Origin of the sequence: Bradyrhizobium sp. C-145, from assembly GCF_023375135.1 — a bacterium.
GTDB classification, from domain to species: Bacteria; Pseudomonadota; Alphaproteobacteria; order Rhizobiales; family Xanthobacteraceae; genus Bradyrhizobium; species Bradyrhizobium zhanjiangense.
In genome coordinates this window covers 6,896,449-7,011,791 of the sequence record NZ_CP088150.1, presented here as the reverse complement: position 1 = coordinate 7,011,791, position 115,343 = coordinate 6,896,449, and the positions used below count along the sequence as shown (strand labels likewise).

Genomic DNA, 115,343 nt, shown 5'->3' with positions numbered 1-115,343 from the left:
TAAAGTGGTCGAGTAGCTCATCAAGCAAGTCTGGCGAGCGCATTGCGGTGGATTAATCCTCACGCAGAGGCCGCCCGTGGGCAGGCTGCGTCTCTCCTCGAGCGAAGTCTCCGTGAGCCATACGTCCCTGCCGACGGCCAGCCGTTCAACCGTACGCCGCCCAGGAAATGTGCCCTCGGTATCCACAGCGGTTTGTGCTCGCCCCCGGGACGCTACGCGATGACACGACGTCTCACTTTCCAGCTCGCGCTATCTATAGCCATAAATCAAATTCCGTTGACTGGCGGACAAATAAGCGGAGCTATTCGATTTAGGTGACGAGGTGATCGCGCGCTTGGTTTGCCGGTGCCAGCACTTGGATGACCTCGAGGCCTTGCGTGGGACTGCTGCTGCGAGCTTCGATAACTCGTTGTAATGTTGAGGCGCCGCCGCGTTCCTGTTGCGGCGATCACCGGCTTGAATACCATCGGTCCGGCGGTGGTTACGGTAGGAAGCCTTTCGTCCGTACAAGCTGCCCCGCCGGGGTGGCCAACACGCTCTCGATGGGTTGGTGGTGACGGCTCAAGCGCTGGGAAATCGGACAATTACGCTAATCCCAAGCCTTAACGAGCCTGTGGGCGCGTTGATTGCGGGTGCAATTCAGGCGATGGCAGGTCCACCACAAGAGTAGGTAGGTGCCAAAGTGGACGCGCGGTCCTAGCGTCCTCCTCTGCCGATCATCGAGCCAGAAGCGAACACCGAGAAGATCATACGGACAAAAACCGTACGACGTGCGGAATCAGGGTGGTTGCACTTGCACACCACGATGACGAGCTCTGGCGTTCCGATTTGGGGCCGAAGAAGGCGACGAATGGTGGGGCGCGTGCCTACGGAAAATCAATCAGGCAAGAAGCAGTCTATGGAACGTCAAACGGTCGACGCAATCACGGCGATCGATCGGCTTGCAGGTTCGGATCCGGAGAGAGTCGCGCTGAGGCACGGCGCAGACGAACTCACATATGAGGCGCTACGATCCAGATCGGATGCCCTTGCGAGGACCTTAAGAGAGCAGGGTGCTCGCGGCAGGGTTGTCGGCTATTGGGGGGAACGGGACCTCGACTGGGCGACGGCGGTCATCGCAATTTTGAAAGCTGGATCAACGTACCTACCGCTCGATCCATTGCTGCCGGCTTCCCGTGCATCATTCATGATCGAGCAGAGCCGCTGCGCTCTGCTGATGGGCCGAGACCAGCCGGGGCCGCTCAGCCTGTTCCAGGACAGCAGCAAAGGCACCCCACAATTCCTGGCTATCGAGGCGGCACTGCGCTGGGTCCAGACTTCGTCTTTGGTGCCACCGCCCGGCAAGGATGGGCTTGCCTATATTCTGTTTACGTCTGGTTCGACGGGGCAGCCTAAGGGCGCAATGATCGAGCGCGCTGGCCTAAACAATCATTTGGCGGCAAAGATCGATGCTCTAAGTCTCACTCGGACGGATTGCGTCGCGCAAACCGCATCGCACTGCTTTGACATCTCGCTGTGGCAGCTTCTGGCTGGGCTTTGCGTCGGAGCCCCTACAGCAATTATCGATGATGCGACACTGAGGTCGCCGTCAGCCCTCCTTCAAGCAATTCAACGGTGCGGCGCCACGGTTGTGCAATTCGTTCCGTCCATGCTGGCAGTGTTTGTTGAATACCTGCAGTCGCTTGCTGCGGCCGAGCGAGCCATGGACGGTTTGCGGATTATTTCTACGGTCGGAGAACCTCTAACACCCGGATTGGCGCGCGCGTGGCTTGCCTTGTATCCCCGCGTTTCCATTCTCAACCACTACGGGCCGACCGAGTGCGCCGACGGCGTGACGCATCATCTGGTTTCCGTGCCGCCTGCGCTGGCTGAGCCTTATGTACCGATTGGTAGGCCAATTAAAAACGTTCAGGTTTATATCGCGGACGGATCACGGCTCTGCAACGTAGGAGAGGTCGGCGAAATCTGTGTGAGCGGCGTTGGCGTCGCTGCCGGTTACGTCAATGACCATGTCCGGACTACGGACGCCTTTGGGCCCAACCCGTTCTCAAACGACCTGTCCTTCCGGCGCCTATATCGGACAGGTGATCTTGGCCGCCTTCGCTCCGACGGCCTTTTGGAATGTCTCGGTCGACGGGATCGTCAGGTCAAGATTCGCGGGCATAGAATCGAGCTGGGGGAAATCGAAGCTCGTTTGTCCGCTCATCCCTTGGTGCATGGTGCCGTCGCAGTCGCCTCTGTCTGCGCAGGCGTAAAGCTTACCGCGCGAGATATAGGTGGGGCCGAGGCGCAAGCTGGATCGCGGCGACTAATTGCGTATGTGTCGGCTCTAGCTGAACTGACAGAAAGCGATCTCCAGAAATTTCTCACCGAAGCACTCCCCAGCTACATGCTTCCGGAAAGAATCATCCATGTCAGCAGTATTCCACTGACCAGAAACGGAAAGGTCGATTTTGCAGCGTTGCCTGACCCGGCCACTGTTCGCCCTCCATTGTCAACGCCATTCGAGGAGCCACAAACGGACCTCGAAGTCCGGCTGCGTCAAATCTGGTCCGGTATTTTGCGGATCGACAAGATAGGTGTGAATGACCGCTTCATAAGCCTCGGTGGAGATTCGCTCCGTGCAATGCTCATATTGGGACAGTTGCAGACCTTGCTCGGAGTGAGAGCTGATTTCAGGCTGGTCCTGAACGGGACGATTCGATCTCTTGCCGCTTCGATCGCTCCCAGCGCCGAGTCCAATTCGCGCGCAGCTTTTACATACCGAAAGCTCAACCGATCGTCTCTGACACGGCTCCAGGAACACCTATGGTTCCTCTCGCAGCTCGATCCGTCTGCCAGGAACTACATCATTCAAGGCGGCCTGCGAATTAGGGGAAACGTCGATTTAGCTCGCTTCACTCGCGCCTGGGCCGAGGTCATTCATTCTCACCAGGCACTTTCGGCGCGCTTCATCGACGAAGACGGTCCGGTTCAATGCTTCGATGCTCCGCCATGTACTAGCCTTGGATTGACCGATGTATCTCATCTCACCTCGTCGGAAGCTGAGGAGCTCATCGCGCAGTTTCGACGAACAGAGGTGGAAGACGGTTTTGACCTCCGACAAGGCCGCTTGTTTCGCGCGCGTATGATCCGGTCTGGGCCCGACAACCATCTCATATTGATCACCGCTCATGAAATCATCCTCGATGCCTGGTCGATTTCTGTTCTCCTCAGAGATCTTCAGCGAAGATATTTAGATGCTGCGGCGCCCTGGCCAGAAAACCGTGCATCACTCTCGGGCTACGCGGCGTGGGAAACACAACATGCTTCTCCAGAAGCGCTGGAGAGCCAACGTCACTATTGGCGTCGTCAGATTGGTGATGATCCGCCGGTGCTTTCGTTTGGAATGGGACGAGCGCGCCCGCAGACAAATTCATACCGCGGCGCCTCGCATCCAGTGCTGCTTGGCAGCGATCTCTCCAGTCGCGTAAGAGAATTTGCGCGCCAAAACAGCTGCACCACGTCGACAACACTGCTCGCGTGCTTCAAGCTGCTGCTACGAATGTATAGCGGTCAGAACGATATTGTCGTCGGCATACCACACGCTGTACGGGATCAACCCGGCAGCGCCGACATCGTCGGCTTTTTCCTGAATATGCTGCCAATCCGTGCCACCTTCGATGGCGGTGAATGCTTTGCTGCTCATGCCACGCGCATCCAGGGCCTGGTCAGCGATGCCATCGCAAATTCGGCCTATCCATTCGGATGGATGGTCAGGGATAGTAGGTTATGTCGCGAACCGGGGCGATCACCGATCTTCCAGGTCATGTTCAACATGTACTCCGAAGCCGTCGAGCCACTTGGTCAAGACGAGTTGGCTCTGACATTCCGCGAGTACGACACAGGCTATGTCAAATTCGACCTAACACTGTACGCGCAAGATCTGGGCGATGAAATTGCACTCCAGCTCGCATATGCGGAAGACATAATCTCGAGTGATCTGGCTATTCGCATGGCCGACAATCTGCGCTGTCTGATTGCCGCCTGCGTTGATAAGCCGCTTGTGCCCATTGAGGAACTAAGCTGCCTCAGCGGCTCAGACCGCACTATACTGGATTCGCTGGTTGGGTCGACCCAGCGATATGAATCTGAATGTCCGCTTGTTGAAGCCTTCGAGCAGATCAGCCTCTCCAATCAGACCAATTTAGCATATTTTGGCGAGTTCGGGGACGTCACGTTCGGCCAGCTGCGTGAGCGCGTAGCCGCTATCCGCTCGTCACTGCGGAATATGGAGGTGGGAGCCGGCGATCTGGTCGCCATGCTTGTTGACCGGTCGCCGGACGTTGCCGCTATCATGCTTGCGGCGCGAAGCTTGGGGGCTGTCCTTGTGCCGATAGCGCCGGATTATCCGCGTGATCGGGTGCAACAAATCCTGCGAGATAGTCAGGCAAAGCTCTTGGTTCACGCGAATATCACGGAGCCTGGCTTTGAGATACCTTCGATTTGTCTGTTGGCCCTAGAAACGTGGAGTGTGTCGAGGGATGATTTCGCGCCCAGCAACACACCGTCAGATCACCCAATTGCGAACCTCATACACACGTCCTCCTCAACAGGCCGGGCGAAGGGGGTTCTTATACCGGAATCGGCCATTCTTAATCGATTGAACTGGATGTGGCGACGCTTTCCCTTTGACAGCACCGACGTCATGGTTGTCCAGAAGTCCGCCTGCCTTGTTGCGTCCGCTTGGGAGTATTTTGGTGGGCTTCTGAGAGGTGTTCCCACGCTGATCCTCACCCAAGAGCAGGTGCTAGCTCCGGATCTGTTGTTGTGCAGTTTGGCAAAACATCGCGTGACACGCTTTTTTGCCTCTCCACCACTCCTGTCCGGTCTCATCGGGTCTCAGGAACGGCAACCGCAAAGGACCGCCTTGAGATTGGTCACAAGCAGCGCTGAACCGATGCCTTCCTCGCTACCCGCCCGCTGGCGTGGGTCTTTTCCGGGCGTGCCGTTGTGGAACTTCTATGGTGCGACGGAATGTGCGTCCAATGCAGCCGTGCACGAAACATCGGATGCGGATGACAACTCGGCACTTGTCCCAGTGGGGCGGCCAATCGACAACGTCAAACTCTACGTGCTCGATGCACGAATGAAGAGAGTGCCTGTTGGAGCCCCCGGCGAACTGTGCATCGCGGGCCGCTGTCTGAGCGCTGGGTACTGGCAGGATCAAGATCGGACTGACCGCTGTTTCGTGCCGAATCCGTATGATGGCGGACAATACAACGTGCTTTATCGAAGTGGGGACATCGCACGCATCTCAACGAGCGGCCTTCTCGAGATTTGCGGTCGATCGGACAACCAGATCAAGGTGAGGGGTTTTCGCATCGAGCCGGAGGAGGTCGAAGTTGCCGTTGAGTCTCATCCGGCAATCGCAAAGGCCGCGGTCTTCGCAGAAGGCACCGATGACGATCGCCGCTTGACGGCGAGTGTGGTGCCCGCTCGGGAGCATCTAAGCTCCGGAGAGATTCTCGCCCACCTGCGCAAAAAATTGCCATCTTACATGATTCCCGCAGCGTTCCGGTTGGTCGACAGTATTCCCCTGACGACGACCGGAAAGATAGAGCGAGGTCGCCTATCCTCCGTTCCTTACCGCGAAATCGAGACCAATCCATCTGCTGAGCCCCGCACCAGGAACGAGCAAGTTCTTGCTCGGATCTGGGAGGATCTATTAGGCGCCAAGGGGGTGGGAATCGACAGCAGTTTTTTTGATATCGGAGGCGATTCTCTTCTGAGCGTACGTTGCGTCACGCTGGCGCGCAAAGCCGGGCTGAATCTCACCGTCAACCAACTTTATCGAACACCGACCATCAGGGATTTGGCGGCCGGGGAAGCGCAGACGGCACCCCACAACGTCGCTTCCGCGGACCGCTTACTGCCTGTGCCTCCCGTAATATCGTATTGGAATTCTCTTGTCGGCTTTGACGAGCATTTTAACATCGGGGATCTGTTCTTCTTGCCCGGTGGCATCCTGAACATCAAGATCCTGGACCGCGCTCTCGCCCATATCATCAAGCGGCACGAAGGCCTCAGGCTGCGCGTTGCCCGAACCCAAGATGGACTCCGGCTGGGAATTGGGCCTTGTCCGCCCGAGGGCATCGTGGAGGAGATCGATCTCGTCCGAATGACCGGCCCAGACCAGCGCAGGACAATCGAGAGTGTCTCGTCAAGACGTCAACACATGTTTCGGTTTGACGGCCACACGCCTCTTGTTCACGTTACGGCCTTCCGTACTTCGGAAAGCGGCGATTACTATCTGCTGGTGCTGATGCATCATTTCGTACTGGATGGAATAGGCTATCGGCTATTCCTCGAAGCATGGGAGGACGCATACAACGCTCTTGCTGCAGGCCATGATGTGAATGGTCCTGAGACCGTACAAAGGCTCTCTCCCTGGTTGAAGCGCCTCGAGCGCTACGCGAACAGCGAAGCACTACACGAACTCAAGCACTGGGAGGGCATTGACTACGATCAGTTCAACTTGCGTGTCAGCGACGCGTCATGGCGCGGCACGAGTGTCGCCGAAGAAAGCGCGAGAGAACTTTACGATCCAAGTCTCGGAGGTCGGCGGGAGGATTCGAACGGCAGTTCGCTTCGGGTAGATCAGGCCAAGTACCATCTTGAGATCGATGGGGAGGCGACAGCGGGTCTCCTCAGTATTGGAGCCAGATCAGCGCATTGTCAGGACTTTGATGTGTTTCTTGCTGCCATGTCCGGTGCGTTTGGAGCCCTGTTCGGCAACTATTCGCTCTGGATTGATAGCCTGACCTCGACACGAGGTCGGCTCTTTGACGATTTCGATTCATCTCAGATCATTGGCCTTATCAGCGAGCTTGTTCCGCTTTCATTGAATGTCACAGGAAGGGAGTCGCGTTCCGACCGTGCTCGTTCAATATACCGGCAGCGCAATGCGCTGCCGCGTGGGGGAATAGGCTTTCGGGCCCTGAAATTCCTAAACCGAGATCCAGCCGTGCGGTGCCGGCTCGATCGCCTGCCACTGCCCAGAATCGGGGTGAATTATCGCGCCGGACTGCAACGCCATTTCGCACGCCGTTTTCTAGACACAGACCCTTATCCACTGTGGATCGGCGAACACATGAATCAACCGGCCCCGATCCACCTCTTCTGGTTCGATGTCGGATATCAATCGCGCCGTCTACAGATCGAAATGAGGTATGATCCGAGCCAGGTCGGTTATGAGGTGACCCGCCATCTTTGCACGATCTTGCAACAGGAGCTGTTGCAGACGGTCAATGAATTCGCAGCGCTGAGGGCGGTGTGAATCATGGATGAGCGCAACGCGGAGCTCGTCGTCAAAAGCGATCGCGATGCGATGCCTAAGAAAAGCCGGCATATCGATCTATCGGACCAAAACCTCCCGAGCCTTCTCCTGCGTCTCGCCATTCCATCTGTTATCGCCTTGTCGATCAACGCGTTACAGCAGCTCCTCAACGCGATCTTTGTTGGCTCACTTGGTGCGCAGGCGATTGCAGCTGTCAGCATGACGATGCCGCTCATTTTGGTGCTCGCTGCGGTGGGAGAGGGGATCGGGGTGGGTACTGCCTCCTTCATATCTCGTCATCTCGGTGCTGGTAATGAGTTGGAGGCGGGCCGCGGTGCGAGTACGGCGCTCGCGTTGGCCGCTCCGATCGCGGTGATCATGACCGTCGCCCTGCTTCTGAGCCTACGAACCATCTTCGTCGCACTCGGGGCAAGTCCAACCATCCTGCCCATCGCGCTCGACTACGCCACGATCCTCTTGCCGGGGTCTACTTTGATGCTCCTGAACATCGTCAGCGGCTTCATCGCAAGAGCTGAAGGCAACACACGATTCAGCATGTGGACCATGCTGAGCGCTTTCATATTGAACGCTTTGCTTGATTCCCTTTTTATATTCTTACTAGACTTGGGCGTGCGAGGCGCAGCGCTAGCGACGTTGCTATCTCAGATCGCCGCTATAAGCCTCTACATCACGTTTTTTACCAAGCGCCTCGGCACTGTGCTCGTCAGGATATCTCAGGTCTCGTTGCGCGTAGATCGCATCAGAGAGCTCGCGTTCATTGGGGCGCCGGCGACGATGACGAGTATCTTATCGGCTCTTGCCGGTATGTTCTTGTACGGGGCCGCTTCCCGGTTCGGTGACGAGTTCGTTGCGGCCGTGGGAATAGCTGTAAGAATTTTGACAATCGGAACGCTGCCTATCGCCGGCTTCTGTATCGGCTCTCAAGCTGTCCTGGGGTTCGGTTGGGGCGCCCGCGACTTTGCCCGTGTACTGAAGGTTGCGAAGTTCATGCTCTCTATCACGGTTGCGCTTTCCTTTGCGTATTCCGCAGCCGTCATGCTTTTTGTCCGGCCTTTGGTCAGGTTGTTCAGCGATAGCGATGAGGTCACCGAAATTGCCGTCTCGAGCTGCATCATCTTTCATTTGTTTTTTGGGCTTTACGGTGTTCAGAGTTTCGTGACGACAATGCTTCAGTCGCTTGGCAGAGCACGCCTCAGCGCGGTCGTGTCTTTCGCAAGGCAGGGATATCTCTTCATACCGGCGGTACTTCTATTTCCTGTCATATCGGGCTTCAGTGGATTGTTAGCCAGTCAAGCCATCGCTGAGCTGGGCGCTGGAATGATCGCGCTATTCGTCATGTTGCGCCAGTTTGCTGAGCTCAGGCGCGGAGGACCAGCACATTGAGCCAGGAATTGAGAGTGCTCCTTGACTTTGATTAGGCGTCATCCTGACAATTGATACATTCCTCGCGGGCGAAACAGCCAGCCGTCGTTCGTTCCGGGCTGGTTGCGAAAGTCGTTACAAACGCGACAAGCTCGAGACGTCAAAGCGGGGAAGATGCTGTCGAGCGGATGGGGGGAATGCAACCGAAAGGCTACTAGATGCCGGCTAGTTGACAACCGTTCGGGTCGCGCCGGAACGGCCGTGAACGCCCGCTGCGCCCGGATCACGTCCGGGCGGCCTTGCCCAGATTAAACCACCGCTGCAGGTGCGGATGCACGCTCCAGCGATCCGTAGTTGATCGACCGGGGCCCGCGGTAGCCCCGCGGGATTCGTAACAGTTATTTGGTCATCGGATTTCAGCGTCCGGAACGGGCGTCGACGGCGTTCGTCGGCGTCGCGCGTACCTCGTCGACGATCCCAAGCGCGGCGCGTTCACGCCGAGTATTGCTGCACGATCGCTTTGCCGCGCGCCGAGATTCCGTCCAGCATGGTGTCAAGCACCGGTTCTTTCAGGCCCTCGACCCTCGCCTGCTTCACGACGTCGCTCAGCGCGTCGGGAATCTTCTCGCCGAGCGTCACCAATCGCGCGATCATCGCGTCGGGGTCCATTTTCATCAGTTCCGCCTGGCGTCGCCAATGCCGCGGCAGGACTTCTGAGAACTTGTAGTAGCCGCCGATCTTCATCGCCATGCGCAGCCGCCGCCGCTCATGTTCGTCGTCGTCGTAAGGCACGAAGCTCAGGACGTCGTAGAGTGGCGCAAGAAACATCCGCCGGCCCGGGAGGTGGATGACTGAGAAGTTCTTCGCGTGCGTGTCGGTACCGAGCACCAGGAAGCTGAAGGCGATCATGTCAGCGAACGCCGCCTTGTCCGCCTCCGGATCGGTAGCGTAGCGCAGCACGTCGTTGGATATCTGCTCGATCGAGGGCCCGCCCTCACTCTGGTACTTGACGGCGGGATGCGCGCCGAGCGCCTGGCACATGTCTTCCTGGTGGAATCGTCTGACGACGCCGTCCTTGTCGATCTCGCGGTCGTACCGGGTGACGACGATCGCGACCTCTTCGCCAAACTTTCCGACCTTAACTTCGGCCGCCGTGATCCCGAGGTGGTTCGCGAGACGCAGGCACGCGTACTCGTTCTCGGTCGTGCCTCGCAGGTGAGGCATCGGCGGCTTGAGGATGTGCGTGGTCGCCCGGCGGCCGCTCGGTACGCCCCACCGCTTGCCGTCGAACAGTAAGGCCATCTTCGGCTGCGCGCCGGCGAGACTGAAATGCCCCCGGTCGCCTTCGCGACGACCCGTCCAGGTCCGCTCTTCGCGCAGGCGCTTGAGGCGGTTCGCGACCTCCGCCTCGTCGATCCACTGAACCTCCCCGGGCGAATCCGCATTGGCGGCCATCCAATCGTCGGTGACGATCTGGATCGCGCCGGCGCAATCCTCTCCGACCTTCGACAGCAGAGCGAACGCGCTGTTCGGCGACACGCCGTAGATCTGTCCCCATTTCTGGAGGGTCTGGTCGCTGTCCGGAAGCAGATTCCAGAGATAGTTGGCCACCTTCGCGCCGGAGTGCTTCTTGGCGGCGAGAGGCAGGGACATCGAAAGCGGAATTTGAACCCTGTCGGCCGCGAGCCAACGATCAGCGTACTCGATGGCGAGGACGCCGGTATCCATCTGCTCGAGACGGCCGATCTGGACGCCGCCCATCAGGACGTTCATGAATTTGCTCATCGCCGCCGTCCCTTGAGGAAGCTCGGCTCGTCGAGTGCCAGATCACCGGTATCCAAGTCGTTGTTCTGTAGAGATCCAGGCACACTGTCGATGTTCAGGTCTATCCCCAGCGTGGCGAAGGCCTTTAGCACCGTTCCGAGGCTCGGATTCTCCAGGCGGCCAGTCTCGAACTGCGAGATCCACTCCTGGGTGGTCCCCAGCGTCTGGGCGAGTTGCTTCTGGGTCAGCTTCCGCCGACGGCGGGCTTCCCGGACGGCCAGTCCTAAGTCGCTGATTGTCTTCAAAATCATGCCGGTCATCCATGAGATTTAAGACATATAGGCGGATATGATTTTTATGCAATAACATGCTGGTATTAGTTTTACCTAATACTTCGGGGGTATGATTTAAAGCTCATGCCCTTGCGATCGGCGCTCGTCTCGGCCGCGCCGCGGTGCTCGGCCTGAAGTAGTAATCTTCTGAACGACTTCGCCCCCTGGCCGCCGGTCTCGCCGCACGAGGACCGTGCCGCGGCCGGAGGAGTAACCTTGGGAGACGTTTCTATGCCCGCGCGGAAAGCGGGTAACCGCCGCTGCGTGCACTCCATATTTCGGTCTCTTCGACAGCGCGGTGGAACTGCAGGGGCCATCAGGCTCCGTTCGCCTGAAAACCTGACAATGAAATGCTTCGGGCGGACGTTGTGCCGGTTCAATACACGCCAGCTCGCGACGCCAAATTGCGTTTCTTCGTCAAGCCATGGCATAGAAATGGAATTCCTATCAGCTCGATTTAGCCGAGCCCAGCCGCCCTTCGCCTCGGGTAGGAACCTTCCCTTCGCGCTCGGATACGAACGATTGAACGACCTGATCGGCCGGGGCAAGCGCCCCATCATATGTTCGAACAGGATCCGATCGCCTCAATCTACGTCGCCGTCGTGCGACCCCAGTTCATCAGCTATCTCGTCAGCGGCATCTTCGGCTGCGCCAACTGCTTGAGTGGATAACGGCGGCCACGACTTGGCTCGTCATCAAATTCCTCGCGTCCTGTCGAGCATCTTGATGGCCCAGGCCATCGGCGCGCTCTACGCCGCGCCACTCTTGCAGCCTGCGGATCTCGATCTGCATAGCCGCTCCGTCGGTCAAGGCAACCGCAAACTATCTTGGCTCGGCGAGGGCCAGGCTCTGCGAAGATGTCATCGACGACCTAGCCGGCGCCGCACCCTTCCCGAAGAAATGATCTTGTCCGTGCCTGGACAGGCACTTGCATCCGCCACAGCGAATACGCCAGGCTTTCCATTGCACCTCGCGTCCGTTGGCCTGTTCCTAGCAAGAACGACGGCGTTCCCACCAGCCGCGCGGGAACGTTCTGCCCGGTCGCGCTGTCCAGTGCTTTGAGGGTCTTCGACGATGATACCGGCGTTGATCGTAGGTGTGCCGCCGTTGGCACCGAGCTGAGCGGTGACGCCGGCGATCACGAAGCTGATGCCGTATTTGTCCGTCGACCTGTTCGGTTGATAGGTGGCGCTTACAATCATTGGGAAGAGGCCACCGATGAGGCCGAAAAGTTCGTCGGAGGGAGAGTTTATGGTTTGAGGTGCCAGAAGGGGGTCGCGGATGACGATCGTGGCGATGCCATAAGGATTGTTGTGAAAGTACAAAGTCAGGCCGACGCTCTTGCTCAGGGCTTCTCTTAGGTCCGAGCTCGTATTGAGCACGCGGGCATGCGTCGCGCTCGCTCTGCCTACGATGTAGCGTCCTTGTTGAATAGAATATCGCCAGGATTGGACGTGTCGGTGACGAGATATTCCGGAAATGCGAGATCGCCCGAGATCGGCCAGATCTTCTGCTTATCCGCGGGCTTCGTTTCCGGCACCCACTTCGATCCGTCCCATTTGGCGAAGGATAGTTGAACGGAGAGATTCGAGCCCGATGGAACGTTCGGCAAATTGCGACGTACTGCTTCGCAGCATGATAGAATAAGGAAGCCTCACCGGTACTGGTAATGCGATCTGGAAGAAGTTGTCCACGTTGAGCGCGCACAACAGGATGGTGAAGAAGTCATTCTTCGGAGGACCGACGAGCGGCAGGTCTCCGGACAAGCATCCGGCGTCGACGATGACCGTGTGATTGATGCATTGCGCTGCGCGCACTTCAGCGAACACAGATAACGCGACCGTCGTCTGTACGGTCCCCGTCAGCAAATGTAGTGTGACTTTCGATGGTCGCCAAACTGAGACAGCGCTCCCGTAACCTTAGGCGTCGAGCAGATGGTGCCGTTGTTGGGCTAGTACCCATCGTATCCGGTGCCGCTCAAGTTGTCGATGAAGTCGAATAGGCCGCCACCCATAGCCACGACGATGTCGTCGCGCGGAATACTTGTACGCGGTCTGGGCTACCGCTGCGAACTGACACGAACAGAGCATCAGCGCGAGCGCGCAGGCGCGCATGCCCCAGAGCAATCTCATGAGAACTCCAATACGATCCGACGAAACGAATTGCGCCGAAGGTCACTCGGATGCCGAAAAATTTTTATCTACGTAAGCGTGCGATGCTCTTTCAGCGCTCGGATTTTGTCAATAGAGTGTGCAAGGATGCGGACGATGATTTTTAACAGACGAAAGTTTCACGAGAACAATTTGGACGAAGCAAATGGCCAATCCAACAGATTATCAAACGTATGCGGGTGTAGCTGATAGCCTGGAAGAAGCCGTGAAGGCCGCCCACGCAAAAATTCCGATCCGTGAAGGGCGAGATTTCGTGATCTGCAGGGTTCTCGAATGGGGCTACCAGCGCGGCGGCTTTGTTGATGCCAAGCAGTTTTTTGCCGTGGTCATCGAGGACGACCTTTCCGAGCTGCATCGATAGGCGAAGCTCCAAATACGGCGGTCTAAACGAGATCTCTCGATTAACGATCTCGACAGCCGCTGCGGACCTCGATTGGGAGACGGGCCGTTTCACGTGAGGGAGTGGATGGCTGGTCGATGGCCGCAGCCCTGCACTGTTCTCCATTGGCGCATATCGTCGACCGACGCAGCCAGGCGCGAAAGACCCTACCCGGATGTTACAAGCAAAAGGAGCGTAACGAGAAAATTCACTTATAGGTTTACTAGCCGAGGTTGATGGTTTAGCCTGCTCTAGTATTGGCATCGATAGGAGTTCGGTCGTGGTGATCTCCAGGCGAAACATTATGCTGCAGGGCGGCGTGATCGGCGCGGGTGTGATCGCCAGCGGCATACCCGGAATGAAGGCGCTCGCCGCAGGTCAGCCGCCGGAGCGCCGGACGCTCGAGGGGTTAGCGTGGAACGATCCGATCGTCGCGACCTATCGCGACGCGGTCGGCTTGTTGAAGCAGAAATCCGCGACCGACAAGACCGGATGGGCGGGTCTCGCCGCCATCCATGGCCTGAACCCGAACGCGTACAAGTTCTGCCCACATGGGAATTGGTACTTTCTCCCTTGGCATCGAGCCTACATCCTGACCTACGAACGCATCATCCGGCAGCTGACGCACAACGACGACTTCGCTCTGCCGTACTGGGACTGGACGAGCAATCCGACGATGCCGGAGGTCTTTCTCGATCCGAAGACCAAGGACGGCAAGCCGAACTGGCTGTACGTCGACGACAACGATTTCCAGCAGAACTGGAAGCGGACATGGCCGGCGACCGATCCGATGCCGTCGCGCTTCGTCGGTCCGGCGGTGCTGCAGGACATCCTCCATGCTCCGGACTACGAGTCGTTCGGAACGAGCCGGCCGCGCGGGCAGGACAGCCTCGACGCTTCATGGGTGCTGAAGCGGACGGGACTTCAAGGCACGCTCGAGCGTCTGCCGCACAACATGGTGCACAATAGCATCGGCGGCTGGATGCCGTCGGCGATGTCGCCGCGCGATCCGATCTTCTTCATGCACCACTGTAACCTGGACAGGCTCTGGGCCGTGTGGAATTCGCTCGGCAATTCGAATTCCGACGATCATTTCTGGAAGGACATGACGTTCACGGACAACTTTATGAACGCCGACGGTTCGTCGTATTCGCCCAAGGTCTCGGAGCTCGCGATCCCCGAGACGCTTGGCTACACGTATGGCCTGCCGTCCACCTCGATCGTCGCGACGTCGTTCCCGAATCTGGTTGCCTTGCAGGGCAAGCTCGTGACCTTGCACGCCACCGGGGTGCCGAAGTCTCCTGACGTCAAGACGTTTACTGCCTCCCCGAGCGGTCAGGACTTCGGGACGATCTCGAAGCCGCTCAGTGTGCCGGTCAGCGTCGATGCCGGACTGATCGCAGCGGTCTCCAGACGTCGTCCGGTTTCTTCAGGAACCGAATTCCTGAACTTCGCCGCGGCGCGCGAACAGAGAGCGACGGGCGCGCGCGTATTCGCTTTTGTCCGCGACGTCGCGACCACGCAGCCGCAGAACACGGAATTTCGCGTATTCCTGGACCGTCCCGGCCTGAACGCGCAGACGCCCGTGAGCGATCCCGGTTACGTGGGCAGCTTCGGAATCTTCGTGCATGGCGAACATGGCGGTCACGGCGGTGGAGACGCCAACCCTTCGTTCGCGCTCGATCTGACCGGCGCCATGCAACGCGTCTATGCAGGTGGGCAGCCTCCATCCGGCAAGATCGATCTGCAGTTTATTCCGGTCCCCATCGCGCCCAACGATCCCGTCGGCACTTTACGTCCGGGTGCCGTCGAGATTGCATTCGTCAACGCGTGATCCCATGTCAGTGGTGTACATGACTGCGGGGAGAACGTCATGGCGAACACTCGCATGCGTCGGATCGCCTCAGTCTGTACGCTCGTTCTTTCGTTCTGGTGTTCGACAAGCCACGCCCAGGAGAACGAGCCGCTGTTCGCCACCGTCGACAAGCCGGCTGTCATCACGGCGACGCGGCGCGCCTCCGCCGCCCCCATCGGCCGGCCGGAGGTCATCGTCGGAATCAGCCGCTACCATCCATCTGCCGACGGTTCGCCGGTTGAGGTCGTCGTCGACGGTCGCGTCGAAGGAGGCTCGGACCGGGAAATCGGGCGCTTCGGCGTCACGCCCGACCGGGAGTTCGTGGCCGACGATCCATCCGACGCCCAGCGCTTCCGTTTCGCTCTTCCGCCCGATTTCGCGGCCCACATGGGTGCGGGCAAGGCCGTCACGTTCACCGTGCGCCTCGTTGCCGTGCGCGGGAGCGGCAAGGGCGCCTCTCTCCGGGTCGCAGACGTGGAATTGCCTTGAGAGCCGGATCGACGTGCCAATTCCGTGAACGGGAGAATACGATGGACCGACGTAGGCTGTTGTTGGGGGCTGCGGGTCTTCTCGTCGGCGTGCGTGCATCGGCCCAATCCGCCGCCGACGCTCCGGAACTCGCCGGCAAATGGACGTACCGGAGTTTCCACAATCGTCCGGCGCTCGTGGACGGAGATCCTCAAAAGGCGCTGCGCCTGATCTTCGCCGAGGCCGTGTTCACTCTCCAGACCGAAGGTAACTCGTTGAAGGGCGGGATCGACTGGGAGGGCGGTGGCCTCGACCTGGCGGGAACGATTCAGCCGGCGACCGCAACGGCGCCGCTCTCGGCGGCCATCGTGGGCTCGGGTAGGCCGAAAACGGATACGGACGGTTGGGAATACGACTACCGGGCCGCGCTCGCGTATCGCTGGCCCAATGGCGTCGATCAGGTGCCCGCACTGGTCGGATCGGTCATCCGGGCGAAGCCGCACAACGGAGCGGCTGCGGGGTACGTCGCGTCCTTCATCGCGGTGCGACAAAGCTAATTCATCATCGGGCATTTCGACGGGAAAGCGCACATGCTCCGCAGACGATCTTTTCGATTTGCTTGTGTTGCCGAAAGACGCATGGTCATCGGGCTGTCGATGCTCGCGGGCACGACATCGATGCTGTCGTGCATGGATAGGGCTACAGCCCAGCAGGATCAGCAGATCAAGCGGATTGTGACGCCGCCGCCTGCCGCGCAAGTGCTCCGTGCCAGGTCCAGCGGTAGTCTGCTTGCGCTCGATGCGATCATCACCGGTCCTCCCCTGGTTTCCGGAGAGGCGGTCATCGAGTTGAACATCGATTACACGGATTCCAAGATCTACAATCCGGCGACCGGCGACTACGACGCTGTGCGGCTCCGCTCGTACAAGGATGCCAAGCAGACCGCGCCGGCAAAGGTGCCGTTCGTCGCGCCAACCATAGACATCTCGCCGGGCGAGACCGTGCGGCTCACGCTGCGCAATCTGCTGAAGCCGGAAAACGAGAACTGTCCCTCGCGGGACGGCAAGATCAACACGCCGCATTGCTTCAACCGGACCAACCTGCATTCGCACGGACTTTGGATCAGCCCGGCCGGCAACAGCGACAACGTGCTGATCAGCATCAACCCGGGCGTGGACTTCCAGTACGAGTACAACGTTCCCCCCGATCATCCGGCCGGAACATTCTGGTACCATCCGCATCTGCACGGTTCGACCGCGCTCCAGGTGTCCAGCGGCATGGCGGGACTGCTCATCGTCCGCGGAAACCGTCCGCCGACGTCTCAGAGCCCTGGCGACATCGACACGCTGCTCAAGGAAAGCACCGGAGCCCCGTACCCCGAACGGCCGGTGCTGCTGCAGCAGGTGCAGTATGCCTGTCGCGACGCGAGCGGCAAGATCGAGGTCGACGCCAACGGCGCCTACGCATGCAAGCCCGGCGAGGTGGGCGGTATCGAGAGCTACGATCAGTTCGGTCCAGGCTCCTGGCCGGAATCCGGCCGATACACGAGCGTGAACGGCGAGGTTCTGCCGCTTTTCCCCGGCGCCCAGGCCGGACGCATCGAACGTTGGCGCATCGCTCATGCGGGCGTCCGCGACAGCGTCAAGCTTCAGTTCAAGAAGATGCGTCCGGGCGTTGTCTACGGGCAGCTCGCCGATGCCAAGGCGCAGCAGGATTGGGTCGCCGCCAATTGTCTGGGCGATCCACTGCCGCAGTTCGCGATCGCGAGCGACGGTCTTACGCGCCGTAAGATCGCGCAACGTCAGACGACGGTGCTGCAACCGGGCTATCGCGAGGACCTGCTGATGGTCTTCCCCGAAGCCGGAGACTATTGCGTGATCGACGATCAGGCGCCGGCGAACGCGAACATCAACGCAGACGTCAAGAGCCGCAAGCTGCTCGGAAGCGTCAACGTCGGCGTCGGGAATCCACCTGGTAGCGATCTCCGGGCCTTCGTGACGGCTCAGTTGCTGGCCGCCGCGGACCGCAACGTACCCGTAGCTTCGCGTCAGAAGGTCCGCGACGATTTGTCGAACGATCTGCGCCTGACGTCCTTCGCCCCGCATCTAGACATGTCGGACACCGAGGTCAAGGGACATCGTCAGGCGGCGGATCTGAGGATCGGCGGCACCGGATTCGGAGTGAACGGCGTGCCATATGATCCTACCGGTGCGCCCCGCGTGCTCATTCTCGGATCCGCGGACGAATGGACCTTGACGGCTGGCGTGCCGGGACATCCGTTCCATATCCACGTGAACCCGTTTCAGATCATGGAGATCCGCAACCCCTCGCACGTCGATGTCAGCGTAGATGGCGAAGCGGACGATCCTCAGTACGCCAATCTTAAGGGCGAGTGGCGCGACACGCTGTTCGTCAAAGCCGGCTACACCATCGTCGCGCGATCGAGGTACCGTCGATACGTGGGCGACTTCGTGCTTCACTGCCACATCCTGGACCACGAGGACCAGGGAATGATGCAGAACGTCCGCGTGGCGATTCCGGATGGAGCGGGTGGAGTGGCGATGAATCACCATTGAGTCCGCCGGACGATCCCGATGGTGTGGTTGCGGTGGCCTGGTTAGAGGCGGAGCGGTCGCATCAAGCGCTTCGGTCAGCGCCGCGACGGCGTCGGCATACTCGACCTGCTTTACCACGGGGGCGCGCGGCAGACCGTCGATCAAAGGACTATGCCAAGCTCTCCGAACGCATGCGGAACCGTTTCGGCATCTTCGGCACGCTGTCGGACGTCACCGAGGACGGCTGGATCGAGGCCGAGGAGGAACCCGAGGCTCGCCTGCGCTTCCTCTCAGGAGCCGACTGTCGTTGGACCGCGATCGACGGCTCCGCCGCCTTTTATTGCCGCCGCAATGGTCGGACTTTCCGTATCGTGCAGGGCAAGGATAGGCGCTGGTCGCTTTTTCTCGTCGAGATAATCGAGGACGAAGTGAATTGCTCGGCCTCTACCAGGGGCGAGGCGACCGAACAAGGCACTACAAACGATTGGTTACGCAAATGAGCGGCGATGATGCCATGCCGCCGGCCCCGCCGACGCGGACGCGTGCCGTCGTGTGCAGCGTCTGCGGTCATCCATACATCCAGCCCTGCACCGCGCAGACGGAGGCCGCTTGCCGAAACGTGATCTGGCTGTGCGGCGAGGCCCAGCAGTCCACCCGACACCACTATGTTCCGCAGTTCTATTGGAGGCGCTGGGCTGGAGACGACGCCAAAGTCCGCGAGTTCAGCCGCCCCTACAAAAATAAGATCTACCGCCAGCGCGTCTATCCGATCCAGGCCGGCTTCAAGGACTGGCTCTACGAAAAACCGGGCGTACTCAAATCGATCGCGCAGGGGGGCGATGACAAGTTCATGAGCCCGGCAGACGACTTCCTGGCGAAAGCTTTGGACATTATCGAGGCCGACGTTGAGAAGATCCGCAACGACGCTGAGCGGCGGTCGATCTGGTCGCTCTTCGCGATGTCGCTGATGCGGATGCCCGAGGACGTGGCCGCTCGTCCGTCGTGGTCACGCCGGACGATGCACCACCGTTGCTCACGTCCGACAGGCCACTCTCCATGTCCAAGACGTTCAGCGAACCCGAATGCTACCTGACCTCCCTATAGGGCCCCACCGCTTATTCGTCGCGACCAACACCGGAGAAATCGAGCGCAAGTTCAAAGACCGGCCGCCCAAGGAATTGGCTCATGAGGTCAACTCTCGGGTCGTCAAACAGGCTGTGAAGTACGTCTACGGGCTCGACCGGAGTTGGGATTCGTCGACAAGCTGATATCGACCGACCGTCCGCAGAGGCTCATGGAGATCTTGCGCGACCGGCGAGGCGGAAAAGGGCGGCCGGCCTGAGAACGCCCTCGACCGGCTGATGCGTCTGCCAAATTCCACCCTGACCATTTTCTGACCAGATTTCTGACCACACCACCTGCGTGAAGCCCTCTCTTTCAGCCGAAATCGTCGTCGTGTTCCGAAGACCTGTCCCAACCCGCAAAACTAGCAGTGCGTAAGTCGAACCACGAACTTGAGGAGTTCCGCTCTCCCCACCAAAGTTGGTTCCGACTCAGACAGGAGGCGGGGGTCGTGGTGGATATTATGGAATCGCTCGGCAAGCTCGTGCCGAAGGAGACCATTGGAAAGCTGTACGACGACGCAATAAGCGGTTCGGCTAAGGAGGTTGGCAAGATCGGCACGGACGTCGTGAAGACCGCGCGTCTGCTCCTTGCGCCTCTACAATATGCCGCTGCCTATCAGGACCGCTTGGAGCGGGCATGTGAGCGCATCAGCAAGCGTGTGCCGGAGAAGAGGCGTGCGGAGGCTCCGTTGGAGATTGTCGGGCCGGTCCTGGAGCGGTTGCAATATGTCCACGAAGGATCTGAGTTGTGGGACCTCTATGAGGAGGTTCTCACCAAGTCCGTGGATGCTGAAGCTCAGAAGACTTTGCATCCGTCATTCGCTCAAATCATCTCGCTGCTGAGTCGGGATGAGGCGTGGATACTGTACCGCCTGCGCGACAAGAGCTTTGGTGTGACGGATCATCTCGATTTGGACACGGCGCAGAACAGGTTCGTGAATCGAGTGGTGCAGAGTAGTGAGTTGGCGAAGCACGAACTCTTTCTCCCCGACCTCATGGAGCTATCCTACTCTCACCTCGAATCGTTGAATCTCGCGTCCTGGCCCATCGAGAAGCAGACTCCGACTTTCACTGTTGCCGGTGGACCGCAAACGGGCATCCAGCGCCACAGCAAGATGATGCTTACTGAGTTCGGCAAGCTGTTCGTCACTGCGTGCATCCCTACCTCGGGCTTCGAGAAGCACGCTAAGAAATGGGGGTGATGCTGCCTTGGTGCTGCTGCGGGGATGATCCTCTGCGCTTGTCCTCGGCGCGAAGATCAGAACGCAGTTGGGTGATGGTGAGGCACGAGCCTGCATCTAACCCGCCAATGGAAAACGAGCGGTTTGTCGATGCGTTGTTTGCCGCGCTACTCCTCATGTGCCTTGCCGGTGGGCGCGTGAACGTGGAGCCCGTCGGAGTTGACTCCCCATCCAAGGTGCGCTCGGGAGTCCCAAAAATGTTTTCGAGCCGAGTCTATTTCTTCGAAATCTTTGGGCCGATGTAAGGAACCCTCATCCCTCCCCGAGGCGAGCTAACAGGCCAATCAAAATGGACGCGAAATTTGGGCGTGTTTATCTTCCCATGCCAGAAGCATGTGAGGCGCTTCTCCGCATCGCACGGATCGACGAAAGTCATCTCTTCCTTGAATTGTGCCTTGTTGGTATCGGACTCATCAGAGAACAGCGCCCGATCGCCAACGAAGTACGTCTGCCGAAGTTCTTCTCCTTTCCTCGAAAGCGCGCCGTTCTCATCCATTTCCTGCATAATAGCTTGGAGAATTCCGAGCAGAGCAACTATTCGTCGCGCCAAAGCCGGGCTGAACGGTGTTCCTTGAAGGGTAGCTAGACAGTGGTCCCCTAGTATCAGTCTATCGAATTGATCGCGGGATCGAGTGAGGACTTCTCGCCAAGATTCTGGATCAGGAACTGCAGTTTCTGAAAGCTTCAGTAAGTCCTCTAGGGTCCAACAGTTCGGAACATCGAGAGACCCATACGGTTCTTCCAGTAACCCGTGGATCACTGGCAGTGGCGTTCGTCTGAAGTCGCGCGTGGACCCGTTTGCAAAGCTGTAGACAGCCGACTGGCTTCTGTGCGTAAGACGCCGTGCAGCCTCGCCTAGTCCGAGATCGGTAACGTCCTCAGTTTCGAAGAAGAAAAGATCGTTTTCTACATCCTGTCGGTCCTGCTCTAGGAATGGCCCCCGCTGACTCAACCACGCCAGAACTTGAGTCTTTTCATCCCTGCTAAAGCTCGCAATGGTCTGTTGCAGAGTCTCTGGAGGCCAGCCCCTTCGATTTGGAAGAGCGAACGAGCAGTACAGCGTTTTCGCCAGGTGTCGGCAGCGAGATCGCGCTGCAACCAGTTCCATCAAAGCGACTCTTACCGATCCTCGATCAGGGAATCCCCCATCCATCGAAAGTTCGTTCAAAAAAATTCGCATCTAAAAATCAATTCCAGCCAGTGAGTCTCGCTAAGTCGAGCTCCGCTTGATCGAAGAAACCCTCCGGCCACGCATCAATAGAGCCATTTTGGTCCAGACTCGGAGTGACAATACTCACCGCGTCCTGCTCGCCGCTGCGTCCCTGGAAGAAATGCAGAGCGACTTTGTTGGGCGGTAGGACTTTGTCTTTGACACTAATCCGCACTCCGGACAAAATGTGGTCGCTGTGAGATTCGACGATTATTTGGACACCAGAAGCTGCGAACCGGGAAAGAATCGTCCCCATTATGGATTGGGCTTTCGGATGAAGGTGACCTTCTGGAGCATCAATTATGATCGCCTGATTGGCCTTCATGGTTGTAAGTGCCACAAGGAGGGGGAATACGTACCCCAAGCCGTAGCCAGTATTCGAAGGTCTGTGCCAATCTCCACTTCGTCCCATGCGGAATTCAAGGCGCGTTAGTGAAGTCTTTGCTATTGAGTCGGCATTTACCGAGGCTCCGGGAAAAAGATCATTCAGCCAAGCATCGATCTGTCCTCTTACTGTCAAACGCTCTTCAGTTGGATGACGCCGCCGTTCGTCGACCTCATCGTCTGCAGTTCGAGTATACCACCAAGGCGCGAATTCACCTCTCGGTCCGACGTCAGCATACGGACTTGAAGTTTCTGATGGGGATGGGAACGCTTCGTTCGAAGTGTCTCGCGAACTACCCACGTAAAGAAGGCGACGTAGCGCTTCTAAGAGGCCTGACTTCTTCAGAGGATCGGGCCAAAATTCCTCCGTCGACTCGTATGTGGCTCCGTCTTCATCCCGAACCGTTGCCCTTTCGAGCTTCATGAATTGGCTGTCCAGTTCTCGGGATGGCGCTAATTCCCATCTTCCAAAGCCTTCGGAAGCTTCCACGCCAAGGGACATCATTCCATCTGAGTTTCGTGCAACCACATCGCCAACCGATCCGAGCCGCGTAAGCGGACCGTTAAGCGCTACCACAGCGCTTCCGGGCGAGAACCTTGACGCCTGCGCCAGAAGAAGGAGGGCCTGCATGGAAGTTGACTTCCCGGCTGCATTAAAGCCGGTAAGCACCGTCAGGGGAGCCAGCGGCAAGTGCAGCTCAGGAAAACACTTAAATTTCTGAATTTTGAGGCTTTCTATCATTTCAAGAACTTTCCGAGCGCTTCGTTCATCTTTCGAAAACGGCCATGAACTTGATAGGTGGCGTTAGTGGAGTACGTAATGTAATGATTAAATTCCGAATCTCGCATGAGATTGATAATTGCATTTTTGATCGGAAGTGAATCGCGAGTGAAGATGTTGTTGTCAATTTTGGCAAAAGCAACTGAGAGGACGTCGAACAGTGCAATATTGATCACGCTTCGTCCCACATCGCTCGCTCCGTAGATTAGCGATTTGCGAAAGGCGTGTCGGCCAAACAAAGTGGAATTGCGATTTAGAGATAGCAGCAGATGTTTTTCAAGCTGCTGAAAATCAAAGCTCCTTCGGTTCATGAGCTTGAGAGCGCCCGCTAGATACTCATCCATGTCGCCCGCAGTGTATGTTGTCCAGTCGAGCAGATAGAACGCACAAAAGCGATTGATTGCTTCGCGATCACGCATCGTTTTTGGTTGAAGGGAGTCGCCAGTTGCATTGCGAAACACCTCCTTCTCTGAAAAGTCTGCAAGCCATCTTGTCGCTGGACCACTGTAAAGCGCGTTGCGCATTTGCTGGCGAGTGAGCGGAATTCCGCTGTTGACCCGCTCAAAAATATCTAGACGGGCGGCATCAGGAGCATTTTTGTCCAGGATGTACATTGTAAGCTGCGTATCTTCGATCCGCTCTCGCAAATTGATCGGAAGCGCCTTGAACGATTTTCCCTCCAATGGATGTTTTTTGCCCAAGCCTTGCAGTCGAAGCTCGCCATTGAGAAACGAACGAAATGTACTCAGTCTCTGAAGTCCATCCACCACGGTGACGCGTCCGTCTGCACCTTCCGCGACGTAAAAGACCGGAAGAGGAATTCTCATGACGCAGCTCTCGATAAGCTTGGACTGCTTATCCTTTGGCCAGACGAAGTCTCTCTGGAAGTCGGGGTTCATCGCGTATCGACCTTGATCGATCCGCTTCACTACCTCGCCGACGGTACGAGTTTCATTTCGCACCATCACATCGTCCAACGGGTAGTGTGAGCCTTGTTCGGGTCTCGACGTCAGATCGAGTCCTTCAATCGGCTCCTGATCTTCATCGGCATTCATTTCGGTCTTTTCTCTCGTTGTCGGCGGGGGAGGCAAGAATATCGTTAACGCCTCTTCCCAAACTCGGTTCAGACGAATACCACACGCCGCCAGGAGTGCGAGGTCTCAAGCGGTGGCCTCCTCGGGTTAGCTCCTCCAGCGGAGAAATGTTCGCTCCGTACTTGGAAGTCAGAGGCGCTCTGGTCGGAGCGGGGCGCTTCTAGGCCCTCACAAGCGAATCGCTGCCATTCCAAAAGGTACAGTTGAAAAAGCTGACGACTGACTGTATCTAAATCTAATGGAATTGAATACGATGGGCGGAGCTAAGCGATGTCTGGGCAAGCGAAAATGATGAAGGCATTCGCCTATCTCCGGACCTCATCAGCCGCGAATATCGGTGAAGATAAAGACAGTGGGCAGCGCCAGCTCCAAGCTATCGAGGTCTATGCCAAGCGGGCAGGCATCGTACTGGCGGGCACGTATTACGATGAGGCAGTGAAGGGCTCCGACCCCATTGATACCCGTCCGGGCTTCGCTGCGATGATGGAGGCGCTAGAGGCTAACGGGACCAAGACTATCATCGTCGAGACGGCCAACCGTTTTGCGCGTGACCTCATGGTGCAGGAGGTTGGCTTCGCCATGCTGAAGTCACGCGGCATTGACCTCATTGCGGCCGACAGCCCCACCTCCTTCCTGGATGATACGCCGACAGCTCGCCTTATCCGTCAGGTTCTCGGTGCCGTCTCTGAGTTTGAGAAGGCGATGTTGGTGGCGAAGCTCAGGGGTGCTCGGGACCGTAAGCGCCGCACGGGTGTGAAGGTTGAGGGCCGGAAATCCATCGCAGAGCAGACGTTGGACCGGGACGGCAGAGATGGGCGGGCCACTGTCAGGCTTGCGCGTTCATTGGCGCGGGCGCGGCCGAAGGGAGGGAAGCGATCACTACGTGAGATATCCATGGAGTTGGCGGCTGCGGGATACACCACTAAGTCGGGCAAACCCTATGCAGCGACGGCCGTGAAGCTCATGCTGGAGAGAGATTGAGCCAGACATCATCTCGTGATTGGTCCATCGCCCCTCCTAGTTGGCATGCGCGGGTCGCGTGCCACCACCCTCCGGCCTGGCCTCGTGGGGGTGCATACGGGGAAGTCGCTGCGCAGCTCCCACGGCATGCCCTTTGCGTCTGTGACGCGGGAACATGTTGGTGTCCATTCGACACCTCCTCCTCCTCATTCAATTCGCAGTTGTAAAATACCCCGCGCGAATCGGTCAGATGGCTTGCGGGTTGGACAACGGGTCCGGAGGAGAGTGGTTCGTTAGACGCAGACGAGCAACTTAAGCCAATACCGTCACAACCATTTCGCCGCCGCTCAGAAAGATTGGTTTTACCCGAGCAGCGCGTTTCGACAGATCATTGGAGGAAGCTCGGAGACGGCTACCTGCTGATGCCTGAGCCGCGCCTTATCCACATGGGCGGCGAAATATTGATTGGCTACAAGGGACGTGGTTCGCGTTGACGCGGCAACCTGACTGCCTCAACACATTTTCTCATCTGGACCATGGACGGGCCCTCCGAATATCTCCCTAGCGTCTCACCAGGGCGCTTGTGTCCCGTCACGTAGTCAATGATCCACGGGGGCTGTCCTGCTTGCTCGGCCTTCGTCGTGAACCACCGGCGGAACGAATGGAAATCATACTCCGACTGCTCTCCCTTCCCAGCACCAACACAACCTTGCGCCTGTACCGAGTGAAGGCTTGAGACGCCACCGCTGAGCGGGGCCTCGTGGCTGTCGCATCGGGCAGCTCCTGGAACAGATACTCACCAGCAGCCTTGTGACCGCGAGCTCGCCTGACGCTTGCTGACGGCGCGTTAGCGGAGCGCTCTACTAGCGGCTGGGAAATCAGGCTGCTGATTTAGAGGCGGTCTTCACGACTCTGGGCGCGTGCCTACGCAGCAGGTTTATGCTGGCCTGTCGGTTCCGCTCTCCGCCAAGGCCAGCACCCATTGTTGCGATCGTCGCCTTTTCCAGTTGGACCCAGCTCTGCTCCCTAAGCTGGTCCGTCGATCGGGGTCGTTCGACGACTCCCGCAACTCTTATACGAAAGTGGGGAGAAATGACAGCGATGGGATGCCTTGGCGCTTACTGGGGAGTTTTCGAGATCGGCGAAGAATCGTTCGCGGCGGCGAGCAGCACGCGATCTTGATAGAGTTGTCCGATCATTGCTTCAGCGAAGACGCGAGCGAGGGCGACACACGACCCATATTTGCCCCTTCGTCGAGGGACGATGGCCGTTTTTGTTTGAAACGGCATCAGGCATCATTGAATATCTGGGCACATATCGAACATGCCCTGCGCGGTTCGGGCTGGGGCGAAAGCGATCGTTGTCTCGTCGTCAAGTTGATGGCGGGCGCAGACCAGGATCCGTTACACTACGTCATTCCGTTTACGCTCGAACGCTGGAAAGGAGACAAGCGCGCGAGCTTGAAGATGCGAGTGAGGAGCGCCTTCATGCGCGACTCAAACAGGCGTGTCGCAACGTTCGGCCAGGTCAAATTCGCCAGCTTGGTCGATATGACGTTGAAAGGGCGGTCGCCGCGCCGCAACTACGATAGGAATCGAAAGAAACCGTGGTGACAAAAGGAAACAGGCCCTTTCGGGCCTGTGCGACCTCATGAGATGTCTCGGGCGAACCTCTTGGTCCCTCTTGTACGGTCGCGGCGTTTGCCGGTAATCTCCTTCAGGATGCCGAGCTTGCGGAGTTGCTCGACCCCGGAGTTAGCGTGTTGGCGCGCTACGGTAATCAGCGGAGATCTCGTGGCTACGCTAACGGCATCTCGACCACGAATTCGGACGGCGTCGCAGCCAGCAGGCACTGAACCGACGCCGCCGCAGCACCGAGTTTGCGCTCGGCATCGAACAGGTCGACCGCCACCTGCAAGTTCATCCAGAACCGGGCGGAAGTGCCAAGTGCCTTACCTAACAAAACCGCCGTTTCGGATGTGAGGGCGCGGCGGCCATTGATAATCTCGTTCACGCGAAAGCGCGACACGCCCATGGCCTTGGCAAGCTCATCTTGGGTGATGTTGTGCGGGGTGAGAAACTCCTCGCGGAGAATCTCACCCGGAGTGCTTGGTCGTCGATCGATCATGTTAGCCGGTATCTTCAAGCTTGATGTTGACAGCTCGGTCAAATTGCCACTGGAAGGTCACCCACCACTGACCATCTGTGTAACAGCAAAATGTGGGAGGATCGGTATTCGGGCGCTTGGCGATACGGCCGCGACCAGCAATTCGACAATCCTCGAGCTTGGTTGCTGCGAGCAGGATGTCGAATTGTCGTGCGGCGCGCTTCGCGACGTTTTCGGGGACGTCCTTCCTGTGGCGACCTGCGAAAACGTCCGCGGACCGTTCGTCTGCGAACGGGGACATGGCTTTCTCCTGATGAAATGGATCCGTTCAGTTGGTCGAACCGAGCCATTTCGGGCGGAGAGATGCCCGTTTTGATGCGATAGGAGTGGATGCTTATGCGCTCCGCATCCTGGAGAGCGAGAGACTTGCGATCACGCTTGAATGTGAACCTGCGGCTGTACCGAACGCGACGTTCGACAGCCTCATGAAGGGCGGCTTCGAGGCTCTCCACTTGCTCCTGGAACAGTTGGGCGGTGTCGAACGTCAGTTCTTCGGGCGCGAGCCCGAAGACGATATCGACATCCAACTCATCAACGAGGCCCGAGAGCTCCTCAGAAATCGCGCCAATCTGCTTTTTGGAAATGAAGACATCATCGCGATAGATGGTGACATCGAGATTGGAGCGACTCAGAATGGAAGCACGTCGTGGACGTGTATTGCGGTAGAGCTTCCAGAACCGTTTCCTGTCTCGGCCAATCTGAAGAGTGAAGGCAATCTTCAGCAGGAGGAGAAAGTTACTCCCATCATCCGCCTTCATCTTGAAGGCGACCGGACCCGATCGGTCGAGTGCGGAAACGCCCCGCAGGAGCATGTTCCGGCGATCGTCTGGCTCGTTGAGCGGCAAATGGGTAGACCACAAAATCATGGTTCCACCATGTCACACATGATGTGACATAGCAAGTCACCGACGCATGCAGGAGGTGTCGCAACCTTCACCAGGTAAATTCGCCAGCGTGGTCAATCTGAGGCTGAAGGACGGTGGCCCGGCCGCAACTATGATCGGAACCGAAAGAAACCGTTGTGACAAAAGGAAACAGGCCCTTTCGGGCCTGTGCGACATCGTGAGATGTCTCGGGGCGAACCTCTTGACCCTCTCGGGGCTGTCCATCTCATACGATGGCCCTGATGTTTCCATCAGGAGGGGCTGGTTGTGCGCACGCCCTATGTCCAGCGATCTGACCCGAAATGTAATACATCCGGGGTCCCCGTTCGACGATCTTTTGGGGGCGCGGTTCCGTACAATCCGGATGTGTGGGCACCCGACTCGGAACCGGCGTAAGTCGCTGAAGATACGTCGTTTTGACGTTCTCTGAAGGTTCACCAAGCTGCTGGAGAACCGAGGGATCGATCTGTTGCTTTCCTGCCTCGCTCGGTCCGAAGGCTAGGTTCGCAGCGCCAGCGGTCAGGTTCCATCGTCCCAGATGGCCCCCGTCTTCTTCCCTGAATTGGATATCGCATGCCTGGTCATGACGCAGATAGCTGCCGCTGAATGGCGATCTTGGCGATATCCGGCCTGTGAGCTGCCGGAGCGTTGCGGGCGGAACGGCGTCATTGAATTGGACCGAGCTGGAAGCTGGCGTGCGCGGATTCACAAACCCGGGACGTTATCCTCTCAGTCTCCTAGGGGTCCCCAGCAGACTACTTCGGCGAAAATAGCGATGTTAGCCTCACTATCATTGCCTGTTTGCTGACTTGGTAGCGTTCGGCCAAAGCGTCGATGCGCGCCTCATTCTCGAGATCGAGAGTGTAGCCCGCAAGGTCAAGCCTAATCCATTGCGGTGGGATCAACAGATTGGCTGCGAAGGCGTTGGCTTCGATCTCCTCGACGTCTTCAGCGGTCGCCGAACGCGCGTCTCTCAAGTTAATTCTGAAGACCTGATCGACATGAACCTCTGCTCCCTTATGGAGAGCGAGATGGCCTAGTTCATGGGCAATTGTGAAGCGCTTACGCAGAGGGTGATGCGACCTGTTGACCGCGATTACCTTGCGGCCGTTCCCCCGAAATAGAATTCCCGACGCATCGTCATCGAGCTCTACTTCCCGGATCTCTGCACCCAGCAAGTCCGCTACGAGATCGAGCGAAACCGGTGGAGAATTCTGGCCCTCAAGAAGCTCTGCAGCCTTGCGGCGTACGCGTGCGTAGCCGATGCGAGGCTTCATTTATCCGACCTTGATTTCTCGCTCTTCAGCATCTCCACGACGCGCGCTACGTCCCGTCGCATGGTGGGATCCGATTGCGACTGCGGTGAAGGCATGAGTTCGGAAGGCTTCGCGTCCAGGGCATCCGCGATCTCAATCAGCTGATGCAGCAGCACCCGCTGGCGTCCCTTCTCGATATTCGTAATCGACGCGCGTGAGAGCTGGACCCGGCGCGCAAGCTCTTCCTGGGTCACGCTGCGGGTCTCTCGGAGCTCCCGGACTCGGTCTCCGAACAGACGATAAAGATTTGAATCCATGCCTTATTCTACACCGTCAAAAGCAAATTTCAAGAAATGTTTATATTACCAACGATTTATGATGAAAGCAAATTCATAACGTTTGTAATATTGCCATTTCAGGAATGCAAGTGTAAAAGGTGCCCGTTCTTCATCGCGGAGCACGGAAATGGACAACCAAGTTGCACGAACTGGTTCTGGCCGTCGAGGGGGAGCGCGGACCCCGTCAGATCCAGGTGTCACGCAGCGCGACCGCCAAGGAGGTCATCGAAGCGGTCGTGCTTGAAACCAAGCGGACCGAGCTCACCGAGATCTTCCTAGAGGATGAGGAAGAGTGTGTCGTCGAGGAGAAGCGGGTTGTTGAACTCGTGATCGAGGAATTCCGGCTCATTCACGTCGCCTCCAAAGGCAAGATTACCGTTACGGTGGTCTACAACTCTCGCCAGGTTCACCGAGATTTCGCTCCAAGCGTTACGATCGAAACGATCATTGCATGGGCGATCTCGCCTTCGGCACTCAACCTCGAAGGCGTGTCGGCAGAGTACCAGCTGAAGCTCGGCTCAGAAGTCCTGACGCCGGACCTGCACCTTGGCCAAGTCGCTAAAGGCGAGAAGAAGATCGCCTTTTCGCTCGTGTTCCGCATCAAGCCGCAAGGTGCCAAATGACGCCGGATCATGCGGCTCTCCGCGCGGACATCGACAGCCTCACGTTCAAACTTGGTTCGAAGCGAGGGAAGTGGGGACTAGAAGCTCTCGAGTTTCCTATTGCCTACTTCACCATTGCGGCGCCGAAGCGCGAGCAAGGACCGAAGCGCTTTCTGCTTCGGGTCGACTGCCGAAGTTATCCGGCCCTCGCACCCACCTCCCAATTGTGGGACGGCCGGACCGATACGGCATTAAGCGTTGATCAGCGGCCCATGGGGAGGACGGGTGTGCTGGTGGCCTTCACGCCATGGAACGCATGCCTCTACCATCCGATCGATCGCATCGCTCGGGACCACTGGCCGAACCAGTTCGAAGAACTCACCTGGAAGCCCGGCTCAACCGTCCTGACACTTTTGGAAATCGTCCATGGTCTTATCAATAATCCGGACTATTTGGTCTCGACTGCGCCCGACGCCGCGGCTGCGCTGCGACGAACGCTTGTGGCGTGAGATTCTTAGAGAACTGCGTGTCCGCGGGCAAGGGCGTCGCGAGAGCGGAGGTTTCCTCTTAGGCAGAGTGGAAGGTGAGACCAAAATCATCACCTCCTTTCTGCCATACGACGCGGTTGATCCGAATTGTCTCCAAGAGATCATCATTTTCGATGGATCGCGCATGGACGACGTGTGGCGGATCTGCGAGCAGCAAGGGTGTAGCGTAGTCGCTGACGTTCATACTCATCCAGGCGCGTCATATCGCCAAAGCGATGTCGATCAGAGCCATCCGATGATACCCGAGCGCGGTCATCTCGCACTAATCGTGCCAAATTATGCCAATCGGGACTACATGCCAGGCGAATTTGGCATCCATGAATACAGAGGCCGTCGCGATGGATGGTCGGACCTAAGCTCACTCGGGCGAAAGCTCTTCCGGGTTAGGAGGTTTGCATGACGTCAAATATCGAAGCAGACCGCGGATCCCAACTGCTCCTGGCGGTCCTTCCAGATCTGGATCTCCAGGGCGCCAGAATGGCCCTCGATCGCGCCTCGCTCGAAATGATCATCGACGACGATGTCGAGCAGTCGGCATGGGCTCAGGCCTGCGCGATCGCGATCGTGGCGTGCGGTAGCAAGATGTTTCGAAGGGGTGTCTTTCTTTCACGCCAGCCTGAATGTGAGACGGTTGTCGGGAACGGGCTGCCGAGATTGTTCAAGCGCGCACTCCTTGAAGCTGGTTGTCGGAAGGAGCCGGCTCCCGCCCATGCCTTTCGCATTTGCATAGGCACGAAGGGGGCGGGCCACATCTATGTGTCCGCCACCGGTTGGAAAGCGATCGTCGGCCCGAAGCCCGTCGCCACGACCTCGCCGGGAAACGAGCTCAGCGGCATTTTCGCCCGTGCGGCATCGACAGCCATTGCGTTTCGAGCATTCGTCCTGTCCGATCCGATTGCAGCCCGAAGAATGCTCGAATATGATCTATGGCAGCCGCAGGGACAGTCGTCGCCTGCATCGGCAGAACTGCGCAACCTCCCGGCTGATTTATGGTTGCTTGGAATGGGAAACCTGGGGCAAGCGACGCTCTTTACGCTGGGCTTGCTGCCCTATCGGGACACGTCGCAAGTCCGCTTGTTACTCAACGACCCGGATATCTGTGGCTGGGAGAACTTGGGTGTCCAGCTTCTTACGCAGCCGAACTGGATTGGTAGAACGAAGGTCAGGTGTGCTGCAGATTGGGCTGAACGCGTTGGTTTTCGTACGATTCTGAACGAACGCAAATTTCTGGCGACCTCCAGACCTGATCAGGACGAGCCGCGAGTCGCGCTTGTTGGCGTCGACAATTTGAATGCACGGCGCTTCGCTGCCTCCGCAGAGTTTGATCTGCTCCTTGATGCCGGACTTGGCTCGACCGCGAACGAGGCCTTCGACGTGCGATTGCATGCCTTTCCTGGCTCGAGAATGCCAGTCGACGCTTGGCCGGAAGCGGAACCTTCCGAGCGGGTCGGCGAGGGGAATGTAGTCAAGCGCGGAAATATTCAGTCTCTCGTTCAAGCTGGGGTTTTGGACGAGTGCGGCGCTATCACAATAGAAAATCAGCCGGTCGGCGTGCCGTGCACGGCTCTTGCAGCGGCAGCAATGCAGGTAGCTCAATTATGCCGCGCGATAGAGACCGGCTCCTGCTGTGAAATGGTCGACTTTGATCTCGTCAACTCAAACAGAGCAGTCAGTCAGGTCATGGGCCGGCCCGTCTCACCGATCGTCGCCTGCCCGGCACGTTAGCGGTTGCTAGGCAACGGTCCTGGTTCGGCCGAGATACTCGTTGTTCGTATCGAAGCTGACCATACTTTCGGCGGGGACGTCTAGGACATCTCCGTTGTCCGCGATAGGATTGACGTCGCGGTGCACGATGAAGTGCGGAAATTGGGCGATCAAGAGATCGTTGTTGTAGTCTGTGCTGCTCGTTGCATTGAGGACGAAATGTCCGACTACAGGCCTAGCGCCGGTGCGCCGCTCCTGCTTGGACGACCTGTCGATCAGCTCTGTGACCCAAATGAAGTGTGGAAGCGCGCGAGAAACGATCTCGCTTTTCATCGGTTCGTTCATCCCGCTTGCGCTGATGTGGCGTCGGTAGCGAGCGGCCGTAGTCAAGTACGTGCGCTGTATCCAGCGCCCTGCGGCAAATCCGTCGAAGAACGCTCGGATGTTGGCCGCAGCTGTGGAGTTGCCATTGCCTACGGCGTTCACGATCTGGTCAGAAACGTAGCTCGTCGTCTTGATAAAGTCTCTCACGACAATGTCAGCGTTCTCGGCCCGTAGGAAAACGCGTGACGGCAACGGTACAAACATGTGAGAGACGTTTTCCTCCACCGTGAGGATTTTTTGCTGCCACTTCATGAGGCGCGCTGAAGGCAGATGTTCGATATCGTCTACGCTGAGAGGCAGTACTCGATAGGGCCCCCTCTGATCGTCGTGTACGATCAATCCGCGAGCGAAAACGACGTGTGTGCCTCCGTCGCGGGCGGCTTTGCCAGGTACTTCGACGTAGCCCACGGCGCAGATCGCATGACCCATGTCCGCCATGGCGATTACAACCGGCACCCCCGAATCAAGGTAGCGGTGAATGACTTCCGGGCCATTGATGGTCGGAGCAACCTGTTGGCCGCTGTCGAGCTCCTTGAAGAGCATATGGAGTGGCTGGTGCCCCATGCCACGCAACGCGCGGATCATGTGCATGGGATTCAGCCCCTCGGATCCGGCAGGAAGCGATCTGCTAAGTTCTGAGTCCGTCGGGTTGATCGCTAGGTTGGTGATTTCCGCAATTGTGTACGAGCTCGTTCGTCGGTGCCGAGTCTCGACTGCTCGTCCTGCCATCCAGATTGCGGCCTGCGCGCAAGCACCGAGCCGCATGTCCTGTTGATGAAGGGTGCGCCGGTTACCTTCACCCGAACCCCAAGAACGTGAGATTCGAAATCTGCACGCGCCGCCGGCCTGACGGTAAGCTTTCCGATCGACGGAAAGCGCAAAACGGTTCTGCCAATCGGGCCTTGCGCGATAGGCCTGATCACCGCGAACCCGCAATAGTTCTTGTCCTTGGCCGCGAGGCGTTCAAGCTCGACGACCTGCTTGGAAAGAGGAAGCTCGAACAGTTTGCTGATATCTGTCCGGAAAAAATGGATGCGCTTGATGCCTCTCGCATGGGCTTTGAAGGCACCGGCGTAGAAGCTCAGATAGTCGGATGTATAGTCGCGGTCGGTGTACGGGGATTCTACAATCGCGTATTTTGCCCCGAGCTCGATGACGTGGTCGAGCAGAGCATCCACGCTGGCGTTAGACCTATCGCCTGCAATCTGTTGGCGCAGCGACTGTGCGCCTTGCGGCGTAAGCACTACGCCCTTTAGAATCACGCGCATTCCACACTTATACCGTGCGGAACAAAAAAGGGGTTAACGGATCCTAAAATCTACCGGAAAGCGAAGCGGGTCGCGGTCGTCACAACGCGCTGCGCGCGCGCGTCCGTCTGCTCGATCTGCTCGAGAGCGGTCTCGGACACCGATCCTTTAAACCCGAGCTGTCGCATGTCCACGCGCCGGCCGTTCTCCGATTCCGGGTTGAGCACTTTCACGATCGAGGTCTCGGCGCTGGCCTTTTTGGGATCCGAAGCTGGCGGGGTCATCGGCTACCTTCCGCGAGTGGCTGTCGCGAATTCCGTAAACTAAGTGCATACTGCCGCGCATTCTGCAACCCTGGCGTAAAGCAAAGGTTGAATCCAACTGGCCCCCCCTTGCCGATGTTCCAAAAAATAGGCTGCGGGGGCTTGGAAATTGCGAGCAACTTGCCTAGAATGTTTATATGGCAAACAAAACTCCTTCCAGCATGCCGCTTTTCGGTAACGCCACGCCGCAAGAGGTGAAGGCGATCCGAACGGAGATTGAGGCATTCACGGACCGGGCCGCCCGAAATCGGGACGAGGCGCAGAAGATGCTTGAGCGCCTGGGCATCGCGCGGGCCGAAGAGCGCCCCAAACCGAAGGGCTGACGTGCGGCGCACGGTTACCGGCTTTGTCCTTGGCTATCACGGCTGTGACAGGTCCATCGCAGAAAAGCTCCTCGCGGGTTCTCCCTTTGAAGCCAGCACGAATAACTACGATTGGTTGGGCGCAGGCGCATACTTCTGGGAGAACGACCCGCTTCGAGCGATGCGATGGGCTGAGAAGCTTAGAGACCGTCCCGGAAAGAACGGGAAAATAAAAGACCCCGCTATAGTGGGGGCGGTCATCGATCTGGGCCTCTGCCTCGACCTGACCACGCAGTCCTCTTTGGACGTCATCCGAACGGCCTATGACGGACTTGTGAAAGTGTCCGAGGTAGCAAAGCAGGCGCTGCCCAAAAATATCGATGAACTTCGTCGGCCGCTCGATTGCGCTGTCATCAACTATCTATACGAGTCCTTACCGAAGCCGAAGTTTCAGACCGTGAGGGGTATGTTTATCGAGGGTGGCCCGCTCTACCCTGGCGCCTTCATTCAGCGCGAAACGCATGTGCAGATAGCGGTGCGCGACCTGTCGTGCATCCAAGGCGTTTTTCGTCCGTCAGCCTAGGTGCATCGCATTTGTCCGGTGCCGTGCGACGATCCCACGGCAAAGCCGAGTGGCTCAAGCTGCCGGAAGCCGTCGTTTTGGCGCGCGCACTCGCACGCCCTCAGGCGCAACTCTCCGCGAGGTCATCCGGCGTCTTCATCACCTGCCCCCGTGGATCAACCCCACGACGCGCCTTCCGTGATTCGTTCGTCTTTCATTCGCTCTCTCCTCGGCTATCCAAGGAGGGCGCAATTCCTGGAGGGGGCAGTTTTCCATGGCGCGCGACATATTTGCGGCTCGCTCAGCCCCGTTCCAATACGTTAGCTACGGACTGCGCGTACCAGCTGCCACCTCGGGCCGTCGGGACACCGCGCGCATTCAGCGCCTCAGCAATCTGCCGCAGCGTGCTCGCACCTGCCTTCTGGGCCTCACGGATGATCGGCAGCACATTTGCAGCGTGGCGGTCAGCTTCGGCCTTCACGGCCTCCACGGCGCTCTTGCGAGCTACAGAGAGCTTGGGGTTGCCTAACGCGACCCCACGGGCCTTGGCGGCCGACAGAGCTTGCCGTGTCCGCGTTGAGATCAGCGCGCGCTCCTTCTCAGCCAATGCGGCGAACAGGTCGAGCACGAACGGGTGAACATCGGGCCCAAGTTCAGCGACCACAAAGGGCACCTTGTGGGCCATGACGCCGGAAATGAAGTGAACGTCCCTGCTGAGCCGGTCCAGCTTAGCTACAGCTACGTGGCATCTGAGCTTCTTTGCGGCAGCGAGAGCGGCTTTGAGTTGCGGCCTGCGGTTGAGCGCATCAGCACCCTTGCCGGTCTCCACCTCTACGAACTCGCAGGCAACGGTGAACCCCTCAACCTGAGCGAATTCAGCGAGCGTCTGCCGCTGCGCTTCTATGCCCAATCCTGAGCGCCCCTGTTGAGTAGTCGAGACACGGATGTAGGTGATGAGGGTGCGTTCGGTCGCCACGGTGGCCTCTGACGGTCAGCTGTAAAGAGTCTTATCACCCGTTTATCTTTTATACAAGAGGTTTCTTGCTTCTCCTCGAGCCGGCTATCTGCGATGTAGGGAGTGCAACTGATTTGCCGGGGCGGCGGAATGTCGAACGAAGAACTCAATCAAAGAAACTATCTCGCGACGGGTAAACTCAAGGGGACGAAGTTCGGCGATTTTGAAGAGCTGAATATTGGTGCGACCAGCGTCCGGGAATTAAAGGCGGCCGGTGTCGAGGTCATTGTTCCTTCCTCAATCAAATTCGCATTTGCCGCGTACAAGCCGCTAAAAACACCGGGGGCTGCCAAGCCGGATCGCGTGTTCCTTCGGCGCCATGATGGGAAGCCTCATGCCGTCGCGACGGCGGAGCATAAAGCTCCCACGAAGCTCCGTTCCGAAAAGGAACTACTGAAGGCGGCCGAACAGGGGCTGTTCGCCGCGGCCTCTCTAGGTGCTGCTGTCGCAGTCACGTCGAATGGCCAGCGCTGGTGTTATGTCGACGTAAAAAAGTCCCTCGATAAGGGCGAGATTGTCTGGCTCACCGACAAGCGCGACTTTGGCCCTGGCGTACTCGCAAACCTTTTAGCCGGCGATGCTGGGGTGTTGAAGGACCCCGCGCCGCTCGCCGAGACCGTCTGGCAAACCATATGGCACGCCACTAAGGAGGAGCCGAAGCAATGTCTTCTCACCTTCGTCGAGATTTTCGTGCTGAAGTTTCTGTCGGACAATCTTCCGCTCAAGACTCTGCCGGAAGCGTACCGTTTCTATCCACTGTTGGAAGAACCCAAGAAATTCCAGGAGCGGCACGGGACTACGGCAATCGAATACTACGTCACGAAAATTAGGCCGTTCATCAAGAGCATCTTCCCGGACAATTCAGTCGCGGTTGACGAGAAGGTAGCTGGGACGTTCGGCCTAAGCACGGTCGTCTCGAAAACATCAATCATCAATGGCTTCGCCTTTCTGCGCTCCTCCACGGTTACGCTATCAGGGTTCAATCGAACGTTCCTAGATATTCTTGATGAGTTCCAGAAATTCGGCCCGCTGACCACTATCGATCCAGAGTTCAAGCTGCGCCTTTACGAAACGTTTCTGCGCCGTAGCGCTCGGCAGCAAAAGCTCGGTCAATTCTTCACGCCGCGAAACGTTGTTCGTCAGATGATCCGAATGGCGAGGCTTGATCAACTTCCTGATGGCGCGGTGGTCCTCGATCCTGCGGCTGGCGTGGGTGGATTTGTTCTTGAGCCTCCGCTTATCGTTCCGGCGCTTGCTGGTAACGTGACCTTTGCAAAGGGCAAACCCAAGCGCCGCATACGTTTCGTTGGGGTCGATGTCGACGCCAGTACACACATCCTCGCCAAAGCGAACACGTTGATCCATTTCGCCGAAGCCGTACGTGACCCGACCACTACTGTTGCTGCTCTGAACCAGCTCATGGCAGAGACATTCGTACTGATGAATACGAACGAGACGCTTGGCGCATTGGAGAACCCGCCCGAAGCGAAGGTCGATGTGATCCTCACAAACCCGCCCTACGTCACCAAAGGCAGCGGAGTCTATAAGGAAGAGGTTCGAGAGGCAGGCACGGGCGAGAACAACGTCGACCTAAGAGACTACTACGACCGCTCAGGCCTAGGTGTTGAAGCTCTGTTTCTCCGCTACATTTCAGGCGCATTGAAGCCGGGCGGCCGTGCGTTTGTCATTGTGCCCTTGGGGCTGCTCAACCGCACTGATCCAGGACCCAAAAAGCGCATCTTGGATGAATGTAATCTGATTGCTTCGATTGCTTTGCCTAGAAACACATTCTTCAACACAGCGCAGCTCACGTACATCCTCGCCCTGGAGAAGCGCCATACTGCCGCCGATGAGCGCCCAGATGTGTTCTGCGGCATCGCTCGAACGATTGGCGAAACGTTGAGCTGGGAGCGGGTTCCGACCCCAAACGAAAACGATCTGGCTGATATCGCCGGAATGTTCGTCGCACACGCGGAGGGAAAACCCGGTGCGGTCCAAGGTTCGCAGGTCGCCAAGGTTGTCCCTGCCGCTGAGTTTACGGAAAATGATCGTTGGGACGTCGGGCGGTTCTGGACCGAGGAAGAGCTTGTCGCGCTTGGTCACAAGGAGAGCGCCGTAACGCGGGTCGATTTCATTGACGAGACGCGGTCGGAAATCGAGGAGATTAGCACGGAGCTTGCTGCCGCGAAGAAAGAGCTCGAAGCCCTAACGTCCGGCGACATGCGCACGATCAGCATGAATGACACGGCGTATTTCGCAGTCCGCTCCGGGACGCGGGTGACGGGAAAGGAAATCCGCGAGCATCCTGGCAAGCTGCCCATCTATAGCTGCTTCAAGACTGAGCGTGAGGTTAAGGGCTTGGTCGATGAGAAGTTCTTCGGGCAGGTAAAGAAAGGCGACGTTGAAAAGAAGCCGATTGTCACAGTGAATGCTAACGGCGCGAGCGTTGGCAAAGTGTTTGTTCGCCGCGACCGGTGCGGGATCACCGATGATGTCATCATCGTCGATGTGAAAGACCCCGGCATTGATCTCGATTACTTGGCCGTTGCGCTGCGCGCCGCTGTCTATAAGGGAGGCTTTTTGTACGAAGCAAAGCTGTTCACGACTCGGGTCAGGGAACTTGAGGTCGAAGTGCCTGTCGATGGAAACGATGAACTCGATGTGGCGCAACAACAGGCCATTGCCAGCGCCGTGCGGAGGTTCGATGCGTTGCGAACGCGATTGCAAGACCTTGGGCAGCGAAGCGCCGACGTTCGCGCAGTTTGAGCGCGGAAGGTGTTACCGACGTTGAAACAAATCGAATTGATGCAGTAAAGCCAGTAAGTTAGCCCCGAGCGTTGGTTCCCGGCAGACTGTTGGTGTTCAGGTCGATTCCGAGCGTGGCGAGCCTTTAGCACCGTGTTTCGAGGCTGAGAATTCTCCAGGCGGCCCGTCTCGAACTGCGAGATCCACTCCTGGGTGGTCCCAGCGTCTGGACGAGTTGCTTCGGATGCTGTCACCGCTCACCACGCCCTTTGCGGCGGACACGCTCCGCGAGCGCCTGAAGACGCTGCTGCCCGCGGAGCCGGCCTTGAGTCCGGCGGTGCATGTCGGCGAGGCGCTGCATGGGGGCTGGCTCGAGCTCTGGTATCAGTCGAAGATCGACGCGCGCTCGCTGGTTCGCCGTGGTGCCGAGGCGAAGGTGCGTGTGCGACACCCGACGTGAGGCGTGGTACAGCCAGCCTTTTTTATTCCGGAGGAGCGCGATCCATATTTCTGTGACTTGTCCGAGTTTGTGGTCGAGCGCGCCCTGCAGGACTGGCATTATCTCTTGGAACGGCAGAGCGCGGTCGATCTATCGATCAACCTGCCGGCGCCATATTTGAGAAAGCCGCAGGCCGTCCGCGACCTCTGCCGCCGGATACCGATGCATCCAGCCTTTGGCGCGCTGACGATTGAGATCGCCAGCGATGAGGCGATCCAGGCCCTCGATTTTTTGGCCGAGATGGCTCGCGAGATGAGCTTCCACAATATCGGCCTATCGATCGACAATCTCGGCGCCAACTGGCCGGAACTGATGGGACTGGACAGGATTCCCTTCATCAAGCTTAAAGCCGACCGGCAATTCGTCGCTGGCTGCGGCAATGACCGGCTGAAACGAACGGTGTGCCGTCACATCGTCGAGCTCGCTCAGAGCTACGGCGCGCGCGCCGTCGCGGAAGGCAGCGAGAGCGGGGCTGATCTGGCTACCGTCAACGAGCTCGGTTTGACCTCGTCCAGGGTCATCTGTTCGGCAAGCCGATGCCGCTGAAGAAGTTTGCCAGAAGCGCTTTGACACCGACCGTGATGGAGCTGGAGTGAGGCACAAAGGCTCACACATAGCGCCGCGCGAAGAACACGCAAGCGGCCAACAGCGTTGCCGCGGCGACTATGCCCCAACCAACTGGTCCGCGCCGTCCGCTGTGTGAAGACACGCGATTGTCTGATGCTCGCACGCATTTGCGACAAAGGTATGTAAACCTCAGTTGGGCCGATTGCCGACAATTGAACGCGTATCCCGTATCTTTATCTACGTATTGAGGATACGTCATGTTATCTAGTCATCCGGAACGCAAGTTCGTCACATTAGTTGATAGCTCGAATCTCGAGAGAGGAGAGCGCTTGTGGCGAATGCAGGTGGGAAAGGCCGGCCGATCGCGCCGTTGATGCTGAGTCCGCAGGAGCAGGCGTACTTGGAGAGGCAAGTTCGTCGTCATCGTGCTGCGCGGTCGCTATCTGAGCGATGCCGCGCGATCCTGCGGTGTGCGGATGGCTTGCCAAGCAAGTCTGTGGCTGCCGAACTCGGCCTCCACGAACACACCGTTGGCAAGTGGCGCCGCCGATTTTTGAAGGATCGCTGTGATGGCCTGCTTGACGAGGCACGCCCTGGCCGCCCTCGCACCATCAACGACGATCAGGTTGCCGCCGTGATCGAGCGCACGCTGCGTACGACGCCGGCCGACGCGACGCACTGGTCGATCCGCTCGATGGCTGCGGAAACTGGCTTTTCCTACACCACGATCCGCAGAATGTGGGCGGCGTTCGGCTTGCAGCCGCACCGCAGCCAGACATTCAAGCTGTCGAGCGATCCGCTGTTCGTCGACAAGGTCCGCGATATTGTCGGCCTTTATCTGTCCCCACCGAACCGAGCCCTTGTCCTCAGCATCGATGAGAAAAGCCAGATTCAGGCCCTCGATCGCGAGCAACCGGTCTTGCCGATGATGCCTGGCGTGCCGGAACGTCGCACGCACAGCTATGTGCGGCATGGTACGACCTCGCTGTTTGCCGCGCTCGATGTCGCCTCGGGGTTCGTCATCGGCAAATGCTACAAGCGCCACCGGGCAGTCGAGTTCTTGAAGTTTTTAAAAGAGATCGATGCTCAAGTTCCTGAGGGCCTCGATGTCCATATCGTCATGGACAACTACGCCACTCACAAGACACCCAAGATCAAAGCGTGGCTCGCCCGCCGGCCTCACTATCATGTCCACTTCACGCCGACTTCCGCCTCATGGATCAATCAGGTCGAGCGCTGGTTCGCTGAACTCACCAGAAAGCAGATCCAGCGAGGTGTTCACACCTCCGTCAGGCAGCTCGAGGCCGACATCCGCACCTTCATCGACCTGCACAACCAAAACCCGAAGCCCTTCAAATGGACCAAGTCTGCTGACCAGATTTTGGCTTCCGTCAAACGCTTCTGCCACAAAGCCCAGCAGACTTTATGTGGCGAACTTTAGATTCACGTGACTAGCTCTCCCGCACTGAAATCATGCGTCCATATGGAATTGAGCGGCGCGCTTGTGGAAAAGCTTCAGTTAGTACTACGGCTTTCAATCTGGAGCCGGTGATCAAGCGGGTCGACGAGACCGGCAGCGTTGAGCCCAGCCAGATCGGTGAGCACCAGCCAAAGGCGATCTCAGGCGAGTATTGCATCGCATCTTTGATCCGTTGCGACAGCCAGACGCATAGGCAAAAGAAATCCGGGCTTAGGATCTGTAGTCCGGCGCGGCATTCAGTGTGCGTGTCGCTCATAGCGACGCAAAAATAGCCAGCCCAAATTTGCGGCTTCAGTCCGAAAGCGCAGAGACGCCTTACGGTCTCTTCGGCGCTCTGTATCTGTTGTGTGTGCTCGACTGCCACGAAGACCGCATGCAGTCCGTAAGGAGCATTTACGTCTCCAGGCGGACGAAACGCAGGTCATCGCCGCAACAGCCTCAATTGCTGCCGAGTTAAAGTTTCGAAAATTGAGGGATTAAGTCCATTGTTAAGCTGCCTCGGAAGTTGCAGCCTTCGTCTTTTGCGCCTCCCCCGCTAGTCCACGCATGGCAGCAACTGATCAGCTGATGAACAAGTCGCGCATTGGACAACCCCAAGTCGCGAAAATATGATGATCGACCCGTTGAAGTAGTTTGTTATATCATATACATCTTCAGATAGATTTTGCTTTCGAGACGGCGGGTCCTATCCGCTTCGCGAGTGCATGCCGCGAACCACTTCCAATCTTCATCGTGCGCATGAGGCCGTGCAGGATGAATGAGGCACGACACAGTCGTTGCTCGAGGATTTTCCAAGCATGAGTTCTGAGACGAGGCGAACGTTGCGCGAGCTCAAAAAGAAAGCTGGTTTCGTTTCATGGACTGGACATGGATTGCGTCTATGATCTGCACTGTTGATCAGGCTGCAAATGGATCAGGTGGCCTCATATGCGAGTGTCCTTCGATGAGAACGCCACTAGCCGTGTCGATGCGCAGAAGGGGCGGATTCTAAGGTGCTGGTGGTGTGTATCGGAATTCAGCCGCCTAATTGAGTGGCGCGGTGAGCCACGCTCGGACAATTCGGGTGTGTGTAGGATTGAAATGGTCTTCGGATTTGTCGCGAACGCGACCACCACCAAGTCTGTTTAGACATCCATAGAAAGAGGCTCAGTAATGAGTGGAACAATGGCTGTTGAAAATGTCATTCCGCGAGTAGACATCGTGAAGCGCGCGGAGCGGCTTGGTGCCGAAATCAAGAACATTGCGCTGTCGGACGATTTGCCTGACGATGTCATCGTAGCGTTCAAGCGACTTCTGCTAGAGCATAAGGTCATCTTCTTCCGTGACCAGGGACATCTCGACGATGCACAGCAGCAGCGTTTTGTGCTCCGGCTCGGCGCGCTGATACCGAATCCCACAATGGCGGACACATTGGGCGGTTCAACGATCCGGCAGGAGCTGTCTGATCGCGCCTGCAGTCATCTCAACCAGATGAACGATGAGCGGGTCCGCACAGCCATTTCTGTGCTGCGGCTCGCAGCGGCCCCGCCTTTTGGCGGCGACATTGCTTGGTCGAGCAGGGCGGCGGCTTATCTTGATCTTCCCGATCCCCTGCGAATGCTCGCAGATAACCTCTGGGCTGTGAGCTTCGTCGCATCTGATCTCACTGCGACAGACAGGGCCACCGAAGCCAACAAGCGGCCTTGGTGGGGCGTATCGACTGGAACGATCTACGAAACGACACATCCGATTGTTCGTGTTCATCCCGAGACCGGCGAACGCATGCTATCGCTCGGCCGCTCCGTGAAGAACTTCGTCGGCCTGCAGCCCTACCCCAGCCAAAAACTGTTTGAACGGCTGCAATCCTATCTCACCGCGCCGCAGAACACCCTGTGCTGGAACTGGAAATCAGGCGACGTCGTAATCTGGGACAATCGCTCGACTGAGCCGTACCCGGTCAACAAAATCGGCAGTCCTCACTGGGCCATGGACCAGTTCGCGGTACCGCACGTGAAGACGCCAAAATCAAGGGCCGCAAAGGCTGCCTGACATTGTCCGCACCTCCCGGATCACGTCAACGCCTGGAGAGCCAAGACTAAGTTGCGGCCCCGCAATGTTGAGCGGAGCGGCCGGTCTTATGCGCGAGGACCGGCTAACGGGCGCAGCTGCCACCTGCTATGCTTCTTCCAGGCCCAACAGCATCAATCTTCCACGGAGCGTCTCTGCTCGCCGGTCAAACTGAGACGCCGCATTTTTGATGATCTGATGCAGCCGTTGGCTCTCAGTCGGCGAGCAGCATCCCCTTCATCGTATCGGGATAGGCAGGCCCGGCGTAGCTCACATCCAATTCAGAGCATATTCGCCACCATCCCGCGAGGTGTCGGATGGCCTTGATTCACAGCGCCCGGCGCCGGCTGAAACTATCCCGCTCGCGATCATGGCCGCGTCTTACGTGTCCCATCGGGCACCGCATCTTCCCGATCTTCGTCCAGCGGAAAGGTCCCATCCTCAAGGCGCACACCAGCTTGATCCTCCAACCGAAAGCTCTGGAGGACCGATCTGCTCTCATGCTCTTGCGAACTACGCGAGGCGCAACTTCATTTCGTAAATGCATGGCCTTATAACAGGCCGCTCCGAGGGAGCGCTAAGCGGAACCCTGCTGGGGCCACATCGGCTGGAGCAAGAGATCGGAAGCGCCGGCTATCGATCGATGAAGCACGTGGGCCGCTCTGGCTCGATTCCGTCCAAGCGCTAGCCGAAACACGGCTCGCTCTCGATTACGTCTTATTTCGGCCAAGCCGTGTCGGCTTGCGCCCTCTGGACATTGGCTTGGGGGGCATTGCACCTTTAGCCGGCTGTGTGAATAATTCGGACAAGTGAACGCCCAAAGTCGCGGCGATGCGTTCCAGGAGATCAATAGTTGGGTTCTCTCTCTTCTGCTCAATGCGTCCCATGTATGAGCGGTCGATCCCGGCATCATAGGCCAACTGATCTTGCGGAATGCCGCGCTCTACGCGGATCCGGCGCACGTTCCAGGCCACAAGCGCACGAGCGTTCATGCGCAGAGGCAGCCATTCCGATGATTATGAAACCACTGGTTATAGCCATACTATTACGATAAGCTTGCACCAGCAGTGGCTGCCCAATTGCTTCGAGGAATCAGGCAACGGTGAGATGCAGACGCCGATAGCACGTGTCCTCTTCTCGTTGACCATCACAAGCGTTCTCGCGGGCAATAGCTTGCCATTAGCGGCAGAGAAGAAATAGCGCTCAGAGATACCTGCGGCGTTTTCCCGGGACCGCGACTAGATAGGACGAATGTTCAACTATGGCTCGAAAGGGAAACGAATATTCTTCAATTGGCCGGTTCTGGTTGTTGCCTTGAGTGCGACCGGGCCGGCCATCACGGACCACCGTGCCTTCCGCCAGGAACAGAACAGCACGGACAACCTTGTTACCGGGCACATCTGCAATCGCTTCCAGTATGGACTGCGATGAAAACGAGAAAGCGCAGGATGGCGGCCAGCAGGTCAGTGTGAGCCGATATGCGGTTGCCGTCTTGGCGCGAAAAGGAGGTTGGCGTGCGACCATTGGGCAGGTACCAAAACGACTTCAAACTACTTATCGTTGCTCTGATTGCGCTAGATTTTTCAGCTGGGTAGGAGTTTCAGGCAGTGCCAGCCGAGCCGAATATCGCAGAATTGGCGCCCAGCGTCGACGAGCTTACGTCATACGACGAGGAGCACGCCGTCACTTACATGCGACTTCTTGATGCGAACGCGGACAAGGCAGATTGGCGCGAAATCGCGCGAATTGTGCTTGGGCTTGACCCTGCCGTTGAACCGGATCGTGCGCGACGCACATTCGACAGTCATCTGACTCGGGCCAAGTGGCTAGCGGGCCACGGCTATCGCGATCTGCTACGTAGCGGTTGGCCAAAACAATGATCAGCGCGGATGTCAGGGTCGCCGGAATGCATCGCGATCGCAAAAGTTGATCATTCCATCGATTAAGTGCCGGCAAGGCGCGCACACCGTAAGGAAGCACCGGAAAGTGCCACAATCATCGGATGCATTTCACCGCGTCTGAAGATTGTGCGGGAAAGGTGCATGCCGGATACTGACTGGAGATCTGAGGAAGCGTACAGCGGCCTGAAGAAGGCGGATGCTGCCGACCTGGCCTGGGAGTGGCTGCGCCGGGATCGCGATTACCAAGAGGATTATAAGCGGCTATCTCGCCGCGAACGTTCAAGCGCAGCGGCGGGCCAGTTCCGACGCAAGTGGGGGCTCTCGTTTTCCTGCTGATCCGCAAAAGACTTTCGACAAGCATTCAGTCTTTTGGGCACCCGAGGTGCTGCCGACCGTACTGGCTGTGCGGGCGGCCAATTGCATTGTGCCCAAAAGCTATCAGCTTGATTTCGGCAATCTGCCCGGCGGCGAGCTTCGCCGTGCGCCGGATGGATGGCATGCGATCGTGCCGCTCGGGGGTACGAAGCATCGCCTTTGGCTAAAGGAGCCTCCAGCGAGCGGATATGCTGTCGTCGTTGATCTTACGCTCGACGCCGATTTCGAGCTTCGCTTGGGGGCCGCACGTCGATTTTGGCTGGCCCTCGAGCGTCGTCCGCTCGGACAGCCTCCTCTTGCTATGCCTGCTTTGAAGCAGCGTCGGCTGATCCTAGCGCTGCGCGCAGTGGATGGATGGCATGAAGGAAATAGCTATCGCCAAATTGCGCAAGGCCTGTTTGGAAGTCATCGTATGTCCGAGCGCGCCTGGAAAACAGACGATTTGCGCAGCCGAACCATTCGACTTGTTAAGCTGGGGCGGCGCCTTATACGCCTTCGCTGGCGAGCATTGCTGGGCAAACGCAGGGGCAGGGATGACAGGTAAAGGGCTGCGGCGCGATAAGCGGCCTACCTTCCGTTCTGCCTGCCAATTCTGCTGCTGCCATGGCACGATGTCGGATATGACAAAGACTTTGCGCTCAGATCTCTCATTGTTGGCGTCTTGATTACTGCACCCGAGCGGCGCCATCTGCGTCGGCTTTGACCACTGTGCTGGAATGGTTTCTTAACTTGAGCGCTCTCGACTTGAGCATTGATCTCCTGCTGTACCGGATTGAGGCTTAGACGTCAGGCAGCCTGCGCGGGTGCGACCTTTTTGCAAAGACGAGCCAGCCATCGGCAAAAAGAACGTGCGATCTCGGGGTGCGCGCTGCGATCCACAGCATAGGCGCGATATTGCATGCCACTTGGAGCGCGGGAGCCGGGGACGCCTCGCACCAGATCACTGACGATGATTTCCGGCGCGACCAGAAGGCATTTTCCTGTCATGACGGCCGGCAAAGCAAGATAGTTGTGATCATACCGTGCGCTCAGGCTGGCTCGCTGCCGGGCCGAGAAAATATCCTGCCGGTCGCTTGGAGTAGACCATCCATTCACATCGTGAAGATGCGTCCCGGGTTTAGAATATGATTCGGATCGAGCGCACGCTTGAGCATACGCATTGTTTCGATTTCTTCTTGTGTGCGGCTGATCTTCAAATACGGCCGCTTCAGGATACCGATGCCGTGTTCGGCCGAGATCGACCCGTCGAAACCGCCGGTGATTTGATAAACGAGTCTCTCAAGGTCCTCACCTTTTGTGGGAGTGTTCTCGTGATGCACGTCGAGATGCAGGTTGCCATCACCCACATGACCGAAGGCGATCAGGAACGCGCTGGAGTCGATCGTCTTGATGCCTGCGCCGATCGCCCTCGTATATTCATCCATCCTGTCGATCGCGAGACTGACGTCAAAGCTGATCCGTGCAGCGTAACGAAAAGTGCGAGCAAGTTCTCCGCTGGAATCGCGGATGCGCCACATCGCTTCCGCGGACGCGTTCGTGTTCGAGAGCGTTGCGTCGACGATCAGGTTCTCGACAATCGCGGCCTCGAGCAGCTTCTCCTGATCGGCATGGATGCGATCGGCGTGATCACCGGACGCCTCAACAAGCACATAAAACGGGTAATGTGTGGGTAGCGGCGCGATCACCCCTTTCACGCGCTCGACGGTGAGGCGGTAGTACTCGTTCCACATCAACTCGAACGCTGTTAGCTCGCCGCCAAGATGCTTTCGCGCCATTCTCAGGAATGAGGTGACTTGAGGAAACGAGGGCAGGGCGCAAAGCGCCACTTGCCGCTCTGCAGGTGCGGGAAAGATGCGCAATGCGGCTCGCGTTACGACGCCGAGGATTCCCTCGCTGCCGATGAAAAGCTGCTTCAGGTCAATTCCAGTATTGTTCTTGATGTGTTTGCGCAAACCCTGCAGCACTATGCCGTTAGCGGTAACGACTTCAAGGCCAAGAATCAGGTCCCGCGTCATGCCATAGCGGATAACGCGATTGCCGCCGGCATTAGTGGAAATGTTTCCGCCGATTGTGCAGCTGCCGCGCGCCCCAAGATCGATTGGGAACATGTAGCCCTCCTGCTCAACCCTCTCGTGGATCTTTTGCAGCGGTGCGCCGGCCTGTGCAACGGCAGTGCCTGCCAAGGGGTCTACTTCCTCGACTGCATTCATGCGCTCCATCGATAGCACGATCTCACTCGAGTTGGGCAGCGCGCCGCGTACCAACCCTGTCATGCCGCCTTGCGTCGCTACGGGCACTCTTTCGCGGTGGCAGAGCCGCAGGAAGGCAGAGACCTGTTCCGTGGTCCTAGGACGGACGACCGCCCGTGGCTTGTCGACCGGCTGCCCCGCCAGATCGTGATAATAGCGCGGCTCGATGTCGGCGCCGGTCAGCACTGAGCTCTTGTCTAATACTTTGCGTAGTTCGCCAACAAACCAGTCAGGCATGTTCGTCTTACTCCGAGTTAATCGACCCTCATGCTTAATGTTTGTGCCTAACGCCCCATGTGAATGAGTTGCCAATGTCGCCCGATGCGGCAAGTAGCCCTCGCCGATCACGCGCGGAGGTTCAGCGAAGCATGTTCATCCAGGCGCTGTCCTGTAGCATGCAAGTTCTACCAACCCTGCGCACTGCTCGGCTGGTTTTCTCAAGAACCAGTATCGACGTCGCTTGACAGCTACCAAACCGGATAGGAGAGCTCGCGAGAGTAGAGTAAGATGCTTTCACGTTGACGGCGTCCCCGCAGTGGCGGCATCTAAGAATGAAATGGCGGCTCGATTGGCGGTCAGATCAGCACGCTTTCTAGCTGACCGATGGTCGGCAGACACCGCTATTCTCAGCAGATCAGATCAGGGTGCGCCTGCGACGCGGCCCGTATCGGATGTGGTCAAATAGCTCGGCGAGTTGGCTTTGGCACCCACAGATCCAGCCTTGCCGCTTTCACGCGCTCTCCTTGTCCCGAGAGCAGCGCACATTCGAACGAGACCGACTTTGGATTCCGGGCGGATTTGGCCACCTCTAGCGCTTGAATCCCGTCGAGGATTTTAATCATTTCGGCGCCTGCCTGCTGAGACGGTCTCGCGGCGACGATCAGGCTTAGTGGCGGCTCATCTGAAGCAGCCTGACGCTCAGCCTCGGCCTGCGTGGCTTCCGCCCATGAAGGGAGCTCGTTGACGTCGTGCACAAGTTGATCAATGGCATGTGTTATCGTCGATGATCTTGTTCCAGTTATCGACCGGGAGCTGCTTTTCCAAACCGTCGAGCCGAGCCACGACAACCCACATCATCTCGAGTAGATCGCGTAGCGGCCTGGCGCAGGAGGACCATCGCTCCCATTTTCGATTGCGATTGCAAAACTGCCCTCAGCGGTAGCGCTCGGTGGTTCCGGACACCATGCGCTTGAGCATCAGGACACCGGTGCGCGGCAGAACGCCAATCGCGCTTCACCAAGGCGGCCACCGCTTCCTTTGGGCGCCGCGGGGCTGGTCGTGCGGTTGCCCCCAACGCGCAGGTCTTTCCCCCTCCGCGCGGTTGCGAGATCCTTGGCCGGGACGGAAGAATGGCACGCGACGAAGCAGATTTCCGCGATCCTCGTCACGACCATGCATAATCGCTTGTCCAATCTGATGCATCGTGCACCCAATGTTAGGCACGCAAGTCGTAGAGGCCAGAAATGCGTGGCGATCCTTAACCAGACATTGCGGCGCCCGGCGCAGATTGCGGGGGGCAGACGCGGTCGGAGGAAACTTCGATTACATCGATTGCGGTACGTTCACCGCCGGCTGCGTCCTTGCGAATCGGCTCTCAGACTGGCCGGGTGTCTCGAGGAGGCTTCTGTTCAAGTTGCGGAGATCTTTGCAACCGCTCATGGCCATAGCAGTGTCGAGTTCGTGCCGCAAAATCCCGATCATTCGGCTCGCGCCGGACATTCCGCTGACGGCGGTGCCGTATAGAAGAAACCGACCAACCATGACAGCTTTCGCTCCCATAGCAAGGAGTTTGAGGACATCGCTGCCCCTCCGGACGCCGCTGTCGGCAATCACTGTCATCTGCTCACCGACTGCGTCAACTATTTCTTCCAGTACTTCGATCGGTGCCACGGCACTGTCTAGGCTGCGCCCGCCATGATTTGAGACGATGATGCCGTCCGCGTTGAGTTTCGCTGCGAGAATCGCATCTTCCACGCGAAGAATGCCCTTTAGGACAAGATTGCCTTTCCAATAATCGCGGAGCCTTCGCATGTGCCCCCAGCCAAGATTAGGCTCGTAAGGCAGGGCCTTACCCTTGCCCAATATGCTACTGCGATAGGCAGGTGGATAGTTTGCGCGCGCCGGCACGTGGCCTGTCGCCAGGTAGCGCGCAAAGACGCTGAGCGCCCAGCGAGGATGGAGAGCAACATCGCAAACATTTCGAGCGGAATATCTGAAGGGTACGCCGAAGCCGTTGCGGGTGTTGTATTCCCGGTTGGCAGTGACAGGGTAGTCGCATGTCACCACCAATGTCCGCACGCCGCTGTTCCATGCCCTCTGCAGTAGGTCTCGCGAGAGCTCTTCATTTTCCCATAGATAGAGCTGAAACCAAACCGGACCTGTGCTTGCTGCCGCGATCTCCTCCACAGAGGTGATCGCTTCTGTTGCGGCGCAGAACGGTATGTCATTTGCCGCGGCGGCTTTGGCCAGTTCTATCTCTCCGCGATACCACACGAGCCCGGCAAAGGCGGTTGGGGCGACAATGATCGGCGCGTCATGAGTGTGACCGAACAGCGAGACGACTTGGCTGCGAGTTGCGCCGCCGGTCAGCATGTGAGGCTTAATCCGCACTCTATCCAGGGCACGCCGGTTCTGGAGGAGCGCGTTCTCGTCCTCGGTGCCCCTATCGATGTATTCGAAGATGCCGCGCGGCAAGCGCCGCTTCGCGAGCCGCCGAAGCTCAGTATGGTTGAGGAACGTGTTCATCTGGTTCCGCTCTTCAACACAGACGATGCTTGTTCAAGGGGGCGCGGAAAAGGCTCAATATTTGTTCGGTGTCCGAGAGTTCGCCCGAGACTCGCTGGTCCGCCGGGACATGCGCCAGCGGACTGGCAATGCTGCGGTCCGAGAAAGCGAAATCCAGCGGCAGGCAGGCACGGCTGACACCACCTAAAATGATCTCGCCGGTTCCTGGCGAACTCACATGGGCAGCACACTCGATCCTCAGGCGCTCCCCCTCGAGTCGGCGCTTCAGTGATCGGACTAGGACGCTCCATCATACAGGTTTCCGAGACATCGCCTTGCTGCTCCGAGATCGCTGCCATTCCCGTTCACCCTTTGACGCTTCGGCGCGAGATCACTTCTTCAAGATGCGCGTTGTTGCTTCATTTCATGTTGGGCCCGTGAACGCCCGAATTCCGCAGGTCTCCTGTACGTTCCACATAACGACCTCCGACATTTCGGTTAGGCGAGTTAGCGACTCGCGCCCGGCCAGATGGTAACCCAAGAGCACACAGCCAGAAGTTCCCAGCACCCCTTGCATCCTTCGTGCCAGCTGTTTGAAATTTGCAAAGGCATGTTTCAGTGTTTCAGAGGTCTAAGCTGCGATGAATCAGTTCGGCCTGAGACTCCTCCCAGCAGAGGCCACATAGCTCTCGAGAATTGTGCCAAAAAGCACGTGAGAACCAAAGATCTACGCCGAATGAAAGGACACATGCTCTGGTGGCGAGACATAGATGCCAACCATGTCTCGTGCCTGGCCATGTGATCCTAGCCCGTCGAAAGCTTGCGGGTCGTGAAGCCTTTCTGACGCCGGCTGCCAGATCGCGACAGTCCGTCGGACTCACGACGTCGGTTCGCTCAAACAGGTTTAATTTCAAGCTCTCGCACTTGGCACAAGCCTTGAATAGAAAATACCATTCAGCATCGCCTTCCAAATAGTCGCAGTGATGGCTCACAAGATTATCGCCTCTCAGCTCATTGTGTGCGTCGCGTGTGAATTCGGGTTGCCCAATATCACTATCCCGCTCTGCGCCCTCTTGCACACGAGTGTGGGATCATTGTCGCCACACCGCGATCGCGGTTCGCGCAGGCGCCCACTGCGCGATGCCGGCGGATCAAGCGTTCGGATTATCGGTCAGCTGTCGCGTCTCCTTCGCGCCAATACGCGGCAAAAGCTCGATGCAGTGGCGGACGCGTCGGTGAAATGCGCACAGAGCCATTTTCATCGGCCAGCATGCCCAGCTTAATTTGCGAGCAGGTCTAAGCCAATGGCGCGCCTCGTGTGAGGCGTAACTGCACAACTCAGAGCGCGAGTCCATCCTGGGCGGCGCGATCGCGAACTGAGTGTGGGGAGAAGACATTCTTTGACTAGCGGCCATCTGTCCGCTGAAGGCAAACCGGGCAACATGATTCCATGGACAAGATCGCCGAAACTAGATCGATATCGGCTTCGCTGCGCCGACTGACGAGAGGGGCGGCTCGCCATCAAATGGCTGCTGAGCTCAGCGAAACGGCGAAACTAGCTTTGCCGATGGTACTGGCGCAGCTTGGGCAGATCGCGATGATGACGACCGATCTTGCCTTTATTGGGCGCATCAGCGCTGAGGCGATAGCCGCGGCAGCGCTGGCTGGCCGGGTTTATTTGGCTGGCATCACCTTTGGCGTCGGCCTGCTCGCAGCGGTGACGTCGCTTGCGGCAGAGGCGTTTGGGGCGCACAATCTAGCCGCCGTTCGGCGCTCGGTGGGCATGGGACTTTGGGCGGCGCTGTTGCTGTCCCTCCCGACCACGGCGCTTTCGCTGCGGGGTGAGCAAATACTGCTCGCCCTTGGCCAAGCGCCTGACGCTGCGCGCCTCGCTCAGCAATATCTGCACGGACTCGCTTGGGGCGTGGCGCCGGCGCTGTGGTTTGGAGTGATCCGTAGCTTCATGGGCGCAGTCCACCGGCCCGAGCCCATTTTTTGGATTACCCTCGGAGCCATCCCTTTCAATGCCTTGCTCGTGTATCTGCTGATATATGGCAAGCTCGGCCTCCCACGGCTGGAGTTGTTCGGAGTAGGTCTTGCGACCACGCTGGTAAACTTTGCAACGCTTTTTGCCGGTTTGTGGTTCGCCACCGTCCCACGCCCTTTTCGTTACTACCACGTGCTTGCGGGTCTCTGGTGCTTTGATTTCCGCTTGATGCAACAGCTGATCGTCATCGGGACTCAAATCTCCATCACATTTTTGATGGACGTAGCGATTTGGTCCGCTGCGGCGTTCCTGATGGGTATTATCAGCAGCAGTGCGCTTGCCGCCCACCAGATCGCGTACCAGCTCGCTGCAATCCTGTACACAATCTTTTTCGGCATTGGCGTGGCGGCGAACGTGCGCGTTGGCCATGCCGTAGGTCGCAATGATGGTCCCGGCATCGAACGGGCCGGTTTGGCCGCACTCGTGCTCGGCATCGTGATCGCCGCAACAGCTTCGATTGTGGTGATAGCGGCGCGTTTTGAGATCGCCGAGTTCTTTCTGGCCGACGCAGCCGATGCGACAATCAGCCTCGCTACAAACCTCCTTTTGGTTTGCGCAAGCTGTTTCATCACCACCGCTATGTATAGCATTGCTTTGGGAGGCCTGCGTGGTCTGAGGGACACGAGGGTCCCGCTTGTGTTTTCTGCAGTTGGTCAATGGCTGATTGGTCTTTCTCTCGGCTACGCGCTGGGTTTGAAGATCGGGCTTGGCCCGGTTGGAATCTGGATTGGCTTATCAATCGGAACGACAGTTTACGCGGCGCTCGCAGTGGTTCGTTTTCGGCTGCTGGCGAGCAGGCTTGCTATTCAGAACCGATGCATGCCGACCTAAATGCCCGAATTTGCGAAGAATTCTCTCTCTTTCGAGGCTTAAAGTGTTTGGTGTCGCGCCTCTCAGTGCCTGGATATATGCTCATGTTGTCGCCCACTGCACGACTGCGTGCTCGGTGCATCGAACGCAAAGCCCTCACTAGATCGACAGTTCGATCGTGCGGGTCCATCAGCATGCTTCCGAGGTGAAAAAAGAGTGGAGATCGTTGTGTGGGCCGACGCGAGGCGGCCTCACCACCAAAATCCACGCGCGCGTCGACGCGAAAGGCCGCCCGGACCGCCTCATGATCACCCCCGGCGAGGCCCACGACGTGACGTGCGCCGAGGCCCTGCTCGACGGACTCGATGCGCGCGCCGTCGTCATCGGCGACAAAGGCTACGATGCCGATCGTGTTCGTGCCCACATCCGGGATCAAGGTGCGATCCCCAACATTCCCAACAAATCCAACCGGAAGAAGAGGTTCCGGTGGAAGAAGGCCATCTATCGCGAGCGCAAGCACGTCGAGCGCTTCTTCAACAAGCTGAAGCAGTTTCGACGCATTGCCACCCGCCATGACAAGCTCGGCGCGACGTTCTTCGCTTTCGTTCAACTCGTTTCCGTGCGAATTTGGCTTCGATCAGTTGAGTCCACACCCATAGCAACGTCTCAAATCGCGCAGTGTCGTCGTCACAGTCGCGGCGTGATGGAGCTGTTAACGTGCGTGGTCATACCGCTCGATCGGAGAGCTTTCATAGCAGGTCCAGCCCAGAAGCTCGTCCAGCCGATGAGCTGGATGCTCAGCGATGACGACAAGGAGATCCGACAGCTCGGCTTGCGGATCGACGCCGCTCATGTTGGGGTGCCGATTTTAGGACTAGGCCGAATGGTTTGAGGAAGAGCCCGTCGTTTCCGCGGTTTGCCGCCGGCCGATCGATCCTCGACCTGATTCCATTCGGCAGTCTGGGATCTTACAGGGCCTCTACCAATAGGTTTGGCGCACGCACGTCTCGAAGGTAAGCGGAAATCGCCGGTAGTTGCCGCCCGACATCTCTGTCACGATACCAGCCGAGAAGTTTGCGGATAGCGCATGATGCCGATATCGTGGGCGATCTACTGTGTGACGGCTCGCGCTCTGGCTGAGCATCGAGCGAACGTGTTGGGCTGCCGAGGCGTCCGGCCGGCCGGTTTTCTGAGCCGACCCCTATATCAATCCCGTAAACGGCTTACGTACCAACCCGCCAATGAAGAACTCGACCATCGATGTGTAGTCGAAAACTGGAAGGCCGGTCGCCCTCTGGACTGAGGCGGCGTAAGGGGGCAAGTCGCCGCACTCCAGGAGCAGCATCCCGATGTCGGGCCGATCGTTTATGAGAGCTACGGCGGTATCCACCACATCTTTCTCGACGGCTTTGACATCCAGCCGACCTACGCTCCTAATCCAGCTCTCGGCAAACGCAGGAGTATCCTCCAGTCCGACGATAGCCACCCTACGGCCCAGACTGGCGGGCAGACCTGCAGCTTCCAACATCGCCGGCGTCAGGACAGACTTGCTTGCGACCATGATGCCGAGTGCCTTGCCGCGGGGGAGCATCCTTTCGAGAAAAGGCGCGAGGAGAAGGCTCGACAGAAACACGGGTACATCGACCGCGTCGCGGACTGCCGCTTGATACTGGATCGAGTATCCGCATTGACAGGTGATTAGTTGTGCGCCTTCGCGCGCAAGCTCTTTTGCCGCTTCAACGACGGTCGAGAGCATTTCGCCGGCGTCTGGCGCAAATATCCGCGAGACACTCAAACCAGGCACCACCTTGTAGCGCGAGGGGACACTCCACGTGCTGGCGTTGCCGGTATCACCGGGTATGAACGGGCGATTTTCGCTTCCCATGCGCTCCATCATTAGAACACCTAGAGGAGCACCGTTGAATGGCAATCGAGGCCAACGGTTGGCTCGAGGGGTAGGAATATCAATCATGCTTGACCTCATCGAACCAGCGAGCGCCCGCTCTCAATTTGGGCGAAGACTAAGTGTATGGCGCTCTCCAAGCAGGATTTGGGCCACTCTTCAAGCTGGTGGATGAACTTCGGCGGCTCGAGTGCCATGGTTCATGTCGATGAACTCGCCAGCTTGCTCCTGCGCTGGTGCGAATGGCTGCGCGGAAGTGCGGCGGAAGTGTCGTTGCTCATGCCCCCCTTGAAAGAAGCCGCTGGCATTATATAGCAGCAGCTCACCATGTATCCAGGGCCCGACGCGAGCTCAGTCGGCCTTTGGGGGAGATGCGCTCGATTCTTCCAAATACATTTCGCGTTGTGTCGCCCAGTTGCCGCCTCGCTCGATTTGCTGGCGCGCGAAGTACACTTCGTGTGCCGACTTCAACATTTCAGAGCATAGAACTTTGATCAAAAGTCCAGTTGAGCTCGCCTCGACGAACGTGTCTACCCAACAATTGAAACGGCAGAAGCCATCTGATCCCCTCACGTGTAGTACACGAAGAAGCGAGCCTCGAGACTCTCACGAGGCTTTGCACCTGGATGCGCACGACGATTGTCAAACGCAGAGTGAGCCGCCTTCGAATTGCAACGCACCTCGGAATCATAGCTCTTGAACAGGATAAGCTCGTCTGCAGTCATTTCCGGAAAGTAGTACCAACGCTGAGCCTCATTGAAGTGCACGATGCCCATCTTAATCGTGTTGCCGAAAACAGTGTAGTCCACCACCTCGATATCGGTATCGTACAAGGATGTGTTATCGCACATCGCTAACGGGAAATCCTGCGGAGGCGGCGACAAGGCATGCCAAGTTTGAATGATCAGCAATCGAGAATACGATTGAATCGGAACTCCCTGCGATTGGCTCGCAGCCGCGGCGGCAAGAGGGCCGATGGTCGGCGCGTAATCAATATGAGCCAATACGATTGGTTCCTTTACTGTGGGAGTGGAGTTCCCACCAGCAGCAGAACGACAAACGACAGCTTCTCGGCGGGCCACGACCCACGATGCATTGAAGCGGTTTTTGATAAACGGAACCATCTCTTGCAGATACCTGTCGCACATAGTCTCTTGATGAGGCTTGTCGACACAGGATCTCCTATTCTGAATTAGAGTGAAGCCTTCCCGGTCAAGGGACAATCTATTCACGATTGGACGCGCGTTGCGAATAGTTACGTCATAGCTGAAGAAGGGCGGCGGATCGTGTAAGTGACCAATCAGCATCTTGGGAAACGATCTCGGCGCCACTTCGGGAGCTTTTTCGTCCGATGTACGCCGAGCAAAGTTGATTTGACCCTGCACGCACTCTAAAGAATCGCGGTTTGCTTCTACTGTCGGTGAGGCGCTTTTCGCATTTTCCATGGCTGCTTATCTCCCTATCAGGGTGATGATAAAGCGGTGCGGCGCACCTTAGTTGCGCGCCGGTGCTCCCTGACGGTACAGCAAAAGCGAAGAGAGTGTTCCTACCCGTTCCGGCAGGACGCAGGATCATTCTCCCTGTGCGGCGGAGGCGCACCGAAGAGCACAAGTAGTCGCGAATTCTTCTGGCGCAAATGCCGTCCGAAGTTCACCCATCGCGGGGCAGACAGCATCGATGGTGCGGGCGGCGCTTTTTACATCCCGCTATGTTTGCAATCACGTCGAACGTCGATTGGAGGACGATCCTCTTTCCAACGCACAGAGCCGAACGGGCGTTCGAGCATACGACGCACGCGTACGGGCTCAGGGCCGATATGGAATGCCATCGCCTGACGATCCAGCTCGCGCTCCGACAAGGTGGACCGGTTGCGCTGGCGCAAATAATCCAGCCATGTCGGGCAATGAAAGCGCTCGGTCCACAGTTCAGGATTGGCGATGTCTCGCGCGATTGACCAGCCGTAGGCGCCGTTCCGCTGTCGAAACAGCTGCACCTCCTGCATCACGGTATGAAAGGGGCGTGCTTTGTCTTGTGAGACCATATATTCAATCTCCACAACAACCGGGCCGCTGCGCCCGGTGAGCGGAAGCCGCACCTCTGGATCGGCTAGCATCTCGGCCTCGTCCTCTCGCGCTATGATCCGCGGCATCTCCAGCCAGAGACCTAGGATCGGGGAGGCGAACATCAGGGCGGCCGAGACTAGGAGCGCCGTTTCGACGCCGACAGAATCAGTCAGGTGACCCCACGCCCAACTCCCTACGGCAATCCCGCCTGAGCACGCTGTCTGATAAGCCGCGAGGGCGCGCCCGGCGACCCAGCGCGGCGCTGCAAGCTGCACGCCAATGCTGAAAAGCACCCAAGCCATCATCCACACGGCGCCTGCCAAGACAAGGGCGACTACCGTCAATATTGGCTCGCGGCTCAGCGCCACCGCTGCAACCGCTCCGCTCATCGAGAGCGCGCATGCGCGGATCGCGGCTTCGCCACTCATCCGTTTGCGCAGCTCGGCGATGAAGAGCGCACCGATCACCGCGCCCAAACCGAAGGCACTGAGCATGACGCCATAGGTCGGCGCGCCGCCATGCAGAAGATCCCGCACTACCAGCGGCATCAGCGCTGTAATCGCGGCGCCGATCACGCCCGTCACCATAGAACGGGTCAGCACGATCCTAATCGATGGTGAATTGGCGATGTAGCGCACTCCGGAAACAATGGCGCGACTAAGTCGTTCAGGCGGCAGCCGGGAGGGTTCGGAGATGCGTTTCCACAGGAACAGCGCGAGCATCAGCGGCAAATAGAGTAGGGCGTTGAGCGCGAACGCGGCCACCGCACCCGAGGCTGCCACAACGATTCCGCCGATTGCCGGACCCATGCTGCGCGCGACGTTGTAGCTGATGCCGTTCAGTGCCACGGCGGCCGGCAGGATTTCCATTGGCACCAACTCGCGCACCGAAGATTGCCAAGAAGGTCCCATTAGCGCCATACCAGTGCCCACGGCAAAGCAGAGTGCTAGTAAAATGTTCGGCGTGACCAGGCCGAGCAAAGCGAGCGCCGTCAGGGTAGATGCGCCAGTGAGTGCAATGCCGAGTGAAACCAGCGTGATGATCCGGCGATCGTACATGTCCGCAATGGCGCCGGCGGGCATCGCGATTGACATCACAGGCAGCATCAAAGCGGTTTGCACCAGCGCGACCTTGTCGGCCGACGGTGTCATCTCAGTCATTGCCCAGGCCGCTCCGACGCCTTGGATCAGGATGCCCAAATTGGAAAACAGGCTCGCTAACCAGATGTTTCGGAAGGTGGCATGGCGAAGCGGAGCGGTGATGACGTCGATGCCCGACGTCTGGAATTTAGACGGATCAGCCATGTCGGAGTTTTGCCTCGCCTGCCATCGCTTCATTCCGAACCCGACCAGTGACCAGTGACAGTCCGAAATGCTTGCCGCCGGAATGCGCGAACTTTTCACCTCGGCTAGTTTGCACAAGGTTAGCAAAAAAGTCTCATGAGCCATGCTAGGTCAAGTAGCTTGCTAAGCTCACGTTGCGCGCGAGAAGTCGTTTTTCGTTGTTCCACGATGGAGAGTCCTAAACGTCCCACGCAGTCGCTGGGCGGACTCATCGAAGTACCGCGTTTGTCTGAATGTCGTCCAATGATGTCGTGTCTATATGTAGAATCCGCTACCGGCACGATTGTTACTTTCTTTCGGCCAGAGTCTCGGCTCCCTTAAGCGGGTTCTGAAGTACCGGCAGCGCCTCAAATCAATCCTTTCTTAGTTCCTCAGCATTCGACAATGCAGGAGCCAGATCTGACATTCGTTAGATCTCAATCCATCTAAACGTTCGCCAATTCTAAAAGCATCGTTCAACTCTAGTATTCCCAATCCGCAAAATAGACGAAACACGGCGCTGTTTTTTTGCATTCTATGCGAGCGTACGACGAAAAAGCGCACGGCTAGGGTAGAGACACGGCGATCAACTCTCAGGCGGAGTCTCAATCGGAATAGCAAATCCTGCCTTGACGCGGTCCATTACGACCATCGTCTTGAACCCCTTGATGTCCGGGTTCTCATAGAAGAACCTTCTCGTGAATTGCTCGTACTCCTCCATGGCGCGAGCGGTAATGTAGAGAACAAAGTCAGCGTCGCCGGTGACGTAGAATCCATTGACGACTTCAGCCGACGCCTTGATGGCCTTCTTGAACCTATCGATAATGTCTGCACGCTCGCGCTCGAGGCTCACGAGTACAAGCATTTGGATAGGTCGTCCCACCGCTTTCGCCGAAACAATCGAGACATCGGCTTCGATAATGCCTTCGGAGCGGAGCCTCTTTAGACGTCGTTGACATGCGGTAGCAGAAAGTCCTGCCAGTTCGCCGATCACCTCGGAAGTCAAACGGTTGTTCTTTTGCACGATCTCGAGGATGCGGGCGTCTGTTCGGTCGTATTGCATCACGGGCTCCAGGTGAATTTCACCGCAAAACTTCTCCGCGGCGCTGAAAACCGCCCTATCGACGGTTAAATGCGACGCAAATCCCTTTGTAACATTAGTATCCTGAATGACGAGAAATTCAACAAAAGGCCGTCGGATCTTTTTGAAATGGTCTTACAAGCTGTTCGGCAACACTGCAGTCCCCATTTGGTTGGACTTGCCGCAAGTCATCTTCAGGCTCTGACTCGTCGTGATTTCGTGGCGGGTGCGGCGCTGATCGACGGCCGGTGGACCGCGGGCGCGCAAAGAGACGCTGTGGTCGACCCAGCTACCGGGGAAGAGATCGCGAACTTTGCCAGTTGTGGCGCCTCTGACATGGAGGCCGCGATCGAGGCGGCCGAGAAATCCTTTCTCGCCTGGCGCCAGCTATTGCCGGCGAGCCGGGGGGGCATCCTTAGGTCTTGGGCTTCTTTGATGCGCGACCATTTGGAAGAGCTCGCCATCCTAGTTACGAGCGAACAAGGCAAGCCGCTTGCAGAGGCGGGGTACGAGATCGCCTACGGTGCTGGGTTCCTTGAGTGGTTTGCTGCTGAGGGAGAGCGCGCATATGGCGAGACGATCCCAAGTCATAAGCCTGGAAGTCTCCTTCAGGTTCGAATGCAACCGATCGGCGTCGCCGCGGCAATTACACCGTGGAATTTTCCTATCGCCATGATCACGCGAAAAGCGGGGGCGGCTCTCGCTGCCGGCTGTCCCGTCATCGTGAAGCCTGCGCCCGAGACCCCGCTCTCCGCCCTCGCCGTGGCCAGGTTGGCTGAAGAGGCTGGCGTCCCTCGCGGTGTGCTTCAGGTGGTTACCGGCGATCCAATCGAGCTTTCGGCGCCTCTGTTGCGGGATCCAAGAATCAGAGCCCTTTCATTCACGGGATCTACCCAGGTTGGTCGGCTGCTGCTGGAGGGGGCTGCGGCAACGGTAAAGAAAGTATCACTCGAGTTGGGAGGGCATGCGCCCTTTCTCGTCTTTGATGATGTCTGTGTCGAGAAGGCCGTCAAAGGAGCAATGGCGGCGAAATTTGCGACCTCGGGGCAGGATTGTTTGGCGGCTAACCGGATCTACGTTCAAAGGGGTATCTATCGCAGGTTCGTCGAGGCGTTTGCCGCCGCGATGGCTCAGCTGACAACCGGTCACGGATTGGACCCGGCAACAGATATTGGGCCAATGACGAAATTTTCGGTGGCCAACAAGTGCCGGGCCCAAATTGACGATGCGATCGCAAAGGGCGCGCGAAGGTTTTCGGTGAGGCAAGATGAACGTCTTGGCGCGAACTTCGTTCTTCCAACGCTGCTAAGTGATGTCAGCGACAATATGCTGATTGCCAGCGAAGAGACGTTTGGCCCGGTGGCTGCGGTGCTTCCATTCGACTCTGAAGAAGAGGTCGTCGCCCGAGCAAACGCCAGCGAAATGGGTTTAGCCGCCTACGTCTACACCGACAGCCTGCGGCGGGCGCTGCGACTTTCTGAGAGCATCGAGTACGGCATGGTGGGGATCAATACACCCTCGTTCACGGGACCGCCTATTCCGTTCGGAGGCTGGAGGCAATCCGGTCTTGGCCGGGAAGGTTCGCGTCACGGCATCGAGGAATACATGGAACTGAAATACGTGTGCTTCGGCGATTTGGCGGGTTAGGAGAACCGGAATGATCGATATAAAAACCATAGCTGAACAAGATCGCTCAACTGTTCTGCATCCCTTTACTCAGCTCAAGGACTTTGCCACGGGCAAACTAGGAGATCCTACGATCGTTACTGGTGGCAAGGGCATTCGAATCGAAGACGCGCAAGGACACAGCTTTATTGATGGCTTCGCTGGCCTATACTGTGTAAATGTTGGGTATGGTCGAACCGAGGTGGCCGAGGCCATCGCGCGTCAGGCGTACAAGTTAGCCTACTATCACACTTACGCGGCCCACACGACCGAAGAGCTTGCGACATTATCGCACCGCCTAGTGCAGATGGCTCCAGGCAAGGCAAGCAAAGTGTTCTATGGATTGTCCGGATCAGATGCCAACGAAACTCAGGCTAAGTTGGTTTGGTACTACAACAATCTACGCGGCCAGCCCAAAAAGAAGAAGATTATCTCGCGCGAGCGCGGATATCATGGCTGCTCCGTCATTTCCGGTTCGATGACCGGTATGTCGTTCTACCACGACCACATGGATCTTCCTTTTACGGGCATCCTACATACAGGTACGCCGCATCACTATTGGGGTGCAGAACCGGGAGAAACGGAAGAGTCATTTTCTCGCCGGCGAGCCGCTGAGCTCGAGGAACTCATCACAAGAGAGGGACCCGAAACGATCGGCGCCTTCATTGCTGAGCCTGTCTTGGGAACAGGGGGGATCACGCCACCCCCTGCCGGTTATTGGCGCGAAATTCAGGCTGTGCTCCGGCGCTATGACGTACTTCTAATCGCCGACGAGGTGATTTGTGGATTCGGTCGAACCGGCGCCGATTTCGGCAGTACGCTGTACGGGATCGAGCCAGATCTGGTGACTGTGGCCAAAGGCCTGACGTCCGGTTATGTGCCTCTTTCGGCGGCCATTGTCGGAGAGAAGGTCTACACGGTTATGGAAGAGGCCGCCGATCGTGTCGGAGCGTTCTCGCACGGATATACCTACTCCGGCCATCCGATTGCGGCCGCCGCTGCCAATGCGGTCCTGGACATCGTTGAGAAGGAGCGACTAAGTGACCGCGCCCGGATTGTCGGCGCGCACTTTCAGAAACGCCTTAAGGAGCGATTTTCGCAGCTAGAAATCGTTGGAGAAGTGCGAGGCGTGGGCTTGCTCGGCGCCATCGAGTTCGTTGCCGATCGCCAGACGAAACGCCGATTTGATCCGCAACTCAAAGTGGGAGCTCGTATCTCAAAGGCTGCTCGTGATCGAGGGCTCATCGCACGTGCAATGCCGCACGGAGACATTCTTGGCTTTGCTCCACCCCTCGTTGTGTCCGAATCGGAAATAGACGAGATTGTTGATTTGGCCTATCGTGCGACGAAGCAAGTGATGGACGAGCTCGCAAAAGACTAGCAATCGAAAGCGCGATCGCGGGCTTTGCTCGATGGTGCCGCACCACTGTCCTTGATCAATAACCCGACGTGCCGTCGATCTAACCGAAAGCGCCAAGGCGATCGCAGAGCCGCCGGGCGGATGTGGCAGTGCCCGGCGTCGGTTTCGCGCGAGCGATAAGCGATCCGCTCGCATTCCGAAAACCACATCGTTGCGCTCGAAAACGGCTCGAGCGTGCAGATCGTTTCGTTGACCCCCGCGTCACGTCGGCAGGACATCAAACTGACGTGTAACGAAGCGCCGCTGACCGCTACATAGTCCCAATGGGCCTGGCGGGCCGTCGAGGCCGTGCTAGAGCCGACGATGCGGGATTGCGGTAGTACTGTGCGGCTAACCAGGTGCTCAGTTGTGAAATGGTCGCAGAATCGCGCGACAATGCCTCCTAGCAAAATGTTTGATATCGCAAGCTGCTGCTGAACTCCGACGCTCTTATGGATGAGTAGCGCTCATCGAACGTAACCGATAATCTATGTCGATTGTCCGAAGCTAACTGTGATCGGTGCGTAGCGTGTGGGTCCTGACAGAAAGAAGCCATGATTGGTATTGCGCTAGTCTCGCCGAACTGAACGGACAAGGACCGATCACGGGACCTGCAGGGGGCAGCCCAATACGCAAGGGCGCGATCAACAGCCATCGACGCAGGATTTACACCGTAGATCAGCTAAGATGGAAGGAGTTCGACTACGCGGTGAGATAAGATGAGGGCAATTTTTGTGGGCGACGAGAATCGGGGAGTGAGCTAGCAGGTGCACTTCCAGACATTCACGGTTGTCGTGTAGTATTCATCAGAGGTGCAAGGTCTCTTTAGATGACAAAAGGAGCTTATATGCCGCTGAAATTCAACTTTCGCCGTTTGATGTGCGGCCTAGCTGCCGTTGCCAGCGTCGCCGCCGGCCCTGCCTACGCGCAGGACTTAAAAAAGGTCATTAACGCCGGGGATATTACGTATTATGCGCCCTATACTTTCAAGGATCCCAAAACCGGGGAGTTAATGGGATTCGATCGGGACATATTGGAAGCCATGGCGAAAAAAATGGGCGCGACCGTGAAGTGGAGCGAGTATAGCTTCGCCGACCTGCTTAGTTTTGCTCCACTTAAGACCGGGCGCGTGGACGTCTACGCCGGTGCAGCCATGACTGACACACCGGAAAGGCGGGCCAATGGGGTGAGCTTTATTGACTTCGTGTACGAACCCTTTGTGCTGTTCACACTTCGCGCGAAAGCAGACCAGTTCAAGGACGTTGATGCATTGTGCGGAAAACCCGTAGTCGTTAACCGCAGCGGTACGGCGACAGGCTTGGTCAAGCATTGGAGCGACGAGAATTGCGCCAAAGCAGGCAAGCCTGACGTTGAAATTCTCGGCAGCGACAGCTCCGCGACCAGTCTGTTGATGTTGAAGCAGGGGCGTGCGGAAGCTTCCCTCAACGGCGCCGGTTCACTTTCGTACTTAAATAGCGTCGAGGGCAATATCTACGTTCCTATTGGAAAACCCCTCAACAAGAACATGTATGGAATGGCTGTCTTGAATGAGAGAAAGGAATTCACAGAGATGCTTAAGAAGGCGCTTGATGAATTGATAGCCGATGGCACCTATTCCAAGCTGCTTCAAAAGTGGGGGCTTCCCGACGAAAGCTCGATCGGAGAGACGTCGCTAATCAACGCCGGCTGGAGCACTTCAAAATAACAACCGCTCGAGCCGCTGCATTGCTGCCTTGCACCATCTGTTTGGCAAGTGCACTCGCTCTCGCAAGCAAGCCGGAGGCGCAGACCGCTACATCCCTTTGTCGATTCCTCTCGCAAGGCGGGCGTGGTGTCAAAGCCTCCGTCGTCACAACAACCGCCGGGCTCCCGGCGGCCTGATCGTGCTGCAGGCTCGTGCGCTCCCCGATACCCCGTACGACGGTCACACCCTGCGGGACGTCATCGACCGCACCGAGACACTCACCGGCTGTGCGATCGAGGAAGGCCTATGTCGACACGGGGTACCGCGGCCATGACGCACAAAATCCCCGCCGGCTCTTCATCTCCGGCCAGAAGCGCGGCGTCTCCAGGTCATCAAGCGCGAGCTGCGCCGCCGCTCCGCCATCGAACCCATCATCGGACACCTGAAGACCGATGGTCACCTCAGCCGCTGCTACCTCAAAGGCCGCGCCGGCGATGCCGCCAACGTCATCCTCTCGGCCGTCGGCCGCAACTTCCGCCGCATCCTCGCCTGGCTGAGGGCTCTTTGGTGCCTGATCCTGACCACCCTCATCGCAGCCACGAGCGACCGCTCACCGCTGAAATCGGGTTCTTAACGGATTAACGGACGACTGTGCCGATTGTCCGGGTGCTAGCCATGTGCCATGGCTGCCAGCTCAGCAGCGAACCATGATCATCGAACAAAAGGATCAATCCATTAATCCATTCGAGAGTCAGCGCCCGTTGCTGGGTACCTGACACTCACGCAACAAGGCTCGTTCCATGGGTGTCATCGCGATGATCCTCATCCGCATCTAACCGGCGTGCGCCGCAGACTGCTTTTTGCAAAGACATCCTTAAAAAGCCGACCTGCTAGTACGACAGCAGCTTCGTCAAAGCGCTGGTTATTGGGTTAGGCTGCTCAGAGACTTCATCGTAGCATCCTGGCGGCCAGGCTCAATTGAAGCATCGAATCGATCAGTACCCGAGGCTGATATCACACAGGCCACGCATTTGGCATTGATCGGGATAGACCTTCAGGTTGTTGGCTAACAAAGTTGCGCTCGCCTCATATGTATCTATTCGATTTCCACCGATATGCGGTGTAATGAGCGTGTTTGGTGCGTTCCAAAACGGGCTATCTGACGGAAGGGGTTCTACGGAAAAAACGTCGAGGGCGGCACCAGCGATCGTGCCCTCCCGTAGAGCTGAGAGAAGTGCCGTCTCGTCAACAACCTCTCCTCGGGCCACGTTGATGAGTACCGCGGTTCGCTTCATTGCATTGAATTGGGCCGCACCAAACATCAACCGTGTAGTTGCGACCAGTGGAACCGCCAGAGCCACGAAATCCGATTCGCCGAGCAGCCGGTTCAGTTCTTCAGGCGGATAAACGGCGTCGACGTTCGCGATCTGCGTTGCCTGTCGCTTTGTGCCGACAACACGCATGCCGAGCTGCTTCGCATGGCCTGCGATCGTCATCCCGATCTGACCGAGGCCAACAACTCCCATCGTGCGGGTCGAAATCAATGGTTCCAAAGTGTAGTTTGTGTGTGGCTCCCAGTGGTGCTTTTGTTGATCTCGCAATCTCCCGAGAAGATTCCAATGGAAAGCGAGTGTCGCCATCAGCACGACGCTGGCAGCTGTTTCGGCAGCGAAACCTTTCGCAGCAGTAACGATGATTCGAGGATTCTTGCGGCAATGTCCGAGAAACGCGTCTATCCCTGTCCCGGTACTCTGAATCCATTTGAGAGAGGTCAAGCGTGCGAGGACCTCGTCGGGGCATTGGAAAGCGAACAGGACGTCTACATCGGACAAAATCTCATCGTCCAATTGCTCGCCGGTCACATCTTCCACTCGTAAATGTCTTCTGATAACTTTAACATGCTCGCGGCATTTGGGATGGTGGATCAGCAGTCGAAGCCGCGAGCCGTCGGCGCGATAAACGTCGATGAGACGGTAGCGATTTCCTTCGCCTCGTTCAGCCAAATGATGTCTCCCACTATCTCGCTACTCACAGGACCGAACGCCCCGTCCATTTTGATTATAAGGATTATCTACGCGGAATCTCGGCACAATGTACCGATCGTTTGCTGAAAACATGCGAGATGAACTCTCTTTCAAACACGCCCACCGAGTCTCTCAGGATGAGCGAGGGCGCCGCAAGGTGAGGTCCGGTACTGGATGGAAGCGCGCAGGTTGCGGACCACAGCAACATCGTGCGGATGAAGTGCGTCTGGTTTGTTTACTAAGCGAGCCAGTGCTAGTGACCTTGCCCCCAAGTTTTATCCAGTCCTGAGTTCGCCCCGGCTGTTGGATTTACCCGAATGGGCGGTGGTAGCGACGGGAGCTGGTGCGGAGCCATTGGCGTAGCGCAGCGCCAGATCCCGTCGCGGGTTGCAGGTGAAGGCAAGCTCCGATGGTGTTTTCCATCCGAGTTGTGAGTGGGGTCGCGTATCGTTGTAGTCGACCCGCCATTGTCCAAGTTCGACCCGGGCCTGGGCCAGCGACGTGAACAGCGTCTCGTTCAACAATTCGTCTCGGAGACGACCATTGAAGCTTTCGATGAAGGCATTCTGCGTCGGCTTGCCGGGCGCGATGTAATGCCAGGCGACGCGGCTCTGATCGGCCCATGTCAGGATGGCGTTGCTGGTCAATTCGGTGCCGTTGTCGCTGACCACCATTTTGGGCTTGCCGCGCTCGATGATCAGCCGGTCAAGCTCCCGAGCCACCCGGGAGCCCGACAGCGAGGTGTCGGCCACCAACGACAGGCATTCGCGCGTGCACTCGTCGACCACGGTCAGGATCCGGAAGCGGCGGCCATCGGTAAGCTGATCCGAGACGAAGTCGAGCGACCAGCGGTCATTCGGCGCTATCGGCACCACCATCGGCGCCCTGGTCCCGAGCGCCCGTTTGCGGCCACCACGGCGACGGACCGCGAGCCTCTCTTCCCGATAGAGCCGGAACAGTTTCTTGTGGTTGACCAGATAGCCCTCCCGCTTGAGCAGAACATGCAGGCGCCGATAGCCGAAGCGACGGCGCACCTCGGCGATCGCTCTCATGCGTTGGCGTAGGGCCGCGTCGTCCGCCCGGGTCGTCCGATATCTAATGGTCATGCGGCAACAGCCGATGGCTTTACACGCCCGCCGTTCGCTCATCCCGTGGGCGTCCACGAGATGGGCGACAGCTTTCCGCTTCCCCGCGGGCGTCACCACTTCTTTCCCAGGAGGTCCTTCAACGCCGCATTGTCTAGCATGGCGTCGGCCAAAAGCCGCTTCAACCGCGTGTTCTCGTCCTCCAGCGTCCTCAGCCGCTTGGCCTCCGAGACCTCCATCCCGCCAAACTTGGCTTTCCATTTGTAGATACTGGCATCGCTGACGCCCTGCTTCCGGCACAGATCGGCAACCGACACGCCAGCCTCGTGCTCCTTCAAAATCCCGATGATCTGCTCTTCCGTAAAGCGGTTGCGCTTCATGCTCTGGTCCTCATATGGGCCAGAGCGAACTTCAATCTGGATTAAGTCCAGGGGGCAAGGTCACTAGACTATTGGCTGAGCGGGTAGCAGAGCTACTCGTGTGACCAGCTTTCGCCCGCGACTAACTTGCCCGATCCAACGCGAACTGCACGCTCACATTATCGGTAGATGCCCCAGACAGGGGGGCCTTGTGGCGAACATCATGACGCGTCACTAAAGATAGTCCTCGGCGCGATACTGCTGCTTTGAAAGTATTCGCGAGCAAGTAGGCGACGGTCATGGGGCCAACGCCGCCCGGGACTGGCGTTATATAGCTCGCGCGGCTACTTACTTCATCAAAAGCAACGTCTCCGACGAGTTTTTCAGTGCCGATTGAATCAAACACGCGATTGATGCCGACATCGATAACGATTGCGCCAAGCTTGATCCAATCGCCCCGCACGAGGCCTGCGCAGCCGGCGGCTGCGACGATAATATCTGCCTTTCGGCAGATGTCCGGAAGATTTCGAGTCTGAAGCTGTGCACCTGTCACGGTGCATCCGGCATCGCCAAGCAAGACCGCCAGAGGCTTTCCGACGATGTTCGAGCGACCAATTATGACAACGTCGAGGCCGCTCAAATCACGCGCGACGCTCTTGATCAAATGAACGACTCCCAGTGGAGTGCACGGCGCGAGACAGGGTTGACCTGCCGCCAATCGTCCGATGTTATAGGGATGAAAGCCGTCCACATCCTTGGCCGGATCGATAGCCTCCAGCACGCGCCAGCGATCGATGTGCCCGGGCAACGGAAGTTGAACAAGGATACCGTCGACGGAATCGTCAGTATTAAGTGTCTTAATCAGCTTCAGCAGTTCAGCTTCATCGACATTGCTCGGTAGGACGAATTGCTGAGACTTAAACCCTACGGCTCGCGCCTGCCTGGCTTTAGTCCTGACATAGACTGAACTGGCAGGATCCTTGCCAACGAGAACCACAGCCAAGCCGGGGGTAAAATTATGTTCGACTTGGAGGTGCGCCACGTCACTCATGATGCGACCTCGAAGCTTCTCGGCGATCGTCTTTCCATCAACAGCAATTGCATTCATGAGTCTTTATCCCGAAAGACGTGCGCGTCTTAGGCGACCAGCGCAAATTAGGCTGCCTCGGTGTGTATTTTCGCATTGCCCTGGCGAAGTACGTCGTACACGCAGAGCAGTGTCCTTCAAGTTGCCCGCGCACGACTGTTTCGTCATTGCTAGTCAATCTTTGAGGATGCTCTTCTAATCGGGGAAGCGGAATAATTGCCGACGCAAAATCTCAAAGTGCGCAGTAATTCAACAATCTTTCGCCCCAGAATGCAGGCATCGGTACGGTGAAAGCCAAAGCGTCGACCGATCACTTCTCCTTGCCATCCCCGGCCGCAATTGTTCAAGACGCCTGGCGCTAGGGCTTCGTTCGCAAGTGTATGTCTCGCTAAAAGTGGGTGCTTCCCGCTTGAGGCGGAAAGGTTCGGACCCAAACCGCAATCTGTCGTAGAGCTGACCAGCTGATCGCGTGACAAGAGGGCTGGACGCCCGCGGAGTAGGTTGGCACTCTGCCGGCGTCCGATATCCGAACTTCAGTGATTGACGAGTAGGTCGCGCGGCATGCTGCTCAGCGACTTCGCGCCCGTCTCGGTCACGCGGACAGTCTCGCTGAAGATGTAACCATCATCCTTTTCCCAAATGCCGATAAGAAGGTGAAAAGTCATGTTGGGCTGAATGATGGTTTCGTCTCCCTCCTGAAAGCTTGGTCCGCCATCGGTCCAGTCGATGCCGATAGAGTAGCCAATTCTGGATTCTTTACGCACGCCACGGGGATTGAAGACAGCTCGGAAGGCTCGCTCAACGTCGCCGCATTTTGCTCCGGGCCGGATCGCATCGAACGCCGCGTGGAAGCCGTCGAGGCAGGCCTGGTGCACATGCCGCGACCGAGCAGATGGCTCGCCCAAAAAGATCGTTCGTGACAACCCGCAGCAATAACGGTGACGGAAGGCACCGAGCTCGAAATTGGTCTGACAATTCAATCTATAGCTTCCATCGGACCATTTGATATGCGGCGCATTGGCGGGAGAGCCGACCGGCATCGTGAGAGGAAATCGGTTAGCTCCGCCCGGATATTCGGGGATGCCCGCAGACAATGCATGGTTAACGGCAGCAGCGACGTCGCATTCGCGGGCGCCAACGGCGATTGCAAGTCGTCCAACCTGCATGGCCTTATCCGCGATCTTTCCGGCCTGCTCCATATAGGCAAGCTCGGCTGGCGACTTTACTGCTTTAAGCGCGGCGATCATGCCATCGGCATCGATAGACTTCGACAAGTCCAAGTTGTTGCTCAAGGCCGCATGAGCCTTCACCCCAAACAGCCTGGCGGTCAATTCGATACCGATCCGGTTCGACTTGATGCGCTCGCGGATCATTTCGCTGATCGGTTGCCACGCCGTCCGTTGGCTCGAACCGATGTACTTCTCGGGATAACTGAGGACACGTGATTGCGGCAGGTACGAGCTGGCCGTCGCGCATGCGATGTCCATTTCGCGCAAGATCAACCACGGATCTTCCTCATCCTGGCGCACGAGAGCGAGTTGCGGAACATAGTCCGAAAAGCCTTCATAGCCAGTGAGATAGTTCATATTCGATTCGTTCAGGACTAGGAGTGCATCCATACCTGCTTTGGCCATGCGCTGCCGCAGCCGAGCCGTGCGTTCGCGATATTCTTGTTGACCAAATGCGGGCATAGCTACCTTCTCCTGTGTGGGGGTGATCGTTGAAGTCACCAACATAAGACCCTGTTTAAGCCGACTTTGTCTGAATCGGCAGGCAAGAAGGCAAAATCCTGCGAGCAGCCAGGAGAATGCGAGGCTTTCCCGCAGTCTGTACCCTGGTCATACCTACCTGCGAAACTGAATTTCCTTTGGGGGCTGGCTCGACCGTCAGGAGTTTTAGTGCCGATCAGCATACGAATTAATCCGCGGAGACGGATTTTCGCTCATGTTCAGCGCAATTGCGCGGAATTTCCGCGTCATTTCGGTATATATCGGGGAAAACATGCAGTTTGAGCGGGTATTCTTGGCAGGTGCCGCGCAATGGCTTGTGCATGCGCCGTGGTGACGAGCGGGGCTCTATGAGATTGGAGGGCCGAGTGGCGGCGGCGAACGACCTCGGCCTCGAAGCGGGAGCGCGGTCAGTAAAAAATCATACGCGAGAGATCGTGCCTAAACGGGGTGGGAAAACTATGTGCTGAGAGGCTGTCCGATGGGCGCGCTGTCCGAATGTAAGCGAGATGAGTGCATGCTCGAGGTCGTTGTGAAGATCGAATGGGCGTCAAAGCGATATCGCCGCAAGCCTGCGGGCCGGAAGTTTTCCTTCGCCGGGTTGCCGAGGGCGGCGCGGCACGGGCCGGGCGCTGCTTCAAGAGCCTCTGCGTACTTTCCCGTATGCCGGTTGGGCTGATTCGAACTGAGGCGGCGGTGTGGTTCAATATTGTTGATTATCCAATGCGCTATTCCGGTTTCACTCTAATATCTCAAGCCTTAAAGGGCCATGCCGGCTGGCAACCGGCTTGGCGTGAGGCTTCGCCCAAATCCACATACGATGTCCTGATCATCGGAGGCGGGGGGCATGGTCTTGCAACTGCCCATTATCTTGCTAGTCGCCATGGCATCAACAATGTAGCCGTGATCGAGAAGGGCTATATCGGCTCCGGCAATGTGGGCCGCAACACGACGATTATTCGATCTAACTATCTGCTACCTGGAAACACCCCCTTCTACGAATTGTCGATGAAGCTTTGGGAGGGGCTAGAGCAAGAGTTGAATTACAACGCGATGGTCAGCCAGCGTGGGGTGCTAAACCTTTTCCATTCTGATTCCCAGGGTGATGCCTTCGCGCGGCGTGCGAACGCGATGCGGCTTGCTGGCGTCGATGCCGAGCTTATGAATCTCGAGCAGGTGCGCACCATGTTGCCCTTCCTCGACTATAAGACCGGGCGCTTTCCCATTCGAGGTGGCCTGCTCCAGCGGCGCGGCGGCACCGCTCGCCACGATGCAGTTGCGTGGGGCTACGCACGGGCGGCCGATAGCCGCGGGGTAGACATCGTGCAGAACTGCGAGGTGACCGGTATTGCTGTAACGGATGGCCGCGTCACAGGGGTCGAGACTACGCGTGGGCAGATTAAGGCAAGAAAGGTCGCGCTCGCCGTCGCGGGTAACTCTTCGCGTGCTGCGGCTATGGCAGGTATGCGTCTACCGATTGAGAGTCATGTCCTTCAGGCATTTGTCTCTGAGGGACTCAAACCTCTCATCGATTGCGTGCTTACCTTCGGTGCAGGGCACTTCTACGTCAGCCAGTCAGACAAAGGTGGTCTCGTCTTTGGCGGCAATATCGATGGCTACAATTCTTACGCCCAGCGCGGGAATCTCCCCACTATCGAAGATGTAATGGAAGCGGCAATGGCCTTATGGCCCGCCTTGGGTCGAGTGAGACTGCTGCGTCACTGGGGCGGCATTATGGATATGTCGATGGACGGTTCGCCGATCATTGATCATGCGCCGGTTCAAGGGCTCTACCTCAACGCGGGCTGGTGCTATGGCGGCTTCAAAGCGACGCCGGCCTCAGGCTTCTGCTTTGCCCATCTGATCGCCAAGGACGAGCCGCATCCTGTTGCAGCTGCATACCGGCTCGACCGCTTTGCCACCGGCCGTCTGCTCGACGAAAGAGGCGTGGGCGCTCATCCGAGCCTGCAATAAGGTCCTCAGTAAAATGCGCATTGCTTGTCCTCATTGTGGGCTACGCGACGTTCAGGAATTTGTTTATCTGGGCGATGCAAGGCCGCAGCGTCCCGACGGGCTGGCTGCAACGGAAGCTGCGATGTTCGAGTACGTTTATCTACGCGACAATCCGCGCGGTCTTCTTGAGGAGCTATGGTATCACGGCGTCGGCTGCCGTGCTTGGCTTGTGGTGCGCCGTGATACGTTGACCCACGCGATCGACTATGTGGGGCCCGCCAGGAGCCGAAAGGCGGGAGGGGCAGCATGAGGAAGCAGCTACATCGTCTCAACAGCGGCGGCCTGATCGACCGTGCCCGGGCTCTCTGTTTCCGCTTCGATGGCAAGAGCTATGATGGGTTCGCTGGCGACACCCTGGCTTCCGCGCTGCTTGCCAACGGCGTGCGCCTCTTCGGCCGATCTTTCAAGTACCATCGCCCCCGCGGTCTTTTGTCGGCAGGCCCTGAGGAACCGAATGCCTTGGTCGAGCTGCGCACCGGAGCACGCCGTGAGCCTAACACGCGTGCGACAGTGGTCGAACTATTCGAGAATCTCGAGGCGACTAGCCAGAACCGCTGGCCATCGCTCGGGTTTGATGTCCTATCATTAAATGGCATCGCTGCGCCCGCCTTGGTTGCTGGTTTCTACTACAAAACGTTCATGTGGCCGGCAACGTTTTGGGAGAAGCTCTACGAGCCGCTGATCCGCCGCGCCGCTGGATTGGGCCGCGCTGCCGAGGTCGAAGACCCCGACCACTACGACAAGGCATTTGCATTCTGCGACGTTCTGGTGATTGGTGCCGGCGCCGCGGGTCTGTCCGCTGCCCTAGCGGCGGGCCGCAGTGGCGCGCGTGTTATAATCTGTGATGAGGATTTTCGGCTCGGGGGGCGTCTACTCGCCGAAAGACGCCAGATCGAAGGACGCCCGGCTGCCGATTGGCTCGCCGCAATATTGGCCGAACTCGCGAGCCTTTCCGAAGTACGCATCATGCCGCGCACCAGCGTGTTCGGGCTCTATGACCATGGTATCTATGGCGCCGTCGAACGCGTTAATGACCACGTCGCCGTGCCGCCAGCGCATCAACCACGGCAGCGTGGCTGGCGAATTTATGCGAAGCGCGCAATCCTCGCCGCCGGCGCGCTCGAACGCCCGATCGTCTTCCCGGGCAATGACCGGCCGGGCGTTATGCTGAGCGGCGCCGTACGCGCATACGTCAATCGTTTCGGAGTTTTGCCTGGCCGCGAAGCCGTTGTTTTTACTGCAGGTGACGGGGGCTGGGCAACTGTGCGCGATCTCACGGAGGCCGGCGCCCATGTTGCCGCGATCGTCGATTCGCGCAGCGAGATCAATCCCGAGTTCAAGACGATGGCCTTGCGTGTCGGTGCACGCCTGTTCGCAGGCAGTGTCGTCGAAGCGACGCATGGCGGCCGCACCTTACGCAGCGTCACCGTCCGTGACGCTTTCGGCAAACGCGCGAGACTGGCCTGCGATTTACTTGCGGTTTCAAACGGCTGGAACCCGACGCTTCATCTCACCTCGCACCAGAATGGCAAGCCAGTTTGGGATGAGACGATCCAAGCCTTCGTGCCGGGCCGGCTGCCGCCAGGTCTTGCGGTCGCCGGGAGCGCCGCTGGGCGCTTCACGCTCGCCGAGGCACTGCAAGACGGCGCACGGCTCGGACGCGAGGCGGCGGTCGAGGTCGGTTTCGCTGCGGCCGCAGCCGATCCCGTCCCCGCCACCGATGCAGAGACGGACGGCCTGGCCCCCGTCTGGCGCGTGCGAGGTAACAGAGGCAAAGCCTTCGTCGATTTGCAGAACGACGTGACCGATAAGGACGTTGAGCTCGCGGCGCGGGAAGGCTTCCGTTCGGTCGAACATCTCAAGCGCTACACAACACTCGGTATGGCGACCGACCAAGGGAAGACATCGAATCTCGCCGGTCTCGCCATAATGGCCGAGCAAGTGGGCAAAGCGATCTGCGAGACCGGCACGACCACCTTCCGACCGCCTTACACGCCCGTAGCTATTGGTGCGCTCGCGGGGCATCATCGAGGCAAGGACTTCCGGCCGGTGCGCCTGGCGCCGACCCATGATTGGTCGCGCGAGCAGGGGGCGGTTTTTGTCGAGACCGGCCAATGGCTGCGCGCGCAATACTATCCCAAACCCGGCGAGCAGGATTGGCTAGCCACGATCAACCGTGAGGTGCTTGCCACCCGCAGCGGTGTCGGCCTTTGCGATGTTTCGACCCTTGGCAAGATCGACATTCAGGGCAGCGACGCAGCCGAATTCTTGGAGCGCGTGTACATTAACGGTTGGAAGACGCTCCCGATCGGCAAAGCTCGGTACGGAGTTATGCTGCGCGAGGACGGCTTCGTTATGGATGACGGTACCACTTCGCGCCTCGGTGAAAATCACTTTCTGATGACCACCACGACAATCAATGCAGCCAAGGTGATGCAGCATCTCGAATTCTGCCATCAGGTGCTTTGGCCAGAGCTTGACTTGCGGATGGTCTCTGTCTCGGAACAATGGGCCCAGGCAGCGGTCGCTGGTCCAAGATCGCGCGAAGTGCTGCGCCGTGTGGTTGATGCTAAGCACGACATTTCCCACGAGGCCTTCCCATATCTCGCCGCAGGCGAAATCACCGTGGGTGGGGGCATCCCCGCACGGCTGTTCCGGATTTCATTTTCGGGCGAGTTGGCCTATGAGCTCGCGGTTCCGGCCGGCTTTGGCGATGCGATGATGCACGCTTTAATGGCGGCGGGAGAGATCACACCGTATGGTTTGGACGCGCTTAACGTGATGCGCATCGAGAAAGGTCATGCCATCGGCACCGAACTGAATGGCCAAACCACAGCCCGTGACCTTGGACTGGGTAGGATGATGTCGTCTAAGAAAGACTTCATCGGCCGCCTCATGGCAAAGCGGGAAGCACTCGTACACGCCGATCGGCCGAGTCTTGTAGGTTTCCGGCCAGTCGATACGAACAATCGTCTGTGGGCCGGCGCACATTTCATCGGCATCGGTCGTGCGGCTAAGACAGAAAATGACGAGGGCTACATGACCTCCGTGGCCTATTCGCCCAATCTGAAGCACTGGATCGGTCTTGGTTTCTTGAAGAATGGGCCAACCCGCATTGGTGAGCGCATCCAGGCAGTTGATCCAGTCCGCAATGGCGAGGTTGAGGTCGAGGTTTGCTCACCCGTCTTCTTCGATCCTGAAGGTACCCGTCTGCATGGCTGAGCAAGTGACGTCAATTTGGCGCCCGCGCAGCGCGTGGGCCGGTATTGTCGAGGCTGGTCAGATTGGTGCGGATGGCAAGGCTGGTGTCACCGCATTGACCTTGGACGATATGGGGTTTGCGACCTTGATCGTACCACCCGGCTCGACCGACCTGGCGAGTGCCACCAAACGGATGATTGGTCTCGATCTACCCAAGAAAACCTTCGTTTCGCTGTCGAGCACGCATGGTGTGGCCTGGGCAGGGGCGGATCATTGGCTGCTCTTTGCACGCCAACAAGCAGGCTTTGTTGACCTCCTGCAGTTATTTTCGGATCATGCTGCTGTCAGCGACCAGAGCCACGCCCGCGCGGCACTAAGAGTATCCGGTCCACGAGTGCGGGAGGTTCTCGCGAAGGGGGCGATGGTCGACCTACATTCATCCGTTTTTCCCGTTGGCGCAACCGCACTGACGAGCTTTGCGCACGTCCATGTGCAGTTGTGGCGGACGGACGACGGACCGGAAGGGCCAATATTTGAGATCCTGGTTTCGCGCAGCATGGCCAGCAGCTTTTGGTCGTGGTTTACCGCTTCGGCAGCGGAATTTGGTTGCCGGTTTGATCGTCGCAATTGACCCTCATGCGTCGCAATCCCTCTTTCTCCCCCAGTTCACGAGAGGCCGCCATCGGCGGCAAATGACATGTCCGATCGTTCCATGATTCTCTCTTTGTCGTGCCCCGATCGTGCTGGCATCGTCTCAGCCGTCTCAAGTCTTCTGTTCGAATCCGGTTGCAACATTCTGGACGCTCAGCAGTTCGACGATACCGAAACCGACCGGTTCTTCATGCGCGTGGTGTTCTCCCGCCTCGATCAATCGAAATCAGAGGCGGAAGTTGCCGCGTTAATAGAGGATCTTGCTAAGCGCCTCGACATGACGTTCACTCTACGGCAGAGTTCCGCAAGAAAGCGCGTGATGCTGCTGGTCTCTAAGTTCGACCATTGCCTAGCAGATTTGCTCTACCGGTGGCGAATTGGCGAGTTGCCCATGGAGGTGACCGCGATCGTTTGCAATCACGGCCGCGAGCATTTGGCCTCTTCCGATCTGGGCGATCTGCCATTCTATCATTTGCCGATCACTAAGCAGACGAAGATGGAGCAGGAAGCTCGGATTTGGGAGCTCGTTCAGCAGACCAATACTGACCTTGTTGTACTCGCGCGCTACATGCAGATACTATCGGATGGTTTCTCGGCGAAGCTGTCGGGGCGCTGCATTAATATACATCACTCGTTCCTGCCAGGTTTTAAGGGCGCCAAGCCCTATCATCAGGCCCACGAGCGCGGCGTCAAGTTGATCGGTGCGACAGCGCATTATGTGACCTCCGATCTCGACGAAGGGCCAATTATTGAGCAAGATGTCGAACGGATTACGCATCGCGACACGCCCGACGATCTAGTCCGCAAGGGCCGCGACATCGAACGCCGTGTGCTAGCTAGTGCCGTGCGCCATCACCTTGAGGATCGGGTAATACTGAATGGCAGGAAAGCTGTCGTGTTCACGGGCTAAGGGGAAGCCGGCTGCGGGGGGACCATAGCTCAGCTGTTTGTATGACTCGATGAACACTTCATCGCACCTGGCCTGCAAGCTGTAGCGGTCATACTATCCGCGGTGATCGGCAACAATCGGTGCATTTCGTTCCTAAGTTGAGATGCCGAGCGCTCCATCGCATGACTCTTTTGGATCGCTGAGTTCTATCTGAGCACCGCTCGTGGCAGGAGGCTACTTAATTGGAGGGTTGCGGAGCAACGATTGAGCGGGCATGCTCGATGAGACGAGGTTTCTGAACAAAGCCCGGTGCCCACCTCCGCGTGTTGGCGCGAGTATGGCCGGGGGACCGGCGTTTGGGCGCATCACGCTGCTAATTGAACAGAGGAGCTTGTCAAGGCTTCTTTACGTTACAGGTCGCGTTGACCCTGACACGGCCGTCGACGGCGAACCTGCTAAGGCAGATCCGCGAATCAAGTCTTGCAAGCTATGAGCGGCCTCATAAAGGGTGTTCGTCGCACGATCCGGGAGCAGGCCATGATGCTGCACTAGTACGGAATTCTGTTTTGAGAAGCGCTCGCACTTCTGGCGAAAAACTCCGCAAATTGGCCTGATACGCAGTATTTGAACAGTTTAAGACTGAAATCCGAAGAAGTTCGGCGCATGGGTGCTATAACATCACTGTCCTGTGATCCCGTCGTTAGGGCGTCACGCGAGTGCGCCAACAGCGAGGTTGAAGCGCTTTATCGTTGAGCGACTGGGTGGGTCGGGCGACTAAGAGGGACATGCAGAATATGTTGCTCGAAGTAGGTGAGCAGTTGGTGAAAGCCGATCAGCGCGGTCACGCAGACGATTTGTCGCAATTCGAGCATGTGCGTCGCAAGCATATCGGCCGCTATTTCAGCGCTGCCGTGGTTCTCGCGATGGCGTTGTGGATCGTTCGGGCATTCGCTCATGGGCAGATCGAATGGTCTGTCAGCTGGCAATACCTCACGGCGCGGACGGTCCTGTTTGGACTCGGCAACACCGTCCTGCTGGCCGTGCTGGCAATGCTGCTCGGGATCGTGCTGGGCGTAATCGTTGCGATCATGCGGTTTTCGGCCAGTCCGATAATCAATTGGGCGGCGCTGGCTTACGTGTGGCTATTCCGCGGCGTTCCTTCATTGCTGCAGCTGCTCTTGTGGTTCAACCTTGCCCTGGTGTTTCCAACTATTGGGATTCCAGGCTTGTTCGAGTGGCGCACGGTCGATGTGATGACACCATTTTTTGCGGCATTGCTCGGACTGGGGATCAATCAGGGGGCATATACATCGGAAGTGGTGCGTGCCGGTCTGCTGTCGGTCGATGACGGGCAATATGAGGCAGCTAGCGCAATTGGCATGCACCGTCTTCAGGCGTTGCGCCGAATAATCCTGCCTCAAGCCATGCGGGTCATCCTGCCGCCGATCGGCAACGAATTTATCGGCATGGTGAAGTGGACGTCGCTGGCGAGCGTCATCCAGTTTTCCGAGGTGATGTATGCGTCAGAGAGCATCTACTACGTCAACAACAGGGTCATTGAGCTGCTTTTTGTCGCGGCCTTCTGGTACCTGATCGTCGTCACGGTGCTGTCTTTCCTGCAGGGGCGCGTGGAGCAGTATTTTGCCCGTGGGGCGGGACGTGCTTCTCAGTCGCGCTAACCGGGGCAAAGAGATGAAACCCATCCTAAAAGCCATTGACGTGCGCAAGTCCTATGGCTCGTTCGAGGCGCTTAAAGGCATCGACCTGGAGATTAACCGCGGCGAGGTTCTGTGCCTGATCGGGCCATCGGGATCGGGGAAGAGCACGTTCCTGCGCTGCATCAATCAGCTGGAGATCATCAATGGCGGAGCCTTGTGGATCAACGGGGAGTTGGTCGGCTACCGTCGCGTAGGCCAAAAGCTATACGAACTCTCGGAGCGCGAGATCGCGCGGCAGCGACTTGCGACGGGCATGGTCTTTCAGCGGTTCAACCTGTTTCCGCATAAGACGGCCCTTCAGAACGTTGTCGAGGGCCCGACCCAAGTGCTCAAAGTCGAACGCAGGCAAGCCGAAGCGGCGGGTCGTGAACTGCTCGATCGCGTCGGCCTCGCGCAGAAATGTGACGCATACCCGATTGAGCTCTCCGGCGGACAACAACAGCGTGTGGCAATCGCCCGCGCGCTCGCGATGAAGCCGGCGCTGATGCTGTTTGATGAGCCCACTTCTGCACTGGATCCCGAACTGGTCGGCGAGGTGCTCGCCGTAATGCGCGATCTCGCGCGCTCGGGCATGACCATGGTCGTCGTTACACACGAACTCGGCTTCGCGCGCGAAGTCGCAAACCGCGTCCTGTTCATGGATCATGGCCTCGTCGTCGAAAGTGGACCTCCCGAGCAGATCCTGGGCAGCCCGACGCATGCCCGCACTCGAGAGTTCATCTCTGCAGTGCTGAGTTGACCGAGCGCAGTGACGTCGTTCGAATGACGAAAGGGGATCCAAATGTCGAGGAAAATCAACCTTCTTTGCGTGCTGAGTGGACTTCCTCTGGCAGCAACCCTTGTCATCGGCACAGTACACGCGCATGATGTGAACAAAGTCATCAATGCGGCGCACATTAGTACTTACTATCCACCGTTAGAATTTAAGGATCCCAAATCGGGCGAGCTGGTGGGATTCGCCATCGACCTCTTCGAAGCTATGGCCAAAAAAGTGGGCGCTAAAGTCAACTGGAGTGGCTCCAGCTTCGCCGAGCTAACTAGCTTTGCTCCCCTAAAAACCGGACGCGTAGATATCTACGCGTCGGGGGCGATGACGGATACACCCGAGAGGCGCGAGAACGGTGTGAGTTTCCTTGACTTCGTTTACGAACCTTACTTCTTTTTTACGCTTAAGGCGAACGCGGATCAATTTAAGAGCCCAGACGGCTTGTGCGGAAAACGCGTGGCCACGACCCGCAGTAGCACAATGACGACTGGTTTGGTCAATAAATGGAGCGAGGAGACTTGTGCCAAAGCTGGTAAGCCTGCCGTGGTTCAGGTCGGCGCCACGGGCTCAGCAGAAGAAGAATTGATGTTGAAGCAAGGACGTGTCGACGCCGCTGTTGCTGGCGTAGGTCCAATATCACATGCAAATCAGCTCGAGGGCAACACATACATCACGCTTGGAAGGCCCCTGAACAAGAACATGTATGGCATGGCGTTCTTGAATGAGAAAAAGGAGCTCGGCGAAGCACTTAAGAAGGCGCTGGACGAGCTGATCGCCGATGGCACTTATGTCAAGCTGTTACAAAAATGGGGGCTGCCTGTGGATGACAGCTCGATCGGATCAACATCGTCTATCAACGCGGGCCCTACCCTTCCGAAATAAGCGAACTCCTTAGCTCACGAAGAATGATGATGGCCACCGCTTCTGCTCGAGCTGAGGCGGTGGTCTTTTACAGACCTCCTTTCGTTGTGCTGGATAATGCCGTCGTCCACCACAATTTCTAATCGAGTCGTGTTGGCCATTGCTTGCTTCTCTTAACGGCCTCATCGTCGGCGAACAAACGTCCGCGGCCCACGCCCCGTGTTGCTGTTTGTACGCTCATATGTTGTTGCGGAGACTGCGGCTTGAGCCGCGGCCGCTCCGCGAACCTTCTAGAGCGGTAGCCCATCTGACTGAATCGTTGGGGATTCCCAAATCAGCGGTTTGATGATTCAAGCTGTTCGCCGGGACTGGAGGCCGGCGAGCATGGCGAAACCGCTTTCAATGGACCTTCGCGAACGTGTTCTCGGCTGTATTGAGGGCGGGCGTTTCAGGCCGGCAGGCTGCTGAGCGCTTTGGCGTAAGCCCGGCGAGCGTAAGCCGCTGGCGAACGCGCGAGCGGGAGCAAGGCGATGCCCTGCCGAAGGCCCAAGGCGGCGATCGCAAGTCTCACCGGATCGATGCCCATCAGGCGACGATCACGGCTCTACTCGAGGCCTCGCCCGATATCACCATCGAGGAATTGCGGCACAGCTTGAGCACACAAGGCCTGTCCTTTGGCTATGGCACGATCCGCCGCTTCTTCGAGCGTCACAAGATCACGCGCAAAAAAAGACTGCCCATGCAGCAGAGCAAGTCCGTCCAGACGTTTTGAAGGGCCGCGCGGCTTGGCGCGAGAGCCAGGGCAAGCTCGAACGGGATCGCCTCGTCTTTATTTGATGAGACCTGGGCTTCGACCAACATGGCGCGAACACATGGCCGTTGCAGGCGCGGCGAACGCCTGCGGGCCAGCATCCCTCACGGCCATTGGAAGACCACAACCTGCGTAGCCGCCCTCACCACGCAAGGCATCATCGCTCCCTGGGTGCTCGACGGCCCCATCAACCGCGACGCCTTCGAGACCTATGTCGAAAAGGTGCTCGTCCCCGAACTGCCCAAGGACGCCATCGTCATCATGGACAACCTGTCCAGCCATAAAGGGCCACGCATACGCGAGACGTAGAGCTATGCGGGATTTTGGGTGACGAGGTGATCAGGCGGCGTGGTTTGTCGGCACTTGGATGACCTCGATGCCGTCGTTGAATCTGACACCCGCGATAACCTTCGGCAACTGATTTGTGCCTTTGAGCCGCCGCCAGGTCTTCGATGCGGCGATGACGAGCTTGAACACCATCAGCTTGGCGGTGGTCGGCGACAACGAACCCTTGGTGCGCACCGTCCGGTGCCGCACGGTGGCGAACACGCTCTCGATGGGATTGCTGGTGCGCAGGTGATCCCAATGCTCGGCAGGAAAGTCGTAGAAGGCCAGCAGCGCATCGCGATCCTTCAGACATTCGACCGCGCGACCGTATTTGGCGCGGTATTTCTCGGCAAAGACGCCGATCGCCGCTTCGGCGGACGCCCGGTTCGGCGCCCAATAGACCTCGCGCAAATCCTTCTTCATGGTGGCCTGCACCGAGAGCGGGACCTTGTCCAGGACATTCACGGTCTTGTGCACCCAGCATCGCTGGTGCCGCGTGCCGGGAAAGACCTCGTCGAGCGCCTTCCAGAAGCCGAGCGCGCCGTCGCCGACGGCAATTTCCGGCGCGATCTGCAACCCGCGCTGCTTGACGTCGATCAGGAGCTCGCGCCAGCTCTGCGCGCTCTCCCGCACGCCGACCTAAAAGCCGATCAGTTCCTTCTTGCCTTCCGGCGTCGCGCCGATCAGCACCAGCATGCACTCGCCGTGGTCTTCCATGCGGGCCTGCAGGAAGACGCCATCGGCCCACACGTACACGTATCGGCGCGCCGACAGATCGCGCCTCTGCCAGCGCTCGTACTCGCCTTGCCACTCCGCCGTCAGCCGGGAAATCACCGCGGGCGACAGGTTCGGCGCGTCCTTGCCCAGCAAGGCCGTCAGCGCCTCCTGGAAATCGCCGGTCGAGATGCCGCGCAGGTATAGCACCGGCAACAGCGCATCCAGACTTCTGGTCCGCCGTGCCCACAACGGCAGGATCGCCGAGCTGAACCGGATCCGCTCGCCCTCGCTGGACGCCCCGCGGTCGCGAACCTTCGCCCGCGCCACCTCGACCGGGCCGATGCCGGTCTGGATCATTCGCGCCGGGCCGTAACCATGCCGCACGACACGGGCGCGTCCGTCGGCAAGCTTCAAATCCTTCACCGTGGCAAGAAAGGTCTCGACTTCCACCTCGACAGCCTGTGCCAGAAGCAGCCGCGCACCGGCGCGCAGGACATTGGTCAGTGGATCATCGATCTCGTCGGGCTGACGAAGCGGCACAATATTGCTAGTCTCGTTCATGGCGTATCGCTCTCCTTGAGAGGTTCTGGCAGGCTCGACACCCGCCTCCCGCCTATCTCAGTCCGTCATCCCCCACTTTCCCGCATAGCTCTACGCGAGATGATCGAGGCGGCCGGCGCCACGCTCCTATATCTCCCGCCCTACAGCCCCGATCTCAACCCGATCGAGAAGGCCTTCGCCAAACTCAAGGCACACTTGCGAAAGGCCGCCGAACGCACCGTCGGCGGCCTTTGGGACGCGATTGGGCGCATCGTCGACACCTACACGCCTACAGAATCCAAAAACTACTTCGCCGCTGCCGGCTATTTGCGATCTGATCGGCTAACGCTCTAGATAAGTCCGGTGAAAGGTTTGCGTATCAACCCACGGACGAAGAACTCGATCATCGAGGTATAGTCAAAGACCGGGATGCCGGTCGCCTGCTGAACTGCCCAGGCGTATGGTGGCAAATCGCCGCACTCGAGCAGCAACATCCCGATGTCCGGGCGGTCGTTGACTAGAGCTACGGCGGTGTCGACTACGTCCTTTTCGACCGCCTCGACGTCGAGGTCGCCCTTGCCCTCATTCCACGTGGGGCCGAACACCGGAGTGTCCTCCAGTCCGGCCACGAAGACTCTGCGTCCGAGGGTGGCCCGCAATCCCGCCGCTTCCAAGATGTAAGGTTGCGTCAGTGCGGTCTTGCTTGCTGCAATAATGCCAAGCGCTTTGTCACGCGGAAGCATTCTTTCGAGGAACGGAGCGAGAAGAAGGCTCGATAGGAACACAGGTACGTCGACCGCGTCGCGGACTGCTTGCTGGTATCGGATCGAGTAGCCGCAGCCGCACGTGATCAGTTGTGCACCTTCGCGCACAAGCTCGGTCGCCGCCTGAACCACAGCCGATGTCAGCGCTTCCCCTTCCGGCCCAAAAATCCGGGTGACATTCATATTAGGAACTGTCTTGTAGCGTACGGGAACGCTCCAAGTGGTGAAATTACCGGTGTCCCCAGGTATGTAAGGTCGGATACCAGGTCCGGGCATGCGATCAAGCATCAAGATGCCGACGGGCGCGCCGTGGGACGCCAATCGCTGCTTCACCCACGCTGGCCACGGCTTACCTTGGCTGAGACGAGGATCGATCATGTCTATCACCTTGCAGTAGCCCATACCGTCTGATGGGCGGTAATGTCTTATAACACCCCATCTGGGGCGATTTCCTCCAAGTCGGCAATACTGCGGCCGAAAGTCTGCGCCCGATTGGAAGAATGCCAAGCGGCTCGCCATCACCCCCTAAAGTTGCCAGGCCAGATGACAACTTTCGGTTGCGAATGACTACCCATCGAAACAGCGACTATGCTCGGGCGCGCCGCACCATAGCGGCTCAGACGTAACAGCTTCTAGCTTCTGAGCGGCTATAAAATCACACCCTTTCCGCATTCTTCATACCATCGTTCGACACAGGATGACAGCACGACCGCTGAAGCGAACGCATCCGAGAACCGTAAGAGCCAGGCTTCGCATGCCGCGGCGCATATCGGTGTGGCCGGTCCAGACGCTGACGCCCCAGAATGCACGTATCCAGGCAAAGGTCCTCGGAGCGGCCAATCTTGACAGAAGTCGATCCTGCAAGACCTTGGAAATGAGCTTTGCGTCTGCGCGGACGAGCTGGGCACTGTCTCCATTGGGAAAAGCCAGATGCCGCACTAATCGGTAGCAACACGGCCTCTCTCCTGATTTTAAAGCACTTTGCCCGGATTCATGATGGCGTGAGGGTCGAGCATGGTCTTGATCGAGCGCATCAGCTCGACCGCAACCTTGTCCTTGACGTCAGGCAGTTCGTTGCGCTTGAGCACGCCGATGCCATGCTCGGCCGAGATCGAGCCGCCCATTCGCAGCACGATCGCGAACACGGCGGCGTTGACGTCATGCCAGCGGGCGAGAAAGTCGGCGGCGTTGGCGCCGATCGGCTGACTGACATTGTAGTGGATGTTGCCGTCGCCGAGATGGCCGAACGGCACAGGCCGTGATCCCGGGATCAGCTTCACCACAGCCGCGTCGGCTTCCGCGATGAAGGCGGGCACGGCGGCGACCGGAACTGAGATGTCGTGCTTGATCGAGCCGCCTTCCGGCTTCTGCGCCGCCGATATTTCGTCGCGCAGCTTCCAGAAAGCCGCGCGCTGGGTGAGGTTCGCCGCGATCACGGCGTCGTCGATGATCTCGTCCTCCAGCGCACGCGTCAGGATCGTCTCCAGTATCGCCCGCCCGCCGTCGCGCGACGAGGACAATTCCATCAGCACGTACCAAGGATGCTTTTCTCGAAGCGGATCGCGCACGTCGATGCCGTGACGGACCGAGAAATCGACCGCCAACTCCGCGAGGAGCTCGAAACTCGTCAGCGCGTTCGATGCCTCGCCCTGCGCGATCGTCAGCAGTTTCAGCGCCTGCGCGGGAGACTTCAGCCCGACGAACGCCGTCTCGATTGTGCGCGGCTTCGGAAACAATTTGAGAGTCGCCGCGGTGATGATTCCGAGCGTACCTTCGGAACCAATGAACAGGTTGCGCAAATCGTAGCCGGTGTTGTCCTTTTTCAGCCTCGACAGCACGTTGAGCACGCGTCCGTCGGCGAGCACGACCTCAAGCCCCAACGCCATCTCACGCGCGACGCCAAAGGCCAACGCGGCCGTACCTCCGGCATTGGTCGAAAGATTGCCGCCGATGGTGCAGCTCCCTTCCGCGCCGAGCGAGAGCGGAAGCAGCCGATCCATCTCGGCCGCCCTCTGCTGTGCGATCTGCAGCACCACCCCTGCCTCGCAGGTCATGGTGTTCGAGGCCGTGTCGACGTCCCGTATTTTGTCCATGCGTCGCAGCGACACCACGACTTCGCCATTATGCGGAGTCTGACCGCCGACGAGCCCGGTATTGCCACCCTGCGGCACCAGTGCGATTTCGTGCTCAGAGGCGAGCTTGCAGATCGCGGAGACTTCCGCGGTCGAGCCCGGCCGTAGCACCAGAGGCGAGTGGCCGCGGAACAGGTTGCGCTCCTCGGTCACGTAAGGCTTGATATCGGCTGAATCAGTCAGCGCGTACCTGTCGCCGACGATCTTCTTGAACCTTGCTATCAGTTCGGACGAGAGTGGAGATGAGGACGGTTGGGTGATAGTCACCGTTGTGTTCTTCTAGGTCTAAGCCGCGCGCAGTCGGCCGTCGATGAGGTCTCGTTACGCAATGAACCCATCTAGCATGCGGACGTGACGGTTTCCGGCAAACTCGCCGCACTTGCCGCCGAGAATAATCCCGATCGTCGCCGACCAGGGGTTGACTGGAAATGAACGTCGCACGGGATAAACCCCCGCCGTCATGCTTGGCCCGCCGTCGGGGCTAGGCATAGAGTTCTTGCTATATCGCATTTAGAACATTTCAGCCCTCTGTGAGGGTTTCGGCGACCAGCCAGTCGCGGAATACGATGAGGGGAGGGTAGGTCGATCGCTCGGGTGGCCACACCAAATAGTATCGCTCAGCGCTTTCCATCGGTAGGTCGAGGGCACGAATGAGTTTGCCGCTCTCCAACTCGTCCTGGATCAGAAAAATAGGCAGCAGCGCCACGCCGACACCTACCATCGCGGCCTGGGCGACCGTCGCAAACTGATCGAAATACATCGTCTGTCCAGATCCCCCCGCCATGTTCTGGGCGGAAAACCACTGGTGCAACGCGTTGGGTCGTGTCGAGATGCTGAGCAGGGGGGCCTTGTTGAGGTCACCTGGCCCGCGAAAACCGTACTGTTCTTTCAGCTCGGGACTGCAGGCGGGTACAACCTCTTCAGATCGCAACAAAACCATCTCAACCCCTGCCCAGTCTCTCGGTCCGAAATGAATGGCTGCGTCTAGCCCCTCGCTCCTGAAATCGACAGATGTAAAACGCGTGGCAAGGTTGATCGTGATGCCCGGATTCTGTGTCAAAAACCTAGGGAGTCGTGGTGCCAGCCAGCGCGTGCCAAAGGTCGGCAGGATCGCAAGGTTGAGTGTGCCGCCCTTGGGATTGGCGCGAAGATTGAAAGACGCTGTGCTGATCTTGCGCAGCGCCTCGCGAATCTCCCGGGCATAGGATTCCCCGGCAATACTTAGCCGGAGGGACTGACGTTCGCGCAAAAATAGCTCGACCTCCAGCTGCTCTTCAAGGAGCTTTATCTGCCGGCTGACCGCGCTCTGGGTGAGGCTGAGCTCCCTCGCTGCTAGGGTGACGCTGCCCGTTCTCGCCGTAGCCTCAAATGCAGCCAGCAGCGCGGTCGACGGCAAAAATCGACGGGATATCTGCATATTCCGGGTCGGAATGATCTCTTGAGAAAAAATCGTTTGATTGCATAGAGACCACCAGAATAACTCCAATGCAATATCCTAATCCTTATGGTCCTGTGAGTCTCTCCTGGACGCAGCAGTCGGCAAGGAGCTATCTGATGGCCGGGCGCCATGCGAATTCCGATGACATTCGTGACCTGTTCTCGCAGGCGATGTCAGACATGTATCGCGCGGAGGTTCCGCAATACGGGACGCTCCTGGAGCTTGTCGCCGAAGTCAACGCCGAAACGCTGCGTAACAGTCCTAAGTTGTGTGCGAGCCTCGAGCAGAGCGGCGAACTCGATAGGTTGAGTGTCGAACGACATGGTGCCATTCGACTCGGCACGGCGCGGGAACTATTCGACATTCGCCGCCTCTTCGCAGTTATGGGCATGCACCCTGTCGGCTATTATGACCTTTCGGTGGCCGGAGTCCCGGTTCATTCAACTGCCTTTCGGCCCATCGCGGAGGAAGCTCTCCGTCGCAACCCCTTCCGCGTCTTTACGTCCCTGCTTCGGCTCGAATTGATCGAAGATTCCGCACTGCGCGCTGAGGCCGCAAGTATCCTCGCCGCTCGGCGGATTTTTACGCCGCGAGTGCTCGATTTCGTTCGCGTATTCGAAACCGAAGGTGCGCTGACGCATTCCGAGGCAGAGGCTTTCGTACGTGAGGCGCTGGAAACTTTCCGCTGGCACAGTGAAGCTACCGTCGACCTCAGTGCCTATCGCAAGTTGCATCGGGCCCATCGCTTGGTTGCAGATATCGTCAGCTTCAAAGGTCCGCACATCAATCATCTCACCCCTCGTGCTCTCGACATCGATGCCGTTCAGGCAGGAATGCCTGGGCGCGGCATTGTGCCAAAGGCCGTCATCGAGGGACCGCCGCGTCGTCAATGTCCAGTCCTCCTGAGGCAGACTAGCTTCAAGGCACTGGAAGAGCCGATCATCTTCAGGCGTTGCGCGGATGAGACGACGGCAGGAACGCACACCGCGCGCTTCGGCGAAATCGAGCAGCGCGGCGTCGCACTGACGGCAAAGGGGCGCTGCCTTTACGATCAGCTACTCGCCTCCGTTCGTCGAGACGTTCAAATCGGCGCGGCCGGATCGAATGCCTCAAGTTATGAAACCGACCTTTTGGAACGCTTTAGCTCATTCCCCGACGATTGGGCCCAACTGCGGTCGCGAGGACGCGCGTTCTTCCGTTACTCTGCAACTGCGGCCGGCCTGGCATCAGGCCGCCGCGGCGCACTGCCGCCGACACTTGACGAGCTAATCGAGAAGGGCTTTTTGCAATTTGAACCGATCGTTTACGAGGATTTCCTTCCCGTAAGTGCAGCCGGTATCTTCCAGTCAAATCTCGGCACCGAGGAGCAAAGGAACTACGAGGCCCAATCGAATCGCGCGCAGTTCGAGTTGGACCTTGGTGTCGCGGTTTGCGATGAATTGGAACTCTATGCGCGAGCGGAGAAAACTTCGTTAGTTGGGGCCCTGAAGCAGCTTGAGAGTGCCAAAACCGCGTCTGCTTGAACACTCATTGCTGGTGCGCGCTTCAGTGCTGCAAGCACTGCAAGTGCGATGATAAGCTCACATTTCGATTCTCTTACTACTAAGTATCACCATGAAGCGCGCGACTTTGTAGCATGAAAACTCCTACCCAAAACTGACCGCAAACGGGACCTTTGCGCAGTCCCAAGACCGAGTAAATCGAGACTAGGCCGAGCTCGATTGGGTTCGGCGAAGGCTGAGCTGCTGCCGGTTTGATGGACACCCAGATTAGGTGTTTTATCGAGCCGGAGGTGGGCGATGAAGAGACGGAAGTTCAGTCGCGAGTTCAAGGTCGAGGCGGTCAAGCTGGTCAGGGAGCGCGGGGTGTCGGTGGCGCAGGCCGGGCGCGACCTGGATGTTCATGAGAACGTTCTGCGCAAATGGGTGAAGGAGTTCGGCTCCGATCCGGTGCAGGCCTTTCCTGGCCACGGGCAGATGAAGCCGGAGCAGCAGGAGATCGAGCGGTTACGCCGTGAGGTCGCCAAGTTGAAGGCCGAGCGGGATATCCTAAAAAAGGCCGCAGCCTACTTCGCGAAGGAAGCGACATGAAGTTCGCCTTCGTCGCGAAGCACCGGACGATCTGGCCGGTGGCATGGCTATGCGATGCGCTGGGAGTGTCGCGGTCGGGCTTCCATGCCTGGCTGAACCGCTCTCCCAGCGCCAGATCCCGCAGCGACGAGGAGCTCGGTGGCAAGGTCAAGGCCAGCTTCGTCGCCAGCGACCGCACCTATGGCGCACGCCGGGTGTGGCGTGACCTGCTCGCCGACGGGGCGGATTGCGGCCTGCACCGGATTGAGCGGCTGATGCGCCTGCAAGGCTTGCGGGCGCGGCCGCGACGTCGGCGCTTGCCGAAGGATGACGGCGATCGACAGCTCGAGACCGTACCGGCGAACCTCCTTGACCGGCAGTTCGCCGCCGAGCGTCCCAACCAGAAATGGATCGCCGACTTCACCTATCTCTGGACGGCCGAAGGCTGGCTCTATGTCGCAGCGGTGATCGACCTGTTCTCACGTCGCGTGGTGGGCTGGTCGATGAGTGCCGCCATGACGGCACAGCTCGTGACGGACGCATTGTTGATGGCCGTCTGGCGACGCGGCAAGCCGGATGCGCTGTTGCATCACTCCGACCAGGGCAGCCAGGGCGGATTCAAACGGTCGTCGCAACACCGATTGTTTTCACTCATGACAGTAATTCGTCAAGCGCTTCTGCCGGCGTTTTCCAGCCCAGTGTCTATCTCGGTCGGGCGTTGAGGGCCGCTGCTACAGCGGATATTTCGTCGGCGCTGTGGATGCTCAGGTCTGTGCCTTTCGGAAAGTACTGCCGCAGCAACCCGTTGGTGTTCTCGTTAGTGCCGCGCTGCCAAGGGCTTTGCGGGTCGCAGAAGTAGACCTGGATGCCCGCATCGATCTTGAGGCGGTCGTGCTGAGCCATTTCGGCTCCTTGATCCCAAGTCAGCGTCCGACGTAGTTCTTCGGGCAAAGTGATGATGGTGCGCGTGATCGCGTCGCGCACGGCTTCCGCCCCGTGTCCCGCAAGCGCAGGTCCGTTCTTCTTGCGCGGAGCTTCGCCATGCCCGGCTAATCGGGGAAGGTGCAATAGCATTGTGAAGCGTGTCGTGCGTTCGACCAACGTGCCGATCGCCGAGCTGCCAAGACCGAGGATGAGGTCTCCCTCCCAATGTCCCGGTACGGCTCAATCGGCCGCTTCAGCGGGGCGCTCACGGATCATGATCTCCGGCGAGATAAAGCCCTTGCCCCGCCTGCGTACGCGCCCCCTGGGCACGCGCAACACACGTCCGGTTCGCAAGCAGGCCGTCAGTTCGCTTCGTAGTACACCGCGGCCCTGAACGAAGAGAGCCTGATAGATGGCTTCGTGGCTGATGCGCATCGTCTTGTCGTCCGGAAAGTCGATCGGCAAGCGTCGGGCAATCTGCTCGGGACTCCATGCCTTGGCCCATCGTCGATCCGTTCGCCGGCCCTGCCGGCGGCCGTTCCACCGAACGGAGGGGCCGGGAATACAAGCTCCGCTCGGGGCTACGACGCCGCCGGCTAGTCTCTCCTCCACATAACTGCGCAAGGCTTCGTTGAGCGCAAGCTTGGTCGGTTTGGGCCGGCGGGCAGATCGGTCTGCATGCCATTGGGCAGTTGTTGCCCGATACTCCAACCCGCCGCCGCGGGTGGCCGCGTTCCTACGCAGTTCACGGGAGACTGTCGAAGCAGCTCGCCCCAAGCGGCGCCCGATCTCCTGTATGGAATGGCCCTGCACCTTTAAAAGGGCGATGTCCTCGCGTTCAGCCAACGAAAGGTAGCGCCCGGAGAGAGGTTTGGCCGAAGATCTGAACATCGCTGGTGGCATGCCGCCCGCCCTCCGGAATAATCTGCTTCCGACAGGTTGCGATAATCCAGCCTCAAGCGCAGCATCTTCGCTGCTCTGCCCTATGGCAATCGCCCTCCAAAATCTATTCTGTTTGTCGCGTCCTGCAACAGACGGCCGGCCTGGCGATGGCAATGGCGCCCGTCCTGACCGCGCCGATCGCCGATTTACAACCCTCATCGCAACCTCAAACGTCATGGTGTTGCGACGACCGTTTGAATCCGCCTGCTACGTCGTAGTCGCTGTGGCGACAAGGCCAATGTCTTTTGTTCTCGATGAAAGCGCCGACAACAGCGTGATTGGCTCGAACCCATCGTTTTTGCTTACACGAGCTATGTGTGTGAGATCTCGTTCTATTACGCATGGGCTATCGGCAAGAAAGACGAAGTGAAATGCTGCACCTTCGGCAAGTGCTGCCAGGCGAGCATAATGATCGATATCAACTCCGCCATTCGCCGGCACGCTTGGATCGCGCCATGCACCGTCGTGAGATCCCGACTGAAAGAGGGCTACTCCGAGCTTAATTTCATCATTACGCCGCATGCCTATCTCCCTTTGAAGTGGACTATCCTCGCGCCGCGTTCGCCTGGCCAGTTGTGTTCATTGGTGCCACAAAACAGTGTCCCTCCTCACGATCGCCAGGATATAGCTCGCTTTGCCGCACTAGGCTGCCGCGCTTCCCAATTGCCCGGCTGAGCTGCTCTCTGTGGAAGCCGGCCGGCGTGGGCAGCTAGAAATGCCAGGCGAACTTGGGAATCCATGGATCTCCCACGGAACTTCGGAAGCGATGCGCTCGACCACGTCGACGGCGATCCAGCGTGTCGATCAAGGCCGGTGACGGAAACAGATTGTGTTTGATCTTGCATGCCGAACTCCTCGCCAGGCGCTGGGCGGACTGGCCCAGCGCTCTTTGGCCGACGTTGACATGCTTCCGGTATCTCGATCAATTAGTAGCGTTGGTAGTTGTCCGCGTCGCAAATGATGGCATCCCTCTAGGATAAAGCAGGACTCGCGGCCAAAGCCGTGGAGAAGCTCGATAGTTGCTTGTAGGAATGCGGACGGGCGCAATCGCGGGTGCGATGATCGACGTGTTTGAGCGGTAGCCGCTGCCAAAGGACAGTCCACTGTGGGTCTTGCCATACGTGATAACGACGCCGCATCTGGCTGGAAGTCCTACAAAATCTACGGAGCGGATGTTCTTATCTTTGCAGGTAAAACAGAACAGTTCCTGAAAGGGACCGGTGCTGACAGTGCGGTGGATCTGGGCAGCGGTATTGACTCTGATCCTGCGATGGCGTCCGGCGCATGGAGTTGGCTCGCGTTCGACTTGCGTCCGTCGAACACGTGCGGATCGTTGACATAGTCAAGGAGGCTTACTCCTTTGGGGTAGGCCACTTGGCTCCGTCTCATCGCCTCCGTCCCATGTGAACTCGACGCCATCGTCTTCGAAACGGCCATGTATTGCCCCCGTGAGGCAATCGAGAGCGAACTTGCGCATTCCAGGGATGGTGATCAGTGGTTCCAGACGATGGTGATCACGGATTCCAGTGATCGTGATCATGTTCGGAAGCGGACACGACTGACGATTGCATCTGTGCTGGAAATGGTCTCCTCGTCAAGGCTGGTGGCTGGCTTGGAGATCGTGCCGGCGGTCCATGGGAGGGGCCCGTGCGCGGCGCGGAGTGCCCCCACGAGCGACGGAGCGACGCGCGCGCGAGGGACCTGTGGGCCGCCGGGGCGATCGCGCGGGAGGTGATCACGCGCTTTTCCTTTCGCCGGCCTGCCGGCGCAGGCTGTCGCCTTTGAGCTCGAGGCGGTGCGCATTGTGAATGATACGATCCAATATCGCGTCACCGAGAGTGGGATCACCGAACACGACAGAGTACCCCTATTCTTGAACGGGTCGTGTCTCACGTCACGATCACTGACCCGCATCATTTTCTTTTTGGGCACCGGCTTGAGGTGCTGAAGGAGCGGTCGGGGCGCGGTCCCGCGTACGTCGTTGTCGCGCTGCCGGACGGCCGGCCGCGGGCGGTTCGGATCGCGTCGACGGATCTTGCCGAGACGCCGATCACGCCCCACCCGAACGCCGCCGATCTGCCGCGCATCAGTGCACGTACGCTGATCCCATTGATGCAACATTTGAGCGCGAGTCTGGGTCTTCTCGACGAGAAGGTGATTCGCGATGACCCACCGACCGCTTCCAGGTCGCGTTGCGTATCGACCGCTGCCGACGTTGGCAAATCCACCCGGCCGCCCGACGGCCGACATTCCGCGCCTGTGGCCGAATCTATCGACCGCGACGCAGACCCAGATCGCTCAAATCCTCGCCACGCTGCTGCGGCGAATGCAAGCGGTTGCCGGCACGCCCGGAAGGGGACTGGGTCGTGCTGATCAGCTCGACCGTCGCTGACGAGCGGCTCACGACTGCGCACCGAGCCAAGTTGGCCTATGTCTACGTGCGGCAGTCATCCGTGAACCAGGTGCGCCAGCACCAGGAGAGCACCGAGCTGCAGTACCGCCTCGTCGATCGCGCCATCGGTCTGGGCTGGCCGCCGGAGCGCGTCCAGGTCATTGACGAGGATCTGGGCAAATCCGGTGCTGGCGGTGTGGATCGTCATGGTTTCCAGAAGCTCATTGCCGAGATCGGCCTTGGCAACGCCGGTCTTGTGGTGAGCCTCGACGCTTCTCGCTTGGCCCGCAATAACCGGGACTGGCATCAGCTTCTCGAACTGTGCTCGGTGTTCGGCGTGCTCATTGCGGATGGTGAGCGGCTTTACGATCCGCGCGCCTACCACGACCGCCTGCTGTTGGGCTTGTCCGGCATCATGAGCGAGGCGGAGTTGCATCAGCTTCGAATGCGCCTTCACCAAGGGGAACGCCAGAAGGCGGCGCGGGGCGAACTGCGGCTGCCCCTGCCAGCCGGGCTCGCCTATGATCGAGCGGGCACAATTATTCTCAATCCCGATGAGGAGGTGCAGGTCCGTCTTCATCTCGTGTTCGCCAAATTCCGGGAACTGCAAAGCGCGCGCCGTGTGATGCGTTACTTGGACAGGAACGGATTGTCCTTGCCGGTTCGACCGCTGCTTGGACCATCTCCACACGAGATCGTTTGGCGTGCGCCAGATAGTGCACGCGTCCTTAGCGTCCTTCAAAATCCGGCCTATGCTGGGGCGTATGTTTATGGCCGACGGCAAAAGGATCCGAGCCGATGCCGGCCGGGATCGCTGACGGGAACGGTCAAGGTGGCGATCGGGGATTGGGCGGTTTGCCTCCACGCCGCTCACCCAGGCTATATCAGCTGGGAGGAGTTCATGGCCAACCAGGGGCGACTGGCAGATAACATCTTCCGCTATGAGGCAGGACATTCTGGCGTACCGCGCAAGGGGGCAGCCCTGTTACAAGGAATTGCGATCTGCGGCCGTTGCGGACGGCGCATGAGCATGCGCTACACTGGCCCGAATGCCGACTATCCGGTCTATTGCTGCCGCTCGGATCGGGACCAGCAAGGCAGTGCACTGTGTCAGGAAGTCCGGGCCTTGGCGGTTGACGCGCTGGTCGAGCGGGTGGTCCTCGATGCCCTGGTGCCGGATCAGATTGAGATCGCACTCGCGGCGGCGGGCCAACTGGAGCAGGAGAGCCGTCAGCTCGAGCGCCAGTGGGCGCTTCGCGTGGAGCGCGCCCGCTACGAGGCCGAGCGCGCTCGGCGCCAGTATGACGCCGTAGAGCCGGAGAACCGTCTTGTGGCGCGCTCACTTGAGCGGGCTTGGGAAGAGAGGCCGCGTGTCGTCGAGGCGGTCGAGCAGGAGCATGCGCGTTGGCGCGGGCAAGAGCCGCTTCTGATTGGCCCGGCCGAATGCGCAGGGCTACAAGCGCTCGGCGAGAACCTACCGCGGATTTGGAACGCGGCCACCACGTCGGCAGCTGATCGCAAGCGCATTCTGCGATTTGTGATCCGCGAGGTCGTTCTTGATCAGAAGCGGACCCGAGGCCAGGTGTGGCTCAAGATCGTCTGGCAGACCGGCGCAACCAGCGAGCATCACGTACAACGGCGCGTTCACACCTACCGCGATTACATCGACATTGATCGGTTGCGGCGACGGATCGTCGAGCTGAATGCTGAACACAAAATGGATGGCGAGATCGCGGCAATACTCAATCAGGAAGGCTTCGTCGCGGCCCGAGGCTGCGCCTTCAAAGGCGAGAACGTCTGGGTGTTACGCACCCGCTGGGGCATTCCCACAGTCAAAATCAACGGCATGGACAAGAACCCAATGCGCTGGCCCGACGGGAGCTTCTCGATTCAGGGCGCAGCGGCTGAGCTTGGAGTGACCCCGCAGACGGTGTTCGATTATCTCGCGCGCGGATTGCCGGCAGGTCATCAGTTGGCCAAGGGCCAGCCATGGCAGATCGAGCTCTCCGACAAACAAATTACTCAGCTTCGCAACCGGGTACGACGCACCAAGCGTTCGAAGAAGGAGGCACCATGAAGTCATCGGCTCGGCAATGACGGCGCGCCAGACGGCCTTCGCCGCGCGCCTGGGCGAGATCGGCGAACAGGCGGGATGCCCGCTTGTAGAGGACGGAGAAGCCGTCGCGGCAGGCTTTGTTGCCGAGCGCACAGGCAAGCCAGGACTTGCCGGTACCGGTTGGGCCGACAATGACCAGGTGGTTGGCATCACGGATCCATTGGCTGGTGGCGAGGTTCTGGAAGAGCGAACGGTCGAGGCCGCGAGCGGTGCGATAGTCGACGTTCTCGATGGCGGCAGCTTGACGGAGCTTGGCCCTGCTCAAGCGGCGCGTGAGGCGGCGGTTGTCGCGGGCGGTGACCTCGCGATCAACGAGGAGGCCGAGCCAATCGGCGTGCGGCATCCCGGCCGCCTCGGGATTGTTCTGCAGTTCAGTGAGGGTATCGGCCATAGCGGCGAGGCCGAGGGCGCGCAAGCCATCGATGGTAGGATGAATAAGCATGCTGATCTCTCCTGATCAATCGTAGTAACTGCCGCCACGGATGTTGGCGTGGAAGAGGATGGGCGCCTCCTCGGCGGGAGGCGGTTCTGTCGGTGCCGTTCTTGAGGATGGCGGCGTCCGATTTGTACGAGCGGACGTTGATCAGGAGGGCCCGGGCGCAGGCGGCGTCGACGCGTTCACGGCCGTATCGCTTGACCAGTCCGAGAATGCCGATCGCCGAGCGGAAGCCCTGTTCCGGATGCGGCCGCGACCGCAGGATGACGTCGATCAGCGTCTCGATATCGGGACCGACCTTGGCAGCTTCGGAACGAATGCGCTCATGGGTCCAGTCACGATAGCGGCGATGTGAGCTCGGCATATGCTCGGGAATCGTCGTCGGGCGATGCGGCAACGTGCTGCGCAGATGCGACGCCACTCGCTTGCCGCGGAGGAAAATCTCGACGGTCTTTTGCGTGATGCGAGTCTCGACCTCCTGATGCACGAGGTTGTGAGGAACGCTGTAGTAATGCTTGGCGATCTCGACGTGATAATCGAGGTTGACCCTGCAGCGCTTCCACTCGGCATACTCGTACGGCTCATCCGGCAATGGGGTCAGCGCCGGGCGATCGAGCTCCTCGAAGAGGTCGCGCCGACTTCGTCCCCAGCTGCGCAGCGGTCGATCGTTCAGCTCGACAAGGAGCACGTGGATCGCCTCGTTGAGGGCGGCGAGCGAGAAGAAGCGGCGGTTGCGCAGGCGCGCCAGGATCTATCGCCCGACGATTTGGACCCCGACTTCGACCTTGGCTTTGTCGCGCGGCCGATACGGCCGTGCCGGCACGATGGCGGTGCGGTAATGGCGGGCGAGATCGGCATAGGTCCGGTTGACCATCGGCTCGTGAAAGCAGGCCCGGGTGATGCCGGCCTTCAGATTGTCGCTGACCGTCTGCCGGGCCGTGCCGCCGAAAAAGCAAAAGGCCCGGACGTGCGAGGCGATCCAGTCCGGCAGGCTCTGTGTGAGGCTGGCCTCGGCGTAGGTGTAGTTCGAGGCGCCGAGCACGGCGACGAAGATCTGCACGCTGCGCACCTCGCCGCTGAGCCCGTCAACCACCTCCATGGTGTGGCCGGAATAGTCGACGAACAGCTTCTCGCCGGCGACATGAACCTGGCGCAGGGTCGGCTTGAGGCGGCCGGCCCATTCCCTGTAGCGTTCGCAGAACCACGCATAGCTGAAGCTGTCGGAGTTTGCGTCGCAATACTCCTCCCACAACAGCATCAGCGTGACGTTCGGGCGCCGCAGCTCGCGATGCACGAGCGCCCAGTCCGGATGCGGACGCTCCTCGCTAGGCCGATCAGACGGCGGCGGAACAGGCGGTTCTCGAGCCGGACGTCGTCATCCAGCTCCGGCGGCAACGGTCAGGTCGGCGCGGCGGGCTCGGTTCACGTACTTGCTGACCGTGCCCTGGGCCAGACCGAGGCTGCGGGCAACGGCGCGTTGCGACATGCCGACGCTGTAGTGCAGGCGTAGAACTTCGCGAATGTGGCGCATGGACAGTCTCTCTGTCGGCATTCTCGATCCTCTGCGGTTGGGCAAAAGACCGAGCTACCCCGGTTGCAGACTGTCAGCGGTGTGCGCCTCCCGGTTGTCCCCGATCACGATCGCTGGAAATAGCGATCACGATCGGCTGGAACCGTGATCACGATGCTCTGGAATACTGGAGGGTTCAAAGAGGTCCCGCGTCGCAGATCTCGCCGCAAGTCCAGCGCGGGACCTATTTGAAGCTGGATTGAACGAAGCCGCGTCTTGTGAGCGAGGAGCTATGGGGGCTCGATCTAGGCGCCGGTAGGCGCGATTGACCCGATGTCGGGCCCGCGAGCGAGTGTGGCCGCAGATTGCCGCTGATGTTGGCAGGAGAGGATGCCGCCGTCGATAGCGTCGAACGGCGCGTCAAGCCTAAGCGGCTGACTATCGCCCGTTCGCCGCGCGTTCTGAGCGTGCTTGATCGTTCCGACGGAGAACGTCGGCATGGCGATGCCTGCAGTGGGAACGAACAAGTCGAGGTAGTCGGTCATGATGTATCGCAGCGAGGTGCTGCGCGTCGCGGCGTTCGCGCACGCGGCACAAGCCCAATCTCGACCATGCGGCCTCCGCAGATGGGGCACAAGTCAAGGCGGTGACCAATGAGGATGGCGCAGCGCTCACGATAGTCGACAGCTTCGGCAGGCGGAGGTGGCTGCGGCGCCTTTAGCGCCGCTCGGATGCGCGCGAGTTTGGCGACGCGGCAGGCGTTCGCCAGGAAGCCAAAATGACGGATGCGGCGAAACCCCTTCGGCAATATGTGGAGCAGAAAGCGCCGGATGAACTCGTCAGTCTCGAGCGTCATCACTTTGGATTTGTTGCCGGCGCGATAATCCTTCCACCGGAAGCGGACGTGGCCCTGCTCACAGGTGATGAGCCGGCCATTGGCGATCGCAACGCGATGAGTGTAGCGCCCGAGATACGCCAGAACCTGTCCTGGTCCGCCGAAGGGACGCTTGGCATAGATGACCCACTTGACCTTGCGGAGGGCGTTTAGATGGCGGGCGAATGCAGCCGCTTCACTCAGGTGGTCGAGGTGGCCGAAGAACTGGAGCTTGGTGCTATCGAACGCCGCCTGGAGGCGCTCCAGGAATAGCCGACGATACAATCGTGACAGGACGCGAACGGGAAGGAAGAAGCCGGGGCGGCAGCCAACCCAGCTTCCATCAGGGGCAATCCCGCCGCCCGGCACGACGCAATGGGCATGCGGATGATGTGTCAGGGTCTGCCCCCAGGTGTGAGAATGGCGATCATCCCAGTCTCGGCACCCATGCTTCGGGTCGGCGCTGATGAGACGGATCGTCTCGGCTGCTGCTTTGAGTAGGATGTCGTAGACCACCGCCTTATTCTGCAGCGCGATAGCGGCTACTGACGCCGGCACGGTGAAGACAACATGGAAATAGGGGACCGGCAGCAGATCGGCTTGGCGATCGGCGAGCCATTGGGCGCGCGCGAGACCTTGGCACTTTGGGCAGTGCCGATCGCGACAGCTGTTGTAGGTCACGCGAACCAGGCCGCAGTCGTCGCAGCGCTCGACGTGGCCGCCAAGCGTCGCTGTGCGACACGCCTCGATGGCCGCCATCACACGGCGCTGGTCGGACGAGAGCCGAGAGCCCTGCCCGGCACGAAACGCAACACCGTGGCGGCGGAAGATGTCCGCCACCTCAAGCACGGGGCGCATATGCGTGGCTCAGTCAGGTGGGATCACCCTGATGGAGAGCCCATCGAATGGGCTGGTCGTGCGGGCGAGCAGATTGGTCGCAACCTGTGCGTAGCGGGCCGTCGATCCGAGATCGGCATGTCCGAGCAAGACCTGAATGATGCGGATGTCGATTCCGCTTTCCAGGAGATGGGTCGCAAACGAGTGCCGGAGCGTGTGGACAGTGATCGGCTTGGCAATCCGAGCGCGGCGGCGGGCGGCGCGGCAGGCCGCCTGGACGCAGCGGACGCTGACATGTTCACTTGGGTCTTGGCCTGGAAATAGCCACAGCCCCGGCCGTGTTCGCGTCCAGTACGCACGCAGAATATCCAGCAGCCGAGGAGAAAGCATTGCGTAACGATCTCTGCCGCCCTTGCCGTTCTCGATGTGGATCAACATTCGCTTGCTGTCGATCGAGCTCACCTTCAGGCGGACAACTTCACTAACCCGTAAGCCAGCCGCATAAGCCGTCGCCAGCACGACGCGGTTGCGTACCCCTGTAACCGCGTCCAGAAAGCGCTCGATCTCTTCGGCACTAAGCACGAGCAGGAGCTTGTCGGGCTTCTGGCCACCGATGATCCGCTCGAATGCCTCCGTCTGCCCGAGTGTGACGCCGTAGAAGAACCGCAGCGCGCAGGCCACCTGATTGATGTGGGACCACGAACGCTTTTGGCCGATGAGGTGCAGTTGGTAGGCGCGGACCTGCTCGAAACTCAAGCGGTCCGGGGGGCCGCCGAAATGGCGGCTAAACTTTGCGATCGCATAGATATAGGATTGCTGAGTCGACGGCGACAGATTGCGGACCGTCATGTCCTCGATCATGCGCTGCGGAAGAGGGCTCATCGTAGCCATCTGGGTCTCCTGTCTTGAGAGGGGTGGTGCGAAGACCAACATCCTCTCAGACAGGACACCTCAGTTCACCAGGCTTGCCTCCACTCCCGCGTAGCGGGTTCGTTCAATCCTGGGCGAGATCAAATCGGTACACCCGGGCGAAATCATCGGAAACCCGCATTCGTTGTCCTGGCGCAGCCGAGCAATCTCCGCAGCCTGGTCCGCTGACATCGGCGTCGCCTGCGTGGTGGGGCGCCACGCCGTCAATGCCGGCTACTGCCGGAGGTTGTCCACCCAGCGTCGCAGCACCGAATCGCGCAGACCAAGCTCCTTGGCTACTCGATCGACCGCTCGATACGGCCAGCTCAACGGCCTGACGCTTGCAGACCTCTGTGAAAGATCGACGTTGACGTTCCCGCATTCGACACGCCCAGGCTGTCTGGGTCTACTAAAGTGTCCATTCATTCGGAGGAGGTTCAGACTTCGCCGTCGGCGGGCGTCCATCCTATCATTAGCGCGGAGCCATAGCCTGATTGAGGCGAGTTGGACGAACACAAGGTGGTTGGCTCGCCGGGCGGTAAATTTGAAACTGAGGCAGGACCTGCGGATCGCGCAGGCGTGCCACTGACACGCGGCGCCTTGCCCAGGAATAGAGGCTCCCAGCCTTGGTAGGTTTGTTGTTCCCGATTCTCCCTTAACTGCGTGAAGCCGTTTTGGGATATGTGCGTCGTGCAACAGAAGGCCAGAACCACCCGAACGCAACTGTAGTGCTAGGGGTGATCGAGGCGACGATTAATCGCATAAAAGTCTCGCATTGCCGGGTTTACGCGAAGCATTTCGTCCTTGCGATGGGTTACATTACCGAAATTCTGCTAACGAAGCCCGTATGATTTTTCGCAGAGCTTCACATTCGGCGGCCTTAACGGACTGCGGACTTCACGCCTCTTTCCTTGATGACAGGAGATAAATCAAATGCTTCCAAAGGACTGGAAGAAAAGTCGAAAAATGTACAGCGGGAAGATCGATGAGATCATCTACGCGCGACTTGAGCCGGGTGAGGACCTTCTTCGAGCCCTCTGGGACATCTGCGAACAGAAGGATGTCAAGACCGGAATCCTTCTGGATGCGACTGGCTCGATGCAAAGGGTCAAGGTGATGCGATATCCGCATGAGCCGGTAAAAGGCGCGCGGGGCATTGACTACGTCGACATCCACGGGCCGCTTGAGGTAAGCGCGCACGGCATCATCGGGATGGGGTGGGTGCCCGACAAGGCGCTGAAACCGGAGCCGGTGCACTTACGGGGCGGCGCCACAGGCTTCGGTGCGGGAGGCTTCGTGGGACACGGGGATCCCTACTTCCACGTTCATATCACCGTGTCGAGCTCCTCGCAGACGGTTTGCGGGCACCTTATGGAGGGCTCACCGATTGACGAAATAGTCTACAACGGGCGGAACGATCTTCCCTCGCACTTCTCGGTCGCGATCGCAAAAGTTTCGGGAGTCATCTTGAGGGCAACCGTCGAGGAAAACGCCTACTACCACGACATCGTCCCAGCATAGTATGTGCGCCACAGTCAGGAAGCACGCACCGCCACCGGGGGAGGCTCCTAAGGCATGTCCATGACGATGACTGAGAAGCTTCTCGCAAGAGCTTCCGGAAAAGACGCGGTCTCGGTCGGCGATGTGGTGACGGCAAAGATTGATGTCATCTCGATCAGCGACGGATTCCGTGACGATTGGCTGATCGAGAACAATCTCAAGGCATGGGATCCAGAGCGGGTAGTCTTCTCGTTCGACCATTTCACCCCTCGATCGACGGGGGCGGTCTTGAAATGGTGGGGCGATGTGGAGCAATCGAGGGAGTTTGCACACAAGCTAGGTGTACCCAGCGAGAACGTCTACGACGTCGGTAGGCATGGCCTGTCCCACCAGGTACCGGCCGAGGAGGGATGGGTTCTGCCGGGCACGTTCTATCTGGCTGGGGATACACAAGGCGCAACGATGGGTGCGCTGAACTGCTTCGCCATGGCAGGAATCTTCTCGACGTGGCCGGCATTGGCGACAGGTGAGATGTGGATGGTCGTGCCGGAATCCGTCCGGATCAATCTGACGGGAGAGATACCCAAAGGGATTCTCGGAAAGGACATCTACTTCCGCTTGCTTCAAGACCTGCAGGGCCTGGCTGATAGTCGTGTGCTCGAGTTCGGTGGGCTGGGCTTGCAGTCACTACCCATTGACGTGCGCATGGGCGTTGCGAACGGCTCGAACCACATCGGCGCCCTGACCTCGGTGTTCGAGCCTGACCAGAAGCTTCTCGACTACCTTAAGCCCAGAGCAAGGGAACCATTCGTGACGGTGACCGCGGACCGGGATGCCAAGTACGTCACCACCTGCGAGTACGATTTGTCGACGTTCGAACCATTGCTCTCCGGGCCTGGCGACATCACCAAGATCCAGCCGCTCGGTGAGGTGAGGGGGGTGGCCGTCCAGGCGGCGTACATAGGGTCGTGCTCAGGTGGAAGGATGGAAGATCTCAAGCTCGCGGCGGAGGTCCTGGACGGCCGCAAGATTTCGCCTGGCGTACGGCTTGTCGTGACACCGATCTCGTCGAACGTTTTGCGGGAGGCCGCCGAGAACGGCGTGCTGCAAACACTCGTGCGCGCCGGCGCGACCGTGACGTCACCGGGGTGTGGAGCCTGCGATGCCGGGAATATGTCGCCTCTGCGGCTAGCCGATGGAGAGACGTGCATCACGGCTTCCGTCGAGAACTATTCCGGGCGGATGGGAAGCGCCAAAGCGAACATCTATGCCGCGAATGCAGCAGTAGTGGCCGCATCGGCGCTGACGGGAGAGATCACTGACCCGAGGGGATATTTCCGATGAACACCTTGAGGCTCAAAGGCAAGGTCTGGAAATTCGGCGATCACGCCAGCGTCTATTACTTCTTCCCCGCGAAGTACGAGCTCGTAGGTATCGCCGAACAACCAGCAGAACTTGCCAAGCATTTTCTTGAAGAGGTCGATCCGCGTCGGGTCCAGCAGGTCGAGCGTGGCGATGTGCTCGTGGCGGGACAAGGCTTCGGACAAGGCAAACATCACTTCTACTACATCAATGCGTTCCGCGAGCTGGGGTTCGCGGGCTTTGTGGCCGAGAGTTTTCACCCGCAGTTCCAGCGCGAGTGCATCGACCGGGGGATTCCAGCCATCGCATACAGGGACATTCCATCGAGAGTGGAGTCGGGGGATCTTCTGGAGCTGGACCTTAGGACGGGAAAGGGGAGCGTCGTGAACAAAGGGCTGGCGATTAGCGCGGGTCCCGCTCCGGAAGTCTTCCTGTCGATTTTGGTGGCTGGAGGTTTAAAGCCCTACACCCTAGAGAAGCTTGCCACACGAAGCAGAAGCTAGCCGGGCAGCCCCAACTCATGCTCGGTTCGACCGTGGACTATTAACTCGGCCTCTATGGTCACTTTCGCGATCCTGTCGGCGCGGGTTCACCGCCTTCGGACGGGCGAAGGACGGCACGTGAAAGCATCGCTGTTGCGCGGTCGGCTATCACGTTGCAGGTCCGCCAGTTCATCTGAGTCCAAGAGAGAGCCTCGCGATGTCGAATATTGGTAGCGGCGAACTACTCGGAGATCTATCCGAGGTAGAGGGCCACCTCTATCTGCAAACCACCACGCCGGGATTCTGGAAGAAACTTTATGAACATCTCGGTTTCCGCAGCTGGCGGAAGACCCCCGCTTCGACACTATCACTGCGCGCCTCTCAACCAGAGTTGATGGGCATCGCCTCGGCATCAAGGACGCGGATGGCACCTGCGTAGCATCGGATACAAACGCTGTCCCGCTGCTTCTGGTTTCACTCCCCGCTGAAGGCGCTGGAGATGCTGATGGCCAAGCACTGCATTGCCGCTGACGACGTATCTGAGGTGGTGCTCGAAGTTGGTTCCCACATTTTATGAGACGGCGGGCCCAGAAGAAGAGAGGCGGCTTCTTGAACAAACAGCCGCGGAACTCGTCAGCCTGACGCTCAGCCTTGCCCACAGCGTGGCGATGATGCTGATGAAGGTTCCGCCACAGGAATGGCTGAACGGGGAGTTCGCGCAAACCCCGGCGGTGCAAGCGTTGCGCGAGCGCGTCCGGTTCACGGAGAGCAAGACCAAATGGTTTTATCCAGATGTGTTCGACGATGCCCGACTTCACGCATGTCCTAAATGCTGGCGTCAATGTCACCACGGGCAAGGGCACGTTCCGCGAGGAGATTGACTGGTTCTGGGATGACTCCCATCACCCCAAAGGCCGTATTTAGGATTGCCAGATCGAAGCGAAATTCCGCAGTTGGGTCGTCGCTGACGATGCTGATCGTATCGTCTCCCTCGTTAACGACTTAGAGCGTCTGGACGATGTCAGCGCTCTGTTCGATGCACTTTATACAGCCATAGGGAATGCAAGATGAGTCGCAGCAAGATTCATTTCGACTTATTTGCGAAAACCCGATATCAAGCGCTTGCGTGTCAAAGCGGCTTCATTTGCAGGCTGGTAATTCATCTTGCGAATGCCTGGCGCGAAGGCGAAGAATGGCACGACGTAATCCCAGGCCCGCCGCCAGGCTGCTCCGATCGACGGATAGCGCTTGCCCCACTCGATCTCGAACTCCTTGAGGATAGCGCAACATCGGCGTTCTTGGCCCGGTAGATTTGATCGCGGGCAGGATCGTCTTGCGGTCCTTACAGGATACGAAGGTCAAGCTGTTCCTGATCAGGTGCATGATGCGGGTCGGCACATGCTCTGCGGGAAAACTGACGTGTTTGCCTTTGGAAAGCCCTTGATGCCGTAGACCACGGCAATCCCGCGCACCTCTGAGCTTGTTCACGACCTTGAGCCAGAATTTGGCCCCTTCGGTCTGCTCGATCCAGCGTCCGAACACACCCTTCTCGCCGTTCTCATTGAGCGCGAGGGCGACGTAGACGGCCCTCTTCTTCTTCACCAGACCATCATCGCGGATTTCGACGCGCAGCGCGTCAAAGAAAGCCAGCGGACCGCTCCAAGCGGCGGTTTTGCCACTCCCGACCTCATCGAGGAAGGCATCGCTGATTCAGCTGATGAGACCGGGCGAGACCTCGGGCTCGTAGAGCGCGGCAAGGTTGCCCTGAATCTCGCGCACCGTCATGCCGCGGGCATCTAGCGTTGCCTCGAACCACTGCTTAAGGCTGCAGCCAGACGCCGGGAATGCGCTTGTCGGCCGGCGCGGCGCTCGGCATCAGATCGGCCGCGGAGGGCCTTCTCGACCCCCATATCACAGCTGGGCGATGCGCGCGAGGGCCTCCCAGGCAACCGGAGCCGCCGCCGGCGAAGCTTCGCGGTCGATCTTCACAAACTGAAGCCGTAGAGGCGACCAGGAGAAGGCGCGCGTACCGGACAGGGCATCCGCACGCGTCTCTCGTGTCATGGTCTAGTAAGCCTCATAGTCACCGCAATGGATGATGCCTCGGTAGCCTTCGAGCAGCCTCAAGCGATAGACGGCGCCGGGCCCGGTGCATAGCCATGAATGCGGCCGCCTCTCCGAGGTGAACGGCATGGTTCCCGAGGGCAATCATCTCGTGCCGCTCGGGATTGCCGACGTGAAACGGTGCGGCAGCGACGTGACGGTCGTCGCGCTCGGATACTACGTCAGGGAGAGTCTGGCTGTCGCGCAGGAGCTGGCCGACGAAGGAATCTCGGTGGAAGTGATCGACCCACGCACACTCATTCCCCTGGATGTGAAGACGATCCGTGCGTCCGTACGCAAGACGGGCCGACTCGTGGTTGTGGATGAAGCGCCACCGACGTGCTCGGCCGCTTCGGAAATCGCTGCGCTGGCGGTCGAAGATCCCGACACCTTTGCTTCCCTCAAGGCGCCGGTGCAGCGCGTCTGCGGTGCGACCGTTCCAATTCCTTACAGCCCTGGCCTCGAAGATGCGGCGCTACCCAAGCGCGAGGACATCACGGACGCGGTCCGCGGCGTCATGGATGTCGAACTGTTGCGGCGCTCCGTGAAGACACCAGCATGAGCATTACCAATATCACCGGCGGTGAAGCCATCGCCCGCATGCTGCAGGCATTCGACAGCGGGCCCATCTTCGGGATGGGCGGCTTTCAACTGCTGCCGTTCTATGACGGCGGGCGGCGCCTCGGCCTGCCGCACTACCTGATCAATGACGAGCGTGCCGGCATCTTCGCGGCGGATGCGTATGCCAAGGTGACGGGCAAGGTCGGCCTCGTCGATGCGACGCTGGGCCCAGGCGCGGCCAACCTCGTGACGGGCCTCGTAGAGGCGCTCAACGCCGGGACGCCGGTGGTGGCCATCATCGGCGACAGCAACCGCGATCACTCCTGGAAGAACATGACCCAGGAGAGCCGGCAGATCGAGATCCTGCGCCCGGCGTGCAAGGAGCTGATTCGCGTCGAGGCGGTGCATCGCATCCCAGAGCTGCTGCGACGCGCATTCGCGATCGCGACGCGCGGCCGGCCCGGGCCTGTGGTCGTCGATGTGCCGGAAGACGTGTGTCATGGCACGTTCGATTTTGACGAGGCCGTGTTTGTAGTGAGCCCCACGGAGGCGCGTGTCGGGGCGCTGCGCTGCAGACCCGATGCAGGCGACGTGCAAAAGGCGGCGGAATGGATCGCATTGGCCGAGCGGCCCATGATCCTCGCCGGCGGCGGCGTTCACATCAGCGGCGCGGCTGAAGCCCTGTCGAGGTTCGCGCAGACCCTCAACATTCCCGTGGCCCACACCATGACGGGTAAGGGTGCCATAGCGTGCAGCAGCCCGCTGAACGCGGGCCTCTTCGGTCGCTACGACCGCATCGCCAACAAGCTCATCGACGAGTCGGACCTGCTGCTTGTCTTAGGTTGCAAGCTGGGTGAGATCGCGACCAAGCGGTTCACGGTTCCTGCCCGCGGCAAGCGCATCGTGCACCTCGGCATCCTCCCGGAGGAGTTCGGCCGCACGATGGAACCGGCCTTGCCGCTGTGGGGCGATGCCCGGCTGGGCATCGAAGACTTGAGTTCCGCGCTCGCCGCGCAGGCAGCGTCGATCAATAGCCGGCTGGTGGCCTATGCATCGGAAATCCCCGCGCGAATGGAGCGGTGGCGAGCGGAGGTGTCGAGCCGCCTGCATTCCGACGAGGTCCCCGTGAGCATGGCGCGGCTCATGACGGAGATCCATCGCGCACTCCCCGCAGACGGCTATCTCGTGGTGGATGGCGGCTTCGCTGCGCACTGGAGCGGCGGCCTGTTCGACACGAAGCAACCGGGAAGGGGCTTCGTGCCCGATCGCGGCTTCGCATCGATCGGCTATGGCCTGCCAGGTGCGATCGGCGTGGCAATGGCCGCGCCGGGCAAGACTGTGTTCGCGCTCACGGGCGACGGCGGCTTCAACATGATGCTCGGCGAACTTGAAACGGCGCGGCGACTCGATCTGGATTTCGCGATCGTGATCGTGAACAACGCGGCTTCAGGTTACGTGAAGGCATTGCAGCACCTCGTGTACGGCCCGGGCGCGTATCAGGCGTCGGATCTGGCGGAGACGAACTACGCGGAAGCCGCGAAGGCACAGGGGTGCAACGGGATTCGCGTCACGCAACCGGACGATCTTTCGGCCGCCTTTGAGCGCGCGAAAACTCTGCGGGGTCCAACAGTGATCGATGTCGTCGTCACCCGCGACCCGGCGAAGATGTTGCCGGGGGTGGACAACCGGGCTGTCCAGGTGAAGAAGGGCGATCGCGTCGCGTGATGGGGAAGTCAGGAGACTGCGATGAGATGGACAAGAAACTGCTGGGCAAGCGCGACAGGCGCGGATTCTGGACACCTCACATGCGCGCGGAGCCTGCGCCGACCTACTGTAGCCGCCGCAACCCTAGCAGGTTATTCTCTATTTCATCGGCCTCCTGAACTAATTCGCTCAGTGAAAGCCGGTGTATGCGGCGATCGCGATCGCCTCTGATGAGTCGGGAGAACAGCTTCACGACTGCTGCGGTATTCGGTTTGTCGGGTGGCCGTGCGATGGCGTCTATCCCGTGGTCGAGCGCGCCACCGTACTGGCTAGGGCGAAAGATTGCGGCGGATTTCCCTCTCGCATGGGTGACGCAGGCGCCGCAAATCACCAGCGCCATCATCGGTTCGGAAAGCGCTGTCCCCGCTGAAGGAGGAGATCACTGACAAAGGCAGGCGGCGCATCGCCGAAGTCATCGCTCCCGGCGATCACGTATCGCCGTAGATCGAGTGGGAGCCCGGACGGGCGATGCTGGAGCAAGGAGCTAGCCGGCGCGGATGAGCTGGGAGGTTGTGGGAGCTGAGAATTGTTCTCCGGCCGTCGAGGATTCTAGATGGGAAAGGGAATGCTGACATGAAGGAAGTCGAGGGCAAGGTCGCGTTCGTGACTGGCGGGTCGAGCGGCGTCGGCCTAGGCATTGTCGAGGCCTTTGCAGACGCGGGCATGAACATCGCTTTCGGATATCGATCGTCCGCGCATCTGGACGACGCAATGAAAAGCCTCCGTCGTTTCGGAAGCCGCGTCCATCCCGTTCCGCTTGAAGTAGGTGACTCTGCGAGCGTTGAGATGGCGGCAGCAGAAACGGTTAGGCGTTTCGGAAAAGTCCACGTTCTGGTCAATAACGCGGGCGTGTGCGTAGTCAAGCCTCTCCAAGAAACGACGCAAGACGATTGGGATTGGCAGGTCAGGATAAACTTGACCGGCGTCTTCAATGGCATACTTGCCTTTCTTCCTCTGATTCGCGAGCATGGCGAGGGTGGCCACATCATTGCCACGTCGTCTGTCCTGGGTCTCGCGGCCGCTCGCAATCGGACGGGCTATTCAGCCACAAAGTTCGGCGTCGTCGGGCTCATGGAAGCGCTTGGTGCAGAGCTGATAGACACCGAAGTGGGCGTGTCGATCTATTGCCCCGGCAACGTGTGGTCACAACTTGAAGTTCGCAGTTCCATCTCGACAGATGCGCCAGGCACGCCTGTGATCACACCTCGCGAAGTCCTCTACATGGAGCCGATGGAGGCGGGGCGGCTGGTGCTTGAGGGTATGCGAAACAACGATCTTTACATCCTGACCCATCCCGAATTCGGATGGATGTTCAAGGAGCGCAACAACGCGATCGAAGCCTCGCATCCTCACCGCCTTCATGCGCCGCCGGAACGCAGCAAGCGGTCTACCGCCGCATACCACAACCCTATCTATGCCCGCGACCTTAGCCGACGCTCTGCTTCCAAATGAACCAGTCGAACGCATGACCAAAGTGGCGGCGGATGATTATGGAACAGAGCGGGCCACTTTTATTGTCCGCGCCGAGCGTTCTCATCCGGCGCGAAGGCCCCACTTTTGACCATCGGACCCGAAGGGCATGGTGGTTCGACATCGCTGAAAAGCGGCTCATGAGGCTCACCTTGACGCTTATACAGCCTTATATTTCGCGAGTGACGAGCTTCACTTAATCATCGATGGTGCGTTCAGCATTGGGCGCAACTGGACCTGCCGGCAGAACCGTAATGCTCGCGTTCGGATAGCCACGGCGCGGCGATGAAACGAAGGAGATCGAGAATGCCAGGGCAAGTAGCAGGAAAAGTCGCGCTCGTCACGGGCGCCGCATCGGGCATCGGCCGCGCGATCGCGGAATTGCTCGCGCAGGAAGGCGCCTCGGTGATCGTCGCGGACCGCGAGGAGGGAAAGGGCAGGGAGGTGGTCGCGGCCATCACGCGCCGCAAGAGCCACGCGATCTTCATGCAGCAGGACGTGACAGACGAGTCGCGGTGGGAGCAGGTCATCAGGGAGATCGGCAGCCGGTACGGCCGGCTAGACACGCTCGTGGCGAGCGCCGGCATCGCGAAGGTCGCGCCGGTCGTAGATCTGACGCTGGCGGATTGGCGCCTACAGAACTCGGTCAATCTCGACGGCGTGTTCCTGGCGGTGAAGCATTCGCTTCCCCTCATGAGAGGGGGCGGAGGCGGCTCGATCGTGCTGATCTCCTCGACCTCGGGCCTGTATGGCACTGCGAACATGTCCGGTTATTGCGCGAGCAAGGGCGGCGTTCGCCTGTTCGCAAAAGCTGTGGCGCTCAAGTGTGCGCATGCCAACGACGGCGTGCGCGTGAACTCCGTGCACCCCGGCAACACCGCCACGCCGATGCTGGAGCAGCTCTTCGTGACTACACCCGAAGGTCAGGCTGAAGCGAGGGCGAGCGTTGAGGCCTATTCGCGTCGTGTGGTTCCACTTGGGCGCCCGGGCCTTCCCGAGGAAGTGGCCGCCGGCGAGCTCTTCCTTGCTTCGGATGCTTCGAGCTACCTCACTGGCGCGGAACTCGCGATCGATGGAGGGCGCACTGCCGGTCCGTTCAGCCGCCAGACCGGCTGACTCTACTGCGCACCCGATAATTCCGCCGCGCTATCGATGCGGTTGAAAAAGCATTGGCCGTGTGCGGGGGCTCCGAGAGTGCCAAAACAAACTTCGAGCAGATTACGGATTACGAAGCGCTGCGTGACAACGTGCGCGAGTTCTTCAACTGCGAACTGCCGGAAAAGATTCGCGAGATGGATCAGGCACGAAAGATTTCGCGCGAGAGGCGGAAGCGTCTCGCGGAACCCGGATGGCCCAATCTGACCGTGCTGAAATGGAGCCCGTGTTTGGACCATCGGTTGAGGTGGAAGGCGACCGCTCCGTTTGATGTAGCGCTGAAGGTCAAGATGGCCTTGGAGGCGGTGCGAGAGCAACCGACGGTGGCCGATTTGGCCCAGCATTACGAGGTTCACCCGAATCAGATCTACGCCTGGAAGAAGCAGCTTCTCGAGCATGCAGCGCGCCTTCGACGCCAATGTTGGCGTTGACGCGGAAATGGCGGCGGAGAAAACGGTCGAGGACCTCCACGCCAAGTTCGGGCAATTGACGGCGGAGTGGTTTTTTCGCAGAAGAGTCCAGAAGATTAGCGTTTCGGATCGTCGCGGAATGCTAATCGCGCCGACAAGGGCCTGGCGCCGCTCCGGCGTATATCACCTGCAAAAGCCGGACAACGACTACGATCTGGCGGTGATGTGGCGGATCGAGGAGTTATTCACCGCGTAGCCATCTCTCGACTCGCGGCGGATCACGGCGACGCTGAAGGCCAAGAGCGAGACGATCAACCGCAAGCGGTGAAGCGGTTGATGCGCCAGATGGGCAGCGCGGCGCTGGGTCCGAAGCCGAACACGAGCAAGCCGGCGCCGGGTCATAAGATCCATCCTTCTGTTGCGCAACACGACGATCGACCGCCCGAACCAGGTGTGGGCGGCCGACGTCACCTATTTGCCCATTGGCCGCGCTTTCCCCAATCTCGTCGCGATCGTCGATTGGGCGAGCCGCGCCGTGCTGGGCTGCCGTCTGTTCGATACGATGGACACCTCCTTCTGACACGCAGCGCTCGACAACGGCTTGGCGCGGCACGGCCGACCGGAGATTTTCAACACCTACCAAGGCTCACAATTCACGAGAGCCGCCTTCACCGGCGCGCTCGCGGCGCCCGGGATCAAGATCTCCATGGATGGCCGCGGCCGCTGGATGGACAAGGTGTTCATCGAACGGCTGTGGCGCACCCTCGAGCATGAGCATCTCTACCTCAAGGGTTACGTCGACGGGCACGAGGCCAAGGCCGGCACTATCGTGCCGATGGCGGTCTGGCGCGAAGCAACCGCAGCCGCTGTGCAACGCTACCGCGTTGACCACATGCCACAGCAACAGCAGACAACGTCGTTGGCGGCGTGATAGAAACGAAATAGGAGCGGTCGGATTTCCAACTAACAAACCGACTCAAATGGTCCCGCTCCACGAGTCCATTTCAGTGGCGACAGGCGGATGTGGAGTGATGTCCACGAGTGCACGACAACGATTCACCAGGTCCCAATCTTGCGTCTTCATTCATCTGAGAGACTCTACGGGGCCCCGATCTGCTGGTTTGCCCAGATCAATGGGACGCGCGCGATGGTTTGCCGGAAGACGAAGAGGCGTGGCGTCGAGCGAAGAAACACGCACGAGGCCGATCGTGACTGACGCGGTCTAATCCGCGAACTAAATCATCGTCTGTGAAGAGTGGCTAGGCGATTGAGCTAGAATCGCATTTGTCGTTGTGGACTGTTTTGCGTTTGCAGGGCTTTGATGTTTCGGGCGTCGGGACCTTGCAATTTCATTTTCAGGATACCGTTGAATCGCCAACCATGATTCCGTCGTCGCATCGGAGGTGGCGATGCGACCGAAGAAGCACAGGACAACGGATCGGGCGATCTGTTCCGGGCCAGGCTGGACCAGATCATCAAACATGAAGCACGAACTGGTTCTGCTCGCCGGCAAGGTCGATTGGGACTGGATCGACGGCGATATAGCGCCGCTCTATAGCGACAACGGGCGGCCAGGGATCGAGGCCCGCTTCATGATCGGGCTGTTGCTGCTCAGGCACATTTACGGGCTGTCCGATGAGGGAGTATGCGAATGCTGGGTCCACGACCCGTATTTCCAGTACTTCACCGGCGAGTTCTTTCAGCACGCGTTCCGCCACGAGCGCTCGGACCTGAGCCACTGGCGCAAGCGGCTCGGCGACAAGCTGGAGCCGTTGCTGGCCGAGAGCTTGCGGGTAGGGCGACCAAAGACGACTACTACCACGACCTCACGCTGGCATTGGCAGCCGACTCGAATTGCAGGAATCAGGCTAGAAGGCGGCCAAATTTGAAGGTGTTCAACCTAATAGTAAAGGTAGATGTTACCGTCTTTCAACCGCTCACGAGATCAAGACGATGGCATTTCCTCCAGACGAATATCACAGGCGCTTGGCCAACACTCAAAGCGAGATGGAGAAGGTTGATATTCCCGTCCTTCTTCTACATCAACCCGAAAGCATCATCTATTTGACCGGGTTCAATATCGGCACGGGTTTTTACTCCTACCACGCACTAGCGGTGCCGCAAAAAGGGGCCCCAGTCCTGATTGTTCGCGATGTCGAAATCCCTGCGATCAAGAAAGAGTCACCGATCAAGGAATGGGTCGCCTATCAGGACACATCCAATGCAATCGAGGTCGCGGCACTCGCGGTGAGGAAGGCGCTCGACAAGCTTGGGCTGACGGGTGGCAAAGTGGGCGTGGACGAACACTCGTGGTTCCTGACACCGGAGAGGTATGGATATCTCCGGGCCCAGCTGCCGCACGCAAAGCTTGTTGCGGAACCGCAAATCGTGCAAAAGTTGCGATTCATCAAGTCGCCTCTTGAAGTAGAGTGCATTCGTGAAGCGGCCGCCATCGTCGAATCAGGCGTGCGCAAGTGCGTTGAACGCGTTGCCGCGGGCCGGACGGAACGTGAGCTTGCCGCGATCCTGCTCCACGAAATCGTGAGCACTGGAGGCGAACCGCCCTATTCCGCAGTGATCCTGTCCGGGGAGCGCGGTAACGAACTCCACGGAACAATCACCGACCGCAAGCTCGTCAAAGGCGACCAACTCTATTTCGAGCCGAGCGCAATCCGAAACCAATATACGGCACGTGTCATGCGCACGGCGATTGTTGGGCGCCCGAATGCAGACCAGATGCGGACGGCGGAAACGCTGATCCGAATCCAAGACGATGGTATCGCGATGATGAAGCCGGGGGCGATCGCGGCCGATGTCGACGGCGCGTTCCGCAGACCTGCTCTCCAGTCCGGCCTGAAGAAAACCTATACCAATAAGAGCGGATATTCCATCGGGCTGATCGTCCGCCCGAACATCACCGAGCAAGGAAGGGATTTTCTGCCGGACGCCACTTGGGCGCTGGAGCCCGGGATGGTCTTCCACATGCTCATGATGGCGAACGGCATCGGGTTCAGCGACACGGTGCTGGTCACGGAAAAAGGGCCCGAGCGGCTCACGAAGATGGAGCGCAGGCTGTTCTGGGACTAACAGAGATTCGTCGCGGCGCGGGGAGTACTGACCGGATAGGGCACTCCGCGCCGCGCACGGGGTCTCCCATGGACCGCCCGGACGATCTCCAAACCAATCGCCAACCTTGACCAGGAGGCCACTTCCAGCACAGATGCAATCGTCAGTCGTGTCCGCTTCCGAACATGATCACGATCACTGGAATCCGTGATCACCATCGTCTGGAACCACTGGTCACCATCGCAGTGCTCAACCCGCTGGCGGTTCTGCGGCGAGTGGCGGTTTCAGGGGGATTCAGCAAGGGCGCCCGCATGTTGCACAAACCCTGAACGCGCGGCGGCTGTCGCCCCCGATGCAGCCGCTGCAGGTCTGTTTGCAATTCGCCTTCATGATAGGATCAAACCGTTGAAAGGCGCGCTAGGGTGCGATCAGAGCCGATGA

Annotated in this window: 90 protein-coding genes and 13 pseudogenes; 60 read left to right on the top strand and 43 right to left on the bottom strand. The window is 58.8% G+C overall.

Annotation, left to right across the window (positions count from 1 at the left end):
- Positions 1 to 850 precede the first annotated feature (850 nt).
- A complete protein-coding gene (locus tag LRP30_RS33050) occupies positions 851 to 7,318 on the top strand; it encodes a non-ribosomal peptide synthetase (protein ID WP_249757503.1) in 6,468 nt (2,155 codons plus the stop codon).
- Positions 7,319 to 7,321: 3 nt separating this feature from the next.
- On the top strand, positions 7,322 to 8,722 hold the full coding sequence (locus LRP30_RS33045; RefSeq protein ID WP_249757502.1) for an MATE family efflux transporter: 1,401 nt from the start codon (positions 7,322 to 7,324) through the stop codon (positions 8,720 to 8,722).
- A gap of 471 nt (positions 8,723 to 9,193) precedes the next feature.
- Here LRP30_RS33045 and LRP30_RS33040 read toward each other — a convergent pair whose 3' ends face one another.
- From LRP30_RS33040 to LRP30_RS33025, 5 genes are all read right to left on the bottom strand, one after another.
- Positions 9,194 to 10,486: a type II toxin-antitoxin system HipA family toxin gene (locus tag LRP30_RS33040; protein WP_249757501.1), complete on the bottom strand. Its 1,293-nt coding sequence runs from the start codon at positions 10,484 to 10,486 to the stop codon at positions 9,194 to 9,196.
- Positions 10,483 to 10,776, bottom strand: coding sequence for a helix-turn-helix transcriptional regulator (locus LRP30_RS33035; protein WP_249757500.1), 294 nt, complete (start codon positions 10,774 to 10,776; stop codon positions 10,483 to 10,485). Before LRP30_RS33035 ends, LRP30_RS33040 begins: the two co-directional genes overlap by 4 nt.
- A gap of 881 nt (positions 10,777 to 11,657) precedes the next feature.
- Entirely contained in the window at positions 11,658 to 12,179 is a 522-nt protein-coding gene (locus tag LRP30_RS33030; protein ID WP_249757499.1) for a hypothetical protein, read from the bottom strand.
- Between the two features lie 26 nt (positions 12,180 to 12,205).
- A complete protein-coding gene (locus LRP30_RS45095; RefSeq protein WP_256477636.1) occupies positions 12,206 to 12,337 on the bottom strand; it encodes a hypothetical protein in 132 nt (43 codons plus the stop codon).
- Positions 12,312 to 12,665: a hypothetical protein gene (locus LRP30_RS33025; protein ID WP_249757498.1), complete on the bottom strand. Its 354-nt coding sequence runs from the start codon at positions 12,663 to 12,665 to the stop codon at positions 12,312 to 12,314. The genes LRP30_RS45095 and LRP30_RS33025 overlap by 26 nt, the downstream gene beginning before the upstream one ends.
- 448 nt (positions 12,666 to 13,113) lie before the next feature.
- Between LRP30_RS33025 and LRP30_RS33020 the strand changes: the two genes are divergently transcribed.
- The 8 genes from LRP30_RS33020 to LRP30_RS32985 all read left to right on the top strand — a co-directional run bounded on the left by LRP30_RS33020 (position 13,114) and on the right by LRP30_RS32985 (position 20,551).
- Entirely contained in the window at positions 13,114 to 13,329 is a 216-nt protein-coding gene (locus LRP30_RS33020) for a hypothetical protein (RefSeq protein ID WP_249757497.1), read from the top strand.
- A gap of 298 nt (positions 13,330 to 13,627) precedes the next feature.
- Complete coding sequence (locus LRP30_RS33015) at positions 13,628 to 15,181, top strand: tyrosinase family protein (RefSeq protein WP_249757496.1); 1,554 nt, start codon at positions 13,628 to 13,630, stop codon at positions 15,179 to 15,181.
- Between the two features lie 39 nt (positions 15,182 to 15,220).
- Positions 15,221 to 15,691 (top strand): hypothetical protein, encoded by a 471-nt coding sequence (locus LRP30_RS33010; RefSeq protein WP_249757495.1) that lies wholly within the window; start codon positions 15,221 to 15,223, stop codon positions 15,689 to 15,691.
- Positions 15,692 to 15,732: 41 nt separating this feature from the next.
- Positions 15,733 to 16,227 (top strand): hypothetical protein, encoded by a 495-nt coding sequence (locus LRP30_RS33005; RefSeq protein WP_249757494.1) that lies wholly within the window; start codon positions 15,733 to 15,735, stop codon positions 16,225 to 16,227.
- Positions 16,228 to 16,308: 81 nt separating this feature from the next.
- Complete coding sequence (locus tag LRP30_RS33000; RefSeq protein WP_249757493.1) at positions 16,309 to 18,246, top strand: multicopper oxidase family protein; 1,938 nt, start codon at positions 16,309 to 16,311, stop codon at positions 18,244 to 18,246.
- A gap of 170 nt (positions 18,247 to 18,416) precedes the next feature.
- On the top strand, positions 18,417 to 18,725 hold the full coding sequence (locus tag LRP30_RS32995; protein WP_249757492.1) for a hypothetical protein: 309 nt from the start codon (positions 18,417 to 18,419) through the stop codon (positions 18,723 to 18,725).
- On the top strand, positions 18,722 to 19,318 hold the full coding sequence (locus LRP30_RS32990) for a DUF4238 domain-containing protein (protein ID WP_249757491.1): 597 nt from the start codon (positions 18,722 to 18,724) through the stop codon (positions 19,316 to 19,318). The genes LRP30_RS32995 and LRP30_RS32990 overlap by 4 nt, the downstream gene beginning before the upstream one ends.
- Positions 19,319 to 19,798: 480 nt before the next feature.
- Entirely contained in the window at positions 19,799 to 20,551 is a 753-nt protein-coding gene (locus LRP30_RS32985) for an Abi-alpha family protein (protein WP_249757490.1), read from the top strand.
- Between the two features lie 253 nt (positions 20,552 to 20,804).
- Here the strand turns inward: LRP30_RS32985 and LRP30_RS32980 are convergent, their stop codons facing one another.
- The 3 genes from LRP30_RS32980 to LRP30_RS32970 all read right to left on the bottom strand — a co-directional run bounded on the left by LRP30_RS32980 (position 20,805) and on the right by LRP30_RS32970 (position 24,020).
- Complete coding sequence (locus tag LRP30_RS32980; protein ID WP_249757489.1) at positions 20,805 to 21,698, bottom strand: hypothetical protein; 894 nt, start codon at positions 21,696 to 21,698, stop codon at positions 20,805 to 20,807.
- A gap of 79 nt (positions 21,699 to 21,777) precedes the next feature.
- Positions 21,778 to 22,926, bottom strand: a complete 1,149-nt coding sequence (locus LRP30_RS32975) for a DUF3696 domain-containing protein (protein ID WP_249757488.1) — start codon at positions 22,924 to 22,926, stop codon at positions 21,778 to 21,780.
- The gene (locus LRP30_RS32970; RefSeq protein ID WP_249757487.1) at positions 22,923 to 24,020 is read right to left on the bottom strand and encodes a DUF262 domain-containing protein; all 1,098 of its coding nucleotides are present in this window, start codon (positions 24,018 to 24,020) and stop codon (positions 22,923 to 22,925) included. The genes LRP30_RS32975 and LRP30_RS32970 overlap by 4 nt, the downstream gene beginning before the upstream one ends.
- 327 nt (positions 24,021 to 24,347) lie before the next feature.
- Between LRP30_RS32970 and LRP30_RS32965 the strand changes: the two genes are divergently transcribed.
- Positions 24,348 to 25,040, top strand: coding sequence for a recombinase family protein (locus tag LRP30_RS32965; protein WP_249757486.1), 693 nt, complete (start codon positions 24,348 to 24,350; stop codon positions 25,038 to 25,040).
- Positions 25,041 to 25,939: 899 nt separating this feature from the next.
- Positions 25,940 to 26,632: a hypothetical protein gene (locus tag LRP30_RS32960; protein WP_249757485.1), complete on the top strand. Its 693-nt coding sequence runs from the start codon at positions 25,940 to 25,942 to the stop codon at positions 26,630 to 26,632.
- A 184-nt stretch (positions 26,633 to 26,816) separates the two neighbouring features.
- On the opposite strand, the gene LRP30_RS32955 is transcribed toward LRP30_RS32960, so the two are convergent.
- Together LRP30_RS32955 and LRP30_RS32950 are read right to left on the bottom strand one after the other, a co-directional pair.
- Positions 26,817 to 27,146, bottom strand: coding sequence for a HigA family addiction module antitoxin (locus tag LRP30_RS32955; RefSeq protein WP_129144730.1), 330 nt, complete (start codon positions 27,144 to 27,146; stop codon positions 26,817 to 26,819).
- A gap of 1 nt (position 27,147) precedes the next feature.
- Positions 27,148 to 27,426 carry a hypothetical protein gene (locus LRP30_RS32950; RefSeq protein WP_129144731.1) on the bottom strand — a complete coding sequence of 93 codons (279 nt, stop codon included), beginning with the start codon at positions 27,424 to 27,426 and terminating at the stop codon, positions 27,148 to 27,150.
- A gap of 31 nt (positions 27,427 to 27,457) precedes the next feature.
- Here LRP30_RS32950 and LRP30_RS32945 point away from each other — a divergent pair, with 31 nt between their 5' ends.
- Positions 27,458 to 28,078 (top strand): hypothetical protein, encoded by a 621-nt coding sequence (locus LRP30_RS32945; protein WP_249757484.1) that lies wholly within the window; start codon positions 27,458 to 27,460, stop codon positions 28,076 to 28,078.
- Between the two features lie 746 nt (positions 28,079 to 28,824).
- On the opposite strand, the gene LRP30_RS32940 is transcribed toward LRP30_RS32945, so the two are convergent.
- On the bottom strand, positions 28,825 to 29,346 hold the full coding sequence (locus LRP30_RS32940) for an ImmA/IrrE family metallo-endopeptidase (protein WP_249757483.1): 522 nt from the start codon (positions 29,344 to 29,346) through the stop codon (positions 28,825 to 28,827).
- A complete protein-coding gene (locus tag LRP30_RS32935; protein ID WP_164937062.1) occupies positions 29,343 to 29,579 on the bottom strand; it encodes a helix-turn-helix transcriptional regulator in 237 nt (78 codons plus the stop codon). The genes LRP30_RS32940 and LRP30_RS32935 overlap by 4 nt, the downstream gene beginning before the upstream one ends.
- 224 nt (positions 29,580 to 29,803) lie before the next feature.
- Between LRP30_RS32935 and LRP30_RS32930 the strand changes: the two genes are divergently transcribed.
- The 3 genes from LRP30_RS32930 (at position 29,804) to LRP30_RS32920 (ending at position 32,538) form a co-directional block, all read left to right on the top strand.
- Positions 29,804 to 30,286 carry a hypothetical protein gene (locus LRP30_RS32930; protein ID WP_249757482.1) on the top strand — a complete coding sequence of 161 codons (483 nt, stop codon included), beginning with the start codon at positions 29,804 to 29,806 and terminating at the stop codon, positions 30,284 to 30,286.
- Positions 30,283 to 30,774: a hypothetical protein gene (locus LRP30_RS32925; RefSeq protein WP_249757481.1), complete on the top strand. Its 492-nt coding sequence runs from the start codon at positions 30,283 to 30,285 to the stop codon at positions 30,772 to 30,774. The genes LRP30_RS32930 and LRP30_RS32925 overlap by 4 nt, the downstream gene beginning before the upstream one ends.
- A gap of 435 nt (positions 30,775 to 31,209) precedes the next feature.
- Entirely contained in the window at positions 31,210 to 32,538 is a 1,329-nt protein-coding gene (locus LRP30_RS32920) for a hypothetical protein (protein WP_249757480.1), read from the top strand.
- Between the two features lie 6 nt (positions 32,539 to 32,544).
- Here LRP30_RS32920 and LRP30_RS32915 read toward each other — a convergent pair whose 3' ends face one another.
- The 3 genes from LRP30_RS32915 to LRP30_RS32905 all read right to left on the bottom strand — a co-directional run bounded on the left by LRP30_RS32915 (position 32,545) and on the right by LRP30_RS32905 (position 34,432).
- Positions 32,545 to 33,492 (bottom strand): hypothetical protein, encoded by a 948-nt coding sequence (locus tag LRP30_RS32915; protein ID WP_249757479.1) that lies wholly within the window; start codon positions 33,490 to 33,492, stop codon positions 32,545 to 32,547.
- A gap of 65 nt (positions 33,493 to 33,557) precedes the next feature.
- Entirely contained in the window at positions 33,558 to 34,169 is a 612-nt protein-coding gene (locus LRP30_RS32910) for a hypothetical protein (protein WP_249757478.1), read from the bottom strand.
- A 50-nt stretch (positions 34,170 to 34,219) separates the two neighbouring features.
- Positions 34,220 to 34,432, bottom strand: coding sequence for a hypothetical protein (locus LRP30_RS32905; protein ID WP_249757477.1), 213 nt, complete (start codon positions 34,430 to 34,432; stop codon positions 34,220 to 34,222).
- Between the two features lie 176 nt (positions 34,433 to 34,608).
- Here LRP30_RS32905 and LRP30_RS32900 point away from each other — a divergent pair, with 176 nt between their 5' ends.
- Both LRP30_RS32900 and LRP30_RS32895 read left to right on the top strand, forming a co-directional pair.
- On the top strand, positions 34,609 to 34,794 hold the full coding sequence (locus LRP30_RS32900) for a hypothetical protein (protein ID WP_129144741.1): 186 nt from the start codon (positions 34,609 to 34,611) through the stop codon (positions 34,792 to 34,794).
- A 1-nt stretch (position 34,795) separates the two neighbouring features.
- Entirely contained in the window at positions 34,796 to 35,356 is a 561-nt protein-coding gene (locus LRP30_RS32895) for a hypothetical protein (protein WP_129144742.1), read from the top strand.
- A 280-nt stretch (positions 35,357 to 35,636) separates the two neighbouring features.
- Here LRP30_RS32895 and LRP30_RS32890 read toward each other — a convergent pair whose 3' ends face one another.
- Positions 35,637 to 36,311 carry a recombinase family protein gene (locus LRP30_RS32890; RefSeq protein ID WP_249757476.1) on the bottom strand — a complete coding sequence of 225 codons (675 nt, stop codon included), beginning with the start codon at positions 36,309 to 36,311 and terminating at the stop codon, positions 35,637 to 35,639.
- 129 nt (positions 36,312 to 36,440) lie between these two features.
- Between LRP30_RS32890 and LRP30_RS32885 the strand changes: the two genes are divergently transcribed.
- The 4 genes and pseudogenes from LRP30_RS32885 to LRP30_RS32870 all read left to right on the top strand — a co-directional run bounded on the left by LRP30_RS32885 (position 36,441) and on the right by LRP30_RS32870 (position 43,669).
- The gene (locus LRP30_RS32885) at positions 36,441 to 39,116 is read left to right on the top strand and encodes an N-6 DNA methylase (RefSeq protein WP_249757475.1); all 2,676 of its coding nucleotides are present in this window, start codon (positions 36,441 to 36,443) and stop codon (positions 39,114 to 39,116) included.
- 208 nt (positions 39,117 to 39,324) lie between these two features.
- Positions 39,325 to 40,190: pseudogene (locus tag LRP30_RS32880) on the top strand (EAL domain-containing protein); the annotation flags it as partial.
- A gap of 302 nt (positions 40,191 to 40,492) precedes the next feature.
- Positions 40,493 to 41,602: an IS630 family transposase gene (locus tag LRP30_RS32875; RefSeq protein ID WP_249757474.1), complete on the top strand. Its 1,110-nt coding sequence runs from the start codon at positions 40,493 to 40,495 to the stop codon at positions 41,600 to 41,602.
- A 1,203-nt stretch (positions 41,603 to 42,805) separates the two neighbouring features.
- Entirely contained in the window at positions 42,806 to 43,669 is an 864-nt protein-coding gene (locus tag LRP30_RS32870; protein ID WP_249757473.1) for a TauD/TfdA family dioxygenase, read from the top strand.
- A 728-nt stretch (positions 43,670 to 44,397) separates the two neighbouring features.
- Here the strand turns inward: LRP30_RS32870 and LRP30_RS32865 are convergent.
- Positions 44,398 to 44,679, bottom strand: coding sequence for a helix-turn-helix transcriptional regulator (locus LRP30_RS32865; protein WP_249757472.1), 282 nt, complete (start codon positions 44,677 to 44,679; stop codon positions 44,398 to 44,400).
- Positions 44,680 to 45,294: 615 nt separating this feature from the next.
- Between LRP30_RS32865 and LRP30_RS32860 the strand changes: the two genes are divergently transcribed.
- From LRP30_RS32860 to LRP30_RS32850, 3 genes are all read left to right on the top strand, one after another.
- Positions 45,295 to 45,567, top strand: a complete 273-nt coding sequence (locus tag LRP30_RS32860; protein ID WP_249757471.1) for a DUF2285 domain-containing protein — start codon at positions 45,295 to 45,297, stop codon at positions 45,565 to 45,567.
- A 162-nt stretch (positions 45,568 to 45,729) separates the two neighbouring features.
- Positions 45,730 to 45,924: a DUF6499 domain-containing protein gene (locus LRP30_RS32855; RefSeq protein ID WP_128931960.1), complete on the top strand. Its 195-nt coding sequence runs from the start codon at positions 45,730 to 45,732 to the stop codon at positions 45,922 to 45,924.
- Positions 45,925 to 45,970: 46 nt separating this feature from the next.
- A complete protein-coding gene (locus tag LRP30_RS32850) occupies positions 45,971 to 46,507 on the top strand; it encodes a DUF2285 domain-containing protein (protein WP_249757470.1) in 537 nt (178 codons plus the stop codon).
- Between the two features lie 242 nt (positions 46,508 to 46,749).
- Here LRP30_RS32850 and LRP30_RS32845 read toward each other — a convergent pair.
- From LRP30_RS32845 to LRP30_RS32830, 4 genes and pseudogenes are all read right to left on the bottom strand, one after another.
- A pseudogene (locus tag LRP30_RS32845) lies at positions 46,750 to 46,989 on the bottom strand (LysR family transcriptional regulator); the annotation flags it as partial.
- Between the two features lie 65 nt (positions 46,990 to 47,054).
- Complete coding sequence (locus LRP30_RS32840; RefSeq protein WP_249757469.1) at positions 47,055 to 48,449, bottom strand: FAD-binding oxidoreductase; 1,395 nt, start codon at positions 48,447 to 48,449, stop codon at positions 47,055 to 47,057.
- A 440-nt stretch (positions 48,450 to 48,889) separates the two neighbouring features.
- On the bottom strand, positions 48,890 to 49,186 hold the full coding sequence (locus LRP30_RS32835) for a hypothetical protein (RefSeq protein ID WP_249757468.1): 297 nt from the start codon (positions 49,184 to 49,186) through the stop codon (positions 48,890 to 48,892).
- A gap of 568 nt (positions 49,187 to 49,754) precedes the next feature.
- The gene (locus LRP30_RS32830; protein WP_249757467.1) at positions 49,755 to 50,957 is read right to left on the bottom strand and encodes an alpha-hydroxy acid oxidase; all 1,203 of its coding nucleotides are present in this window, start codon (positions 50,955 to 50,957) and stop codon (positions 49,755 to 49,757) included.
- A 1,429-nt stretch (positions 50,958 to 52,386) separates the two neighbouring features.
- Here LRP30_RS32830 and LRP30_RS32825 point away from each other — a divergent pair.
- Together LRP30_RS32825 and LRP30_RS32820 are read left to right on the top strand one after the other, a co-directional pair.
- Positions 52,387 to 53,814, top strand: a complete 1,428-nt coding sequence (locus LRP30_RS32825) for an MATE family efflux transporter (protein ID WP_249757466.1) — start codon at positions 52,387 to 52,389, stop codon at positions 53,812 to 53,814.
- A 157-nt stretch (positions 53,815 to 53,971) separates the two neighbouring features.
- Positions 53,972 to 54,370: pseudogene (locus LRP30_RS32820) on the top strand (IS5 family transposase); the annotation flags it as partial.
- A 624-nt stretch (positions 54,371 to 54,994) separates the two neighbouring features.
- Here LRP30_RS32820 and LRP30_RS32810 read toward each other — a convergent pair.
- The gene (locus tag LRP30_RS32810; RefSeq protein WP_249757465.1) at positions 54,995 to 55,765 is read right to left on the bottom strand and encodes an AroM family protein; all 771 of its coding nucleotides are present in this window, start codon (positions 55,763 to 55,765) and stop codon (positions 54,995 to 54,997) included.
- Between the two features lie 57 nt (positions 55,766 to 55,822).
- Here LRP30_RS32810 and LRP30_RS32805 point away from each other — a divergent pair, with 57 nt between their 5' ends.
- On the top strand, positions 55,823 to 56,011 hold the full coding sequence (locus LRP30_RS32805; RefSeq protein ID WP_249757464.1) for a hypothetical protein: 189 nt from the start codon (positions 55,823 to 55,825) through the stop codon (positions 56,009 to 56,011).
- Positions 56,012 to 56,265: 254 nt separating this feature from the next.
- Here LRP30_RS32805 and LRP30_RS32800 read toward each other — a convergent pair whose 3' ends face one another.
- The 3 genes from LRP30_RS32800 to LRP30_RS32790 form a co-directional block, all read right to left on the bottom strand.
- Positions 56,266 to 57,141 (bottom strand): CmcJ/NvfI family oxidoreductase, encoded by an 876-nt coding sequence (locus LRP30_RS32800; protein ID WP_249757463.1) that lies wholly within the window; start codon positions 57,139 to 57,141, stop codon positions 56,266 to 56,268.
- Between the two features lie 251 nt (positions 57,142 to 57,392).
- Positions 57,393 to 59,063, bottom strand: a complete 1,671-nt coding sequence (locus tag LRP30_RS32795) for an MFS transporter (protein WP_249757462.1) — start codon at positions 59,061 to 59,063, stop codon at positions 57,393 to 57,395.
- A 604-nt stretch (positions 59,064 to 59,667) separates the two neighbouring features.
- Positions 59,668 to 60,144 (bottom strand): Lrp/AsnC family transcriptional regulator, encoded by a 477-nt coding sequence (locus LRP30_RS32790; protein ID WP_249757461.1) that lies wholly within the window; start codon positions 60,142 to 60,144, stop codon positions 59,668 to 59,670.
- Positions 60,145 to 60,330: 186 nt separating this feature from the next.
- Here LRP30_RS32790 and LRP30_RS32785 point away from each other — a divergent pair, with 186 nt between their 5' ends.
- The 4 genes and pseudogenes from LRP30_RS32785 to LRP30_RS32770 form a co-directional block, all read left to right on the top strand.
- Complete coding sequence (locus tag LRP30_RS32785; protein ID WP_249761888.1) at positions 60,331 to 61,809, top strand: NAD-dependent succinate-semialdehyde dehydrogenase; 1,479 nt, start codon at positions 60,331 to 60,333, stop codon at positions 61,807 to 61,809.
- A gap of 10 nt (positions 61,810 to 61,819) precedes the next feature.
- Positions 61,820 to 63,208 (top strand): aminotransferase, encoded by a 1,389-nt coding sequence (locus tag LRP30_RS32780; RefSeq protein ID WP_249757460.1) that lies wholly within the window; start codon positions 61,820 to 61,822, stop codon positions 63,206 to 63,208.
- Between the two features lie 865 nt (positions 63,209 to 64,073).
- Positions 64,074 to 64,931, top strand: a complete 858-nt coding sequence (locus LRP30_RS32775; protein ID WP_249757459.1) for a transporter substrate-binding domain-containing protein — start codon at positions 64,074 to 64,076, stop codon at positions 64,929 to 64,931.
- Between the two features lie 125 nt (positions 64,932 to 65,056).
- Positions 65,057 to 65,544: pseudogene (locus tag LRP30_RS32770) on the top strand (IS5/IS1182 family transposase); the annotation flags it as partial.
- A 361-nt stretch (positions 65,545 to 65,905) separates the two neighbouring features.
- On the opposite strand, the gene LRP30_RS32765 reads toward LRP30_RS32770, so the two are convergent.
- The 4 genes from LRP30_RS32765 to LRP30_RS32750 form a co-directional block, all read right to left on the bottom strand.
- The gene (locus LRP30_RS32765) at positions 65,906 to 66,913 is read right to left on the bottom strand and encodes a D-2-hydroxyacid dehydrogenase (RefSeq protein ID WP_249757458.1); all 1,008 of its coding nucleotides are present in this window, start codon (positions 66,911 to 66,913) and stop codon (positions 65,906 to 65,908) included.
- Between the two features lie 296 nt (positions 66,914 to 67,209).
- A protein-coding gene (locus tag LRP30_RS32760; protein WP_249757457.1) for an IS3 family transposase occupies positions 67,210 to 68,399 on the bottom strand; the annotation gives its coding sequence in 2 pieces (ribosomal slippage) (positions 67,210 to 68,150 and positions 68,150 to 68,399; 1,191 coding nt in all).
- 121 nt (positions 68,400 to 68,520) lie between these two features.
- Positions 68,521 to 69,486 (bottom strand): bifunctional methylenetetrahydrofolate dehydrogenase/methenyltetrahydrofolate cyclohydrolase FolD, encoded by a 966-nt coding sequence (gene folD, locus LRP30_RS32755; RefSeq protein WP_249757456.1) that lies wholly within the window; start codon positions 69,484 to 69,486, stop codon positions 68,521 to 68,523.
- A gap of 512 nt (positions 69,487 to 69,998) precedes the next feature.
- Positions 69,999 to 71,156: a Xaa-Pro peptidase family protein gene (locus LRP30_RS32750; protein ID WP_249757455.1), complete on the bottom strand. Its 1,158-nt coding sequence runs from the start codon at positions 71,154 to 71,156 to the stop codon at positions 69,999 to 70,001.
- Between the two features lie 759 nt (positions 71,157 to 71,915).
- Here LRP30_RS32750 and LRP30_RS32745 point away from each other — a divergent pair.
- The 9 genes and pseudogenes from LRP30_RS32745 to LRP30_RS32705 form a co-directional block, all read left to right on the top strand.
- The gene (locus tag LRP30_RS32745; protein WP_249761887.1) at positions 71,916 to 73,166 is read left to right on the top strand and encodes a sarcosine oxidase subunit beta family protein; all 1,251 of its coding nucleotides are present in this window, start codon (positions 71,916 to 71,918) and stop codon (positions 73,164 to 73,166) included.
- 13 nt (positions 73,167 to 73,179) lie between these two features.
- The gene (locus LRP30_RS32740) at positions 73,180 to 73,455 is read left to right on the top strand and encodes a sarcosine oxidase subunit delta (RefSeq protein ID WP_249757454.1); all 276 of its coding nucleotides are present in this window, start codon (positions 73,180 to 73,182) and stop codon (positions 73,453 to 73,455) included.
- Positions 73,452 to 76,427: a sarcosine oxidase subunit alpha family protein gene (locus LRP30_RS32735; RefSeq protein WP_249757453.1), complete on the top strand. Its 2,976-nt coding sequence runs from the start codon at positions 73,452 to 73,454 to the stop codon at positions 76,425 to 76,427. The genes LRP30_RS32740 and LRP30_RS32735 overlap by 4 nt, the downstream gene beginning before the upstream one ends.
- Positions 76,420 to 77,037, top strand: coding sequence for a sarcosine oxidase subunit gamma family protein (locus tag LRP30_RS32730; protein WP_249757452.1), 618 nt, complete (start codon positions 76,420 to 76,422; stop codon positions 77,035 to 77,037). The genes LRP30_RS32735 and LRP30_RS32730 overlap by 8 nt, the downstream gene beginning before the upstream one ends.
- 66 nt (positions 77,038 to 77,103) lie before the next feature.
- Positions 77,104 to 77,967 (top strand): formyltetrahydrofolate deformylase, encoded by an 864-nt coding sequence (gene purU, locus LRP30_RS32725; RefSeq protein WP_249757451.1) that lies wholly within the window; start codon positions 77,104 to 77,106, stop codon positions 77,965 to 77,967.
- A 773-nt stretch (positions 77,968 to 78,740) separates the two neighbouring features.
- Positions 78,741 to 79,625, top strand: a complete 885-nt coding sequence (locus LRP30_RS32720; protein ID WP_249761886.1) for an amino acid ABC transporter permease — start codon at positions 78,741 to 78,743, stop codon at positions 79,623 to 79,625.
- 13 nt (positions 79,626 to 79,638) lie between these two features.
- Entirely contained in the window at positions 79,639 to 80,403 is a 765-nt protein-coding gene (locus tag LRP30_RS32715; protein ID WP_249757416.1) for an amino acid ABC transporter ATP-binding protein, read from the top strand.
- A gap of 42 nt (positions 80,404 to 80,445) precedes the next feature.
- Complete coding sequence (locus LRP30_RS32710) at positions 80,446 to 81,312, top strand: transporter substrate-binding domain-containing protein (RefSeq protein WP_249757450.1); 867 nt, start codon at positions 80,446 to 80,448, stop codon at positions 81,310 to 81,312.
- A 363-nt stretch (positions 81,313 to 81,675) separates the two neighbouring features.
- A pseudogene (locus LRP30_RS32705) lies at positions 81,676 to 82,405 on the top strand (IS630 family transposase); the annotation flags it as partial.
- Between the two features lie 36 nt (positions 82,406 to 82,441).
- On the opposite strand, the pseudogene LRP30_RS32700 reads toward LRP30_RS32705, so the two are convergent.
- Positions 82,442 to 83,707 (bottom strand): annotated as a pseudogene (locus LRP30_RS32700) (IS256 family transposase).
- 87 nt (positions 83,708 to 83,794) lie between these two features.
- Here LRP30_RS32700 and LRP30_RS32695 point away from each other — a divergent pair.
- Positions 83,795 to 84,040 (top strand): annotated as a pseudogene (locus tag LRP30_RS32695) (transposase); the annotation flags it as partial.
- On the opposite strand, the gene LRP30_RS32690 reads toward LRP30_RS32695, so the two are convergent.
- The 3 genes from LRP30_RS32690 to LRP30_RS32680 all read right to left on the bottom strand — a co-directional run bounded on the left by LRP30_RS32690 (position 84,037) and on the right by LRP30_RS32680 (position 87,999).
- Positions 84,037 to 84,828 carry a hypothetical protein gene (locus LRP30_RS32690; RefSeq protein ID WP_249757449.1) on the bottom strand — a complete coding sequence of 264 codons (792 nt, stop codon included), beginning with the start codon at positions 84,826 to 84,828 and terminating at the stop codon, positions 84,037 to 84,039. The pseudogene LRP30_RS32695 and the gene LRP30_RS32690 sit on opposite strands and share 4 nt — an antisense overlap.
- 593 nt (positions 84,829 to 85,421) lie before the next feature.
- Positions 85,422 to 86,849 carry an FAD-binding oxidoreductase gene (locus LRP30_RS32685; protein WP_249757448.1) on the bottom strand — a complete coding sequence of 476 codons (1,428 nt, stop codon included), beginning with the start codon at positions 86,847 to 86,849 and terminating at the stop codon, positions 85,422 to 85,424.
- Between the two features lie 253 nt (positions 86,850 to 87,102).
- The gene (locus LRP30_RS32680; protein ID WP_249761885.1) at positions 87,103 to 87,999 is read right to left on the bottom strand and encodes a LysR substrate-binding domain-containing protein; all 897 of its coding nucleotides are present in this window, start codon (positions 87,997 to 87,999) and stop codon (positions 87,103 to 87,105) included.
- A gap of 137 nt (positions 88,000 to 88,136) precedes the next feature.
- Here LRP30_RS32680 and LRP30_RS32675 point away from each other — a divergent pair, with 137 nt between their 5' ends.
- Positions 88,137 to 89,543, top strand: coding sequence for a VOC family protein (locus LRP30_RS32675; RefSeq protein ID WP_249757447.1), 1,407 nt, complete (start codon positions 88,137 to 88,139; stop codon positions 89,541 to 89,543).
- Positions 89,544 to 89,819: 276 nt separating this feature from the next.
- A pseudogene (locus LRP30_RS32670) lies at positions 89,820 to 90,700 on the top strand (IS3 family transposase); the annotation flags it as partial.
- A gap of 40 nt (positions 90,701 to 90,740) precedes the next feature.
- Here the strand turns inward: LRP30_RS32670 and LRP30_RS32665 are convergent.
- Together LRP30_RS32665 and LRP30_RS32660 are read right to left on the bottom strand one after the other, a co-directional pair.
- A pseudogene (locus LRP30_RS32665) lies at positions 90,741 to 92,114 on the bottom strand (IS30 family transposase).
- A gap of 48 nt (positions 92,115 to 92,162) precedes the next feature.
- Positions 92,163 to 92,477: an LLM class flavin-dependent oxidoreductase gene (locus tag LRP30_RS32660; protein WP_249757446.1), complete on the bottom strand. Its 315-nt coding sequence runs from the start codon at positions 92,475 to 92,477 to the stop codon at positions 92,163 to 92,165.
- Positions 92,478 to 93,060: 583 nt separating this feature from the next.
- Between LRP30_RS32660 and LRP30_RS32655 the strand changes: the two genes are divergently transcribed.
- Positions 93,061 to 93,297 carry a hypothetical protein gene (locus LRP30_RS32655; protein ID WP_249757445.1) on the top strand — a complete coding sequence of 79 codons (237 nt, stop codon included), beginning with the start codon at positions 93,061 to 93,063 and terminating at the stop codon, positions 93,295 to 93,297.
- Positions 93,298 to 93,690: 393 nt separating this feature from the next.
- Here LRP30_RS32655 and LRP30_RS32650 read toward each other — a convergent pair.
- A pseudogene (locus LRP30_RS32650) lies at positions 93,691 to 93,810 on the bottom strand (ATP-binding protein); the annotation flags it as partial.
- 511 nt (positions 93,811 to 94,321) lie between these two features.
- Here LRP30_RS32650 and LRP30_RS32645 point away from each other — a divergent pair.
- Entirely contained in the window at positions 94,322 to 96,424 is a 2,103-nt protein-coding gene (locus tag LRP30_RS32645) for a recombinase family protein (RefSeq protein WP_249757444.1), read from the top strand.
- On the opposite strand, the gene LRP30_RS32640 is transcribed toward LRP30_RS32645, so the two are convergent.
- The 5 genes and pseudogenes from LRP30_RS32640 to LRP30_RS32620 all read right to left on the bottom strand — a co-directional run bounded on the left by LRP30_RS32640 (position 96,366) and on the right by LRP30_RS32620 (position 101,011).
- A complete protein-coding gene (locus LRP30_RS32640; protein WP_249757443.1) occupies positions 96,366 to 96,854 on the bottom strand; it encodes an ATP-binding protein in 489 nt (162 codons plus the stop codon). The two genes, LRP30_RS32645 and LRP30_RS32640, sit on opposite strands and share 59 nt — an antisense overlap.
- Positions 96,855 to 96,920: 66 nt before the next feature.
- Positions 96,921 to 98,451, bottom strand: a pseudogene (istA, locus tag LRP30_RS32635) (IS21 family transposase).
- A gap of 263 nt (positions 98,452 to 98,714) precedes the next feature.
- The gene (locus LRP30_RS32630; RefSeq protein ID WP_249757442.1) at positions 98,715 to 98,954 is read right to left on the bottom strand and encodes a hypothetical protein; all 240 of its coding nucleotides are present in this window, start codon (positions 98,952 to 98,954) and stop codon (positions 98,715 to 98,717) included.
- Entirely contained in the window at positions 98,951 to 100,141 is a 1,191-nt protein-coding gene (locus LRP30_RS32625) for an IS91 family transposase (RefSeq protein WP_249757441.1), read from the bottom strand. The genes LRP30_RS32630 and LRP30_RS32625 overlap by 4 nt, the downstream gene beginning before the upstream one ends.
- Positions 100,142 to 100,150: 9 nt before the next feature.
- A complete protein-coding gene (locus LRP30_RS32620; RefSeq protein ID WP_249757440.1) occupies positions 100,151 to 101,011 on the bottom strand; it encodes a site-specific integrase in 861 nt (286 codons plus the stop codon).
- A gap of 951 nt (positions 101,012 to 101,962) precedes the next feature.
- Between LRP30_RS32620 and LRP30_RS32615 the strand changes: the two genes are divergently transcribed.
- From LRP30_RS32615 to LRP30_RS32600, 4 genes are all read left to right on the top strand, one after another.
- Positions 101,963 to 102,550, top strand: a complete 588-nt coding sequence (locus LRP30_RS32615; protein ID WP_249757439.1) for a PPC domain-containing DNA-binding protein — start codon at positions 101,963 to 101,965, stop codon at positions 102,548 to 102,550.
- Positions 102,551 to 102,604: 54 nt separating this feature from the next.
- Complete coding sequence (locus LRP30_RS32610) at positions 102,605 to 103,873, top strand: aconitase family protein (protein ID WP_249757438.1); 1,269 nt, start codon at positions 102,605 to 102,607, stop codon at positions 103,871 to 103,873.
- Positions 103,870 to 104,394, top strand: a complete 525-nt coding sequence (locus LRP30_RS32605) for a hypothetical protein (protein WP_249757437.1) — start codon at positions 103,870 to 103,872, stop codon at positions 104,392 to 104,394. Before LRP30_RS32610 ends, LRP30_RS32605 begins: the two co-directional genes overlap by 4 nt.
- 536 nt (positions 104,395 to 104,930) lie before the next feature.
- The gene (locus LRP30_RS32600) at positions 104,931 to 105,254 is read left to right on the top strand and encodes a hypothetical protein (protein ID WP_249757436.1); all 324 of its coding nucleotides are present in this window, start codon (positions 104,931 to 104,933) and stop codon (positions 105,252 to 105,254) included.
- A 259-nt stretch (positions 105,255 to 105,513) separates the two neighbouring features.
- On the opposite strand, the gene LRP30_RS32595 is transcribed toward LRP30_RS32600, so the two are convergent.
- Positions 105,514 to 105,975, bottom strand: a complete 462-nt coding sequence (locus tag LRP30_RS32595; protein WP_249757435.1) for a transposase — start codon at positions 105,973 to 105,975, stop codon at positions 105,514 to 105,516.
- A 192-nt stretch (positions 105,976 to 106,167) separates the two neighbouring features.
- Positions 106,168 to 106,544: pseudogene (locus tag LRP30_RS32590) on the bottom strand (transposase); the annotation flags it as partial.
- Between the two features lie 20 nt (positions 106,545 to 106,564).
- On the opposite strand from LRP30_RS32590, the gene LRP30_RS32585 reads away from it, so the two are divergent.
- The 10 genes and pseudogenes from LRP30_RS32585 (at position 106,565) to LRP30_RS32540 (ending at position 114,923) form a co-directional block, all read left to right on the top strand.
- A complete protein-coding gene (locus tag LRP30_RS32585) occupies positions 106,565 to 107,038 on the top strand; it encodes a transketolase C-terminal domain-containing protein (protein WP_249757434.1) in 474 nt (157 codons plus the stop codon).
- Entirely contained in the window at positions 107,035 to 108,762 is a 1,728-nt protein-coding gene (locus LRP30_RS32580) for a thiamine pyrophosphate-binding protein (protein ID WP_249757433.1), read from the top strand. Before LRP30_RS32585 ends, LRP30_RS32580 begins: the two co-directional genes overlap by 4 nt.
- 612 nt (positions 108,763 to 109,374) lie before the next feature.
- Positions 109,375 to 110,253, top strand: a complete 879-nt coding sequence (locus LRP30_RS32575; RefSeq protein ID WP_249757432.1) for an SDR family oxidoreductase — start codon at positions 109,375 to 109,377, stop codon at positions 110,251 to 110,253.
- Positions 110,254 to 110,577: 324 nt separating this feature from the next.
- Positions 110,578 to 111,387, top strand: coding sequence for a glucose 1-dehydrogenase (locus LRP30_RS32570; RefSeq protein ID WP_249757431.1), 810 nt, complete (start codon positions 110,578 to 110,580; stop codon positions 111,385 to 111,387).
- A gap of 59 nt (positions 111,388 to 111,446) precedes the next feature.
- Positions 111,447 to 111,857, top strand: a complete 411-nt coding sequence (locus LRP30_RS32565) for a transposase (RefSeq protein WP_249761884.1) — start codon at positions 111,447 to 111,449, stop codon at positions 111,855 to 111,857.
- Positions 111,823 to 112,092, top strand: a complete 270-nt coding sequence (locus tag LRP30_RS32560) for a hypothetical protein (RefSeq protein ID WP_249757430.1) — start codon at positions 111,823 to 111,825, stop codon at positions 112,090 to 112,092. Before LRP30_RS32565 ends, LRP30_RS32560 begins: the two co-directional genes overlap by 35 nt.
- A 162-nt stretch (positions 112,093 to 112,254) precedes the next feature.
- On the top strand, positions 112,255 to 112,416 hold the full coding sequence (locus tag LRP30_RS32555) for a DDE-type integrase/transposase/recombinase (RefSeq protein WP_249757429.1): 162 nt from the start codon (positions 112,255 to 112,257) through the stop codon (positions 112,414 to 112,416).
- 21 nt (positions 112,417 to 112,437) lie between these two features.
- Positions 112,438 to 112,767 carry a hypothetical protein gene (locus LRP30_RS32550; protein WP_249757428.1) on the top strand — a complete coding sequence of 110 codons (330 nt, stop codon included), beginning with the start codon at positions 112,438 to 112,440 and terminating at the stop codon, positions 112,765 to 112,767.
- Positions 112,768 to 113,245: 478 nt separating this feature from the next.
- Positions 113,246 to 113,632 (top strand): annotated as a pseudogene (locus LRP30_RS32545) (transposase); the annotation flags it as partial.
- A 157-nt stretch (positions 113,633 to 113,789) separates the two neighbouring features.
- The gene (locus LRP30_RS32540) at positions 113,790 to 114,923 is read left to right on the top strand and encodes a Xaa-Pro peptidase family protein (RefSeq protein WP_249757427.1); all 1,134 of its coding nucleotides are present in this window, start codon (positions 113,790 to 113,792) and stop codon (positions 114,921 to 114,923) included.
- Positions 114,924 to 115,343: the final 420 nt, after the last annotated feature.

What these genes read in the sequence shown, in the direction of transcription:
- LRP30_RS33010 (WP_249757495.1), top strand. Translation starts at nt 15,221, where the DNA reads ATGGCGAACACTCGCATGCGTCGGATCGCCTCAGTCTGTACGCTCGTT.
- LRP30_RS32840 (WP_249757469.1), bottom strand. Translation starts at nt 48,449, where the DNA reads ATGCCTGACTGGTTTGTTGGCGAACTACGCAAAGTATTAGACAAGAGC.
- purU (WP_249757451.1), top strand. Translation starts at nt 77,104, where the DNA reads ATGTCCGATCGTTCCATGATTCTCTCTTTGTCGTGCCCCGATCGTGCT.
- LRP30_RS32955 (WP_129144730.1), bottom strand. Translation starts at nt 27,146, where the DNA reads ATGATCGATCGACGACCAAGCACTCCGGGTGAGATTCTCCGCGAGGAG.
- LRP30_RS32660 (WP_249757446.1), bottom strand. Translation starts at nt 92,477, where the DNA reads ATGCGGCGTAATGATGAAATTAAGCTCGGAGTAGCCCTCTTTCAGTCG.
- LRP30_RS32675 (WP_249757447.1), top strand. Translation starts at nt 88,137, where the DNA reads ATGGCCGGGCGCCATGCGAATTCCGATGACATTCGTGACCTGTTCTCG.
- LRP30_RS32905 (WP_249757477.1), bottom strand. Translation starts at nt 34,432, where the DNA reads ATGACCCCGCCAGCTTCGGATCCCAAAAAGGCCAGCGCCGAGACCTCG.
- LRP30_RS32920 (WP_249757480.1), top strand. Translation starts at nt 31,210, where the DNA reads ATGACGTCAAATATCGAAGCAGACCGCGGATCCCAACTGCTCCTGGCG.
- LRP30_RS32740 (WP_249757454.1), top strand. Translation starts at nt 73,180, where the DNA reads ATGCGCATTGCTTGTCCTCATTGTGGGCTACGCGACGTTCAGGAATTT.
- LRP30_RS33045 (WP_249757502.1), top strand. Translation starts at nt 7,322, where the DNA reads ATGGATGAGCGCAACGCGGAGCTCGTCGTCAAAAGCGATCGCGATGCG.
- folD (WP_249757456.1), bottom strand. Translation starts at nt 69,486, where the DNA reads ATGAATGCAATTGCTGTTGATGGAAAGACGATCGCCGAGAAGCTTCGA.
- LRP30_RS32970 (WP_249757487.1), bottom strand. Translation starts at nt 24,020, where the DNA reads ATGAATGCCGATGAAGATCAGGAGCCGATTGAAGGACTCGATCTGACG.
- LRP30_RS32615 (WP_249757439.1), top strand. Translation starts at nt 101,963, where the DNA reads ATGCTTCCAAAGGACTGGAAGAAAAGTCGAAAAATGTACAGCGGGAAG.
- LRP30_RS32995 (WP_249757492.1), top strand. Translation starts at nt 18,417, where the DNA reads ATGCGGAACCGTTTCGGCATCTTCGGCACGCTGTCGGACGTCACCGAG.
- LRP30_RS32625 (WP_249757441.1), bottom strand. Translation starts at nt 100,141, where the DNA reads ATGCGCCCCGTGCTTGAGGTGGCGGACATCTTCCGCCGCCACGGTGTT.
- LRP30_RS32540 (WP_249757427.1), top strand. Translation starts at nt 113,790, where the DNA reads ATGGCATTTCCTCCAGACGAATATCACAGGCGCTTGGCCAACACTCAA.
- LRP30_RS32865 (WP_249757472.1), bottom strand. Translation starts at nt 44,679, where the DNA reads ATGAACGCTCGTGCGCTTGTGGCCTGGAACGTGCGCCGGATCCGCGTA.
- LRP30_RS32690 (WP_249757449.1), bottom strand. Translation starts at nt 84,828, where the DNA reads ATGATCGATCCTCGTCTCAGCCAAGGTAAGCCGTGGCCAGCGTGGGTG.
- LRP30_RS32575 (WP_249757432.1), top strand. Translation starts at nt 109,375, where the DNA reads ATGAAGGAAGTCGAGGGCAAGGTCGCGTTCGTGACTGGCGGGTCGAGC.
- LRP30_RS32830 (WP_249757467.1), bottom strand. Translation starts at nt 50,957, where the DNA reads ATGAACACGTTCCTCAACCATACTGAGCTTCGGCGGCTCGCGAAGCGG.
- LRP30_RS33050 (WP_249757503.1), top strand. Translation starts at nt 851, where the DNA reads ATGGTGGGGCGCGTGCCTACGGAAAATCAATCAGGCAAGAAGCAGTCT.
- LRP30_RS32900 (WP_129144741.1), top strand. Translation starts at nt 34,609, where the DNA reads ATGGCAAACAAAACTCCTTCCAGCATGCCGCTTTTCGGTAACGCCACG.
- LRP30_RS32990 (WP_249757491.1), top strand. Translation starts at nt 18,722, where the DNA reads ATGAGCGGCGATGATGCCATGCCGCCGGCCCCGCCGACGCGGACGCGT.
- LRP30_RS32710 (WP_249757450.1), top strand. Translation starts at nt 80,446, where the DNA reads ATGTCGAGGAAAATCAACCTTCTTTGCGTGCTGAGTGGACTTCCTCTG.
- LRP30_RS32735 (WP_249757453.1), top strand. Translation starts at nt 73,452, where the DNA reads ATGAGGAAGCAGCTACATCGTCTCAACAGCGGCGGCCTGATCGACCGT.
- LRP30_RS32910 (WP_249757478.1), bottom strand. Translation starts at nt 34,169, where the DNA reads ATGCGCGTGATTCTAAAGGGCGTAGTGCTTACGCCGCAAGGCGCACAG.
- LRP30_RS32975 (WP_249757488.1), bottom strand. Translation starts at nt 22,926, where the DNA reads ATGATAGAAAGCCTCAAAATTCAGAAATTTAAGTGTTTTCCTGAGCTG.
- LRP30_RS32780 (WP_249757460.1), top strand. Translation starts at nt 61,820, where the DNA reads ATGATCGATATAAAAACCATAGCTGAACAAGATCGCTCAACTGTTCTG.
- LRP30_RS32855 (WP_128931960.1), top strand. Translation starts at nt 45,730, where the DNA reads ATGCCGGATACTGACTGGAGATCTGAGGAAGCGTACAGCGGCCTGAAG.
- LRP30_RS32715 (WP_249757416.1), top strand. Translation starts at nt 79,639, where the DNA reads ATGAAACCCATCCTAAAAGCCATTGACGTGCGCAAGTCCTATGGCTCG.
- LRP30_RS32805 (WP_249757464.1), top strand. Translation starts at nt 55,823, where the DNA reads ATGGCGCTCTCCAAGCAGGATTTGGGCCACTCTTCAAGCTGGTGGATG.
- LRP30_RS33020 (WP_249757497.1), top strand. Translation starts at nt 13,114, where the DNA reads ATGGCCAATCCAACAGATTATCAAACGTATGCGGGTGTAGCTGATAGC.
- LRP30_RS32640 (WP_249757443.1), bottom strand. Translation starts at nt 96,854, where the DNA reads ATGGCCGATACCCTCACTGAACTGCAGAACAATCCCGAGGCGGCCGGG.
- LRP30_RS32800 (WP_249757463.1), bottom strand. Translation starts at nt 57,141, where the DNA reads ATGGAAAATGCGAAAAGCGCCTCACCGACAGTAGAAGCAAACCGCGAT.
- LRP30_RS32885 (WP_249757475.1), top strand. Translation starts at nt 36,441, where the DNA reads ATGTCGAACGAAGAACTCAATCAAAGAAACTATCTCGCGACGGGTAAA.
- LRP30_RS33005 (WP_249757494.1), top strand. Translation starts at nt 15,733, where the DNA reads ATGGACCGACGTAGGCTGTTGTTGGGGGCTGCGGGTCTTCTCGTCGGC.
- LRP30_RS32790 (WP_249757461.1), bottom strand. Translation starts at nt 60,144, where the DNA reads ATGCAATACGACCGAACAGACGCCCGCATCCTCGAGATCGTGCAAAAG.
- LRP30_RS32680 (WP_249761885.1), bottom strand. Translation starts at nt 87,999, where the DNA reads ATGCAGATATCCCGTCGATTTTTGCCGTCGACCGCGCTGCTGGCTGCA.
- LRP30_RS32745 (WP_249761887.1), top strand. Translation starts at nt 71,916, where the DNA reads ATGCGCTATTCCGGTTTCACTCTAATATCTCAAGCCTTAAAGGGCCAT.
- LRP30_RS32825 (WP_249757466.1), top strand. Translation starts at nt 52,387, where the DNA reads ATGGACAAGATCGCCGAAACTAGATCGATATCGGCTTCGCTGCGCCGA.
- LRP30_RS32775 (WP_249757459.1), top strand. Translation starts at nt 64,074, where the DNA reads ATGCCGCTGAAATTCAACTTTCGCCGTTTGATGTGCGGCCTAGCTGCC.
- LRP30_RS32570 (WP_249757431.1), top strand. Translation starts at nt 110,578, where the DNA reads ATGCCAGGGCAAGTAGCAGGAAAAGTCGCGCTCGTCACGGGCGCCGCA.
- LRP30_RS32750 (WP_249757455.1), bottom strand. Translation starts at nt 71,156, where the DNA reads ATGCCCGCATTTGGTCAACAAGAATATCGCGAACGCACGGCTCGGCTG.
- LRP30_RS32925 (WP_249757481.1), top strand. Translation starts at nt 30,283, where the DNA reads ATGACGCCGGATCATGCGGCTCTCCGCGCGGACATCGACAGCCTCACG.
- LRP30_RS32940 (WP_249757483.1), bottom strand. Translation starts at nt 29,346, where the DNA reads ATGAAGCCTCGCATCGGCTACGCACGCGTACGCCGCAAGGCTGCAGAG.
- LRP30_RS32560 (WP_249757430.1), top strand. Translation starts at nt 111,823, where the DNA reads ATGCAGCGCGCCTTCGACGCCAATGTTGGCGTTGACGCGGAAATGGCG.
- LRP30_RS32950 (WP_129144731.1), bottom strand. Translation starts at nt 27,426, where the DNA reads ATGTCCCCGTTCGCAGACGAACGGTCCGCGGACGTTTTCGCAGGTCGC.
- LRP30_RS32630 (WP_249757442.1), bottom strand. Translation starts at nt 98,954, where the DNA reads ATGACCGACTACCTCGACTTGTTCGTTCCCACTGCAGGCATCGCCATG.
- LRP30_RS32585 (WP_249757434.1), top strand. Translation starts at nt 106,565, where the DNA reads ATGGTTCCCGAGGGCAATCATCTCGTGCCGCTCGGGATTGCCGACGTG.
- LRP30_RS32965 (WP_249757486.1), top strand. Translation starts at nt 24,348, where the DNA reads ATGATGAAGGCATTCGCCTATCTCCGGACCTCATCAGCCGCGAATATC.
- LRP30_RS32720 (WP_249761886.1), top strand. Translation starts at nt 78,741, where the DNA reads ATGTTGCTCGAAGTAGGTGAGCAGTTGGTGAAAGCCGATCAGCGCGGT.
- LRP30_RS32610 (WP_249757438.1), top strand. Translation starts at nt 102,605, where the DNA reads ATGTCCATGACGATGACTGAGAAGCTTCTCGCAAGAGCTTCCGGAAAA.
- LRP30_RS33000 (WP_249757493.1), top strand. Translation starts at nt 16,309, where the DNA reads ATGGTCATCGGGCTGTCGATGCTCGCGGGCACGACATCGATGCTGTCG.
- LRP30_RS32810 (WP_249757465.1), bottom strand. Translation starts at nt 55,765, where the DNA reads ATGATTGATATTCCTACCCCTCGAGCCAACCGTTGGCCTCGATTGCCA.
- LRP30_RS32915 (WP_249757479.1), bottom strand. Translation starts at nt 33,492, where the DNA reads ATGCACATGATCCGCGCGTTGCGTGGCATGGGGCACCAGCCACTCCAT.
- LRP30_RS32795 (WP_249757462.1), bottom strand. Translation starts at nt 59,063, where the DNA reads ATGGCTGATCCGTCTAAATTCCAGACGTCGGGCATCGACGTCATCACC.
- LRP30_RS32980 (WP_249757489.1), bottom strand. Translation starts at nt 21,698, where the DNA reads ATGGAACTGGTTGCAGCGCGATCTCGCTGCCGACACCTGGCGAAAACG.
- LRP30_RS33035 (WP_249757500.1), bottom strand. Translation starts at nt 10,776, where the DNA reads ATGATTTTGAAGACAATCAGCGACTTAGGACTGGCCGTCCGGGAAGCC.
- LRP30_RS32730 (WP_249757452.1), top strand. Translation starts at nt 76,420, where the DNA reads ATGGCTGAGCAAGTGACGTCAATTTGGCGCCCGCGCAGCGCGTGGGCC.
- LRP30_RS32605 (WP_249757437.1), top strand. Translation starts at nt 103,870, where the DNA reads ATGAACACCTTGAGGCTCAAAGGCAAGGTCTGGAAATTCGGCGATCAC.
- LRP30_RS32580 (WP_249757433.1), top strand. Translation starts at nt 107,035, where the DNA reads ATGAGCATTACCAATATCACCGGCGGTGAAGCCATCGCCCGCATGCTG.
- LRP30_RS32620 (WP_249757440.1), bottom strand. Translation starts at nt 101,011, where the DNA reads ATGGCTACGATGAGCCCTCTTCCGCAGCGCATGATCGAGGACATGACG.
- LRP30_RS33040 (WP_249757501.1), bottom strand. Translation starts at nt 10,486, where the DNA reads ATGAGCAAATTCATGAACGTCCTGATGGGCGGCGTCCAGATCGGCCGT.
- LRP30_RS32870 (WP_249757473.1), top strand. Translation starts at nt 42,806, where the DNA reads ATGGCTGTTGAAAATGTCATTCCGCGAGTAGACATCGTGAAGCGCGCG.